Annotated in this window: 106 protein-coding genes (2 of these 106 running past the window's edge); 38 read left to right on the top strand and 68 right to left on the bottom strand. The window is 67.8% G+C overall.

The annotated features are described in order from the left end of the window. The 3 genes from AC1M14_RS01330 to AC1M14_RS01320 form a co-directional block, all read right to left on the bottom strand. Positions 1-605 carry the 5' portion of a fused MFS/spermidine synthase gene (locus AC1M14_RS01330; protein WP_479730814.1) on the bottom strand. Its footprint begins 157 nt before the window's first position, so the window shows 605 of its 762 coding nt (coding positions 1-605); it begins with the start codon at positions 603-605; its stop codon lies off the left edge, out of view. Positions 606-688: 83 nt separating this feature from the next. Continuing rightward, positions 689-1,108: a universal stress protein gene (locus AC1M14_RS01325; protein WP_102773140.1), complete on the bottom strand. Its 420-nt coding sequence runs from the start codon at positions 1,106-1,108 to the stop codon at positions 689-691. Further along, positions 1,105-2,115: a TerC family protein gene (locus tag AC1M14_RS01320; RefSeq protein WP_102773139.1), complete on the bottom strand. Its 1,011-nt coding sequence runs from the start codon at positions 2,113-2,115 to the stop codon at positions 1,105-1,107. The genes AC1M14_RS01325 and AC1M14_RS01320 overlap by 4 nt, the downstream gene beginning before the upstream one ends. Before the next feature lie 155 nt (positions 2,116-2,270). Here AC1M14_RS01320 and proP point away from each other — a divergent pair, with 155 nt between their 5' ends. Continuing rightward, positions 2,271-3,803 carry a glycine betaine/L-proline transporter ProP gene (gene proP, locus AC1M14_RS01315; protein WP_111826139.1) on the top strand — a complete coding sequence of 511 codons (1,533 nt, stop codon included), beginning with the start codon at positions 2,271-2,273 and terminating at the stop codon, positions 3,801-3,803. Between the two features lie 102 nt (positions 3,804-3,905). Then, on the top strand, positions 3,906-4,745 hold the full coding sequence (locus AC1M14_RS01310; RefSeq protein ID WP_111826140.1) for a hypothetical protein: 840 nt from the start codon (positions 3,906-3,908) through the stop codon (positions 4,743-4,745). An 80-nt stretch (positions 4,746-4,825) separates the two neighbouring features. On the opposite strand, the gene AC1M14_RS01305 is transcribed toward AC1M14_RS01310, so the two are convergent. The 3 genes from AC1M14_RS01305 to AC1M14_RS01295 all read right to left on the bottom strand — a co-directional run bounded on the left by AC1M14_RS01305 (position 4,826) and on the right by AC1M14_RS01295 (position 7,912). Further along, positions 4,826-5,416, bottom strand: a complete 591-nt coding sequence (locus AC1M14_RS01305; RefSeq protein WP_479730813.1) for a YceI family protein — start codon at positions 5,414-5,416, stop codon at positions 4,826-4,828. A gap of 143 nt (positions 5,417-5,559) precedes the next feature. Beyond that, positions 5,560-7,029, bottom strand: a complete 1,470-nt coding sequence (locus AC1M14_RS01300) for an MFS transporter (protein WP_479730812.1) — start codon at positions 7,027-7,029, stop codon at positions 5,560-5,562. A gap of 85 nt (positions 7,030-7,114) precedes the next feature. Next, the gene (locus tag AC1M14_RS01295) at positions 7,115-7,912 is read right to left on the bottom strand and encodes an AraC family transcriptional regulator (RefSeq protein ID WP_479730811.1); all 798 of its coding nucleotides are present in this window, start codon (positions 7,910-7,912) and stop codon (positions 7,115-7,117) included. Between the two features lie 168 nt (positions 7,913-8,080). Here AC1M14_RS01295 and AC1M14_RS01290 point away from each other — a divergent pair, with 168 nt between their 5' ends. From AC1M14_RS01290 to AC1M14_RS01270, 5 genes are all read left to right on the top strand, one after another. Beyond that, on the top strand, positions 8,081-9,601 hold the full coding sequence (locus AC1M14_RS01290; RefSeq protein ID WP_479730810.1) for an efflux transporter outer membrane subunit: 1,521 nt from the start codon (positions 8,081-8,083) through the stop codon (positions 9,599-9,601). Next, the gene (locus tag AC1M14_RS01285) at positions 9,598-11,127 is read left to right on the top strand and encodes an MFS transporter (RefSeq protein WP_479730809.1); all 1,530 of its coding nucleotides are present in this window, start codon (positions 9,598-9,600) and stop codon (positions 11,125-11,127) included. Before AC1M14_RS01290 ends, AC1M14_RS01285 begins: the two co-directional genes overlap by 4 nt. A 4-nt stretch (positions 11,128-11,131) precedes the next feature. Next, positions 11,132-12,220, top strand: a complete 1,089-nt coding sequence (locus tag AC1M14_RS01280; RefSeq protein ID WP_209165545.1) for an HlyD family secretion protein — start codon at positions 11,132-11,134, stop codon at positions 12,218-12,220. Between the two features lie 230 nt (positions 12,221-12,450). Then, on the top strand, positions 12,451-12,672 hold the full coding sequence (locus AC1M14_RS01275) for a hypothetical protein (protein ID WP_111826144.1): 222 nt from the start codon (positions 12,451-12,453) through the stop codon (positions 12,670-12,672). Between the two features lie 30 nt (positions 12,673-12,702). Continuing rightward, on the top strand, positions 12,703-12,921 hold the full coding sequence (locus AC1M14_RS01270; protein WP_111826145.1) for a hypothetical protein: 219 nt from the start codon (positions 12,703-12,705) through the stop codon (positions 12,919-12,921). 39 nt (positions 12,922-12,960) lie between these two features. Here the strand turns inward: AC1M14_RS01270 and AC1M14_RS01265 are convergent, their stop codons facing one another. The 5 genes from AC1M14_RS01265 to AC1M14_RS01245 are packed head-to-tail and all read right to left on the bottom strand — an operon-like array spanning position 12,961 to position 17,312. Beyond that, a complete protein-coding gene (locus AC1M14_RS01265) occupies positions 12,961-13,947 on the bottom strand; it encodes a fumarylacetoacetate hydrolase family protein (RefSeq protein ID WP_479731774.1) in 987 nt (328 codons plus the stop codon). Between the two features lie 17 nt (positions 13,948-13,964). After that, positions 13,965-14,498, bottom strand: a complete 534-nt coding sequence (locus AC1M14_RS01260; RefSeq protein ID WP_102773127.1) for a VOC family protein — start codon at positions 14,496-14,498, stop codon at positions 13,965-13,967. 18 nt (positions 14,499-14,516) lie between these two features. Then, a complete protein-coding gene (locus AC1M14_RS01255) occupies positions 14,517-15,491 on the bottom strand; it encodes a Bug family tripartite tricarboxylate transporter substrate binding protein (RefSeq protein WP_479730808.1) in 975 nt (324 codons plus the stop codon). A gap of 31 nt (positions 15,492-15,522) precedes the next feature. Next, a complete protein-coding gene (locus tag AC1M14_RS01250) occupies positions 15,523-15,723 on the bottom strand; it encodes a hypothetical protein (protein WP_479730807.1) in 201 nt (66 codons plus the stop codon). After that, complete coding sequence (locus AC1M14_RS01245; RefSeq protein ID WP_479730806.1) at positions 15,723-17,312, bottom strand: FAD-dependent monooxygenase; 1,590 nt, start codon at positions 17,310-17,312, stop codon at positions 15,723-15,725. The genes AC1M14_RS01250 and AC1M14_RS01245 overlap by 1 nt, the downstream gene beginning before the upstream one ends. A gap of 150 nt (positions 17,313-17,462) precedes the next feature. Here AC1M14_RS01245 and AC1M14_RS01240 point away from each other — a divergent pair, with 150 nt between their 5' ends. After that, positions 17,463-18,263 carry a helix-turn-helix transcriptional regulator gene (locus AC1M14_RS01240; RefSeq protein WP_479730805.1) on the top strand — a complete coding sequence of 267 codons (801 nt, stop codon included), beginning with the start codon at positions 17,463-17,465 and terminating at the stop codon, positions 18,261-18,263. 3 nt (positions 18,264-18,266) lie between these two features. Here the strand turns inward: AC1M14_RS01240 and AC1M14_RS01235 are convergent, their stop codons facing one another. Beyond that, positions 18,267-19,070, bottom strand: a complete 804-nt coding sequence (locus AC1M14_RS01235) for a nucleotidyltransferase domain-containing protein (protein ID WP_102773122.1) — start codon at positions 19,068-19,070, stop codon at positions 18,267-18,269. 170 nt (positions 19,071-19,240) lie between these two features. Here AC1M14_RS01235 and AC1M14_RS01230 point away from each other — a divergent pair, with 170 nt between their 5' ends. The 3 genes from AC1M14_RS01230 to AC1M14_RS01220 all read left to right on the top strand — a co-directional run bounded on the left by AC1M14_RS01230 (position 19,241) and on the right by AC1M14_RS01220 (position 20,965). After that, positions 19,241-19,465 (top strand): CrpP-related protein, encoded by a 225-nt coding sequence (locus AC1M14_RS01230; RefSeq protein ID WP_111826150.1) that lies wholly within the window; start codon positions 19,241-19,243, stop codon positions 19,463-19,465. 109 nt (positions 19,466-19,574) lie between these two features. Beyond that, the gene (locus AC1M14_RS01225) at positions 19,575-20,444 is read left to right on the top strand and encodes an alpha/beta fold hydrolase (RefSeq protein WP_479730804.1); all 870 of its coding nucleotides are present in this window, start codon (positions 19,575-19,577) and stop codon (positions 20,442-20,444) included. 26 nt (positions 20,445-20,470) lie between these two features. Continuing rightward, positions 20,471-20,965, top strand: coding sequence for a DUF305 domain-containing protein (locus tag AC1M14_RS01220; protein WP_111826152.1), 495 nt, complete (start codon positions 20,471-20,473; stop codon positions 20,963-20,965). A gap of 45 nt (positions 20,966-21,010) precedes the next feature. On the opposite strand, the gene AC1M14_RS01215 is transcribed toward AC1M14_RS01220, so the two are convergent. The 13 genes from AC1M14_RS01215 to AC1M14_RS01155 all read right to left on the bottom strand — a co-directional run bounded on the left by AC1M14_RS01215 (position 21,011) and on the right by AC1M14_RS01155 (position 42,084). Further along, positions 21,011-22,207 carry a pectate lyase family protein gene (locus AC1M14_RS01215; RefSeq protein WP_479731773.1) on the bottom strand — a complete coding sequence of 399 codons (1,197 nt, stop codon included), beginning with the start codon at positions 22,205-22,207 and terminating at the stop codon, positions 21,011-21,013. A 34-nt stretch (positions 22,208-22,241) separates the two neighbouring features. Then, complete coding sequence (locus tag AC1M14_RS01210; protein WP_479730803.1) at positions 22,242-24,146, bottom strand: CDC27 family protein; 1,905 nt, start codon at positions 24,144-24,146, stop codon at positions 22,242-22,244. Next, positions 24,139-25,167 (bottom strand): KpsE/RkpR family capsule polysaccharide export protein, encoded by a 1,029-nt coding sequence (locus AC1M14_RS01205; protein WP_168202219.1) that lies wholly within the window; start codon positions 25,165-25,167, stop codon positions 24,139-24,141. The genes AC1M14_RS01210 and AC1M14_RS01205 overlap by 8 nt, the downstream gene beginning before the upstream one ends. A 121-nt stretch (positions 25,168-25,288) precedes the next feature. Next, positions 25,289-26,008, bottom strand: a complete 720-nt coding sequence (locus tag AC1M14_RS01200) for an ATPase (RefSeq protein ID WP_479730802.1) — start codon at positions 26,006-26,008, stop codon at positions 25,289-25,291. 9 nt (positions 26,009-26,017) lie between these two features. Beyond that, entirely contained in the window at positions 26,018-27,355 is a 1,338-nt protein-coding gene (locus AC1M14_RS01195; RefSeq protein WP_102773113.1) for an ABC transporter permease, read from the bottom strand. A gap of 7 nt (positions 27,356-27,362) precedes the next feature. Beyond that, a complete protein-coding gene (locus AC1M14_RS01190; protein WP_102773112.1) occupies positions 27,363-28,523 on the bottom strand; it encodes a polysaccharide biosynthesis/export family protein in 1,161 nt (386 codons plus the stop codon). 42 nt (positions 28,524-28,565) lie between these two features. After that, entirely contained in the window at positions 28,566-30,623 is a 2,058-nt protein-coding gene (locus AC1M14_RS01185; RefSeq protein WP_111826155.1) for a glycosyltransferase, read from the bottom strand. Then, positions 30,620-33,100, bottom strand: a complete 2,481-nt coding sequence (locus AC1M14_RS01180) for a hypothetical protein (protein WP_479730801.1) — start codon at positions 33,098-33,100, stop codon at positions 30,620-30,622. The genes AC1M14_RS01185 and AC1M14_RS01180 overlap by 4 nt, the downstream gene beginning before the upstream one ends. Before the next feature lie 39 nt (positions 33,101-33,139). Beyond that, positions 33,140-34,399, bottom strand: a complete 1,260-nt coding sequence (locus tag AC1M14_RS01175) for a nucleotide sugar dehydrogenase (protein WP_111826157.1) — start codon at positions 34,397-34,399, stop codon at positions 33,140-33,142. A 556-nt stretch (positions 34,400-34,955) separates the two neighbouring features. Then, positions 34,956-37,421, bottom strand: coding sequence for a TonB-dependent siderophore receptor (locus AC1M14_RS01170; protein ID WP_479730800.1), 2,466 nt, complete (start codon positions 37,419-37,421; stop codon positions 34,956-34,958). A gap of 75 nt (positions 37,422-37,496) precedes the next feature. Further along, positions 37,497-38,459 carry a FecR domain-containing protein gene (locus AC1M14_RS01165; RefSeq protein WP_479730799.1) on the bottom strand — a complete coding sequence of 321 codons (963 nt, stop codon included), beginning with the start codon at positions 38,457-38,459 and terminating at the stop codon, positions 37,497-37,499. After that, positions 38,456-38,983: a sigma-70 family RNA polymerase sigma factor gene (locus tag AC1M14_RS01160; protein ID WP_102773105.1), complete on the bottom strand. Its 528-nt coding sequence runs from the start codon at positions 38,981-38,983 to the stop codon at positions 38,456-38,458. Before AC1M14_RS01160 ends, AC1M14_RS01165 begins: the two co-directional genes overlap by 4 nt. A 170-nt stretch (positions 38,984-39,153) precedes the next feature. Continuing rightward, entirely contained in the window at positions 39,154-42,084 is a 2,931-nt protein-coding gene (locus AC1M14_RS01155) for an autotransporter family protein (protein ID WP_479730798.1), read from the bottom strand. 414 nt (positions 42,085-42,498) lie between these two features. Between AC1M14_RS01155 and AC1M14_RS01150 the strand changes: the two genes are divergently transcribed. Then, the gene (locus AC1M14_RS01150; protein ID WP_479730797.1) at positions 42,499-42,966 is read left to right on the top strand and encodes a GNAT family N-acetyltransferase; all 468 of its coding nucleotides are present in this window, start codon (positions 42,499-42,501) and stop codon (positions 42,964-42,966) included. 127 nt (positions 42,967-43,093) lie between these two features. Here AC1M14_RS01150 and AC1M14_RS01145 read toward each other — a convergent pair whose 3' ends face one another. After that, positions 43,094-44,443 (bottom strand): alanine/glycine:cation symporter family protein, encoded by a 1,350-nt coding sequence (locus AC1M14_RS01145; RefSeq protein WP_479730796.1) that lies wholly within the window; start codon positions 44,441-44,443, stop codon positions 43,094-43,096. A 117-nt stretch (positions 44,444-44,560) separates the two neighbouring features. Between AC1M14_RS01145 and AC1M14_RS01140 the strand changes: the two genes are divergently transcribed. Then, entirely contained in the window at positions 44,561-45,121 is a 561-nt protein-coding gene (locus tag AC1M14_RS01140; RefSeq protein WP_102773101.1) for a LuxR family transcriptional regulator, read from the top strand. A gap of 16 nt (positions 45,122-45,137) precedes the next feature. Here AC1M14_RS01140 and AC1M14_RS01135 read toward each other — a convergent pair whose 3' ends face one another. The 7 genes from AC1M14_RS01135 to AC1M14_RS01105 all read right to left on the bottom strand — a co-directional run bounded on the left by AC1M14_RS01135 (position 45,138) and on the right by AC1M14_RS01105 (position 53,261). Next, positions 45,138-45,917, bottom strand: coding sequence for an SDR family NAD(P)-dependent oxidoreductase (locus tag AC1M14_RS01135; protein ID WP_111826163.1), 780 nt, complete (start codon positions 45,915-45,917; stop codon positions 45,138-45,140). Positions 45,918-45,944: 27 nt separating this feature from the next. Beyond that, positions 45,945-47,261, bottom strand: a complete 1,317-nt coding sequence (locus AC1M14_RS01130; protein WP_102773099.1) for a TRAP transporter large permease — start codon at positions 47,259-47,261, stop codon at positions 45,945-45,947. A gap of 9 nt (positions 47,262-47,270) precedes the next feature. Then, the gene (locus AC1M14_RS01125; protein WP_102773098.1) at positions 47,271-47,804 is read right to left on the bottom strand and encodes a TRAP transporter small permease; all 534 of its coding nucleotides are present in this window, start codon (positions 47,802-47,804) and stop codon (positions 47,271-47,273) included. A 72-nt stretch (positions 47,805-47,876) separates the two neighbouring features. Beyond that, positions 47,877-48,971, bottom strand: a complete 1,095-nt coding sequence (locus tag AC1M14_RS01120; RefSeq protein ID WP_102773097.1) for a C4-dicarboxylate TRAP transporter substrate-binding protein — start codon at positions 48,969-48,971, stop codon at positions 47,877-47,879. A 37-nt stretch (positions 48,972-49,008) separates the two neighbouring features. Then, entirely contained in the window at positions 49,009-50,559 is a 1,551-nt protein-coding gene (locus AC1M14_RS01115) for a class I adenylate-forming enzyme family protein (RefSeq protein ID WP_479730795.1), read from the bottom strand. Positions 50,560-50,576: 17 nt separating this feature from the next. Next, positions 50,577-51,755: an acetyl-CoA acetyltransferase gene (locus AC1M14_RS01110; protein WP_479730794.1), complete on the bottom strand. Its 1,179-nt coding sequence runs from the start codon at positions 51,753-51,755 to the stop codon at positions 50,577-50,579. Positions 51,756-51,851: 96 nt separating this feature from the next. Beyond that, complete coding sequence (locus AC1M14_RS01105; protein WP_479730793.1) at positions 51,852-53,261, bottom strand: aminotransferase-like domain-containing protein; 1,410 nt, start codon at positions 53,259-53,261, stop codon at positions 51,852-51,854. On the opposite strand from AC1M14_RS01105, the gene AC1M14_RS01100 reads away from it, so the two are divergent. Then, positions 53,260-53,565, top strand: coding sequence for a hypothetical protein (locus tag AC1M14_RS01100; RefSeq protein ID WP_479730792.1), 306 nt, complete (start codon positions 53,260-53,262; stop codon positions 53,563-53,565). The two genes, AC1M14_RS01105 and AC1M14_RS01100, sit on opposite strands and share 2 nt — an antisense overlap. Before the next feature lie 95 nt (positions 53,566-53,660). On the opposite strand, the gene AC1M14_RS01095 is transcribed toward AC1M14_RS01100, so the two are convergent. The 14 genes from AC1M14_RS01095 to glmS all read right to left on the bottom strand — a co-directional run bounded on the left by AC1M14_RS01095 (position 53,661) and on the right by glmS (position 66,338). Further along, complete coding sequence (locus AC1M14_RS01095) at positions 53,661-54,281, bottom strand: TetR/AcrR family transcriptional regulator (RefSeq protein ID WP_111826168.1); 621 nt, start codon at positions 54,279-54,281, stop codon at positions 53,661-53,663. A gap of 82 nt (positions 54,282-54,363) precedes the next feature. Next, positions 54,364-55,131, bottom strand: a complete 768-nt coding sequence (locus AC1M14_RS01090; RefSeq protein ID WP_479730791.1) for an SDR family oxidoreductase — start codon at positions 55,129-55,131, stop codon at positions 54,364-54,366. Positions 55,132-55,141: 10 nt separating this feature from the next. Then, on the bottom strand, positions 55,142-55,948 hold the full coding sequence (locus AC1M14_RS01085) for an aspartate dehydrogenase (protein ID WP_111826170.1): 807 nt from the start codon (positions 55,946-55,948) through the stop codon (positions 55,142-55,144). Continuing rightward, a complete protein-coding gene (locus AC1M14_RS01080; RefSeq protein ID WP_479730790.1) occupies positions 55,945-56,739 on the bottom strand; it encodes an alpha/beta fold hydrolase in 795 nt (264 codons plus the stop codon). The genes AC1M14_RS01085 and AC1M14_RS01080 overlap by 4 nt, the downstream gene beginning before the upstream one ends. A gap of 13 nt (positions 56,740-56,752) precedes the next feature. Next, positions 56,753-57,736 (bottom strand): TRAP transporter substrate-binding protein, encoded by a 984-nt coding sequence (locus AC1M14_RS01075; RefSeq protein ID WP_111826172.1) that lies wholly within the window; start codon positions 57,734-57,736, stop codon positions 56,753-56,755. 27 nt (positions 57,737-57,763) lie between these two features. Further along, on the bottom strand, positions 57,764-59,032 hold the full coding sequence (locus AC1M14_RS01070; RefSeq protein WP_111826173.1) for a TRAP transporter large permease: 1,269 nt from the start codon (positions 59,030-59,032) through the stop codon (positions 57,764-57,766). A 2-nt stretch (positions 59,033-59,034) separates the two neighbouring features. Next, positions 59,035-59,559 (bottom strand): TRAP transporter small permease, encoded by a 525-nt coding sequence (locus tag AC1M14_RS01065; RefSeq protein ID WP_479730789.1) that lies wholly within the window; start codon positions 59,557-59,559, stop codon positions 59,035-59,037. Further along, entirely contained in the window at positions 59,556-60,497 is a 942-nt protein-coding gene (locus AC1M14_RS01060; RefSeq protein WP_479730788.1) for a 3-hydroxyacyl-CoA dehydrogenase, read from the bottom strand. Before AC1M14_RS01060 ends, AC1M14_RS01065 begins: the two co-directional genes overlap by 4 nt. Before the next feature lie 10 nt (positions 60,498-60,507). Continuing rightward, positions 60,508-60,831, bottom strand: a complete 324-nt coding sequence (locus tag AC1M14_RS01055) for an NIPSNAP family protein (protein ID WP_479730787.1) — start codon at positions 60,829-60,831, stop codon at positions 60,508-60,510. A 30-nt stretch (positions 60,832-60,861) separates the two neighbouring features. Then, the gene (locus AC1M14_RS01050) at positions 60,862-61,362 is read right to left on the bottom strand and encodes a cupin domain-containing protein (protein ID WP_111826177.1); all 501 of its coding nucleotides are present in this window, start codon (positions 61,360-61,362) and stop codon (positions 60,862-60,864) included. Between the two features lie 193 nt (positions 61,363-61,555). Continuing rightward, positions 61,556-62,533, bottom strand: a complete 978-nt coding sequence (locus AC1M14_RS01045) for a Bug family tripartite tricarboxylate transporter substrate binding protein (RefSeq protein WP_479730786.1) — start codon at positions 62,531-62,533, stop codon at positions 61,556-61,558. Between the two features lie 67 nt (positions 62,534-62,600). Continuing rightward, a complete protein-coding gene (locus AC1M14_RS01040; protein ID WP_111826179.1) occupies positions 62,601-63,350 on the bottom strand; it encodes an SDR family NAD(P)-dependent oxidoreductase in 750 nt (249 codons plus the stop codon). A gap of 97 nt (positions 63,351-63,447) precedes the next feature. Beyond that, positions 63,448-64,113: a Crp/Fnr family transcriptional regulator gene (locus AC1M14_RS01035; RefSeq protein WP_479730785.1), complete on the bottom strand. Its 666-nt coding sequence runs from the start codon at positions 64,111-64,113 to the stop codon at positions 63,448-63,450. Positions 64,114-64,505: 392 nt separating this feature from the next. Next, complete coding sequence (glmS, locus tag AC1M14_RS01030) at positions 64,506-66,338, bottom strand: glutamine--fructose-6-phosphate transaminase (isomerizing) (protein ID WP_102773081.1); 1,833 nt, start codon at positions 66,336-66,338, stop codon at positions 64,506-64,508. A gap of 151 nt (positions 66,339-66,489) precedes the next feature. On the opposite strand from glmS, the gene AC1M14_RS01025 reads away from it, so the two are divergent. Beyond that, positions 66,490-66,978, top strand: coding sequence for an Lrp/AsnC family transcriptional regulator (locus AC1M14_RS01025; RefSeq protein ID WP_102773080.1), 489 nt, complete (start codon positions 66,490-66,492; stop codon positions 66,976-66,978). A gap of 9 nt (positions 66,979-66,987) precedes the next feature. Here AC1M14_RS01025 and AC1M14_RS01020 read toward each other — a convergent pair whose 3' ends face one another. The 6 genes from AC1M14_RS01020 to AC1M14_RS00995 form a co-directional block, all read right to left on the bottom strand. Continuing rightward, complete coding sequence (locus AC1M14_RS01020) at positions 66,988-68,046, bottom strand: glycosyltransferase family 4 protein (protein ID WP_102773079.1); 1,059 nt, start codon at positions 68,044-68,046, stop codon at positions 66,988-66,990. Beyond that, positions 68,043-69,365 carry a UDP-glucose dehydrogenase family protein gene (locus tag AC1M14_RS01015; protein ID WP_102773078.1) on the bottom strand — a complete coding sequence of 441 codons (1,323 nt, stop codon included), beginning with the start codon at positions 69,363-69,365 and terminating at the stop codon, positions 68,043-68,045. The genes AC1M14_RS01020 and AC1M14_RS01015 overlap by 4 nt, the downstream gene beginning before the upstream one ends. A gap of 91 nt (positions 69,366-69,456) precedes the next feature. After that, on the bottom strand, positions 69,457-70,836 hold the full coding sequence (locus AC1M14_RS01010) for an MFS transporter (protein ID WP_102773077.1): 1,380 nt from the start codon (positions 70,834-70,836) through the stop codon (positions 69,457-69,459). Continuing rightward, entirely contained in the window at positions 70,836-72,209 is a 1,374-nt protein-coding gene (gene glmU / locus AC1M14_RS01005) for a bifunctional UDP-N-acetylglucosamine diphosphorylase/glucosamine-1-phosphate N-acetyltransferase GlmU (RefSeq protein ID WP_479730784.1), read from the bottom strand. Before glmU ends, AC1M14_RS01010 begins: the two co-directional genes overlap by 1 nt. Before the next feature lie 67 nt (positions 72,210-72,276). Beyond that, positions 72,277-73,011, bottom strand: a complete 735-nt coding sequence (locus AC1M14_RS01000; RefSeq protein WP_102773075.1) for a PhaM family polyhydroxyalkanoate granule multifunctional regulatory protein — start codon at positions 73,009-73,011, stop codon at positions 72,277-72,279. A 42-nt stretch (positions 73,012-73,053) separates the two neighbouring features. Continuing rightward, entirely contained in the window at positions 73,054-73,713 is a 660-nt protein-coding gene (locus AC1M14_RS00995) for an outer membrane lipoprotein (RefSeq protein WP_102773074.1), read from the bottom strand. 132 nt (positions 73,714-73,845) lie between these two features. Here AC1M14_RS00995 and AC1M14_RS00990 point away from each other — a divergent pair, with 132 nt between their 5' ends. Next, positions 73,846-74,064 carry a DUF3717 domain-containing protein gene (locus tag AC1M14_RS00990; RefSeq protein ID WP_111826183.1) on the top strand — a complete coding sequence of 73 codons (219 nt, stop codon included), beginning with the start codon at positions 73,846-73,848 and terminating at the stop codon, positions 74,062-74,064. Here AC1M14_RS00990 and AC1M14_RS00985 read toward each other — a convergent pair whose 3' ends face one another. The 5 genes from AC1M14_RS00985 to AC1M14_RS00965 all read right to left on the bottom strand — a co-directional run bounded on the left by AC1M14_RS00985 (position 74,065) and on the right by AC1M14_RS00965 (position 78,240). Continuing rightward, entirely contained in the window at positions 74,065-74,670 is a 606-nt protein-coding gene (locus tag AC1M14_RS00985; protein ID WP_111826184.1) for an SCO family protein, read from the bottom strand. A 17-nt stretch (positions 74,671-74,687) separates the two neighbouring features. Then, positions 74,688-75,581, bottom strand: coding sequence for a heme o synthase (gene cyoE / locus AC1M14_RS00980; RefSeq protein WP_102773071.1), 894 nt, complete (start codon positions 75,579-75,581; stop codon positions 74,688-74,690). Positions 75,582-75,594: 13 nt separating this feature from the next. Beyond that, positions 75,595-76,635: a COX15/CtaA family protein gene (locus AC1M14_RS00975; protein ID WP_479730783.1), complete on the bottom strand. Its 1,041-nt coding sequence runs from the start codon at positions 76,633-76,635 to the stop codon at positions 75,595-75,597. Positions 76,636-76,797: 162 nt separating this feature from the next. Beyond that, a complete protein-coding gene (locus tag AC1M14_RS00970) occupies positions 76,798-77,373 on the bottom strand; it encodes an SCO family protein (RefSeq protein ID WP_102773516.1) in 576 nt (191 codons plus the stop codon). A 57-nt stretch (positions 77,374-77,430) separates the two neighbouring features. After that, positions 77,431-78,240: an SURF1 family protein gene (locus tag AC1M14_RS00965; RefSeq protein ID WP_479730782.1), complete on the bottom strand. Its 810-nt coding sequence runs from the start codon at positions 78,238-78,240 to the stop codon at positions 77,431-77,433. Between the two features lie 36 nt (positions 78,241-78,276). Here AC1M14_RS00965 and AC1M14_RS00960 point away from each other — a divergent pair, with 36 nt between their 5' ends. Next, entirely contained in the window at positions 78,277-78,477 is a 201-nt protein-coding gene (locus tag AC1M14_RS00960; protein ID WP_102773069.1) for a twin transmembrane helix small protein, read from the top strand. A gap of 177 nt (positions 78,478-78,654) precedes the next feature. Here the strand turns inward: AC1M14_RS00960 and AC1M14_RS00955 are convergent, their stop codons facing one another. The 5 genes from AC1M14_RS00955 to coxB all read right to left on the bottom strand — a co-directional run bounded on the left by AC1M14_RS00955 (position 78,655) and on the right by coxB (position 82,826). Beyond that, entirely contained in the window at positions 78,655-79,530 is an 876-nt protein-coding gene (locus tag AC1M14_RS00955; protein ID WP_102773068.1) for a cytochrome c oxidase subunit 3, read from the bottom strand. Between the two features lie 38 nt (positions 79,531-79,568). Further along, positions 79,569-79,793 carry a DUF2970 domain-containing protein gene (locus AC1M14_RS00950; protein WP_102773067.1) on the bottom strand — a complete coding sequence of 75 codons (225 nt, stop codon included), beginning with the start codon at positions 79,791-79,793 and terminating at the stop codon, positions 79,569-79,571. Between the two features lie 8 nt (positions 79,794-79,801). After that, positions 79,802-79,927, bottom strand: a complete 126-nt coding sequence (locus AC1M14_RS00945) for a cytochrome oxidase small assembly protein (RefSeq protein ID WP_209165517.1) — start codon at positions 79,925-79,927, stop codon at positions 79,802-79,804. Between the two features lie 29 nt (positions 79,928-79,956). Further along, complete coding sequence (gene ctaD, locus AC1M14_RS00940) at positions 79,957-81,564, bottom strand: cytochrome c oxidase subunit I (protein ID WP_102773066.1); 1,608 nt, start codon at positions 81,562-81,564, stop codon at positions 79,957-79,959. Positions 81,565-81,668: 104 nt separating this feature from the next. Beyond that, positions 81,669-82,826 (bottom strand): cytochrome c oxidase subunit II, encoded by a 1,158-nt coding sequence (gene coxB / locus AC1M14_RS00935; protein WP_102773065.1) that lies wholly within the window; start codon positions 82,824-82,826, stop codon positions 81,669-81,671. Positions 82,827-83,116: 290 nt separating this feature from the next. Between coxB and AC1M14_RS00930 the strand changes: the two genes are divergently transcribed. Then, positions 83,117-83,929, top strand: a complete 813-nt coding sequence (locus AC1M14_RS00930) for an NUDIX hydrolase (protein WP_102773064.1) — start codon at positions 83,117-83,119, stop codon at positions 83,927-83,929. Between the two features lie 6 nt (positions 83,930-83,935). On the opposite strand, the gene AC1M14_RS00925 is transcribed toward AC1M14_RS00930, so the two are convergent. Next, complete coding sequence (locus AC1M14_RS00925) at positions 83,936-86,587, bottom strand: cation:proton antiporter (protein WP_102773063.1); 2,652 nt, start codon at positions 86,585-86,587, stop codon at positions 83,936-83,938. 234 nt (positions 86,588-86,821) lie between these two features. Between AC1M14_RS00925 and AC1M14_RS00920 the strand changes: the two genes are divergently transcribed. Beyond that, on the top strand, positions 86,822-87,616 hold the full coding sequence (locus AC1M14_RS00920; protein ID WP_479731772.1) for a phosphodiesterase: 795 nt from the start codon (positions 86,822-86,824) through the stop codon (positions 87,614-87,616). Between the two features lie 272 nt (positions 87,617-87,888). Here the strand turns inward: AC1M14_RS00920 and rpoH are convergent, their stop codons facing one another. The 3 genes from rpoH to fghA form a co-directional block, all read right to left on the bottom strand. Further along, on the bottom strand, positions 87,889-88,773 hold the full coding sequence (rpoH, locus tag AC1M14_RS00915) for an RNA polymerase sigma factor RpoH (RefSeq protein WP_102773061.1): 885 nt from the start codon (positions 88,771-88,773) through the stop codon (positions 87,889-87,891). A gap of 212 nt (positions 88,774-88,985) precedes the next feature. After that, positions 88,986-89,675, bottom strand: coding sequence for a hypothetical protein (locus AC1M14_RS00910; protein ID WP_102773060.1), 690 nt, complete (start codon positions 89,673-89,675; stop codon positions 88,986-88,988). A gap of 63 nt (positions 89,676-89,738) precedes the next feature. Continuing rightward, on the bottom strand, positions 89,739-90,605 hold the full coding sequence (gene fghA, locus AC1M14_RS00905; RefSeq protein ID WP_479730781.1) for an S-formylglutathione hydrolase: 867 nt from the start codon (positions 90,603-90,605) through the stop codon (positions 89,739-89,741). 233 nt (positions 90,606-90,838) lie between these two features. Between fghA and AC1M14_RS00900 the strand changes: the two genes are divergently transcribed. From AC1M14_RS00900 to AC1M14_RS00885, 4 genes are all read left to right on the top strand, one after another. After that, a complete protein-coding gene (locus tag AC1M14_RS00900) occupies positions 90,839-91,582 on the top strand; it encodes a hypothetical protein (protein ID WP_111826189.1) in 744 nt (247 codons plus the stop codon). 383 nt (positions 91,583-91,965) lie between these two features. Beyond that, positions 91,966-96,705, top strand: a complete 4,740-nt coding sequence (locus tag AC1M14_RS00895; protein WP_479730780.1) for a glutamate synthase-related protein — start codon at positions 91,966-91,968, stop codon at positions 96,703-96,705. An 8-nt stretch (positions 96,706-96,713) separates the two neighbouring features. Beyond that, positions 96,714-98,180 (top strand): glutamate synthase subunit beta, encoded by a 1,467-nt coding sequence (locus AC1M14_RS00890; protein ID WP_102773053.1) that lies wholly within the window; start codon positions 96,714-96,716, stop codon positions 98,178-98,180. Between the two features lie 190 nt (positions 98,181-98,370). Beyond that, complete coding sequence (locus AC1M14_RS00885) at positions 98,371-99,009, top strand: OmpW/AlkL family protein (RefSeq protein ID WP_479730779.1); 639 nt, start codon at positions 98,371-98,373, stop codon at positions 99,007-99,009. On the opposite strand, the gene AC1M14_RS00880 is transcribed toward AC1M14_RS00885, so the two are convergent. Continuing rightward, complete coding sequence (locus AC1M14_RS00880) at positions 98,997-99,875, bottom strand: LysR family transcriptional regulator (protein WP_111826192.1); 879 nt, start codon at positions 99,873-99,875, stop codon at positions 98,997-98,999. The genes AC1M14_RS00885 and AC1M14_RS00880 overlap by 13 nt on opposite strands. A 65-nt stretch (positions 99,876-99,940) precedes the next feature. Between AC1M14_RS00880 and AC1M14_RS00875 the strand changes: the two genes are divergently transcribed. The 15 genes from AC1M14_RS00875 to hisC all read left to right on the top strand — a co-directional run. Then, positions 99,941-101,185 (top strand): YbfB/YjiJ family MFS transporter, encoded by a 1,245-nt coding sequence (locus AC1M14_RS00875; RefSeq protein WP_479730778.1) that lies wholly within the window; start codon positions 99,941-99,943, stop codon positions 101,183-101,185. Then, a complete protein-coding gene (locus AC1M14_RS00870) occupies positions 101,182-102,159 on the top strand; it encodes a Bug family tripartite tricarboxylate transporter substrate binding protein (RefSeq protein WP_479730777.1) in 978 nt (325 codons plus the stop codon). Before AC1M14_RS00875 ends, AC1M14_RS00870 begins: the two co-directional genes overlap by 4 nt. Before the next feature lie 18 nt (positions 102,160-102,177). Continuing rightward, the gene (locus tag AC1M14_RS00865) at positions 102,178-103,239 is read left to right on the top strand and encodes an NAD(P)H-dependent flavin oxidoreductase (RefSeq protein WP_479730776.1); all 1,062 of its coding nucleotides are present in this window, start codon (positions 102,178-102,180) and stop codon (positions 103,237-103,239) included. A 245-nt stretch (positions 103,240-103,484) separates the two neighbouring features. Beyond that, positions 103,485-104,321 (top strand): ABC transporter ATP-binding protein, encoded by an 837-nt coding sequence (locus AC1M14_RS00860; protein WP_102773040.1) that lies wholly within the window; start codon positions 103,485-103,487, stop codon positions 104,319-104,321. After that, positions 104,318-105,106: a lipid asymmetry maintenance ABC transporter permease subunit MlaE gene (gene mlaE, locus AC1M14_RS00855; RefSeq protein WP_479730775.1), complete on the top strand. Its 789-nt coding sequence runs from the start codon at positions 104,318-104,320 to the stop codon at positions 105,104-105,106. Before AC1M14_RS00860 ends, mlaE begins: the two co-directional genes overlap by 4 nt. A gap of 12 nt (positions 105,107-105,118) precedes the next feature. After that, positions 105,119-105,616: an outer membrane lipid asymmetry maintenance protein MlaD gene (mlaD, locus tag AC1M14_RS00850; RefSeq protein ID WP_479730774.1), complete on the top strand. Its 498-nt coding sequence runs from the start codon at positions 105,119-105,121 to the stop codon at positions 105,614-105,616. A 79-nt stretch (positions 105,617-105,695) separates the two neighbouring features. Further along, entirely contained in the window at positions 105,696-106,508 is an 813-nt protein-coding gene (locus tag AC1M14_RS00845; protein ID WP_102773036.1) for an MlaA family lipoprotein, read from the top strand. A gap of 40 nt (positions 106,509-106,548) precedes the next feature. Then, positions 106,549-107,175: an MlaC/ttg2D family ABC transporter substrate-binding protein gene (locus AC1M14_RS00840; protein WP_102773035.1), complete on the top strand. Its 627-nt coding sequence runs from the start codon at positions 106,549-106,551 to the stop codon at positions 107,173-107,175. Between the two features lie 168 nt (positions 107,176-107,343). Beyond that, positions 107,344-108,150: an ABC transporter ATP-binding protein gene (locus tag AC1M14_RS00835; protein ID WP_102773034.1), complete on the top strand. Its 807-nt coding sequence runs from the start codon at positions 107,344-107,346 to the stop codon at positions 108,148-108,150. Beyond that, on the top strand, positions 108,147-108,959 hold the full coding sequence (locus AC1M14_RS00830) for an ABC transporter permease (protein ID WP_102773032.1): 813 nt from the start codon (positions 108,147-108,149) through the stop codon (positions 108,957-108,959). The genes AC1M14_RS00835 and AC1M14_RS00830 overlap by 4 nt, the downstream gene beginning before the upstream one ends. A gap of 5 nt (positions 108,960-108,964) precedes the next feature. Next, the gene (locus AC1M14_RS00825) at positions 108,965-109,210 is read left to right on the top strand and encodes a BolA family protein (RefSeq protein WP_059376809.1); all 246 of its coding nucleotides are present in this window, start codon (positions 108,965-108,967) and stop codon (positions 109,208-109,210) included. Then, positions 109,210-110,478 (top strand): UDP-N-acetylglucosamine 1-carboxyvinyltransferase, encoded by a 1,269-nt coding sequence (murA, locus tag AC1M14_RS00820; RefSeq protein WP_102773031.1) that lies wholly within the window; start codon positions 109,210-109,212, stop codon positions 110,476-110,478. Before AC1M14_RS00825 ends, murA begins: the two co-directional genes overlap by 1 nt. Next, positions 110,475-111,149 (top strand): ATP phosphoribosyltransferase, encoded by a 675-nt coding sequence (gene hisG, locus AC1M14_RS00815; protein WP_102773029.1) that lies wholly within the window; start codon positions 110,475-110,477, stop codon positions 111,147-111,149. Before murA ends, hisG begins: the two co-directional genes overlap by 4 nt. A gap of 54 nt (positions 111,150-111,203) precedes the next feature. Next, on the top strand, positions 111,204-112,508 hold the full coding sequence (gene hisD, locus AC1M14_RS00810) for a histidinol dehydrogenase (protein WP_209165512.1): 1,305 nt from the start codon (positions 111,204-111,206) through the stop codon (positions 112,506-112,508). Continuing rightward, positions 112,505-113,068, top strand: partial view of a histidinol-phosphate transaminase gene (hisC, locus tag AC1M14_RS00805; protein ID WP_479730773.1) — the 5' portion only. It continues 537 nt past the right edge of the window; the window shows 564 of its 1,101 coding nt (coding positions 1-564); it begins with the start codon at positions 112,505-112,507; its stop codon lies off the right edge, out of view. The genes hisD and hisC overlap by 4 nt, the downstream gene beginning before the upstream one ends.

Genomic DNA, 113,068 nt, shown 5'->3' with positions numbered 1-113,068 from the left:
TCGTCCACCACTTCGAACATCGACGAGCCGAACGCCGCGCGCACGCGGTCCAGGTATTCGTGGTGGTCGGGGTGGTTGACGTGGAAATTGATCACCAGGATGCCGTCGTCGCGCAGCGCGCGGCGGCAGTCGGCGTAGAACTCCGCCGAGCACAGGGCGGCGGGGATGCCGCCCACGCCGAAGCCGTCCAGGAAGATCACGTCGGCGTGCTGCTCCAGGCCCGCCAGGTGCGCGGCGGCGTCGGCCTGGATCACGCGCAGGCGGGCGTCGTCGGGCGGCACCATGAAAGCGTCGCGCAAGGCGATGACGTCGGGGTCGATCTCGACCACCTCGATCTCGGTGCGGGCCAGGTAGCGGTGGCAGAACTTGGGCAGCGACCCGCCGCCCAGGCCGACCATCAGGATGCGGCCGGGCTGCGGGTTGAACAGCACGAAACCCATCATCATCCGGGTGTACTCGAGGTCGAGCGCATCGGGATTGAGCAGGGACATGCTGCTCTGGATTTCCTTGTCCGTGAAATGCAGGGTCCGCGTGCTGCCGGAATCCCGGAAAAAAGGCCTGGGGCCGCCCGCCGGCGGGCCGGCGGGAATGCTGGAGTCAGACATGGGACGCTGCGCAATGCCGAAAAAGGGATAGACGATACCACCCCGGCCAGGCTTGCCCGCGTCCCGCGGGCCGGCGTCGAGCGCTAGACCAGCAGCACCGGGCACGGCGCGTCGGCGATGATGCGCCCGCACACCGAGCGCAGCACGGCGTCCAGCAGCTGGCCGCGGTGATGCGAACCCATCACGATGGCCTCGGCGCGGGACTTGACCGCATACTCGATGATTTTCTCCGCCGCATGGCCGGTCAGCTCGTGGCATTCGAAGGCCACCTTGCCCGCGGTCAGGATCTCGACGACGGACCGCATCGCCTTGCCGCTTTCCTCGTGGTGCCAGGCGTCGATTTCGGCCTTGCCGACGAAGGCCTGCACGTCGCCCGTCACGTCGGGCGCGCAGTGCACCACGTGCACGGTGAAATCCCGGTTGAGCAGGGAACTTCCGACCAGGTAGCGCGCTGCGGCATCGCTGTAGCTCGACCCATCGGTGGCGAGAATGATGGTGTTCATGGCGGATCTCCGGTTCTGGACGCATCGGCCTTGGAACGCGCGGCGTTTGCCGCAGTCCGTCCGGGCAGTATCGCGCTGGCGCCCACGGATGCCAACAGGATAAGGCCAACTGCCCCGAGCGACCACTGTACCGGCACGTGGAACCACGGCGCGGCCAGCATCTTGCCGCCGATCACGATCAGCACGGCGGCCAGGCCGTGCTTGAGGTAGCGGAAACGTTCCCGCATGTCGGCCAGCAGGAAATACATTGCCCGCAGGCCCATGATGGCGAAAATATTGGACGTAAAAACCAGGAAGGGATCGGTGGTGACGGCGAAGATGGCGGGAATGCTGTCGACGGCGAAGACCGCGTCGCTGGCCTCTATCATCAGCAGCACCACGAACATCGGCGTGGCGTGGCGCAGGCCGCCTATCCGTACGAAAAACGATTCGCCGTGATAGTCCGGCGTGATGCGCATGGACGAGCGCAGCAGGCGCACCAGCGGATTGCGCGCGATGTCGGGCTGGCGATCGGCGTGCGCCAGCATCCTGGCGCCGGTCACCACCAGCAGCGCGCCGAACAGGTAGAACATCCAGGAAAACTGCGCCAGCAGCCAGACCCCGGCCAGGATCATGGACACGCGCATCACGATGGCGCCCAGCACCCCGTACAGCAGCACGCGGCGCTGCAATTCGAGCGGCACCGCGAAGTACCCGAATATCAGCGAAAAAACGAACATATTGTCCACGGACAGGGACAGTTCGATCAGGTAGCCGGTGTAGAACTCCAGCGCCTTGCGGTTCGCGGTGGCGCGGTCCAGCGTGGCGTCCAGGAAGCCCCACAGCAGCGCGCCGAAGAGCGTCGCCAGCGCCACCCAGGCCAGCACCCAGCATAGCGCTTCGCGCGCCGAGACGCGATGCGCGCGCCTGCCGCCCAGCACGTACAGGTCCAGCGCCAGCACGACCAGCACGAAGCCGACGAAGCCGGCCCACATCGCCGGGGTGGCAAAGGTTTCGACCTGGTTCATGGAGGCCTCCCGCTGCGAGGCGTATGCACGAATCCAGTCTAGAGCGGCGCCAGCGGCCGAACAATTCGGCCCAAGCGAAGCGATGGTCAGGTTTTTTCGAATCCGCGCGGGCCAGGGGTAGAATTTTCGTATTGCACCTTCGCGGGAGACTGACCATGGCAGAGAGTTCCCCAGCGTCACAGCAAGTCCGGCCCCTGGAGATCGGCGACATCACCGTCATCGACAACACCAAGCTCAAGAAGGCCGTCACCGCCGCCGCCCTCGGCAACGCCATGGAGTGGTTCGACTTCGGCGTCTACGGCTTCGTGGCCTTTGCGCTGGGCAAGGTGTTCTTTCCCGAGGCCTCGCCTGCGGTCCAGACCATCGCCGCGCTGGGAACCTTCTCCGTGCCTTTCCTGGTGCGGCCGCTGGGCGGCGTGTTCTTCGGCGTCATGGGCGACCGCTACGGCCGCCAGAAGGTGCTGTCGCTGACCATCATCATCATGGCCATCAGCACGTTCTGCATCGGCCTGATCCCCTCCTACGCGTCCATCGGCCTGTGGGCGCCCATCCTGCTGCTGCTGTGCAAGCTGGCCCAGGGCTTCTCGGTGGGCGGCGAGTACACCGGCGCGGCCGTCTTCGTGGCCGAGTACGCGCCGGACCGCCGCCGCGGCTTTCTGGGCAGCTGGCTCGATTTCGGCTCCATCGCCGGCTTCGTGCTGGGCGCCGGCCTGGTCGTGCTGCTGCAGGCCACGCTGGGCGAACGGACCTTCCTGGAATGGGGCTGGCGCGCGCCGTTCTTCGTAGCCGGCCCGCTGGGCCTGCTGGGCCTGTACCTGCGCCATGCGGCCGAGGAAACGCCGGCCTTCACCCAGCAGCTGGAGCAGATGGAGCAGGAGGACCGCGACGCTGTTCAGGAACGGCCCACCGTGTCGTTTCGCGAGATCTTCTCCAAGTACCGCAAGGCGCTGCTGGTCTGCATCGGCGTGGTGCTGGTGACGAACATCACCTACTACATGCTGCTGACCTACATGCCCACCTATCTGTCCAGCAGCCTGGGCTATTCCGAAGAGCATGGCGTGCTGATCATCGTGGTGGTCATGATAGGCATGCTGTTCGTGCAGCCGGTGGTCGGCTTCTTCAGCGACAAGATCGGCCGCAAGCCGTTCCTGCGCGCCGGCAGCATCGGCATACTGGTGATCGCGCTGCCGGCCTTCACGCTGGTGGGCAGCGACAACACCGGCCTGATTTTCCTGGGCCTGCTGTTCATCGCCGTGTTTCTCAACTGCATGACCGGGGTCATGGCCTCCACGCTGCCGGCGCTGTTTCCGACGCGCATCCGCTACAGCGCGCTGGCCAGCTCGTTCAACGTGGCCATCATCGCCGCCGGCCTCACGCCCACGGTGGCGGCCTGGCTGGTGGAGGAAAGCGGCAATCTGATGATGCCGGCCTATTACCTGATGGCCGCCTCGCTGATCGGCATCGTCACGTCCTTCTACCTGCCCGAGACCGCCAACCGACCGCTGCGCGGCGACACGCCCAATGCGGCCAGCCGGCACGAGGCCCACGCCCTGCTGCAGCAGGCCCACGAGCACATCGAGCAAAGCGTGCTGGACATCGAAGCCGAGATCGCCGAGCTGGAAGAGAAGCTCGACGCGCTGCGGCAGCGCCGCCAGCGCCTGGCCGACCGCCATCCCGACCTGGAGTGAAACGCGCGCCAGCCGCTTCCTCTACAATCGGCGCAGTCCGCGGCGGGCTTCCTGCCCAGGCCGAAGGACGTACCGCTCTCTAAAAACAAGGATATGGCAGTAATGGCAACACAACACACTCAGCCTGCGACAGGCGAGCTGATCAAGACTTTCCGCCACGGAAAATTCTTTGTTTATTTCCTGGTGGTGCTGGGCATCGTGTGCCTTGCATTGGCCGGCTTCGTCGTCTACCTGAGCACCATCGCTCCGCAGAAGAATCCCCCGCTTTTCTTCGGCACCGCCGGTTTCCTGGCCTTCTGCGGCGTGTGCGGACTGGCCGCCAGCGTGTGGCAGAAGAAGCTGCGCCAGCCGAGCTACGAGGTCTATGAAAACGGCGTCGCGCAGATCGTCGGCTCGCAGAGGCAGTACACCCCGTTTACCGACATCGAAGACCTGTACCTGTTCAGCTCCGGCCAGACCGTGATGAGCGGCATGGCCACCAACCTGGCCTATCGCCGCAACGCGGGCGAACCGTTCAAGTGGATCAGCCAGCACCTGTCGGGCTACATGGACTTCCAGCAGCTGTTCCGCGAACTCTACCTGCGCGAGCGCCAGCCCGTCGTGCTGGAAACGCTGGCCCGCGGCGGCGCCGTCACCTTCAACTACATCAGCACCGGACAGGTGTGGCGCAAGCGCGTGAGCGGCAAGTTCCTGAACATCACCACGCAGCCCATCGTCATGACGCGCGACGCGCTGGAAGTGCAGGGCCAGAAGGTGCCGCTGTCCAGCCTGCGCAACGTCGACCTCAACGCCTGGAGCGAGAAGGTCGTCATCAAGGACGCGGCCGGCAATACGGTGCTGTCGACCATCGGCCTGGGCATTCTCGGCCTGGACCTGTTCCTCAATACGCTGAGCCTGCTGCTCGAACAGCACCAGGACGCCGCGGCGCGACAGTCCGCCTGACGTAATGGCAAGGTAATAGCAAAGGGGCCGCGGGCCCCTTTTTTTTCGCTTGCGCGATAACCCCGGACCCGCGCCGGGCCTCAGCGCGCCGCGTCGGCGACGGCCTCGACGGTGATGCGCAGCTGGACCTCGTCGCTGACGGCCGGCGCGAACGCGTCCACGCCGAAATCGCTGCGCTTGAGGGTCGTGGTGGCGTCGAAGCCGATGGCCGGGCGCTCCAGCATCGGATGCACGCCCTGCTTGTTCCGGCGCGCCTGCAGCACCACGGGCTTCTCGACGCCCTTCACGCGCAGCACGCCCTTGATCTGCAGCCTGCCGTCGCCCTGGTCGGTCACCGAGGTGCTCTTGAACTGGATGTCGGGATACTTGGCGGCCTCGAAGAATTCGGCGCTCTGGAACATCTCGTCCAGCTTGGCCACGTGCGACGTGAACTGCGGCACCGGCACGCGCAGGTCGACCGAGGAATTCGCCGGCCGGGCCGCGTCGTAGCGGACCACGCCGGTGATGCCGCCGGCATGGGCGGTGGGCTTGGAAAAGCCCAGGTGGTCCCAGGTCACCACAACCTCGGTGTGGGTCGGGTCGATCCGGTAGTCGACCGGGGCGGCCTGGGCGGTCACGCTGCCCAGCGCCACGACGGCGGCGGCAAGACAGGCGGCGTAGGTTTTCTTCATGCGGTTCTCTCTGTGCTTGGCGGCCCGCGGCGGGCCCTCGGTTCGTCATGGGGCGGGCAGGAATCGGCCCCCTCGTGAAACATGCGACAAGCATAGGAAATGCATCAATAACGCGCTAGCCGTCAAAAAACGATCGCACTGTTCTATTCTCGATAACAAGACAACGGGGCCCGGCGGGACGATGCATGAGGCGCAGGCTCAGCTGCTGCCTGAAGGGGTCTGGCGGCAGCCGCCGCGCTGAACACCGCCAACAGCGGCGCCGCCGCCAGCACCGCGAACAGCCACCACGCCGCGCCCGAGGTTCCCGCGATTCCGCCGGGCGAGTTCAAGCCGCCCAGGTTGGCCAGCATGCCGGCCAGCGCCGAGCCCAGCGCGGTGGCGAAAAGCTGCACCGTGGTGATCGACGTGGCGGCGGCGTCCTGGTCGTCGGCGGGCGAGACCTGCAGTATCCGCGTCAGCAGGTGCGGCCATCCCAGGCCGATGCCGAAACCCACCAGCGCCAGGCCCAGGCCGATCCACCCCAGCACCCGCCAATCGCCCTGCGCGTGCAGCGGCAGGCTCAGCGCCAGCGCCACCATGCCCGCCAGCACCAATACCGGGCCGGCGACGATGGCGCGGCGGATGGCGCTGCCCTGCCAGCCCGAACTCCAGATTTCCGACACGGTCCAGCCCGCGGCCATCAGCGCGGCGAGGTAGCCGGACACCAGCGGCGTCTGCGCATGCAGGGTCTGCAGGAAGTACGGCACGAAGGTTTCGCTGGTCATGCCCACCACCAGCAGGCCGATGGTCAGGTACAAGGCCAGCAGCGGCGAGTCCAGGCGCAGCGCGCCCCTGGGCAGCAGCAGCGTCTTGCCGGTGAATTCCCTGCGCACCAGCAGCGCGACCAGCGCCGCCGCCAGCGCCAGGCCGGCGAAGTTCCAGCGCGCGTCCGGCGAGGCGCTGCCGACGCTGACAGCCAGCACCGCCGCAGTCAGCAACAGCAACTGCGCCAGCGGCAGCCTGCCGGCGCGGGCCGCGGCGTCGCGGTTGCGCGCCGGCATCACGCGCCAGACCAGCAGGAGGTACAGCACCGTGGCCGGCGCCAGCATGCCGAACGCCGCCCGCCAGGCGTCCATTTCCGCGAACACGCCGCCCACCGCGGGCCCCAACAGCGTGGCCACGCCCCACATGCCCGAGATCAGCGCCATCGCCCTGGGCCACAGCCGCGGCTCGAACACCGCGTAGATCATGGCGTAGCAGAGCGCGAACAGGAACCCGCCTCCCAGCCCTTGCAGCGTGCGGCCGAACAGCATCAAAGGCATGCTGGGCGCCAGCGCGCAGACCAGGCTGCCCGCGACGAAGCACAGCGCGGCGATCGCATAGGCGCCGCGCGAACCGGCCGCGGCCAGCAGCTTGGCCGTCAGCGCCGAGCCGAGGATCGAGGCCACCACGAACAGCGTCGTGTTCCACGCGTACAGGTCCAGGCCGCCGATTTCGCGCACCACCGACGGCAGCACGGTGGTGGCGATGTAGATGTTGATGGCATGCAGCGCGACGCCGCCCGACAGGGCGACGGAGCGCGCCAGATTCCTGCCGGAGAGCACATCCCCCCAGCTTCCCGCTTGCTCAGGCATGGCGCCCTCCCCAGGCAATGATTAATAAAACAAGAATTGTCTTGTTATATTAAAAAGGGGACGTTTGGATGTCAACGATCCGCGTTCACGCAGGCCCCATGCGCTCGGCCAGGAAGCGGCCCGGCGGCTTGCCCACCGCCTTCTTGAACATCGTCACGAAAGCGCTGGCGCTGTCATAGCCCAGCTCATAGGCCACGGCCTGCACCGACAGCCCCGAGGTCAGGCGCTGCAGTCCCGCGATCACATGCCATTGATGGCGCCAGCGCCCCACGCTCATGCCGGTCTGCTGGCGGAACAGCCGGCTCATGTTGCGTTCGCTCATGCCGATGCGCGCCGCCCATTGCGGCAGCGTGGCGGCGTCGGCGGGATCGGCCAATATGGCGTCGGCCAGCTTCACCAGCCGCGCATCCGAGGGCCGCGGCAAATGCAGCTGCTCCAGCGGCGCGGCCACCAGTTCGTCCAGCAGCACGGCCATGATGCGCCCTTCGGGGCCGTCCGGCAGGTACAGCCGCGGCAGCGCGCAGGCCCGGTCTATCAGGGCCTGCAGCAGCACCGACACCGCGAGGCTGCAGCACGTCTGCGGCAGGCCCGCGACGGCGTCGGGTTCGACGAACAACGCATAGCCGCGGACTTTTCCCGACGGCGTGGCGCGATGGATCATGCCGCCCGGAATCCATACCGCGCAGCCGGGCGGCACCATCCAGACCCCGCGCTCGGTCTCGCACGTGATGACGCCGGAAACGGTGTAGAGCAGCTGCGCCTTGCGATGACTGTGCGAGGGATACTCGCCGCCTTCGGTGACCAGCGAGATGCTGGCCGCGACCACGGGCCGGTCGATCCGGTGCGGCTCGGCGTAGGAGTGGGGAAGTTCTTGCGGTTGCATGGGGCGCGGACAGGTGGCGATAGCGGCCACGATACGGCAGCGGCCCGATGGCGTCATCACTATCAATGGCCAGTTTGTTTATCGATCCAGCCATGCCGACATGGCCGGATTGATAAATACATTGGCCATTTCGTGGAATGACGCCAGCCTAAAAGAGAATGAGAATACTTGCATTCTCCCAACCCCAAGGCGGCCCGCCTGCGCGATCGGCCGCCGCGCTACGTCCGCCCCATGATCCGTTTTTCCCGCACCCGGACGCCCGCCGTCTTCCTCGGCCTGGTACTGACAGGCTGCTCCGTCGGGCCGGCCTTCCAGCCCCCGCCCGATTCCGCCGCCGCCGCGACCCTGCAGCCGCGCGACGCCGGCTCGCTTGCCGCCGCCCTGCGGCGCGAACCGGTGCCGGCCGCCTGGTGGGACCTGCTCGACGATCCCATCCTGTCCAGCCTGCAGCGCCGCGCCGCGCAGGCCAACCTGGATCTGCAGGCCGCCGCGGCGCGCGTGGCCCAGAGCCGGGCCAAGCTCGGCATCGCGGGCGCGGCGCAATTGCCGCGGCTCGGCGTCGGCGGCTCGTATGCGCGGCAGGCCGACAGCGAGAACGGCAAGATGGTGGCGCTGGGCGCGCCGTCAGCGCCCTATGATTACTGGCAGGCCGGCTTCGACGCCTCGTGGGAAATCGACCTGTGGGGACATGCGCGCAAGCTGCGCGAACAGGCCGGCGCCGAGCGCGCCGCCGCCTGGTACGACCAGGAAGCCGTGCGCGTGGCCATGGCCGCCGAGATCGCGCGCAACTACCTGCAGCTGCGCGGCATCCAGGCGCAGATCGATATCGCGCGGCAGAACGAGAAGATCGCCGAGCACGCGCTGCGCCTGGCCGAAAGCCGCGCGCGCAACGGCGTGGCGACGCAGTTCGACACCGCCGCGGCCAGCGCCCAGCTGGCCACGGTGCGCGCGCTGCAGCCCGAGCTGGCCGAGCAGCGCGACGCGCACATGAACGCGCTGGCCTTGCTGCTGGGGCTGGCGCCGCGCGAGCTCGACGCCGAACTCGGACCGGCCCGCAAGCTGCCCGATCCGCCGCAGGCGGTGCCGGTGGGCCTGCCGTCGGAACTGGCGCGCCGCCGCCCCGACATCCAGCGCGCCCAGGCGCGCCTGCAGGCGGCCACGGCCGCGGTCGGCGTGGCCACGGCGGACTTCTATCCACGCCTGACGCTGGGCGGCGGCCTGGGCGTCGAATCCTTCCACGGCAGCGACCTGGGCAACTGGGCTTCGCGCCAGTTCACCGTCGGGCCGACGCTGTACCTGCCCATTTTCGAGGGCGGCAGGCTGCGCAGCACCCTGGCGCTCACCGAGGCGCGCCAGCAGGAAGCCGCCATCGACTTCCAGCGCACGGTGCTGCGCGCCTGGCACGAGGTCGACGACGCGCTCAACGCGTGGGCCGCGCAACAGCGCCGCCACGTCGAACTGCGGCACGCCTACGAACACAATCTGCGCGCCCTGCGCGCGTCCGAGGCCGCCTACAAACAGGGCGCGGCGGACTATCTGCCGGTGCTGGTCGGACAGCGCAACCTGCTCGACAGCCAGCTGGCGCTGACCCATAGCGCGACCCGCTCCACCTTGACGGTGGTGGCCCTGTACAAGGCGCTGGGCGGCGGCTGGGACGCGGCCGCGCAAGACGGCGGGGAGGTCCGGTGAGCGCGCACGCAGCGGCCGCCCCGGCCGTCCCCGAACGCCGCGCGCGCCCGCTGGTCGCGCTGACCGGCATCTTCCTGGCCGCGATGACGGCCGGCCTGAACAACCGCGTCGGCGCGCTGGCCCTGGCCGACATCCGCGGCGCGCTGGGCCAGGGGTTGGACGACGCCTCCTGGCTCCACACGGTCTATGCGGCGGGCGAGCTGGTCGCCATGCCGTTCGCCTCGTGGTTCGCCATCACGCTGTCGCTGCGCCGCTTCCACCTGGGCATGGTGGGCCTGTGCGCGCTGATCGCGCTGGTGCTGCCGTTCGTCCACAGCCTGCCGCTGCTGCTGGCGCTGCGCGGGCTGCAGGGCCTGGCCGGCGGCGCGCTGATCCCCGTGCTGATGATGGCCGCGCTGAAGTTCCTGCCCGCGCCGATCCGGCTGCACGGGCTTGCGCTTTACGCCATGACCGCCACCTTCGCGCCCAATGTCTCGACCTGGCTCACCGGCCTGTGGACCGACAGCCTGACGGACCTGCGCCTGGTCTACTGGCAGGCGATCCCGCTGCTGCTGCTGGCCGGCGCGCTGGTGGGCTGGGGCCTGCCGGACGCCCCGTCGCAGGCCGAGCGCTTCAAGCGCGCCAACTGGCCCGGCATGGCCATGGGCGTGATCGGGCTGATCCTGGTCACGGTGGCGCTGGACCAGGGCGTGCGGCTGGACTGGTTCGAGTCGCGCCTGATCACGGCGGCGCTGGCCGTGGGCCTGGTCTTCACCGCGGCCTATCTGGCGAGCGAATGGCGCCACCCCGAACCCTTCGTCAAGCTGCAGCTGCTGGGCCGGCGCAACCTGGGCCTGGGATTCACGGTGTTCGTGTGCCTGCTGATCGTGATGCTGTCCGGCTCGTCGGTGCCGTCCGCCTATCTCGGCCGCGTCTGGGGCTACCGGGCGCTGCAAAGCGCGCCCATCGGCCTGATCATCGGCCTGCCGCAATTGCTGCTCGGCCCCTGCGTGGCCGCGCTGCTGTACCGCAAGTGGGTCGACGCGCGCGTCGTGTTCGCGCTGGGACTGGCGCTGATCGCCGCGGCCTGCCTGCTCGGATCCCGCCTGACGGCGGACTGGGTCTGGCAGCAGTTCATCGTGGTGCAGACGCTGCAGGCGCTGGGCCAGCCCATGGCGGTGGTGTCCCTGCTGTTCCTGGCCACCAGCGTGGTGCAGCCGCCCGAAGGCCCCTACGTGTCGGGCACCATCAATGCGCTGCGGGTGTTCGGCACCCTGGCCGGCAGCGCGGCCATCGGCCAGCTCACGGTGGTGCGCGAGCGCTTCCACGCGGACATCCTGCTCGACAGCCCGGGCCTGCTGCATGGCGGCTGGACGCAGCTGATCGAGCCGGCCCGCATCGCCTCCGCATTGCACGAGCAGGCCTTCGTGCTGGCCACGTCCGACGCCTACCTGGCGCTGGGCCTGCTGGCCGTTCTGATGATTCCCCTGGTGCTGCGCCTGCAATACATCCCGGCGCCGCAACCCGCTACTACTTCTCATGGATGAACCTATGCCTCAGCTCAAGACCGGCAAGACCGCCGTCGGCGCCCTGCTCGCCGTCACCGTCGTCGCCGCGCTTTTCTACATCAACCGTCCGGAAAGCGCGTCGGACCTGCAATCGACCGACTACGCCTACGTGCGCGCCGACTTCACCCAGGTCGCGCCGCAGGTTTCGGGCCGCGTCGCCGAAGTGCTGGTCGAAGACAACCAGCGCGTGGAGCCGGGACAGCTGCTGGCGGTGATCGATGACCGCGACTTCGCCATCGCGCTGGAACATGCCCGCGCCAGGGTCTCCAGCGCGCAGGCCGTGATCGACAGCCTGGACGCCCAGATCGCCCGCCAGGAAAACGAGATCGAGCGGGCGCAGGCCACCGTCACGGCCGACAGCGCATCCCTGCGCCTGGCCCGGGCCGATCTGGCGCGCTACCGTAATCTGGCAGCGGACGGCGCCGGCACCGTGCAGGCGCTGCAGCGCGCGCAGGCCCAGGCCACCATCCACGGCGCCAATCTGGAAAAGGACCGGGCCGCCCATCAGGCCGCGCTGCGCCAGCTCGACATCCTGCGCGCCGAACTGCGCAAGGCGCGGGCCGCGCTGGCGCAGACGAAGGCCGAAGAGGCCGCCGCGGAACTGAATCTCTCGTATACGCGCATCACCGCCCCGATCGCGGGCACCGTGGGCCAGCGCGCGCTGCGCGTGGGGGCCTTCATCGCCACGGGCAAGCCCGTGGCCGCGATCGTGCCGCTGGACGCGGTCTACATCGAAGCCAATTACCGCGAAACCCAGCTCGCGCGCGTGCGCCCCGGCCAGCCGGTGAAGATCCGCGTGGACGCGTTGCCCGGCGTCACGCTGCGCGGCACCGTCGACAGCCTCGCGCCGGCCAGCAACGCCAGCTATGCCCCGCTGGGCCCGCAGAACGCCACCGGCAACTTCACCAAGATCGTGCAGCGCCTGACCGCCCGCATACGCCTGGACGCGGACCAGCCGCAGGCCGCGCGCCTGCGCGTGGGCATGTCGGTCGAACCCGAGATAGACGTGTCCGCCGAGCCGGCCGCCGGCCGCACAGTCGCCGCGCGCGGCGCTACCTCGTATTCCGACTGATTCGAAGCCCCTGCGGGCCGGATATCGGCGTATCTGTGGCGTGTTCCAAGTACTGGAACCGAAACTTTCACCAAATCATGTGAGGACAATTTTCAGCGTTTTCCCCGCAATCGCCGTAGGCCCCAAGGCCCGCCCATACACAATGTCGGATTTGAAGCGATTTTCTAATAGCGCCTGGTTATTTGCCTGACTAGGCTGGCCCTGAAGCTGCCAAAAAAAGGAAAGAAGAAATGCACAGGGCCAGTGAACAGGAACACGACAAACAGGCGCTCATCATCGGCTGGATTCTGGACGGTCCCAGGCCCGTCTTCACCGATGTGATCAGCGAAGTCCGCAGGTGGATGGACGATGGGCTCGAGGTCTATGAAGTGACCCGGGTCCACGGCAGCAGTGGCAAGCACCTCAGCCCTTTGGAGGCCCGCAGTCCGCGCCGCGCGCGGGCCGGCCTTTGACGGGCGGGGCGCCGTACAGGAGGAAAAACAATGAGAACCGGAGTCATCAGTCTCAACGGTTACCGTCTCGAGTACAAGCTGTGCGAAGTCTCGTTGCGGCCGGGCTGGAACGTGTGGGTGCGCACCTCGCCCCACAAGAGCTGGACGCAGATCGGCACGGGCGATCGCGTGTTCGCCAATGAACATGCCGCCATGAGCGGCGTGAAGCACACGGCCGAGGAACTCAACGCGCGGCGCCTGAAAATATAGCGGCGCGGGGCCTGCCCCGCGCCGCGTCTGCCGCCGGCCTCAGCGGCCGCGCACCTTCACCGCCTGGTCGATGGCGCCGAACAGCGATTGCCTGCCGTCCAGCGCCTCGATGCGGACCCGGTCTCCGTGCCGCAGGTAGGGGCGCAGGCCTTGCTCCGGCGCGCCTTCCAGGATCTGGCGCACGCGGGCCTCGGTGATGCAGGCGCTGCCGGCGGCCGGGTCCTCGTTGCTGATGGTGCCCAGGCCGATGATGCTGCCCGCGCCCAGCGCCCGCGTGCGGGCCAGGTGCGCGATGACCTGCGAGAAGTTGAAGATGGTCTCCACGTTCGAATGGGGCTTGCCGAAGGCCACGCCGTTGATCGAGATGTGGACGCGGAAGTTGGGCATGCTGTCTTTCCACAGCGTGCCCAGCGCCGCCGGCGTGAGCGCGATGGGCGCGAAGCTGGTGGCGGGCTTGCTTTGGTAGAAGCCGAAACCCTTGGACAGTTCGTCGGGAATCAGGCCGCGCAGGGACACGTCGTTGAGCAGCACCACCAGCGCGATGCATTGCTCGGCCTGCTCGACGCTGACGCCCATGGGCACGTCCTTGGTGATGACGGCGACCTCGGCTTCGAGGTCGATCTGGTGCGCCTCGTCGACGGCCTCGATGTCGTCCTGGGCGCCCAGCATGACGTCGGAGCCGCCCTGGTAGACCAGCGGCTCGGTTTCATAGCGCGGCGGAATGGGCTCCTTGCGCCATTGATAGATCAGGCGCGCGTGATTGCGGTAGACGGACGCGTCGGCCCACTGGTAGGCGCGCGGCAGCGGCGCCATGCAGGCGGCCGCCTCGAAGGCCGGCGCGCCGGCCCAGCCGGCCGCGTCCAGCGCCTCGCTTTGCGCGAGCAGCCGCGGCGCGAGCGCGTCGAAATCATCCAGCAGCGCTTGCAGCGTCGGAGCGGCCTGCGCGGCCGTCCAGCGCTGGCCGGCCGCGTCGACCAGCATCAGCTGGCCGTCGCGGGCGCCGTTCTTGCGCGTCGCCAGACGCAAAGGCAGGTTGGACAGCGTCATTGCATTCCTTTGCCGGCGGTCCGGCCGGATTGGGTGTCGGTCCATGCGCGCAGTGTCTGGTGGGCGGTCTTGGCGAAGCCGGCGACGACCTCGGCCGGCGCCACCTCCACCGTCAGCTCCAGGCGGAAGCCGTTGGGATCGAAGAAGTAGACGGATTCGATGTAGCCGTCGTGGTCGGTCACGCCCAGCACCTCGATGCCGTGCGCTTCCAGCCTGGCCTTCATCGCCACCAGGTCCTCCATGCTGTCGACGCGCAGCGCCATGTGGTTGACCCAGGACGGCGTGTTGGGCGAAGGCAGCGCGGCGGTGTCGTCGCCCAGGTCGAAGAAGGCGATGTGCGAGCCGTCGGCCATGCGGAAGAAGATGTGGACGTACGGGCAATAGTCGCCCGTGCTGGGCACGTGGTCCTTCTTGATGACGTGCACCAGCGGCAGGCCCAGGATGTCTTCGTAGAAGTGGCGGGTTTCCTCGGCGTTCTTGCAGCGCCAGGCGAAGTGGTGCAGACCGTGTACGGGACGGGGCGAGTTCATGTCGTACTCCTTTCTGGATCAGTCCAGAACGATGTTGGCCTGGCGGATGACCGCCCCCCATTTGAGGGACTCCGCGCGGGCCAGGGCCTTGAATTTTTCGGGCGTGCTGGGCAGCGGCTCGAAGCCGAAATCGCTGAAGCGCTGCAGCACGTTCGGATCGGCCAGCGCCGCGTTGAGCTGCCGGTTCAGCAGCGCGACGACCTCGGCCGGCATGCCGGCCGGACCCAGCACGCCTTGCAGGGCGAAGACCTCGACGTCGTTGACGCCCTGCTCCGCCAGCGTGGGCACGTCCGGCACGGCGGCCGAACGCTGCGCGGTGCCGATGGCCAGCGCGCGCACCCGTCCGGACTTGATGTAGGAAATGCCGGACGCGAGATCCAGGAACATGACGGGCACGTGGTTGCCCAGCAGGCTCTGTATGGCGGGCGCGGCGCCCGCGAAGGGCACGTGCGTCAGGTCCGTGCCGGTGCGGCTCTTGAACAACTCCATCGCCAGGTGATGCGGCGAGCCGTTGCTGACCGAGGCGAAATCGACCTTGCCCGGGTTGGCGCGCACGTAGGCCAGGAACTCGGTCAGGTTGCGCGCCGGGAAGTCGGGATGGACCACCAGCAGCAGCGGAAAGCGGCCGATGGCGCCGACGTACGTGAAGTCGTTCTCGGGGCTGAACGCAAGCTTCTTGAACAGGTGCTCGTTGAAGAACAGCAGCGCGTTGTCGGCCGACATGATGGTGTAGCCGTCCGGCTTGGACCGGGCCACCAGGTCGGCGCCGATATTGGTCGAGGCGCCCGGCCGGTTGTCGATCATGAGCTGCTGGCCCAGCTTGGGCCGCATGCTTTCGGCCAGCGCGCGCGCCAGGTTGTCGGTGCCGCCGCCGGCCGGATAAGGCACCACCCACTTGATGAGGCGGTCCGGATAGGCGCCCTGGGCGGCGGCGCAGGCCGGCCCCGCCAGGGCGCTGGCGGCGAGCAGCTTGAGTACGTGACGACGGTTCATGAATGGTTCTCCCCCGGTGTTTTTCTTGGACTCAGCCCGCCGACAGCGACGGCTGTCGCAGGTCTTTCAAGGCGGCGTCGATGGCGGCCTTGCAGGCCGCCTCGTCGCCCAGCCGCTCGAACAGCAGCAGGGCCAGCCTGGACAGGAACAGCGACTCGCGCTCCCGGCCGGCCTGGCCGATCGCGTTGCTGCAATAGGTATAGACGCGGTCCTGCGCTGCGGCGTCGAACATCACGACGGACTCCTCTGGATTTGGCATGCTTGGGCAATGGCGGCCTGCACCCTGGCGGCGTCGGCGCGCCGCCAGCGCGCACAGACATGGCCGTCGGGCCGGACGAGATAGGCGGTTCCTTCGGTTGCGCCATAGGCGCGCGCGGCGGGGCTGGAGACCGGCGCCGCCACCGCGCGACAGGGCACGGCGCCGGCGTCCCGCGCCAGCGTCATCGGCTCGGGCCCGAAGCACAGCAGCGTGAACGCGTCGCCGGCCAGCAGGTCCGTGACGAAAACGCCGTCTCGCACCGGCGCGTCATCCAGCGGCGCGCCGGGCGGCGGACCGGCCTCGAACGCATCGCTTGCGGCCGACAACGCCGAGGACTGGTAGTGGATGGCGTGCGTCTGGCGCGGGTTGATCAGCCGCGCGATGCCCGGATGCGCGCCCGCCAGCGACAGCGCGGCCTCGCGCATCAACTCGAAGCCGCGGTGCGGCGGCGACATGAATTCGGTGCTGCGCATGGCGCTGGCCGCGTTGACGTGAAACGCCTCGATGCGCTCCTGGCTATAGCTGTCCAGCAGCGCGTCGCCGGCCTGCCCGCGGATGCGCGCGGCCAGTTTCCAGGCCAGGTTGTCGGCGTCGTCGAAGCCGGAATTCAGGCCGCGCACGCCGAAGATCGGCATGGCGTGGGCCGAGTTGCCGGCGAACAGGATGCTGCCGTGGCGGTAGCTGTCCAGCGTCATGGCGCCGGCGCGGTAGATCGAAGTCCAGACCGGCGTCCACGGCAGGTGGCCTTCGCCGATCGCGTCCAGGTGGTTCTGCACGAACGCCCGGATCTGCGCGGGCTCCATCACCTGGGCCGCGTCCTGCCCGGCGGCCAGCTGGTAATCGACGCGCCAGATGTCGTCCGGCTGGCGGTGCATCAGTATCGTGGTGCCGCGCGCCCAGGGCGGATCGAACCAGGCCCGGCGCTCGGTGGGCGACTTGCTGGGCAGTTCGATGTCGACGATGGCGTAGCGCCCCTGGTATCCCACGCCTTTGAGTTCCAGGCCCAGGCTGTTGCGCACGAAGCTCTGGCCGCCGTCGCAGGCCACCAGCCAGTCCGCCCGGGCGTCGTAGTCGCCCAGGGGGTTGCTGACGGTCACGGCCACCCCGTCCGCCTCCTGCCGCACCGCGGTGATCCTGCTCTGCCAGCGGAAGTCGATGGTGCCCGGCCGCTTCCGGTTCACCGCGGCGATCTCGTCCAGCAGGTACTGTTCGATGTAGTACTGCTGCAGGTTGATCATGGGCGGGAACTTGTCCGCCTCGCCCGTGGGCATGTCGAAGCGGAAGACCTCCCGGTCGCCATAGAAGCTGCGCCCGCGGCTCCAGGCCAGGCCCTTCTCCATGAAGCGCGCGACCACGCCCAGCCGGTCCAGGATCTCCAGGCTGCGCCGGGAGATACAGGCGGCGCGGCTGCCCTCGCAGACGGAATCGTCGGCCTCGATCACCACGCTGCCCACACCCCGGCGGGCCAGCCCGAGGGCGACGGCCATGCCCACCGGGCCGCCGCCCGCGATCAGCACCGGGTGCCGACCGGGCTCGTCGCGCCCGGCCAGGCCGGCAGGCATCCGCGGCGCATAGCGTTGATACGTGAAAGGTCCGATATGTGTAAGCGGCACGATTGGCAAGCCCTGGTTTTTCGTACATTGATGTCGAACAATTATCTGGCTTGCCGCCGCTTAAAATGTCATACAAAAATACGACGTACTAGCCCGAGCATGAAAGTCACCCGCCTGTCCTCGAACGCCGCTTCGGCCAGTCCGCAGCTCGCCCTGCGCCTGATCGAAGCCATCGGCTCGCACGCATTCGCCACGCAGGTGCTGGAATCCCTGGAAGACTTCGTGCCGGCCAGCCACTGCACCATCTTCGGGCTCAAGAGCAACGGCCGCATGGAGGCGCTGTCCAGCGCCAGCGCCATCGGCCAGATCGCCACCATCACGGCGGTGGACTACATGCAGATGGGCTTCGACCAGCTCGACTCGAACACGCTGTGGCTGTCCAAGCGCAAGCCGGGCCGCGAACGCCAGTTCTGGATGGGGCACCAGTTCGCCAGCGACGTGACCCACGCGCGCTACCGCCAGCTTTGCTACGACGTGCCCGGCATCCGCGAGCGCCTGTCGCTGCTGTCGGTCTTTCCCGACGGCTACCGGATCTCGCTCAGCCTGTACCGCAACCATTCATATCCCGACTACAGCGTGGCCGACATGCACTGGCTGTCGCTGCAGGCGCCGATCCTGGCGGCCGCGGTGCTGCGGCACGTGACGCTGTTTCCGCAATCGCTCACGCCCCGCGCCTCGGAACAGGAACTCATTTCCACGCTGTCGTATCGCGAGCGCCAGATGGTCGCCCACATCCTGGACGGCCTGACGACCAAAGAGGCGGCCGCGCGCATCGGCATCGCGCAGACCACGGCGGCCACGTACCGCTACCGGGCTTTCCGGCACCTGGGCGTGGGCACGCTGGGCGAGCTGTTTGCGCTGATGCGCAGCCCGCCTGCGTGCCGCAAGCACTACCGATAGCGGCTATGGCGCCGCCGGCGGCGCGTGCCGGTTCACGTAATCGAGCAGTGCGTCCGGCATCGCCTGCACGGGATCGCGCGGCGGCGCGTCGCTTCGCAAGTCGACGTAAAGCGCGATCGCGGCCAGCAGCGCCGCGCGCACGGACTCGCGCTCATGCGCGGCGACGGTGACCGCCAGCCGCGCGCTGGCCGGCGGCGGCAGCCTCTCGATCTTCCTGACGCCGCGCTGCGGCCCGCCGGCCCGGCGGTGCAGCATGGGCCCCAGCACCTGGTCGCGCAGCAGGCCCAGGATGCCGATGGCTTCGAACAATTCGCCGCGCGCCAGCTTGGCGGCGCCGTAATGCAGCCAGATCCATGCCCTGCGCTCGAACCATTCGGGCGTGGCGGCCGGCCATGCGATCGCCGCGGCCTCCAGCCGCGCCTCGATCCACTGGCGGTCGCGCGCGAACAGCACGGCCGGCCGCTCCACCCGCCGCTGCAGCTCCGCCGCGGTCACGAACTTCAAGTCCACGTGCAGCAGTTCCGGGCCATACAGGCAGATCAGCAGCCTGGGCTCGCCCACGTGCTCGCCGGTAAACGCGGAAAGCAGCCCGCCGATGCGCTCGGCGAACGCCAGGCGCGAGGCCATGACGTCGTCATAGCTGGCGTCGTCGCAGACGATGACGAAGTCCAGGTCCGAATACGGGTCCAGGCCGCCGTGGATATACGAGCCTCCGATCAGCAGCGCGATCATGCGCGGGTCCGCCGCCACCGCCGCGCGGACTTTTTCCAGGAACCCGCCGTGCAGGGCGGGAAGCGTGTCTGCCATGTCGAATCCTCCGAACCGGCAGGCCAGATTACCGAATCCGCCGCCCCGCGGGCAAGCGTCCCCGATAGCGGCGGCGCTGCCCGGCATACCCGTGCGGCAATACTATTGCGGTTTATATCCGTCAATTTCATACTTCCAGCCCGGGCCTGTACTTCCACGGAGGTGCTGCGGTGTATGACGACATCCGAAAGCAAGGGGCGCGGGCCGCCCGCGAGGGGCTGACCCTATGGGACTGCCCCTACTTCCGGGCGGATGCGATGCCCGGACACACGGGCGAATCTCCCGAAAAATGGCGGGCCAAGGTCGAAGCCTGGGAGGCCGGATGGAAAGCCGAGGTCGGCATCCGCCGACCGCCGCCGGCGCGAAGCCGGCCGGCCAGGCGGCGCGGCGCCTAGTGTCCCGTCCCGTCGATACGTCCGCACGCGCGCCCTCGCCGGGGCGCACGCGGCTTTCGGCACGCCGCTTGCTGACTCACGCCGGCACCGCTGTTGAAGAGCCCGCGCCATGATCGAGCACGATGTCGAAGTCGGCGACCTGACGGTCCATTTCTACGATTCCGGAAAAATCGAGGGCGCCACCTTGCTGGCCCTGCACGGATGGCCCCAATCCGCGTGCTGCTGGTTCGAGCTCATGTCGCGCATGAGCGGCCTGCGGGTACTGGCGCCCGATCTGCCCGGTGTCGGCGCCTCTTCGGGACGTCCGCCGCGAGGCGACAAGCGCGCCCTGGCCGCCATACTGCTGCAAGCGCTCGACCGCCTACAGGTCGACCGGTTCTGCGTGGCCGGCCACGACGTGGGCGGGATGATCGCCTACGCGCTGATGCGCATGCAGCCCGCGCGGCTGAGCTGCGGCGCCATCATCGGCGTGTCGGTGCCGGGCGTAGCCCCCTGGACGCGCGTGGCCGCCGATCCGGCGCTATGGCATTTCGGCCTGCACCGGGTGCCACACCTGCCCGAAGTACTGGTGCGCGACCACGTCGCGGAGTATTTCGATTTCTTCTACACGGCGCTGCGCGGCCCGGCGGGCGGCGTGCCGGCGCGCAACCGACAGGCGTATTGCCGCGCCTATGCGCGCCCCGACGCCCTGAGCGCCGGCTTCGACTGGTATCGGGCGTTCGACGAAGACGCCGCCGCCAACGCCGCCGACGCCGGCCCCTGCACCGTGCCCCTGCTTTACGTGCGGGGCGGCGACGACGCCGCCGCGCTCGAAAGCCATGCCAGCGGATTGCGGCAGGCGGGCTTTGCCCGGGTCGAGACGGCGCGCATCGCGCGCGCCGGCCACTTCGTCCCGGACGAGGCGCCGGCCGAACTCGCCGCCCTGCTCACCGGTTTCATCGCCGAATTCGGCTGGAGCGAGCTGGCGTCGCACCCGTAGGCCGCCACCGACGGATACCCCCAGCCATGAAGCACAGCCCAACCGATTCCGCCCACGACAGCCACGCCGGCCGTCCGTACCTGAAGTTCTGGATCAACATGGCGCTCGGCCTGGCCGTCATGTACTTCGTGATGTTCTCGATGATCGACGGCAGCCGCGACTTCCGCAACAACCTGAACATGTTCTACATGGCCGTCACCATGTGGGCGCCCATGGGCATCTTCATGCTGGCGACCATGCCCGGCATGTTTCCGCGCAAGACGCTGAACCTCGTGCTGGGCTGCCTGTTCTTCGTGCTGACGGCCGTGTCGTTCGCCGCCACGCGGCGCCAGGCCGCGATCGACGACCGGCAGTTCATCGCCTCGATGGTCCCGCACCATTCCGGCGCCATCCTCATGTGCCGGCAGGCGTCGCTGACCGACGCCGAACTGATCGAGCTGTGCAGGAACATTGCCGCCGGGCAGCGGCGCGAGATCGAGCAGATGAACGCCATCGCGGCGCGCCTCGATGCGGGCCGTTGAACGCGGCGCCGGCATCGCTGGATACCGATAGAGTGAAATCCTGCTTCAGCGCCGCGCGTCGGCGCAATCCGCGCCGGTGCGCCTAGCGGGCAACGGCGTATCGCCGCCGGTATTGCCCGCGTAGCGCCGGATCTTCTCTGCCAGCTCCGGCGTGGCGCGCTCGTAGCCGTAGCAGTATGGCGGCGTCGGCGCGGCCTCGGGGCGGTAATCCTGCAGCACCGGCTTGGCGTCGCCCAGGTACAGATTGTCCTTCAGCCGCAGAAAGGCCTTGTGGTCCTGCGTGTAGCCGTGTTGCGCCTTGCGCCGCTCGTACGCGCCGCGGTCCGATTCGCCGTTCGGCAGCGCGCTGCGTTCGGAGGCGATGGGGATATAGCGGCAGTAGTTCACGTTGACGCCTTCCACCGTGGGGTAGAACTCGGGCTCCACGCACTTGCGCCGCGTATCGTTGCTGAAGATGTTGCCCTCGATCAGGGCCTTGGCCTCCAGGCTGAAGCTCATGCCATAGAAGTCCCAGTTCTCCAGCAGGTTGTTGTACAGGTGGAAGGTGCCGAACTGCCCGCGCGGATTGCGCTGCACGGTGTTGAAGAAGTAGTTGTGGTGCAGCGTGACCCGCGCGATCGAATCGCGGCCGTAGTTCTGGAACAGGTTCTTGGAGGTGATGTTGTTGAGCAGCATGACCTTGTTGGAATCATGGAACTTGGTCCACGAGATCGTGACGTCGGTCGAGCCGTTCTTCACGTTCAGCAGCCGGTCCGACATGCGCGACAGGTCGAGATGGTCGACCCATACGTCGCGGCTGCCGTTGGCCACGTTCACCGCCTGCGTCAGCCGCTTCAGGCGGCCGTCTATGGTCAGGTGCGTGAGGATGACGTTGCGGCTGCCGTACACGCCCAGCCCGTCGTCGATCAGCGCCACGCGCCTGCCGCGCCCGTCTATGGTGACGTCGGACGGCACGCGCAGCTGCGATTCCAGCACGATGCTCATGTCGGACGCAAAGCGTATCCACGCCGGTCCCTTCTTGGCCTGCGCGAGCGCCGCGCGCAGCGTGCCCGGCCCGGCGTCCCGGTCCGACGTGACCTCGATCCAGCGTCCGCCCTGGCCGCCCGTGGCGCGCGCGCCGTAGCCTTCGCGCTGCGCCAGCAGCCCGGAGACCAGCGGACAGTCCGCGTCCGGCGTCGCGCAGGAATCGGCGGCCTGGGCCGTGCCACCATACAGCAGCGCCAGGACCAGCAGGCCGCGCATTGCGCTCAAGATCGGCTTCAAGGCGTGTCGCTCCCTATCGTTGCGCCGATCGGTCCGCGGCCGCGACGTGGCGCCAGATCCCGCCACTCAGGCGCAGGTCTTCCGGCGGGCCGGCCAGGTGCTCCCTGAGCCGTTCGAAATAGGCCTGCTGCCAGCGCTGCGCGTAAGCCTCGGCGTCCTCGCCGGGCGCGGCCGAAGGCAGCATCTCCAGCGTATAGGCCACGCGCCCGTTCTCCCAGCGCGGCGCGTAGAACACCGAAGGCACGCCCAGGCGGTGCGCGAGGTGCGAGGCGAAACCGGAGTAGGTGACCTGCTGGCCCGCGAAAGCGGTACGCGGGGCGGCCGGATTGGCCGCGCCGTCTATCGCCAGGCACAGCACGTAGCCCGAGCCCAGCGCGCGCATGCAGGCCTTGGCGACCTGGGCCTCGGTCTGGTCGGCGGTGGAGATCAGGGCCGCGGAATAGCTGCTCTGCGCGATGCTGGGCGCGGTCGCCAGCCAGCGCGACGGAATGCCCAGCAGCTCCAGCGCCATGAGACCGGCGTACATCGGCCCCACGTGCGCGGTGGCCACCACCACGCCGCGGCCGGCCGCCAGCAGCGGCGCGAAAAAGCGCTCGCCGGTGTCGAGTTCGCCCAGCAGCTGCATGGCGTCCTCGACGTCGTCCTCGCGGCATTCGAGCCAGTCGAACAGCAGATGGTCCATCAGATGGCCCCAGCGCGCGCGGCGCTCCCATTGCGCGCGGTCCACGCTCTGGTCGCCGCGCAGCGACCAGGCCCAGTCGAGCCGGGCCTGCGGAATCGGCGCGGTGTCGAGCTTCGTCTCCAGCTGCGCCATGGCCTGCTCGAAGGTGGGCGGCAGCTGCAGGTTGCGGCGGGCGACGTAATGCTCGAACAGCGCCTCGGCCTCCTGCTTGCGGCCCGCCTGCGACAGCGCGCCGATGGCCGAGCGCTGCCAGATCTGCTTGTCGGGCGATTTCTCCACCAGATGCAGCATCTGGTCGGCGGCCTCGTCGTACTGCTGCGTGTAGCGCAGGGCGCGGGCGTACAGGGCGCGGGTCTGCTCCAGCTCGGGCGCCAGGTCCAGCGCCTGCTTGAGCGGCGCGACGGCCTCCTTGTAGCGCCCGGCGCGCAGCAGGGTCTCGCCGTACAGCGTCAGCAGCCTGACGTCGGCGGGCGCGGCCTGCAGGCCCGCCTCGAAATGCGCCGGCGCGTGCGTCTTGCGGTCGTCCTCGCCGCCGCGGCGCAGCAGCGCCAGCCCGAGCGAGGTGCGCAGCGGCGCGCTGTCGAGGCCCGCCTTCAGCGCCGCCTCGCCCAGCATGATGGCGGCTTCCACCCGTTCGTCGTCGAGCAGGGCGCGCAGGGCCACGGTGGCCACGCGCTCGTTCGGCAGCTGGTCGGGGTCCAGCGCCGCGGCGATGCGGGCGGCCTCGGCCGCGTCGCCGTTGCGCACGAAAGCCAGCAGCCACCAGTAGGTTTCGTCGGCGTCGCGCTGCGCCAGGCCCACGGTGGCGCGGGCCACCTCGGCGGCCTCGGCCTTGCGGCCGGCCTGCACGCGCAGCTGAATGCGGGCGGCATGCAGCGCCGCGGTGTCGGGTTCGATCGCGGCGGCCGCGTCGGCCTCGGCGATGGCGCGGTCCCATTGCTCGGTGCGCGCCAGCAGGCTGGCCAGCAGGCGGCGGTCGTCGGCGCGCGCCGGATAGGCGGCCGCCAGCCGCTCCAGCGCGGCGATGGCCGGTTCCAGCCGGCGCTCGCGCACCAGCGGCGCGACCAGCAGCCGGCGCACGTCGCGCCAGCCCTCGCCCGTCTGCGCCAGCGCCGGATCGAGCCGGGCCATTTCCTGCGCCGGATCGGGCGCGCCGAGGATTTCCTGGATGACGCCGCGCAGCCGCGCCGTGGCGTCGGCCTGCGCGCGGCGTTGTTCGATAAGCGCTTCAGCCATGACGCAATCCCCTCAGCAAAGCCATCGCGACACGGGCGATGAACATCAATACGAAGCCCAGCGCCAGCGCCTGCAGCAGCAGAATCCCCGTGCGCGGGCTGCTGGGCCGGTCCGTGGGCACCGGCTGGGCGATGATGGACAGATAGCGCTGCAGGCGCAGCGTGTCGGTCATCGCCTGCTGGTACGACTGCTGCGCCAGGGTCAGGTTCGAATCCGCGAAGGCCTGGGTGTTGCGCAGCGCCTCGTACGACTTGAGCTGCTGCGCCTCGGTATTGCCCTGGCCGCTCAGGCGCTGGCGCACCGATTTCAGCCGCTTCTTCAGCGACGCCACCTGGAGTTCGGCCGGCTTGAGCATGAAGTGGTCCTTGTTGCCCAGCGCGCGGATCTTGTCGAGATTGGTCTGCGCGCTGCTCAGCTCGGTTTCGAGCTGGCTGGACAGGTTAAGCAGCATCGACACGGTAGCGGTCGGATCGATATTGCCGTGCGAGGTGCGCCAGGCCGTCAGGGCTTCGCGCGCGGCCAGCGCCTCTTTCTCGGCCAGCCTGACCGACTCTTCGCTGACCTTCAGCTTGTCGGCCACGCCTTTCTCGTTCATGGAGCTGACGAACTCCTCGGCCAGGACGATGAGTTCCTTGGACAGGGTTTCGGCGTGCTGCGGCGAGAACGCGCTCACCCGCAGCACGTCGATCTGCTCCAGCGCGTTGAACGAGACGTGCACCGCGGCCCGGTATGCGCGGTACAGCTCGTCCTCGCTGGAGTCCTCGTCCAGGCGGTTCAGCGGGTCCAGGCCGGAATTGGCCAGGAACTGGCGCAGCCCCACCTTGCGGTCGAGCTGGCGCATGCAGTCGCGCGACTTGAGGAACTCGCTGACCGCCCAGCCGTCGACGAAACCGCCCAGCATGCCGCCCATATTGCCCGTGGTGATCAGGCTGGCGGCCCCGCCGCCGCCCTGCTGGCCGGAGGCGGACTGCACGAAGAAGCGCGACTCCGCCTCGTAGCGCGGCGTGGCGACGAACAGCACGTAGGCCAGCGCCAGCGCCACCGGCGCGACCACGATGGCCGCGTTGATCCAGCGGTGGCGGCGGCGCTCGCGCAGCGCGGACTCGCGCTCGCGGCGGCGGCGCGCGATCTCCGAGCCGCCTTCAGAAGCCGAACTGGCTTTCCTCGAAGTTTCCTGCGAGGAGCTCATCGCCTGCGCCGCCGGAGTCGCCTCTTGATCGCCTCGGCGGGTACTTCTGGAGGCATTGGTCGAGGTCGTCTTCGATGCGGAGGGCGCTTCGTTCATAAATCAAGCCTTTGTAGCAGTAGTCCGCCAGCTGGTTCTGGCGGTAACTGGAGAAAATGAGTGTCCGGCCGACCAGCCGCTCTTCGAACAGCGCCAGCCACAGCCGGGTGAAACGGCAGGGTTCGAAAGGAATGGACCCCTCGATCACGTAGACGTCGAACGCCGGCGCCAGCGCCAGCGCGAACGAAAACTCCTGCCGCGCGTAGAGCGGCCAGTGCTCCATGGGCCTGGCCAGGAACTTCGGGTCGCTGACCAGGTCGGCGACCAGTTCGTAGGTGGCGTCGGCGTCCAGTTCGTACATCTCGCACACGAAGTCGATCATGCTCAGGCCGCTGGCCTTGCCGCGGATGAAGCCCTGGCGGCCTATCGCCCACGAGACGTTGCCGTCGTGCTTGACGAAGCCCTGGCGCGGCGGCCGCAGATTGCACAGCAGGTCCACGAGCTGGCGGTGCATTTCCGGCGCCGGCGACATCAGGGCGTAGCGGCCCACCGGAATGTCGAGCGTGGCGCGCGACAGCAGCGGCTGCCGGCTTCCGTAGGCATAAGGCTCGTCGGTCACGCCATTGAGATGGATCATCGTCTTGCCTCACATCGGCTGGACATTGGGGCGGGCCAGCCGTTCGCCCGCCAGGGCGACCACGAACAGGAACACCAGCGCCGTCAGGAAGTAGCCCAGGCTCGCGTCCTGCGATTCGTAGGCGTCGAAATAGACCGAGCGCAGCAGCTGCATGCCGTGGGCAAACGGAGACCACAGCATCCACGGACGCAGCTGCTCGGGCAGCTGTTCCGACACGAAGAACACGGCCGCGAAGATCTGCAGGAAGCGCTCGATCACCGGCGCCAGCCGCAGATAGAACGGCCAGAAGGTCGCGATCGAGCCGAACAGCAGGCCCATGGCCGAGCCGCAGCATCCCATCAGCACCACGTACAGCACGAAGCCCGCCCAGCTCTGCGGCAGCGTGATCAGCTCCAGCGCATGGCCGGCGCTGATCAGCACCGCGAACACCACCAGGTACACCGATACATAGATCATCGCCTGCACCAGCGCGCACATCAGCGGCGTCACCCCCTGGAAATTCAGCAGCCCGCGGGCCGACACGTAGGCCGCGCTGCTTCTGAAGATGACCTGGCGGAACATGATCCAGGTGGTGGCTCCCAGCAGCGAGAAGGTCTGCACGTCCATGCCCATGATGAAGTGCGTGCCCATCAGGATGTACAGCGACGAAATCAGCGTCAGCAGCACCACGGGCCCGACCAGCGCCCACAGCAGCGCGATGCGGCTCTCGCCGTGCATGACGTGCAGCTGGTAGATGACCATCGCCAGCAGCGTGCGTCCCACCGGCCGGCCGCGCGCGGCCGTCGGCTGCGGCGCTTCGTGCAGCACTTGCAGGCGCTCGCGCAGCGTCGCGAGATCGCCGGCCTCGTCGGGCGACAGCTCGATCTCCATCGCGATGTCGTTGCGCGAGGCATGGCGGCGCGCCTCGCGCGCCTCGTCCTGCTTGCGCCGCTCCACGCGCCGCGCGTGCGCCGCGGCCAGGCGCGCGTCCTCGGCCACCAGCCTGGCCGGCATGTAGCCGGGCGCGAACACCTCCACGCCCTCGCGTATGTCCTGTTCCAGCAGGCGCACGATGATGCGCAGGCGGCGCCGCGAAAAGTCGGCCAGCGTCTCGTCGACCTTGCTGCGCCCGATCTCCGCGTCCAGCTCGGCCTGCACGGCCTCGTACACCGCGCGCCGGGCCGCCACCGAATCGTGCGGCTCGCCCTGCAGCCGCGCCAGCAGCGGCTTGAGCAGCACGTCCGGTTTGGCCTGGGCCTCGAACAACGCGGCCGGGTCCAGGCGCCAGACCGCGGCGCCGGACCCTACTGCGTAGTCGCTGCTTTTACGGCGCGAGCGCCATCCCTTGATCCTGTCCTCGTTGCTCATCGACACGCTATTGGGTGATGGCCGACGAGTTGGAGGAACCCGAATCGCTGTCGATCGCCCGCGTGGCGCTGAAGCCGGCGCTCATGGTGACGCGGAATGCCGACAGGACCTTCTGCACCTGCGTGAACGGCGCGTCCGAAATATAGATGGCCTGGCCTTCGTGCACGGTGAATTCGCGCGCCAGCGCCACCTGCTCGGGCCGGGTCATGTCGAACTGGTAGACCACCGGCAGCTTGTCCGGCTTGCCGTCCACGCCGGCCGTGGCGGGCGTGAACAGGAACACCGAGCGCGGGTCGGCCGTCTTGTCGTCCAGGCCGCGGGCGTCGGCCAGCGCGTCCAGCACGCTGTAGTTGCGCTTGCTGATGGCCACGCGGCCCTGGTTGCCGGCCGCGCCCAGCACGGTCAGGTATTCGCGCGAGTCGTAGGCGGTGATGACGTCGCCCGGACGCAGCAGGATGTCGTTGTTCTGGTTGCGGTAGATGTCCGACAGCCGCACCGAGGCCACCTGGTTGTCGCGGCGCAGGCTGATCACCAGCTGTTCCGGATTGGTCTGCACCGGCGCGCCCTGCGCCAGCGCGCTGCTCAGGCGCTGCGACGTCTGGGTGATGGGATACATGCCGGGCTTGGTCATGTTGCCCTGCAGGGTGACCATCTGGCCGCGCGCGTCGGCCGCGCGCGTCACGCTGACGTCGGCCCCCATGACCAGCTTGCTCAGGCGCGCCACGATGGCGTCGTGCAGCTGCGCGAGCGTCATGCCGGCGGCCTGGAACTTGCCCAGGATAGGGAACTGGACATAGCCCTGCCGATTGATTTCCTGGTTGCCCAGGTCGCTCACGCCGGACGGGTCGGCCGCGAACACGCCCAGCCCGCCGCGCTCCCACACTTTCACGTTGATGCCGTCGCCGGGAACCAGGCGGTCGAACCCGGCCTGCGTGAGATCGCGGTAGCTCACCGGAAAATCGGCCACGTCGGGCACCCTGCTGGCCTGCGCGAGCTCGCGCGAGACGGGCATCACCACGACGTCTTTGTCGTCGTGGGCGCCCGTCATCTCGCTCAGCATCGGCCCGGAACGCGGCAGCTGGCACCCCGCAAGCGTCGCGGTGGCAAGCAGCAGCATGGCCAGGGCCGCCTTTCTACGCGGACCCCAGGCCGGGACGTTCATTTGCATAACTACCTTTATCTCCAGGACATCGGTTGGATCGGTGCGGACTCAGGCCAGCATCCGCTGCATCGGGAAATCGATGCGCTCGTCGTTCTCGGACACCGGCATGACCGGCACGCACAGGCTCAGGAACTTGCGCAGCATGGCGTCGAGCGAAAACACTTTCTGCGCGCGATGGCGGCTCTGTTCCTTGATGGTTGCGTCGCTGCGCGCCAGGTCCACCATGGAGGCGACCTTGTCGCAGGCCTCGTGCATGTCCGGATGCTCGACGTCGCTGAGCAGATGGCCCGTGACGTTCTCCACGAAGCACTCGCCCGCGCCGCCGGCCGGCGTCGACACCACCGGCACGCCCAGCAGCTGGGCCTCGATCAGCACGTTCGGCAGGCCCTCGTAGCGCGAAAGCAGCACGCTGGTGTCCATCTGCGAATACCAGTAGCCCACGTGGTTGGACAGGCCCACCAGCAGCAGCCTGTCGGTCACGCGCAGCTCCTCGGCCAGCGACACGATGTTGTCGTGCAGGCGGCCGTCGCCGACGATGACGAAGCGCGCCTGCGGCCGCCGCTTCAGGTATTGCGCGGCCATCTTGATCCAGAGCTGCGGCCGCTTGTCCGGCTCCAGCCGGAACACCCCGCCGATGGTCTCGGTGGCGTCGGGCGTGCTTTGCTGGAAGGCGCGCCACTTTTCCTCGTCCGTCGCCGAAGCGTCGGTCGCCAGGTCCGGCACGCCGTTGTACAGCACGTGAAAGCGCACGATGGGTATGCCCAGCCATTCCGCATAGGCCTCGGCGGCCTTGCGGCTGTTGCTGACGAAGTACACGCCGGGCACCTGTGCCAGGGCCTGGTACAGCTCGGGATATTCTTCGCGGAATCGGTCCTTGCGGATGTTGGGCGGCAGCCCGCGGAACACCAGGTGGATGGTGGGCGCGCCGGCCAGCAGCGCCGCCAGCGCCCCGAACAGGCAGGTGCCGTCCTGCCACAGGCTGACCACGTCGAAAGGATTGGTGCGCAGCACCGGCGCAAGCCGCGTCACGCCGTAGTGCACCGGCGGCGGCAGCTGCTCCAGCAGGCGGCCCAGGCCGGCGTCCGGCACCTGCTGGTGCGACACCGAGACGGCGGGCAGCTTGTTGATCTCCGTGACCGGAATCTGCGCCTTGGTCAGCACCGGCAGGAAGAAGTCCAGGCCCTGCTTCTTGGGCGAGCCCGCGGGCTCGGTGTGCTGCTTGACCATCACTTCGACTTTCTCAGGCCGCATCACGACCGAGGACGGCCGGCGCTCGGGCGACTCGGCCATGCGGGTCAGCTCGTTGGCCAGCCGCGTCAACTGCCGCTCGGCGCCGCCCGGTCCCAGGCTGCCCGTGACCAGCGCAACCGACACCGGCTTGTCCGGCGACTGCTCGGGAATCTCCCGGCCACGGAAGTGCAGGATCGCATGCTTCATCGAAATGATGCGGACGTCCTTGCCGCTGAGCTCGCGGTCCGGCTCCAGGGCCTGGTAGAAGGCGTAGTCGCTGGCCAGTCCGCTGGCCAGTTCCTCGGCCTTGCTGCCGGGCGCGAGCTGGTCGGCCACGGGCGCGATGGCCTCGAACGCGTCGGCCACCAGGCCGCGCTTGCGCAGGCGCTTGGCGAACTCGATGCGCATGTTGCGATCCGGGTAGTGCGCGATCAGCCGGCGGAACAGCGCGTCGGACTGCTCATGGGCGCGGATGTCGCTGAGCAGCTTGGCGCGCGCGAACAGCCGGGCCGGGCTTTTCGAGGTCTCGGGCAGATGGCGGTCGACCAGCGCCAGCGCGTCGTCCAGGTGCCGTTCCTTCACCAGCCGGGTCGCACAATAGCGCACGATCTCCAGGTCGTCCGGGCATTCGTTCAGCAGCGTGGACCACTGCTCGGACATGCCCTCGTTCAGGCCGGCCGCCTCTTTCAGGCGCAAGAGCAGATAGCGCACCTTCGAGTCGGCCATGTGGCCGCGCGCCAGCGCGTGGGCGCGCACCAGGTTTTCCTGCGCCAGTTGAACCCGCCCCGACGCCGCGACTATTTCCTCGAGCTGCGCCTGGACGTGCTGGAGCTGGGAGGCCTGGTCCTCCTGTTCGGTCATCAATGGTGGGTTCATGCCGCCTTCCTGCGATTGGCCTTTTCGATCCACACCAGGCAACGCTGGATGTAGTGGTCGAACTGCGCCGGGTTGTCGGAACGTTCCTTGAGCAGGCGCCAGTACGGCAGGGCCTGTTCGAAGCGGTGCAGGCGCATGGCGCCGACGGCGGCCAGGCGCAGGCCGACGGGATCGTCCGGAACCAGTTGCAGGATGCGTTCGCCCAGCGCCAGGCGCTCATTGGTGCTGGACGAATCCAGCGCCCGCGCCTCGGCGTACAGCACGGCCAGCACGCGGCGCTTTTCGTGGTCGATTTCCGTCATCTCCGGCCACGAGCGGCCGACCCGGTCCAGCAGGGTCCAGGCGCCCTGGTGGTCGCCGGCAGACAACATTTCGCGGGCGCCGCGGATCGCGCGCGGCCCGAGGCGGCCGAGCTGGCGCTCCGCTTCTTCCTTCGCGCCCTGGTCGGCCGAGGCATGGGCCTGCACCGCCTTGTAGGCGTCGATGGCTTCGCCGAACCAGCCGCCGTTGAACGCCGCCCGCGCGAAGAACAGCTTGGCGCTGAACGGCGCGGATTCGGCGGCCGCGGCGCGCTGGAGATGGCGCATGGCGGTCTGCTTGTCGCCCAGCGCGTCGGCGGCGCGGCCGCGCATGGCGTCGAGCTCGGGGAAATCGGCCTGGGTGTCCAGGGCGATGTCCGTGAGGTCCATGACTTCCTTGTGGTTGCCCGCCAGCAGCGCGGCGCGCACGCCCAGCCGCATGGCGCGCTCGAACGCGCGCTGGGCGCGCACCCCGGTCAGCGCCTCGGGATTGAGCAGGCGATGCGCGCAGATGCGTTCGGCCGCGTCGCGCAGGCGTCCCTCTTCCAGCGCGCGGGCGCCTTCTTCCGCCCAGACCGGCGACTGCGACTGCAGCCAGGACTGGATCTCTTCATTCTCGCTGTCGTTCAAGCCGCAAGAGACCGCCAGCGTGGCCGCCGCCATGATGCTGCCGCGCCACGAGGCTTCCTTGACCAGCTCCAGCGCTTCCATCGGCTCCAGCGCGGGCGTCTCGGACGCCAGGGCGCGCAGGCCCGCGCGGTCGCCGGCCACCAGCCGGTCGCGCCACAGCACCGCGAAACCGCGGCCGTAGGACGGATTGGCTGCGCGCACCTCGTGCACCCAGCGGATCGCGGCCTCCATGTCGCCGCTGGCCTGCAGCAGCGACAGCACCGTGTCGGCCGCCTCCAGCGCCCAGGCGTCCTGCGGCGCGGAGATGCGGAACAGCCGCTTCCAGTTGCTCAGGGCCTCGTCCGCATAGCCCAGCTGGCCGGCGCAGACGGCGGCGGTGCGCACGATCTCGGGGGTTTCGATTTCATCGCCCAGCAGGCCGGCGGCCAGCGGATAGGCCACGTCGTGGCGGCCCAGCTTGAAATGATTGCGCATCAGGATCTGCTCGGCCTTGCTGCCGGAAGCGACCGAGCCGTCGGCGCTGCCCAGCAGCGCCAGCGAGCCTTCGTAATCGCCCAGCTCTTCCTGGATGCGGGCCGACAGCAGCACGTGGTCGGGCAGGCCGGGATGACGGCGCAGCACGTCGCGCAGGCGGCGCGAGGCTTCGCGCAGCTCGCCCGAATCCCACAGCTTCTCGATGCGCTCGGCGCTGTCCTCGGCGCTCAGCTTGGCCACGGCGGGCTGCGAGGTGGACGCGCCCATGCGGGAACGCATGTAGTTCTTGTACCACTCGGCGCCCAGGCGCTCGGCGAAGACCGAGGTGTAGTGCGTCAGGTCCAGCCCGCCCTGCTCCATCGCCTCGGCCTGGCCGATCTTGTTCATCAGCGGCGTCGGATCGTAGCAGGGCACGCCGATGCGTTCGGCGCCAGCGGTCATCGCGGCGATCAGCTGCTGGCGCTGTTCGATCGGCACGTTGTCCGGCGTCAGGGCGTTGACGTGGGTGACGAACACCACCTTGTCCTTGCCCAGCAGGTCGACCAGCTGCTGCATTTCCTGCTCGACCTCTTCGTCGGGCAGGTCGCGCTTGACGATGCGGGCCAGCAGGCTGGCGTCCTCGGCAGACAGGCTCTTGTAGACCGCGTCCTGCTCCAGCTGGGCGCGCCGCTCATCCAGCCGGTCGGGATGGGCCAGCGACCAGAACATGCGGGTGCGCGTGCGATCGGCGAAGAACTCGCTGAAGTAGCGCACCAGGTAGTTGGACTGGATGGGATAGCCGTCGATGGTCAGCAGCTTGCGCGAGGACAGCTCGACCATGTAGAGGTCGGCCGGCTTGTGCGTTCCGTAGCGGGCCTGCTCGCCGTTGGACGGGCGGAAGATCAGGCGCTGGACGTCGGTGGGGATGTCGCGTTCGCCGAACATGAAGCGCGCCTGCTGCAGCGCCTCGGTGCTGGTGTGCACGAAGCCGTAGTTGCGCCCCAGTTGCAGCTTGATCGGGTAACGCCCCACCGCATCGCGCAGCGGCGTGTGGATGCGGCAGGTGCCTATCGGAGCAATGGTAAATGCAGCCATTCAGGGTCTCTCCTGTAGTGATGGATGACGAGCCCGAACTTAAAGAGTCCAGTACAAGAGGTCGGAGGAAAGGCGCTTGCTGTCGAGCACCGAGCGCAGGTCGCAGACCATGCCGCCGCGCTTGACCAGGGTCGGCAGGTCTTCCCAGATGGTTTCCATGGTTTCGCGGTGCGGGACCGCCAGGATCAGCACGTCCATGTCGCGGAACTCCTCGCGCGGCACGAGCTTGATGCCGTACTCGTGCTCCATCTGCTCGACGTCGACCATCGGGTCGCACGCCGTCGGCGTGATGCCGTAGGCGCCCAGGGCGTTGTACAGATCCACCACCTTCGAATTGCGGATGTCGGGCACGTTTTCCTTGAACGTCATGCCCAGGATGCCGACGCGGGTGGAGGCGTCGAGGCGGCCGTTGCGCGCCAGGGTCTGGACCACGCGCGAAGCGACGTGGCTGGCCATGCCGTCGTTGATCCGGCGGCCCGACAGGATGACCTCGGGGTGGTAGCCCATCTCCTGCGCCTTGGAGGTCAGGTAGTACGGGTCCACGCCGATGCAGTGCCCGCCCACCAGGCCGGGGGTGAACTTCAGGAAGTTCCACTTGGTGCCGGCGGCGGCCAGGACTTCCGACGTGCGGATGCCGACCAGGTCGCAGATCTTGGACATCTCGTTCATCAGCGCGATGTTGATGTCGCGCTGCGTGTTCTCCAGCACCTTGGCGGCCTCGGCCACCTTGATGGAGGAAGCGCGGTGCACGCCGGCGTCGATGATCTGTTCGTAGACCCCGGCGATGACTTCCAGCGAGGCCTCGTCCTGGCCGGACACGATCTTGACGATCTTCTCCAGCGGATGTTCGCGGTCGCCCGGGTTGATGCGTTCGGGGCTGTAGCCCAGCTTGAAATCGACGCCGCAGCGCAGGCCCGAGGCGCGTTCCAGCTCGGGACCGCAGATTTCCTCGGTGGCGCCGGGATGGACGGTGGACTCGAAGACCACGATGCATCCGGGGCGCAGCACCGGGCCTATGGACTGGCAGGCGCGCACCAGCAGCGAAAAATCGGGGTTATTGCGTTCGTCGACGGGCGTCGGCACGGCGACCACGAAAAAATCGCAGCCTTCCAGTTCCGAGACCTGGTGGGTGAACTGCATGGGGGAAGCAAGCAATGCATCGCGTTCGATCTCGCCTGTCCAGTCATCACCCTCTTTCAGTCGCGCGATTCGCCGCTTGTCCACATCAAAACCGATGACATCAAAGCGCTTGGAAAATGCCACTGCTACCGGCAGGCCGACATATCCAAGGCCACACACTGCGATTCTCTTTACCACGGGGGACCTCACTGTTTTCGTCGTGTCGTGCGACACTAGAAATTGACATCCAAAGACGAGTAATCGACATGACATCGAAATACGTTCGTGTTTGGACGGGCGTATTGCTTGTAGATTGTTTACATCCAGATACCCGGCTGAGCTTGCCGAGCGACGAGCCCACGAATCGTAGATGGGCCGAACAGCAAATTTCTTTCTAAAAATTTATATTGCTGTGGAAATAAATCGGATCGGTCGCAATAAACCCCGGGAAATCCCTCAAACGATTACATCCATTACATAAATGGCAACATAATCGCGCCCGGATATTGTTAGTAAATATTGAAATTGGTTTTTGTTGATTTTGATTAATCTGGCTGAAACCATGCGCGCGCTGACCTGGAGTTATTTGCTGATTACCCAATGAAATGTCACCGCTTCAAATTCAAGTCACCACCACGGCAATATTTCAGAAATAAAGACGCGGCCGCGCAGGGCCGGCCGGAATGAAAAAGGCCCGCGCGCAGGCGGGCCTTCGGGCAAGCGGATCCGGCAGGACCTAGAAGCGGTATTTCAGGTTGAGCATGGCGTTGCGCGGCGCGCCGTAGTAGCCGGTGTTGAAGGTCGTGTCCAGGCTATCGAGATACTTCTTGTCGAACACGTTGTTCAGATTCAGCGTCGCGGTCAGCGATGGGCTGAACTCGTGGCTGGCCATCAGGTTGACCACGGCGTAGGCCGGCTGGCTCGCCGTGACCGTGCGGCCGAGCTGCCAGGGCGTGGCGGAGTAATGGATCCTGCTCTGCCAGTTCACGCCGGCGCCCACCACCGTGCGGTTCCAGTCGCCCGGCAGGCGGTACGTGGTCCAGACCTTGACCAGATGTTCGGGCATGACGGTCTTGATGCGCTTGCCGTCTGCATCCTCGCTGCGGTTGTAGGCATAGGACGCGGACACCTGCCAGCCGGGACTCAGTTCACCGGTCAGTTCCAGGTCCAGGCCGCGGGTCCTGGCGCCCGGCACGGCGCGGTAGGCCGCCACGTTGTCGGTGCCCGGCACGATCTGGCCGTCGTCGGCGATCGCCAGGTTGTCCTGGCGGATTTCATAGACGGCCGCCGACGCCTCCAGCCGGCCATTGGCGAATTCGCCCTTCCAGCCCAGTTCGATGTTCTCGCCCTGGCGCGGGTCCAGCATGCGGCCGTTGCGGTCGCGGTAGTACTGCGGCTTGTAGATCGACGCATAGCTGGCGTAGATCGTGGAGCTGTCGTCCAGGTCGTAGAGCACGCCGGCATAAGGCGTGACCCGGCCGTTTTCCTCGGCCAGCATGTCCTGGTCGAAGGGCCGGCTGGCGGGCGCGGCGAACAACTGCTGGTAGTGCCATTTGTAGTTGCTGACGCGGGCGCCGGCGATCAGCGAAAGCCTGTCGGTCGGACGCAGCCGCGTGGCCAGGTAGGCGCCGCTTTCCCGCGTATAGGTGTCGTTGTCGTAGTTCTTGACCAGGTCCGGATGCACCGACTGATTGCGCCAGCCGTAGAGATTGAACGGATTGGCCGCGGCCGCCCCGCTGACGTCGCGCATCACGTCCGACTTGGTGTCCGACTCGGTGAACGACACGCCGGCCACCAGTTGGTGTTCGCGCCCGAACAGCGTGTACGGCCCTTCGAGATGCAGGTCCAGGCCGGTCTGCACCTGCCGGCTGTTGCCGCCTTGAATCCAGAGCGGCACGCCGGCGCCGGTGACGGGGTTGGCGAAGCCGGCGGTCAGGGAAGCCATCGCGGTCTGGAAGTCGCGCTGGCTTTCCAGCCGGTTGAAGGAGAGCTTGCCGGTCCAGCCGCCGCCCAGTTCCTGGCGCAGCGACCCGAACACCGTCACGGCTTCGACGTCGAAGAAGTTGTTGCGCGCCGCCACGCTGCGCGACCGGCGCAGGTCCGCCTGTTCTCCCGTGCTGTAGAACAGCGGCGTGCCCAGCCCGCCCAGCGTGCCGGTGGGCTGCTTGCGCTGGTAGTCGATGCCTGCGGTCAGTTGCGTGGTGGCGGTCAGGTCGGCCTCGATCACACCGTAGAGCACGTCCTTTTTTTCGCGGTAGTAATCGATGAAGCTGCCGCCGCGCTGCTGCGCGGCGATGGCGCGACCGCGCACGCTGCCCGATGGGTTCAAGGGGCCGGCCACGTCGGCCTCCAGCCGGAACCGGTCCCAGGAGCCGGCCCCCGCCGAGACATGGCCCTGGAACTGCGTGGTCGGGCGCTTGCGCACGAAATTGAGCGTGCCCGCCGGCTCGCCCACGCCGCTCATCAGGCCGGCGGCGCCGCGCAGGACCTCGACGCGGTCGTAGACCACAGTGTCGGCCAAACTGGGCGCGACGTCCTGCGTGCCAACCTCGACCACCGTGGGCACGCCGTCGAGCTGGTACTGGTCGATGGCATAGCCGCGCGAATAGACGTTGAAGCGCTCGCTGCCCATGTTCTGCACCGAGATGCCGGGCGCCTGCTGCAGCACGTCGCTGACGCTGTTGAGGTTCTGGTCCTCGATGCGCTGGCGCGTCATGACGCTGACGGTCTGCGGCGTTTCGCGCAGCGACAGGTCGAGCTTGGTGGCGGTGGCGGTGGCCGGTATGGCGTAGCCGCCCAGCGCCTCGCTGCTTTCGCCCAGCGAGTAGCCGTCGACGGTGACCGCTTCGAGCTGCGCCGCGCCCGCCGGCTCGCGCACGATGGCGTAGCGGCCGGCGTCGCCTCGGCGCGCCATCAGGCCGGTGTCGCGCAACAGCGCGGCCAGCGCGGCGTCGGGCGGGTAGGAGCCATGCAGCCCGGGGCTGCGCAGGCCACGCATCAGGGCCGGGTCGTAGACCAGCACCAGGCCGGCCTGCGCCGCATAGCGGTTGAGCGCCGCGTCCAGCGGACCGGCCGGAACGTCCAGCGTCGCGGCGGCCTGCGCCAGGGCGGCGGCCGGCAGCGCGGCGGCCGCTGCGCCGCCCAGCGTCAGCGCGCAATGCAGAATGCCGCGGAACGCGTGTCGGCGAGGTAGGTGCTTCATGGTGTGGAACCCTTCAGGTGTGGAACTGAAGGACAGGACGGCCGGGCATCGAGAAGCGCGCAATGCCGTTACAAATCAGCGGAGCGTAATGCGCAGCACGCCGGGCAGCACCCGCTCGACGCGGATCGGCAGCAGCTCCTCCAGGGCCTGCAGCGCCTCGTCGCCCTGCAGCGGCATGACGCCCGACACGCGCAGGCCCTGCAACGCCTGGCGGTCGAACCAGAAATAGGCGCGGCGATGGCGCGCCAGCTGGTCCAGCACGTCGGGCAGCGGCGCATCGCGCACCGAGATGCGCCCATGCGCCCAGGCCTCGGCGCCGTCGGCGTCGATCGCGCGCAAAGGCCCCAGGCCCTGGCGCGTCATGCGCACCGCCTGGCCCGCCGGCACGGCGGCGCACGGTTCGGCCTGCGCCGGGCAGACCTTGACCTGTGATTCGGTCACCAGGACTTCGGTGGCGCCACGCAGTTGCCTGACCACATAGCGCGTGCCCAGGGCCGTGGCCTCGCCCTGTTCGGTGCGGACCACGAAAGGACGGCGCGCCGGGTCCGCGGCCACTTTCACCAGCACTTCGCCCTGGCGCAGCATGATGCGGCGCTCAGTACCGGTGTAGACCACGTCGACCGCGCTGTCGGTGTTCAGGACCAGCGTGCTGCCGTCGGCCAGCCAGAGTTCGCGCAGTTCGCCCACGTGGCTGCGGTGGTCGGCCAGCAGCCAGGCCGGCGGCGCGTAATGCAGCAACAAGGCGGTCAGGGGAGCCAGCAGCGCCAGCGCAAGCAGGGCCCGACGGCCCTTGGTGCGGGATTTCCGGCCAGCGGAAAGTATGGCGCGCGCGCGACCGCCGGGCAGCGCCTGCGCCTGCTGCGCGAAGATCGCCCATACGCGGTCCAGTTCCTGCCAGGCGGCCTCGTGGCGGGCGCTGCGCTCGCGCCATTGGCGGCAGGCTTCGCGGTCTTGCGCGCTGACCTCGCCCGAACTCATGAGGCCGTGCCAGTCGGCGGCCTCTTCGAGCAGTTTGCGCTGGACGCTGTCGTCGTTCACGGCCCCGGGTTCCAGCCCGCCTGCACGAATGCGTCGCGGCAGGCAAGCAAGGCCAGCGCGATATGCCGGCGCACCGTGGCCTCCGACACTTTCAGCGCCAGCGCGATGTCTTTGTGCAGCATGCCGTCGAACACGCTCATCAGGAAGGCCTGGCCAGCCTGCCCGGGCAGCCTGTCGATGGCCAGGCTCAGCGCGGTCAGGGCCTGCACCGCCGCGGCCACGCTTTCCGAGGAGGGCGCGCAGCCCGACGCGTGCAGGGCGGCGTAAGTGTCGAGGTACGCGCGCTCGATGTCCTGGCGGCGGCTTTCGTCGATGATCAGGCGCCTTGCGATGGTGGCCAGCAGGGCGCGCGGTTGCAGCACATCTTCGACGCCGCCCCGCTGCAGCAGGCGCAGGAAGGTGTCCTGGGCCAGGTCTTCCGCCGACGAACGGCAGCCCAGCTTGCGCCGGACCCAGCCGAAAAGCCACGCATGATGCTCGCTGTAGAACAGGTCGAAAGTGCTGCGACGCTTGAGCAAAGACATGGAACGGACTGTGCGATGGCTGCGTGAGTAGAGTGCTCCGAATTCTAAATGATATTGATTCTTTTTGTTAATAGAACGAAAAAGAGCCGCGACGGACCGGACGAAACCGGCCCGCCGCGGCTCGCGGCGCCCGCGCGGATCGGGCGCGCAGGCATTAGAAATGCACGGCCTTAGAAACGCACGGCCAGCCTGAAGATGCCGGACTGCTGGCGATTGCCGCCGCCGAACTGGGCGTCATAGGCGAAGCCGGCCGTGGTGTTGCGCGTGATCGCCACTTCGGCGCCCAGGCCCAGCACCGCGGCGTCGCGCGCGATCGGCACGCCCGTCACCGAGAACGTGCTGCCGCCGTCGAACGCCAGTTCCTGGCGCGGCTTCACGTCGCCCATGGCGTGGCGCCAGCCCAGGGTCGCGGTCAGGCGGCCCGGCGCGCGGTCGGAACCGAACTGCCATGCGCCGCGCAGGCCCAGCGTGGTGCTGGTCACGTCATCGGTGCTGCCCTTGCCGTGCAGCGCCGCGGTGCCGCCCGATTCCTCGAAGTCGCGCGTGCGGACCTGGTTCCAGGCCAGGCCGGCGAACGGCTCGACGGTGTAGGCGTCGCCCAGCGGCAGCTTGTAGCCGAGTTCGGTGAACAGCTGCGTCGAGGACGCGCTGTACGACGATTTGAGCTGCTGGTTCAGGCTGCCGGCCGCGACGTCGCGCTTGGTGTCGATGTCGTGCCAGGTGTAGGCCGCGCCCGCCATGAAGCGGATGTGGCCGGGGCCGGCCGCGAAGTTGCGGCCGCCGAACAGCGTCGCCGTATAGCTGTCGATGCTGGTGCGCGAGGCCACGTCGTCGATCGAGGCATGGCTGCCGGTGTAGCCGACCGCGCCGCCCAGGCGCCAGCCGCCGCCCACCTCGCCATCGCCGCCGACGAACAGGCCGCCGGCCGATTGGCTCAGGCTGGAGGCGTTGCCGTCGCCGCCGAAATGGCTCCAGTTGCCGAAGGCCTGCGCCCAGATCGGCGATGCGCCGCTTTGCGGCATGGCGTCGGACGACGGCGCGCCCAGCTGCGCCGTGGGCCGTCCCGCCAGCATCGGCGCGTCGAGGTTGCCGCGCAGATGCGCCAGCGGCAGCGAGCGCACGGTGTCGGCCTGGCTTTGCAGCACGCTGGCGGTGCTGGCGTAGGCTTCGCCCGACAGCTGCTTCAGGGCCGAGCGCGCCTGCTCCGGCGTCATGGTGAGCACGGCCGTCGCCACCTGGCTGGCGCCCGTGGTCTTGTCCGCGGCGATGCCGCTGCCGACCAGCTGCGATTCGCCGGCGGTCGGCGTGGACGATCCGCTGCCCGTCACGGGGGTCTTGTCGCCGCCGGTGGCGGGCTGGTCACCGCCCGTCGCGGGCTTGTCGCCGCCGGTCGCAGGCTGGTCGCCACCGGTCGCGGGCTTGTCGCCACCGGTCGCAGGCTTGTCGCCGCCGGTCGCGGGCTGGTCGCCGCCGGTCGCGGGTTTGTCGCCGCCCGTCGCCGGCGGTTCTTCCTTGTCCAGCGCGTCGCCCACGCTGCTTTCGTTGTCGGTGCCGCCGATGTCGCCGATCGGCACGTCATTGCGCGCCAGCGTCATGAACGCATTGTTGGCGTCGTAGCTGAGCGTGGGCGTCAGGAACGCATACGAGCTGGTGGCGCCGGTGAAGCGGCCCTGCACGCCGCCGTCGGCGGTCAGAATGTTGTAGGTGGTGCGCGGCGCGTAGTTGCCATTGGGTCCCACGTGCGCCACGGAGCCGTCCAGCCTGGCCACGCCGGTGACGTGGATGCGGTCGCTGGCGTTGCTGGCCGGATCGGCGTGCACGCGATAGATGGTGTTCTCGCCAAAGTCGAGGTTGCCGTTGATGGTCAGCGTGCCGATGGGCGAGCCGTCGTTGCCGGGCGACACGACCGCGGTCGGATACAGCGTGGTGCTGCCCAGCTGGCCGACGCCGGCCAGCACGACTTCGCGGCCGATATCGACCGGGCCGTTGAGCTTGCCGTCGATTTCCAGCGCGCCGTCGGCGATCAGGATGGGGCCGGTCAGGCCGCTGCTGTCGGCGGTCAGGATCACCGAGCCCGGGCCGGTCTTGACGAAGCCCTGCGTGCCTTGCAGCGGGTTGTCGATGATGTCGACGAACTGGCCCGAAGCATAGGTGCCGTCGCCCACGACGATGGCCGGCGGATTGCCGCCGCTGCCCACCAGGGTGATGGGCGCGCCCTGCAGGCGATAGCGGTCGGTGGCGAACTGGATGCCGGACACGCGCACCGGGCCTTCGACGTTCACCACGCCGGTCTGGCCGGCGAAGATGGCGTAGCCCGCATCGGGCAAGGCGCCGGTGGCGTTGGTCGGGCTGCTCCAGTTCGCGCTGCCCGCGTTCCAGGTGCCGCTGCCGCCGCCGGCGCGGGTGGCCGAGGCCAGGCCGTCGCCGTTCCACAGGTTGGTCGTGCTCGGGCCCAGGATCAGGTTGATCTGCTTGTCGCCGGTCAGCGTCTGGATGGTCGCGCCGGGCGTCGAGTCGCCGGTGACTGAACCCAGCGTCAGGCCGTTGCCGCTCAGGGAACCGGTGTACGACATGATCCGGTAGTAGCCGGCGTTCACGCCCAGCGTGTTGACCGAGACGTTCAGCGTCGTGTTGTTGAGCGCCACGTCGCCGCGCACGGTGATGTTGTCGCCGGTGCCGGGCTGCGTGATGGGCAGGCCCGCGTAGCCGGTCTCGAAGTCGAACACCGCGTTGTTCATCGACACATTGCCGTTGACGACCAGATTGCCGTTGGAGACCCCGGTCGGCGTGCCCACGGAATAACCGGGCGCCACGCGCGCATTGCTCACATTGAGATCGCCGTTGATCGAACCGAAGCCCGCGATGGTGCCGTTCGATGTCGCGTTGACGCCGCCGCCCAGCGTGACGCCCGCCCCGCCGCCATTGCCGCCGATCACCAGCGTGCCGCCGCTGACGTCGACCCCACCGGGAAAATTGACCGAACCGTCAAACACCCGCGTATCGCCCGACGTCACGGTCAGGTCCGCAGCGATGACGCTACCTCCGTAGGACGCGCTCAGCGCGAGCGTCGCCGTCAGCCATTTCTTCGTGCCCTGTATCAACGTAGATACTCCCTATCTCGATTAACTGCCGCATTAATTCCGCATTACCGAATTGCTGTAAAAGTGTTTTTACGTAACAATCCGGCCTGCCTGAAATTGAATGGGCTTCCGCGAAAAAAGGACGCAATGTATACCGCTTTTTTGGCAATAAAAAGAATTAGCGGTCAAACAAGGGCTAGATAATTGAAATAGTGCGATTGGATACCAACCGTATGATTTCATTGGCTAAATGGATGGCATCCGGTTTGTTCAGCGCGCATCTGCGGATACCATCTTTATTATCGAAGCGGCGATATTCGGATACCATCCAGACCCACGAATTCCAGGCCGGATCGCAGTTGTTCTGAAGCCATTCAGAAATAACTGGAAATAAAACCCGGCTGGCGTCCCTGCAACCCGATTTCGAGAATCTTCATGCGTTTTCGCTCCGCAACCGTTTCCGATCTGCCCGCGCTGGGCGCGCTTGCGCTGGCTTCCAAGGCTCACTGGGGTTATTCGGCCCGGCAACTGGAGCAATGGCGCGACGACCTGACGCCGCATGCGTCGTGGATCGGCGCGCGGCCGTTCGTGGTGGCCGAAAACGATGACGGCCTGATAGGTTTCTACACGCTGGAGCCTGGCGGCGACGGCATCTGCGCGCTGGACAATCTGTGGATCCGCCCCGGCCTGATCGGACAGGGCTTCGGCCGCCGCCTGTTCGCCCACGCGGCCGATCGGGCGCACGCGCTGGGCGCGACGGAAATGCACATCGACGCCGAGCCCCATGCCGAACCGTTCTACCTGTCGCGCGGCGCCCGCCGCCTGGGCGCGGTGGCCGCGCCCATCGACGGCGACCCGGCCCGCGTCAGGCCGCAGTTGACGCTGCGCCTCGAACCGGCTTGAAGGCGCCGCCGCCCTAAAATCGGGCAAGCATGGCCTGTGCGCTGCAAGCGCATCCTCTTGCCCGGGCATGTCGCTTGCCCGCCGGGATACCGGTACACGCGCCGGTAGCACGGCCGGCGCGGGCGGGCTATTCGCGGTTCGCGGCGAAATGCTCGCGCGTCAGCTTCACCACCAGCGGCGACAACAGCACCAGCGCGATCAGGTTGGGCACCGCCATCAGCCCGTTCAGCGTATCGGCCAGCAACCAGGCGAAATCGAGGTGGGCGATGGCGCCGAACGGCACGGCGATCACCCAGACGATCCGGAACGGCAGGATGGCGCGCACGCCCACCAGGAACTCCCAGCAGCGCTCGCTGAGATAGCTCCAGCCCAGGATGGTGGTGAAGGCGAAGATCGCCAGCGCCACCGCGATGACGTAGCGGCCGATGCCGGGCAGCGCCGCGTCGAACGCGGCGGCCGACAGCACCGCGCCGCTGGCGCCGCTGGTCCACAAGCCCGAGCACACGATGACCAGGCCGGTCATCGTGCAGATGACGATGGTGTCGATGAAGGTGCCGATCATCCCGATCATGCCCGAGCGCACCGGGCTCTTGCTGGTGCCCGCCGCCTGCACGATGCCGGCGGTGCCCAGCCCGGCTTCGTTCGAGAAAATGCCGCGCGCCACGCCGTAGCGCATGGCGGCCATCACCGCCGCCCCGGCAAAGCCGCCGGTGGCCGCGACGGGCGAGAACGCATGCGTGAAGATCAGCGCCAGCGCGGTCGGGATGGCCTCGGCCATGACGATCAGCGCGATCACCGACGCCACGATATAGGCCACGCACATGAACGGCACCAGCGCCTCGGCCACCGCGCCGATGCGGCGGATGCCGCCCAGCACCACCAGCCCGATCAGCGCCATGCAGACCAGGCCGGTCACCCAGTCGGGCACGCCGAACGAAGCGCCCAGCGCGTCGGCCATGCTGTTGACCTGCACCATGTTGCCGATGCCGAATCCGGCCAGGCCGCCGAATAGCGCGAACAAGGCGCCCAGCCAGGCCCACTTCGGGCCCAGGCCGTTGCGGATCGCGTACATCGGCCCGCCGGTGAATTCGCCGCGCGGGTCCTTCTCGCGGAAGTGCACGGCCAGCAGCACTTCGCTGTACTTGGTGGCCATGCCCACCAGGGCCGTCGCCCACATCCAGAACAGCGCGCCCGGACCGCCCAGGAAAATGGCGGTGGCCACGCCGGCGATATTGCCGGTGCCCACCGTGGCGGCCAGGCTGGTCATCAGCGCCTGGAACGGGCTGATCTCCCCGGTGGATTCGTCGCCCTTGGCGCGGCTGCGCCACGCCAGGCGAAAGCCCGCCGCGATCTTGGTCAGCGGCATGAAGCCCAGCCGCAGCATGAGGAACAGGCCCGTGCCCAGAATCAGCACCAGCATCAGCGGCCCCCACACCAGGCCGTTGACGCCGTTCACTATCGAATCGAGAGTCTCCATATGTGTCTCCTCTTGGAACAAGCCTAGATTGTGCACGAGCCCCGCGGCCTGGCCGTTGTCGGGCCGGCCGCGGCTGCGGTATATATGTCCTCGATAGAGCGATAAACGGAGACAGGCATGCGGGACCACAATCTGGCGTTGTTGGCATTCACGGAATCGCCTGCTCCGCAGGTCGTCTGTCGTTCCCGCAAGATATCCGAGTGCAATCACGCGTTCGCGCACCTGTTCGGCTACAAGCGCGAAGAGCTGGTGGGCGAATCGATCCTCAAGCTGTATCCGTCGCGGGCGGACTACCACGAGATCGGCCAGCGCTGCCTGAATCACCTGCAGAGCAATTGCTACTACGAAGACGAACGCTTCATGCAGCATCGCAACCGCGAAATTTTCTGGGCCCGCGCGCGCGGCATCACGCTGACCTCCGACGATCCTTTCGACCTGATGATCTGGAGCTTCGAGCGGATCGCCGACAATCCGGTCAAGACCGCCAACCTGACCCGCCGCGAGCGCGAGATTTCCGGCTACGTCGTCAACGGCCTGAGCTGCAAGGAGATCGCCGCGCGCCTGAAGATTTCGCACCGCACGGTCGAGGTGCACCGCGGCCGCATCATGCGCAAGCTGGAGGTCAAGAACACCGCCGAGCTGGTCTCGCGCATCATCATGGTCGACCGCAAGGCCTGAGGCTTGCGGCCGGCCGTCAGCGCGAGACGCTGCCGGTACGGCTCACGCCGGCCGCCAGGTAGCCGCCGTCGACGGCCAGGATGTGGCCGTTGATGTAGCCCGCGCCCGGCGAGGCCAGAAAGACGATGGCCTCGGCGATCTCCTGCGCGGTGCCCAGGCGGCCCACCGGCAGCATGGCCTCGAACGCGGCGCGGGTTTCCGGCGTATAGGCGTCGGCCGTCATGGCGGTGACCACCGGCCCGGGCGCGACCGCATTGGCGGTGATGCCGAGCGGGCCCAGCTCCATGGCCAGTTGCCGGGTCAGGCCGATGACCGCGGCCTTGGAGGTGCCGTAGGCGGCGCGGCCGATGCCGGCGCGCACGCCGCTGATCGAGGCGAGGTTGACGATGCGGCCGTAGCCGCGCGCGGCCATGCCGGCGGCTGCGCGTTGCGCGCAGCGGAAGGTGCCGGTGACGTTGACGGCGAGAATCCGCTCCCAGTCCGCGATGGGGTAGTCCAGCAGCGGCGCCACGCCCATGATCCCGGCGCTATTGACCAGGACGTCGATCGGGCCGAGCGCGGCCTCGGCTTCCCGGAAGGCCTGCGCCACCGAGGCGTCGTCGGTCACGTCGATGGCCAGCGCCACGGCCTGGCCGCCGGCCGCGACGATCTCCTGCGCACATGCCAGCGCGCCGTCGCGATGGAGGTCGGCCACCGCCACCTTGTCGCCGCGCGCGGCCAGCGCCTGGGCCGCGGCCCGGCCCAGGCCCGAGGCGCCGCCCGTGACCAGCGCGACATGGGTTCGTTCTTGCTGCATGGAAGCTCCCTTGCCGGATGCGCGGCGTCATTTGCCCAGCATCATTTCGGGCAATAGGGTGACAATGGCCGGGAAGGCGAACAGGATGGCGGTGGCGATGAATTCCATGATGACGAACCACCAGGCGCCCTGGAAGATCTTGGTCAGCGGCGTGCTGCGGTCTATGCCCGCGATGACGAAGACGTTCAAGCCCACCGGCGGCGTGATCAGGCCGATTTCGCACATCTTGACCGCCAGGATGCCGAACCAGATCGGGTCGAATCCCAGCGACACGACGGTGGGGAACATGATCGGCAAGGTGATCACCAGCATCGAGAATGCGTCCAGGAACATGCCCATCGGCACATAGGCCAGCAGCAGCAGGATCACGATCAGGGTGGGCGAGACGTCGGATGCGACGATCACTTCGGCGATCTGCTGCGGCACCTGCACCAGGCTCAGGAAGAAGCTGAAGATGCCCGCCCCCAGCATGGTGAAGAGGATCATCACGGTGGTGGTGATGGCGTTGCGGAAGCTCTCGTACAGCTTGCCGCGCAGCGAACCGCGCGCCTGCGCCGCGCACAGCAGCATGATCAGCGCGGCCAGCGCGCCCACGGCGGCCGCCTCGGTGGCCGTCACGATGCCCAGGTAGATGCCGCCCAGCACGATCACGAACAGCATCACCACCTGCCAGCCGTCCTTGAGCGAGGCCAGGCGTTCGCCCCAGCCATGGCGCGGCAGCGGGGCCGCGCCGACGCGGCCGCTGGCCGCGACGACCCAGATGCCCGCCACGAACACCAGCGTGGACAGCAGGCCCGGCAGCACGCCGGCCACCAGCATCTTGCCGGCCGAGACTTCGGTCAGCGCGGCGTAGAAGATCAGCAGCACGCTCGGCGGAATCAGCACGCCCAGCACGCCGCCGGCGGCCACGGCGCCGGCCGACAGCCGCGGGTCGTAGCCCGCGCGCTTCATCTCCGGAATGGCCACCGCCCCGACCGTGGCGGCGGTGGCCACGCTGGAGCCGGACGTGGCGGCGAAGCCGGCGCAGGTCAGCACCGACGACATCGCCAGGCCGCCCGGGAAATGGCCCACCCATTTGCGCGCCACGTTGAACAGGCGCGCGCCCACGCCCGCATGATGCGCAAACGCGCCCATCAGGATGAACAGCGGGATGACGGTCAGCAGGTACGAGGCCGACTGCGCGTACGAAAACGATTTCAGGCGGTTGAGGACGAAGCCGAAGTCCTCGACCATGACGATGCCGGCGACGCCGGCCAGGCCCAGCGCGGCGAACACCGGCGTGCCCAGCAGCATCAGGACGAAGATCAGGCCGGTGGCGATCAGCGTGGCGGTAGTGGTGTCCATGCCGGCTCCTCAGTGCATTGCGGCGGTCGCGGCGTCGGCCGCGCGCCTGGGCGCGCGGCTGCACAGCGCCCGGACGGCGCAGAAAAGCATCTGCAGCGCGCCGAACCACAGGCCGATGGCGACGGCCGCCTTGGCCCACCAGATCGGGACCTCGACATAGCCCCAGCGGAACTCGCGGATCGCCACCGATTCGATCGCCTCGCCGGTGGCCGGATAGGCCAGCACGGCCAGCATCGCGGCCGCCAGCAACCAGGCCAGACAGTCGAGCGCGCGCCCGGCCGCCTCCGGCAGCCATTTCCGGGCCATGGTCACGCGGATGTGCGCGTCATCGAGCTGCGTCCAGCCCAGGCCCATGAAGACGATCATCACCATGCTGAGCTCGGACATCTCGAACAGGCCCGGCAGCGGACTGCCGGCGATGGTGCGAAACGCTGCGTCGATGGTGGTGCCGAGCATCATGAACAGCAGGAAAGCCAGGGCGATCGCGCCCATGATATTGGAGAGGGCAAGCAGCAGCTTGCCGAGCGGGGTTTCTTCATTCATGTGGAGGCCGTTCGAAGAAGAAGGCGGCGCGGCGGCGCCCCGCAGGAGGCGCCTGGCCGCGGCCGCCATGGGTCATGCCTGGGCGGCCAGCTCGTCGAAGCGCTTGAGCGTGCCCTGCGGGTCGTACTTGGCGATGGCGGCGTCGATCAGCGATTGCATGCGCGCGCCGTCGATGCGCGCGGGCTTGGCGACGTTGTCGAGCCAGGCCTGGACTTCGGCGGGCTGCACCAGCGCCTTGGCCTTGCGCTTTTCCTCGTCGGACAGCGAGGAGAACTTCGCGCCTTCGGCCAGCGCCGTCTTGACGTACTGGCGCGCGGCCGCGTCGAAAATCTCGGTGTACTTGCCGCCGTAGATTTCACCCACGATGTCGTTGCACAGCGCCTTGACCGGCTCCGGGAAGGCTTCCCAGGTGCGCATGTTGATGATGGTGGCGGACGGCCCGTGCGGACCGTCGCCGATATCGGTGAAGTAAGGCGCGATCTCGTGCAGCTTGTAGCCGACCGCCGTGATGAAGTCGAACCCGTACACGCCGTCCAGCACGCCGCGTTCGAGCGCGGTGTAGACCTCGGGCGCGGCCATCGGCACGGCGGTGCCGCCCAGCCGCTGGATCACGTCATTGGCCACGCCGTAGCCGCGGATGCGCTTGCCGCGGATGTCCTCCACCGACTTGATCGGCTCGCGCGTGACCAGCGGCGCGTAGTACCAGTTGGTCCAGTACATGACCTTGGCGCGGTAGCGCTTTTCCCATTCATCGCGCAGCGGCTGGAACTGCTCGTAGACGTCGCGGCACACCAGGTGCAGCGCGTCGGCGCGGTTCATGCGGTAGTACCACTCCAGGCCCCGCGTGACCGGCAGCTGCGCCTGGTAGTAGCCCGGCGAGATCAGCGACATCTCGGAGGTGCCGTCGCGCACCGCCGACAGGTGCTCGCCCACTTTATTCAGCGACTGCGCCCAGTAGCGGCGCACCTTGACGGCGCCGTTGCTGCGCGTCTCCAGCTGCTTGAGGAACCAGTCGTCCAGGCGCGAAGGCCCGGCCGTCTCGGCGATGTAGCTGTCGAACTTGATGGATACGGGCTTGTCCGCCGCCAGCAGCCGGGACGGCCAGACCGCGGGGGCCGAGACGCCGGCCAGCAGGCCGGCGGTCTTGATGAAATCGCGTCTTCTCATTGTTGTCTCCTGGTGGTTGATTGGGCCGGCCTGTGCGTCAGGCCGTGCCGGGGCGCGCTGCCGTTTCGGCCTGCAGCGCTTCGCGCAACTCCGTCTTGGGAATCTTGCCGTAGCTGTTCTTGGGCAGCTCCGCGCGAAAGCAATAACGCTTGGGGGTCTTGAACGCGGCGATCTCGGCGCGGCACCAGCGGTCCAGCTCCTCTGCCGGCGCCTGCGCGTCCGGCCTGAACACCACGAAGGCGACCACTTCCTCGCCCCACTGGGCGCTGGGCGCCCCCACGACCGCCACTTCGAGCACGGCCGGATGGCGGGCCAGCACCTCCTCCACTTCGCGCGGATAGATGTTCGAGCCGCCCGAGATGATCACGTCCTTGCTGCGGTCGGTCAGCGTCAGGAAACCTTCCTGGTCCAGCCGGCCGATATCGCCGGTGCGCAGCCAGCCGTCGACCAGCGTAGCGCGCGTGGCCGCTTCGTTGTTCCAGTAGCCCGCCATGACGGCGTCGCCGCGCACGATCACTTCGCCTTCAACGCCGGCCGGCGCGTCCGCCATGGACGCATCGACCACGCGCACTTCCATGCAGCTCTGCGCCACGCCGACCGAGGCCAGGCGCGCCTGCCACCGCGGATGCGCGCGGTCGGCGATGATCTCGCGCGCCAGCGCGGTAATGGTCATGGGGCTTTCGCCCTGGCCGTAGATCTGGGCGAAGCGCGGCCCCAGCACCTGCAGGGCGTCGAGGATGTCGGCCTGGTACATGGGGCCGCCGCCGTAGATGACGGTGTGCAGGCCGCGTCCGTCGCGCCCGTCGCGGCGCGCCTGCTCGACCAGCCGCTTGACCATGGTGGGCGCCGCGAACAAGGACAGCGAACCGCAGGCCTCGGCCGTGTCGAGGATCTCGGCCGGATCGAAGCCGCGGCTGGCGGGCACGATATGGCGCGCGGCGCGGCGCACGTACACGAAGTGGTACAGCCCGGCGCCGTGCGACATGGGCGCGGCATACAGCATGCTGTCGCCGGCCGCCACCGTTTCGACGTCGGCGGCGTAGCACAGCGACATGGCCACCAGGTTGCGATGCGTCAGCATCACCCCCTTGGGACGGCCGGTGGTGCCGGACGTATAGAACAGCCACGCCAGCGCCTGGGGCGCCAGGGCGAGCGGCGCGCGCAGGCCGTCGGCCAGCCCGGCGCGGGCCGCCTCTTCATAGGCAGGGCCGTCGAGTTCCAAATGCAGGCACGCCGCGGGCACGCAATCGCCCGGCAGATCCTGCGCGGTGTCGGTCAGCACGACCCGGGCCTGCGAATCGTCCAGAATCCAGGCCACTTCCTTGGGATGCAGTTTCGGATTGACCGGCACCACCATGGCGCCGATCCACCAGCAGGCGTAGAACAGCTCCAGGTACTCGACCCGGTTCTTCATGAAGAGCGCGACGCGGTCGCCCTCGGTCACGCCGTGTCCGGCCAGCCAGCGCGCCAGGCCGCCGGCGCGCAGCGCGAAGGACCGGTAGTCGGCGTGCAGGCGGTCGCCCTGGAACAGGGCCGGATTGTCGGGATGCAGCAGGGCCGCGGCGTGCAGCCAGTTCGAAATATTCATGATGCGGGAGCGAAAACTCAGGCCCGGGCTGCCTGCAGGATCGAGGCATAGTTGGCCACCGCCGCGCCGCCCATGTTGAACACCAGGCCGAGTTCGGCGCCGGGACGCTGGATGCCGCCGGCGCGGCCGGTGAGCTGGCGGAACGCCAGCGCGTGCATGGACACGCCGGTCGCGCCGACCGGATGCCCCTTGGCCTTCAGGCCGCCGGACAGGTTCACCGGCAGGCTGCCGTCGCGCAGCACGGTGCCGTCGTCCAGGGCCCGCCGCCCCTGTCCCGCCGGGGCCAGTCCCATCGCCTCGTAGATCAGCAGCTCGGCGATCGTGAAGCAGTCGTGCACCTCGGCGAAATCCAGGTCGCCCGCGCCGATTCCGGCGTCGGCATAGGCCTGCGAAATCGCGCGGCGCGGACCTTCGAAGGCCAGCAGGTCGCGGCCGCGCAGCGGCAGGAAATCGTTGACCTGGCAGGCCGCGCGAATACGCACTTCGCGGGCGAACGCCGCCGCATGTTCGGCGGCGGTCAGGACGACCGCCGCCGCGCCGTCGGTGACTAGCGAGCAGTCCGTCAGGCGCAAGGGCGGCGCGATGAGGGGGTTCTTGTCGGACACGGTATTGCAGAAGTCCGCGTCCATGGGCCGGTGCATCTGCGCCAGCGGGTTGTCCATGGCGTTGCCGTGGTTCTTGGCGGCGATCCGGGCCATGGCGGGCAGCGGATCTTCGTAGCGCTCGGCGTACTGGCCGGCCGCCAGGGCGAACAGCTGCGGAAAGCTCAGCCCGGCCTCGGCGGCATCGTTCTTGTAGCCCGCGCCGGCCAGCGCTTGCGTAACCTCGGCCGTGGTGCGCGAGGTCATTTTCTCGGCGCCCACCACCAGCACGGTGCGCGCAGCGCCCGCCTGGATGGCGCGCATGCCGGCATGCAGCGCCGCCGAGCCGGAGGCGCAGGCGTTCTCGCAACGGGTGGCCGGCTTGAAGCGCAGCGCCGGCGCGGCCTGCAGGATCAGCGAGGCGGCGAAGGCGTCAGGCACCAGGCCGGCGTTGAAATTGCCCAGGAACACTGCGTCGATGCTGGCCGGGTCCACGCCGGCATCCTCGATCGCCTCCGTGGCGGCCATGACGATAAGCTGTTCGAGGTTCAGGGCGTCCAGGCGGCCGAAGGGCGTATGGCCGCTGCCCACGATGGATACCGGTATGCCGGGCATCGTCGTCTCCGTTGATTTTTCTGGTTTTTTCAGTATCGGACGACGTACCCCGTATATCCATACGTGCAGCTACGTACAAAAATACGTACAGAAAGATCACACGACGTTGGACACCCGCCTGGCAAGATCGCCCTTGAGCAGCTCCGCCAACCGGGTCAGGCCCTGCGTCAGGCGATTCCGGTCGATGGCTCCGCCCAACGACACACGAAGCGCTGCGGGGCTGTGGGCCTCCGTGGAAAACGACTCCGAGTCGGTGACGCTCACCCCTTGTTGCAGCGCCGTTTGCGTAAGCCGGTAGAGGTCGATATGACGCGGCAACTGGAGCCAGAGATGCAGCCCGTTCGGGTCGGCCTGGATATTTCCTGGCAGGATCGATGCGGCAATGGCCTGCCGATGCCGCAGCTCGTTCTTGACCTGTGCAAGCCATTGAGCGGCAGCCCCCGACGCTATCCAGGCCGAAGCCATTTCAGTCATCCAGGGAGCGGGCATCAGGGCCAGCGAACGCAGGGCATCGAGAACCGGACTCAACGGCTCAGCGGCAGGCACGACCAGGTAAGCCGTTCGCAGCCCTGGCGCCATGCATTTGGATAGCGTCGAGACGTAGTAGACCGGCGCCGCGGACGTGTTGGCGGCCAATGAGAACATCGTGCTCGGCGCACGGTCGCTCAACAGCCAGTAGGGATCGTCCTCGATCACCGGCAACGCGTATTCCTCGGCAACACGCAACAGCGCCGTCCGCCGCTCGTGGGAGAGCGTCAGCGCGGTCGGGTTCTGGATCGTCGGATTCAGGTACAGCATCGCGGGACGATGCTGCTCGCACACGCGCTGGAGGTCGGCGGGGTCCATGCCGAGTTCATCCGACTTCACCCCGACGGCCTGGCGCTGAAGTACGCGTACCGCGGCCAGGAAACCCGGATAAGTCAGCTCATCGCATGCAATGGCGTCTCCGGACTGGCTCCTGGCCAGCAGCAGCGCCGCGATGGCGGTCTGGGCGCCCGGGCAGACCACGATCCGCTCGATCTCCGTGTCGCCTATCATCGGCCGCAGCCATTTCGCCGCTGCTGCCCGATGCCGGCTGGCCCCCGCCCCCACGTGATAGCTCATCAGGTCCATCGAGCTTGCCGCCGCCTGCGTCGCGCCGCCGCCTTGCGCAAGCATGTGCAGAAACTCCGCGCTGCCGAGCAACGGCGGGATATTCATGCCCAGGTCGATCGTCCCCGCCGTTTCGGCGCCCGAATAGGCCACATAGGTCCCGCCCGACCCCTGGGCTTCCAGCAAGCCTTGCTGGCGGACCTCCGTGTACGCACGGGTGACGGTCGTGAGATCGACGCCCAATGCCTGGGCCAGCTCGCGCTGCGGGGGCAGGCGGTCACCCGCCCGAAGCACGCCGTCCTCCACCGCCGTGACGATTTGCGCGGCGATCTGCTGGTACCGGGGGCCCGAGCCCGCGGTCAGGGGCCGCACCCAAGACGTGTTTGCTTTCTTCAGGCGACGTGGGAGAGACATGCCTTATCTTGATGTATGGGGTTTTTGCACCCTGCACAGGCAGGAAAAAGCATACAAACCGAGAAATTCAACAGTTTGTATGGATTTTGACGCTAAAATTCAGCTGGTTTGTAGGGAGTATAGCGTTCACTCCGCGCGTCCGACCTGCGTTCGTTTCGAGGAAATGATGAATTTTTGGATCCCTGTAGTCTTCGGTACGTTCAAGCTCCTCGTGTTGGGCACCGGCATGTATCTCGCCATCAAGTCCCATTACGACGGAGAAAAAGAGGAGAAGAAGAAAAAGCAGGAGATGAAGGCGCCGTAGGGCCGGTCCTTTGTCGCTAAGCTGCGAGTTTGTCGGCAGCCTGTTCCGGCGCCCATGCTCAACCAGTGACAGCGGCGCCGCTGTCTGTCCGGTGCCTACAGCGCGCCGTAGGCGTCGTGGACCAGGCGGTCGATAGCTTCGTACATCAGGCGCAGGCGATCGAAACGCCCGGCGTCCCGGGTGATGGGGTCGGCGCTATTGGCCATTTCGATGATGGGCAGCGCCACCAGTTCCACCGGTGTGTCGGGCTTGAGTTCGCCGGCTTCCACGGCCTGCCTCACGCCCGCCACCACACTGCGCTGCAGGTCGTGCGAATAGCGCGCCAGCGCTTCGCGCGCGGCCGGGGTGATCAGGGCGCTTTCCAGACGCATACGCGCGATCAGGCTCCACGGATTGCTGGTGTTGCCCTGCGGGTTGCGCTTCAGGTAGCGCATTTCGTTGAATTGCATGCTGAGCCGGATTTTCTCGGACAGCGAGGAGGCCGACAGCCAGATCTGGTCGAAATGACCGATCGTGCGCTGACAGTATTCGATGGTGACGTCCTCCACCAGCTCGTGCTTGTGCCGGTAGTGGTAGTGAACGTTGCCCCGGGTGCAATCGAGCGCCTGCGCGATCTGCTGAAAACGGAAGCCGGAGCTTCCATGCTCGATCAGCATATCGGTGGCGACTTCCTTGATGCGCTCCTTCATCGGCACCTGAGTCTGGGTTTCTTTCACCGTATGAATTCCTCCTGCATGCGGGCGCTCCGCCAGGCGCGGACCTGCCGCATTTTAGGGCATCCGATCCGTGTCGCCGGCGCTAGGCGGCGGTCAGGCCGCCGTCCAGCACCAGGGTGCTGCCGGTGGCGAAAGACGCGTCGTCGCTGGCCAGGAAGACGATCGCCCGGGCGACCTCTTCCGGGGTGCCGAGCCGGTTCAGGGGCTGGCGCGCCGCCAGCGTGGCGCGCAAGGCCTCGGGATCGGGGCTGCGCGCGTAGATGTCGCGGAAGTACGGCGACTCGATGGTGCCGGGCGCCACGCAGTTGATGCGTATGCCCTCGGCGGCGTGATCCAGGGCCATCGCGCGGGTCAGCGCGGCCACGGCGCCCTTGGAGGCGCAATAGGCGGCGCGCTCGCGCAGGCCCACAAGCGCGCCCGCGGAGGCGGTGTTCACGATGGCGCCGCCGCCCTGCCGCCGCATGATGGGAATGGCGTACTTGCAGCCATGGAAGACGCCATCGACGTTGACGCGCATGAGCTTCGCCCACTCGTGCTCGTCGGTGTCGACGACGTTGGCGGCGATGCCATAGCCGGCATTGTTGACCAGCACGTCCAGGCGTCCGTGGCGCTGCGCGACCGCCTCTATCATGTGGCGCATGGCGGCGGCGTCGCCCACGTCCACTTCGCGCGCTTCGGCGGCGCCTCCCCGCGTGCAGATGTCGCGGGCCACGGCTTCGGCGGCCGGCGCAAAGCGGTCGGCCAGGATCACGGTGGCGCCTTCGCGCGCCATCAGGCGCGCAGTGGCCTCGCCGATGCCGGAACCCGCGCCCGTCACGATCGCGATCTTGTCCTTCAAGCGTTGAGACATGGATGCTCCGTCAGCCTATGGTGAAAGACGCCAGGTGGCGCCGTATGGTGGACAGGACGCTCTGCGCTACCAGCCAGGAGGTCTTGGGATTGGTTGGCGCCGGCGCGTTGACCAGTTGGATCTGCATGTCGCCTAACGGGCTCGTGACCCGCACGGTGTGCTGGTTGCCGCAAGCCAGGGGATCGACGACGACCTCCACGCGTGTGCGTTCCATGCCAACGCCGGCCAGCGCCAGGGTGGCGGCCACGTTCAGGTTCTTCGGAAAGCGCAGCGCGGCTTCCCGCGCTGGGCCGTTGAACAGTACGCGGCTGGCGTCCAGCGTTTCCGGGTCGATGCCCAGGGCCAGTAATTCGGCTCGCCACGCGGCCACCGGCTTGCGGGATTCGTAGACCACCTGGGCATCGGCCCGGCCCGCCAGCGCCTGCAGGTAGTCCAGGCCCGCCACGGCGCCGGACGGCACGCGGATGCGGGCACGGCCGCGCTCCGCGGCAGCGATCAGGCGCGCCAGCAGCCCGTCGTCGGCCAGTGCGCCGACGGAACAGATCACCATGTCCAGGCCGGCCTCCAGGCAGGCCTCGCCGTACTGCTGGACCGCGGGCTGGCCGGCCATCTCGACGACCAGGTCGGGTCGCCAGGACAGCAGGTCGTCCAGCGTGGCAAGCGGCGCGATCCTTCCGGCCCATGGATCCGGGCCGGAGGCGGCCGGCGTGTGGGTAAGCGCGGCGAGGGTGAAGGCCGAACCGAGATCTGCGAACAGGCCGGCGGCCACGTCCGAGGCGATGGCGCCGAGGCCGATGAATGCGATGCGGTGCGTCATAGGGAATACTGTCCAAGCCAATCCGTGAGCACTGCGGTGTAGTCTGCGGTGCGCACGACGGGGAAAAAGTGGCCGCCGCCGTCGAAGCCGTGCAGCGTCGCGCGGGGCAGCGCCGCGGCCAGCGCCTGCTGCAGCGCGAACGGGACGATCTGGTCGTCGCGCGCGCCCAGCACCAGCGCGGGCGCGGCGAGGCGCGACAGGTCGGCCCGGCGGTCGTAGGCCAGCAGTGCGGCAATGCGTTCGCGCACGACGGCGACGCGCGCCGCTGGCCAGTCTCCCGCCGACGGCTGGATGGCCGCGGGGTGTTCCATCAGCCATCGAGCCGGGTAGGAAAGAAAGGCGCCGGTCTGTTCGTACAAGGCCGGGGAAGCATCCAGCAGGGTCAGGCGCATGGCGAACAGCGCCTGCATATAGGCGTCGGTCCCGCCCCAGGTTCCGCCCAGCACCAGGCCTGCCACGCGGTCGGGCGCCTGCAAGGCCATTTCCTGCGCGATACAGCCCCCGGTGGAGTGGCCTACCAGGTGTGCGCGGAAAATGCCGCGCGCGTCCAGCACAGCCCAGGCGTCACGGGCAAGCTGCGCGATGTCGACGCAAGCCTCGCCGCGGGTCGAAGCCGCAACGCCACGCTGATCGAACACCACGCAACGGCGCCGCGGCAGGGTGGCCACGACGGGCGCCCAGAACCCGCCGGTGCCGCCCAGTCCGCTGACCAAAAGCACTGGCTCGCCTTCGCCCGTCTCGCTCGCCGCCAGCCTGGCCCCGTCCGGCAGGGGCACGATGAAGTCGGTCATGGCCGGGGCCGCCTTACTTCGCCGCCCGGGCGGCCTCGATTTCGGCCAGGAACTGCTCGCCCCCAGGCGCCGCCTTCGCGATCTCCGGCCAGGAGCCGCGCGCGGCAGCGCGGAACGGCGCCAGGTCCGGATACTGCACGTTCACCCCGCGCTGCTTCAGCACATCGAAGGCTTCGGCCAGCTTCTTGTCCTGGAACTGCACGGCCACCTTCATGGATTCACGTCCCGCTTCCACCACCGCCGCGCGCACGTCCTCGGGCAGGCGGTCAAACTTGGATTTGGAAATGATGAACAGGCTGGGCAGTTGGTGCACGGCGGTTGCCGAGTAGTACTTGATCACTTCGGCAAAGCCGTCGGCCACGGTCTGATCGGGGCTCAGTTCGGCGGCGTCCACCACGCCGTTCTGCAGACTCAGGAACAGTTCGGCGTAGGCGGTCGGCGTGGGCTGCGAGCCCAACGCCTTGTAAGCCTCGACGAAGCCGGGAGACTGGATCACGCGCACTTTCAGACCCTTCATTGCGTTCAGGTCCGGGATCGGCTTCATGGAGGCCAGGCTGCGCGCATACACCGCGCCCCAGCCCAGGCCCACCATGTTGTACTTGGGTAGCACGCCCAGCAGGCGGTCACCTACCGGTCCCTGGATGATGCGGTTGGCCTCCTGGTAGTCATTGAACAGGTACGGCAGCGACAGCACACGGTATTCCTTGACCGTGTTCTCCAGCGAGGCCTGCGCGACGATCATCGCATCCACCACCCCGGTACGCGTGCCCTGGACGAGCTTGAGCTCGCCGCCCAGGCCGCCCGAGGGATAGAGGGTGACATTGACCTTGTCGCCGACTTTCTGCTTCATGAGCTCGGCGAAGTGGAGGCCGGCGGCCTGGTACGAACTGGTGTCGCCCAGGGCATGCCCGATGTTGATCTGGATGGGCTGGGCGGCGGCGCCCAGGGAAACACCGGCCAGGGCCAGCGCGGCGAGCAGGGATTTGACGATAGTCATTGAGCACTTCCTCTGGAACTTACGGGTTTAAAAAAAGCGGGCGTAGAGCGTCGGCCCATAGGTGATGATCATCAGGTCCAGCAACAGCACGGCCAGGAACACCGAGAGCGGCCGCATCAGGCGCTCCATCGATACCTTGGCGATGCCGCAAACCAGGAACAGATTCACGCCGACCGGCGGCGTCACCATGCCCACCGCGAGGTTGACGATGACGATCAGGCCGAAATGCACGGGGTCGATTCCCAGACTGACGGCGACCGGCGCCAGGACCGGCGCGAGGATCAGGATCGCGGCGAAGGTCTCCATGAAGAGGCCAACCACCAACAGGGCCACGTTCACCAGCAGCAGGAACACCAGCGGGCTGTCCGACACGCTCAGTAGCGCCTGCGCCACCTGTTGCGGGGCCTGGTAGAGCGACAGCACATAGGCGAACACCGAGGCGAAACCCACGATCAGCAGGACGATGCCCGACGTGACCGCCGATGACCAGAAGATGGCGGGCAGGTCCTTCCACTTGATCTCGCGGTAGATGAAGACGCTGACGATGAAGGTGTAGGCGACGGCCACGACTGCGGCCTCGGTCGCGGTGAAGAAACCGCCGTAGATGCCGCCGAGGATGATGACGGGCATCAAGAGCGAGAGGCTGGCATGGCGCAGCGCGCGCCAGACATTGCCGGCCCATTCGCCGAAGCCGAGCTTTTGCGAGGCGCCGTAGTCGTGCAGGCGCGACATCACCATGATGGTGGCGATGAGCGACAGGCCGATCAGCAGGCCCGCCGGAACGCCGGCCACGAACATGTCCGCCACCGAAACGCCAGTGAGCATGGCGTAGATGATCATCGGCACCGACGGCGGCAGGATCACGCCCAGCTCGCCGCTGGAGGCGATCACCGACGCCGCGAACGGACGCGGATAGCCCCTGCGCTCCATCTCCGGGATCATCACTGAACCGATGGCGGCGGTGGTGGCCGACGAGGAGCCGCAAATGGTCGAGAAGAACATCGTGGTCAGCACCGCGGAGCCTCCCAGCCCGCCCTTGACCCAGCCGATCAACGCCAGCCCCAGGTCCATCAGGCGGCTGGCGATGCCACCCGTCTGCATCAGGCGGCCAGCCAGCACGAAGAAGGGCACCGCCATCAGCGCGAACGAGTCCATCGCTTCGAACATGGTCTGGGGAACCGCCAGCAGCGGGACGTCGCGCGCGAGCAGCGCCGGCAGCGGGGCGATGCCCAGACTCAGCGCCACCGGAATACTGGCGGCGAACAACAGCAACAGCAATACGACGGCAGATAGCATGATTACTCCGCAGCATGGGCCTGACCGGCGTGGCGGATATCGCCACGCTGCAGCAGGCATTCGCCGATCAGCGTCAGGGTGTTGAGGAACATGAGGCCGAATCCGAACGGCATCGCCAGGTAAACCCAGACCTTGGACAGCGACAGCACCGGGCTCGTCTCTATCTCGCCGAACTCCACGAACTGCAGGCCCAGCGCGATCATGAGGACGAAGAACGCCAGGCAGCCTAGCAGCGCGGCATAGCGCAGCAGGCGGCCCAGCGCCGCCGGCAGCCGCGTGACTACGAGTTCGAGCGCGATCAGCTGCGCATGGCGGCAAGCCACACCCGCGCCGAGGAAGATGATCCAGATCATCAGGTAGCGAGCCACCTCTTCGGTCCATGGCGCTGCCACATTCCATCCCAGCCCGGTCAACAGGAAGCGCACGGCCACCTGCCATAACGTGCATAGCGTCATGCCCAGCATCATGGCCGCGAGCAGCCAGCACACCAGGCGGTTGAGTCCGTCCACGGCGCCTATCAATTTCATGGTTTTTCCCCTATGTAATCTCTTAGCGCCACGCGCACGCCGGCGATCGCCCGGTCGCGCCATTGCCGCTTGGCAGCCAGCCCGTCGAGCGGCAGCGCCTGCCGCAGGGCCTGGTCCAGCGCCGTGATCAGCGCTTCGTCCACGGGCGCCGGCAGGCCCTGCCCGGCGGCCATGTCGTTGAAGATGTGGCCGTAGCGCCGCAGATAATCGGCAATGCCGCCAGGGGCGTTCAGGTCCACACCTTCCAGCGGGCCCAGCGTCGCCCAGCGCAGGCCGAGTCCCTGGCTGATCAGCGCATCGGCGTCGGCCGGCGCGATCACGCCGCCCGCGATCATGCGGAACATCTCCATCAGCAGGGCGCCCTGCAGGCGATTCAGCACGAAGCCCGGAATCTCTTTATTGATGCGCACCGGGTGCTGCCCCAGTTCCCGCATGAAAGCGTCGGCCCGGGCCAGGACGTCCGGATCGGTCCAGGGAGCGGGGCACATTTCGACCACGGGCGACAGGTGCGGTGGTGTCATGGGGTGCGCGACCAGGCAGCGTCTTCGCCCGGCCAGGTCGGCGGTGAACTGGCTGGCGCCGTAGGTCGAGGTGGAGCTGGCCAGCACGGCATGCGGCGGCGCCAGCGCGTCCAGGTCGGCGAACAGGCGGCGCTTGAGCTCCAGGTCTTCGGATACGGCTTCCTGCAGGTAGTCGGCCTGGGGAACCGCGGCGGCCAGATCGTCCGTGGCGCCGATGCGCGCGGCGGCGATGGCCGGTGTATCGCCGCCGCACAGCAGGCCCGCGCTGTCTTCCAGCATCCTGACCAGGCGCGCGGACAGGTCCACCAGGCTGGCGGTGTCTCGCTCCACGACGGTCACGCGCCAGCCGGCGCGCGCGAACACGACGGCCCAGGAGGCGCCGATGATGCCTCCCCCCACAACGACTGCATGCTTCATGGTTTGCTGCTCAGCGGATCGGAGAAAACGAGACCGGCTTCAGGATCCGGGTTTGCTGGATGTCGATCAGGTCGGTGACCCGGTCCAGGTACGACTGCCATTCCGGATCGGCCAGCATGCACGTGCGCGCGGCATCTCGCTCGTCCAGGCTGTCGTAGGCCCACCAGGCCACCACGTGGTTCAGCTCGCCGACTTCCGTCATGAAATAGCCCAGGAATTTGCCCAGGTATTTTTTTTGCAGCCCGAGGCCGTATTGCTCATAGGTGGACACGAACAGGCCGGCCTTGCCGGGCTTGATGCGGTAATCGCGTTCTTCGATAAACACTGGGGACATCCGTCGAGGGAAAAGAGGGAGGCGGCAGTCTCAGGACTTGGCGGTCCAGCCGAAAACCGTATTGGCTTCGATGCGTTCGATATCGTCCGGCCTCGGGAAAGGCGCGGGAGCGGATTCGCCCGGTGTGCGCGGCCGGCCGATCTGGCGGAAGAAATCGTCCAGCCCCCCGGGCATCAGCATCCAGAAAAAAGTCAGCGGCTGTTGGCCATCGTTGTGAAAGCGGTGCTTGCGTTGCTTGCCCAGAAACAGGCATGTTCCGGGCGCCATCGGGTATTCCTTACCGTCCACGAACGCGAGGCCTTGACCTTCCGTGACGTAGATCACCTCTTCGCGGTCGTCGTGGAAGTGCTCGCGCACGTGGCAGCCAGGCGCCACCGTCTGCGTGCCAGCGCTGAAGTCGATCGAGGCGCCGGTATTGGCGCGATTGAGCAAGGTGCGCACGAAACCGTTGGCCGGTACGGGCTGCCAATAGCTATCTCCCTCGTCCGGGCCGATCACCACGGCCACGCCGGGCTGATGTTCAGAAACCATCTCGCACTCCGCAAATTACTGACATGATAGTCAGTATATGGGAGCGGCGAGAACGGCATATAGTAGGGAATTCCCCCAATAAAACTGACATGAAAGTCAGTTATGGCGACGGTTCCGTGCCCTATGAAGCGGCTCTAGAATTCCTTTTCGCAGGAAAACGAGTGTGCGTCCGGTTGGCAGGCCGTCGCGAAGCTCAATCCAGCCTGACGTTGGCCGCCTCGATCACGGACGCCCAGCGCTGCATGTCCTGCGCCAGGAAGTCCTTGAACGATCCGCCATCTGAGACCTCCGGCACGAAGCCGGTGGCGCCGATCTTCTCAACCACGCCGGGATCCTTAAAAGCGTTGATCGTGACCGCCGAAATCTTGGCCAGCACCGCCGGCGGTGTGCCGGCCGGTGCGAACAGCGCCGTCCAGGCATCGGCCTCGACATCGGGCACACCTTCCTGCGCCAGCGTGGGCAGACGATCGAGCTGCGGCGCGCGGTCCTTCGAGGCCACGGCCAGTGCCACAATCGAGCCATCATTGATAAAGGGCAGGACGCTGGGCAAAGTGGCGAACGACACATCCACGAACCCGCCCAGCAAGCCCTGGGCGACTTCCCCTGAGCCCTTGTACGGGATATGGGCCATCTTCACGTCCGCGCTGCGCATGAACATCTCTGCAACCAGGTGCGAGGCCGAGCCATTGCCGCTGGAGCCCACGTTCAGGTTCGCGCCGGGCTTGTTGGCCAGCTCGATCAGGCCGCGCACGCTGTCCACGCCCAGGTTTTTGCGCACCACCAGCACGTGCTGCATGCGCGCCAACCCGGCGATGGGCGTGAAATCGCCCAGCGCGTCGTACGGCAGGTTGGAATAGAGCGCAGAGTTCGCGCCGTGCGTCTGGTTCGTGCCCAGCAGCAGGGTGTACCCGTCAGGCTGCGCGCGGGCTACTTCCTGGGTGCCGATGATTCCCGAGCCGCCCGGCTTGTTAATGATGACCGCCGGCTGACCCAGGTTATCGCTGTAGGTTTGCGACACGGTACGCGCCACCGACTCCAATGCGCTGCCCGCCGGATACGGAACCACGACGCGGATCGGCCGCGTTGGATAGACGTCCTGCGCCAGCGCCTGCGGCGTCACCACGACCAGTGCGAGCGTCGCAGCAGAGAGGGTACGGAACAGCGATTTCATGGTGGATCTCCTCCAGTATTTGCCCGTCCTCCTGGACCGGCTTCGTTATCGGCGTGGGCGCCAGTATTCAAACAGCCAGAAATCCTCCATCGACCGCCAGCACGGCGCCGGTGACATAGGCCGACATTGGCGAAGCGAGGAACGTCACTGGACCCACCAGGTCCTGCGGGTTGCCGAACCGGCGCATCGGAATACGCGCCATCAGGGCGCGGCATCGCTCGGGATCGTCTCTGCTGGACTGCGTCATGGCCGTTTCGATCACGCCGGGCGCCACCGCATTGACACGAATGCCGCGCGGCGCCAGCTCAAGCGCCAGCACCTTGGTCAGCATCTGAGCAGCCGCTTTGGACGTTGAATAGGCAATGGACTGCGCCGAGGCACGGCTTGCCGCGATCGAGGTGATGTTGATCACTGCGCCACGCGTGGCCGCCAGGCTCTCCAGGCAGGCAAACGTCATGCTGCGGATGCCGTCTACATTCACATCCATGGCCTGGCGCCAAAGCGCATCGCGCTCGCCGCTATCGAACGCATGCCTCGGACGCACCCCAGCATTGTTCACCAGCACGGAAATCGCCCCCATTTCCTTTTCGATCTGTCGTGCGATCGCGACGCAGCGCGCTGCGTCGCGCACATCCAGTTCATAGGCTATGGCGCGAGCACCTTCGGCACGCAATGCTGCGGCCGTGCGCTGCGCGCCGGCCCGATTGATGTCGCACACGGCGATCATCGCGCCCTGCGCGGCCAGGCCCTGCGCAATCGCTCGACCGTTGCCCTGCGCGGCGCCCGTCACCAAAGCAAGTACATTGTTCAGCAGCATGCCGCCAGCTTTCCTCGTGAAAGCCATCACTCTAGAAGCGAAGCGGACGACAGCCTGTATCGCAGGCTACAAAATCGCCGGGATTTTCACCGCGCCGTCAGAAGAGCTCCAGCCGCTCGCGCAGGCGCTCGACGTCGCGAATTTCCACACCTTTGCCACGTGTGGAAATCAGCCCATCGGCGGCTATGGCTTTCAGCGTACGGGTCACCGTCACCCTGCTCAGGCCGGTCATACTGGCCAACTGCTCGTGCGTTAAGCGCAGCGATCGGGTCTCTTCCGAGCCTGCTGCAATGCGACCGAGCAGGCCTTCCAGCCGCTCACGTGGACTGGCCGATGTAGCCCGCAGCAATTTGCCGATGAGAATACGATGCTTGATGCCCAGCAATTGGATCAACGAGACGGCCAGAGCGGGTTCGGTGGCCAGCACTGGCAATAGCTCGGAGACCCGATACTCAGATACAACGGCGGGCGTCACCGCCCTGGCTGTGACATAGCGCGGCTCACCGACGAAGGCTGAGGCTTCGCCGAAAATCGCGTCCGGCCCGAAGATTTCCAATAGCAGGACTCCGCCATTGGTGCCGTGCACGATCGTATGCAAGAAACCTGACCGCACCAGGAAGAAACTATCATGTACATCGCCTTGCCTGTACAGCGTCTGACCTTCGGCGATCGCGCGCACCCGCCCCAACTCGGTATGCAGCAGCCAGGTTGCGCCGAATTTGCGCGATGTATCCCAGGATGAATAATTGACATCGATAACCACGGCCGCTCCTACGTGCAAGCGCGCCTGACGACGCGCGATCGCAGATTACCTGAAAAGGTGCGCCTATTATCCCAATGCCCTTTTCCAAGCGATGCATCACACCGAGGATGGTATGGAGTCGGTTGCAGCTTCCATTGCAGAAGCTAGCGGGTTGCGTTGTACACGGACGCCGCATGTCTGTTGGGGGGAGGCATCCTCAGCGGTCCCCCTCCTGTAGAGAAAGAGCCTGTTCATCTCACGATGAATTTGCTATCGGCCGAGACAAGCCCTTCTTTCATTCATACACATCCAGTCCTGGACCCAGCCCAAGTCATTTGATGGCATACCGCGTGATGAGCGTGGGGCAACAAAAGAAGGGCCGCCAAGCGGCCCTTCTGCACCCCTTCCCCGCCTCACTCCACCGTCACACTCTTAGCCAAATTACGCGGCTTATCCACATCAGTCCCCCGGGCGCAAGCCGTGTGATACGACAGCAGCTGCAGCGGCACCGTGTGCAGGATGGGCGAGAGCTTGCCGTAGTGTTCGGGCATGCGGATCACGTGCATGCCTTCGGCGCTCTGGATCTTGCTGTCGGCGTCGGCGAAGACGTACAGTTCGCCGCCGCGGGCGCGCACTTCCTGCATGTTGGACTTCAGCTTTTCCAGCAGTTCGTCCTTGGGCGCGATGGTGACCACGGGCATGTGCTCGGTCACCAGGGCCAGCGGGCCGTGCTTGAGTTCGCCGGCCGGATAGGCTTCGGCGTGGATGTAGCTGATTTCCTTGAGCTTGAGCGCGCCTTCCAGGGCGATGGGATAGTGCATGCCGCGGCCCAGGAACAGGGCGTTTTCCTTGGAGGCGAAGCGGTCGGCCCAGGCCATGATCTGGGGTTCGAGCGCCAGCACCGAGCCGATGGCCACCGGCAGGTGGCGCAGGGCCTTCAGGTGTTCGGCCTCCTGCTCGTCGCTCAGGCGCCCGCGCACCTGGGCCAGCGCCAGCGTCAGCAGGAACAGCGCGGTGAGCTGGGTGGTGAAGGCCTTGGTCGAGGCCACGCCGATTTCGACGCCGGCGCGGGTGATGTACGACAGCTTGCACTCGCGCACCATGGCGCTGGTGGACACGTTGCAGATGGTCAGCGTGTTTTCCATGCCGAGCGAGCGGGCGTGCTTGAGCGCGGCCAGCGTGTCGGCGGTTTCGCCGGACTGCGAGATGGTGACGACCAGCGAGCGCGGGTTGGGCACGCTGTCGCGATAGCGGTATTCGCTGGCGATTTCCACGGCCACCGGGATCTTGGCGATCGATTCGATCCAGTACTTGGCGGTCAGGCCGGCGTAGTAGCTGGTGCCGCAGGCCAGGATCAGCAGGGAGTCGATGTCCTTGAAGATCTTGTAGGCGTCGTCGCCGAAGAGTTCGGGCGTAATCGCCTCGATGTCCTGCAGCGTGTCGCCGACGGCGCGCGGCTGCTCGAAGATTTCCTTCTGCATGTAGTGGCGGTAGGGGCCGAGCTCGGCCGCGCCGGTGTGCACGTGCACGGTGTGGACTTCGCGCTGCACGTTCTTGCCGGCGGCGTCGACGATCCAGACGCGCGCCAGCTGCAGGTCGACGACGTCGCCGTCTTCCAGGTAGATGATCTGGTCGGTCGTGCCGGCCAGGGCCAGCGCGTCGGAGGCCAGGAAGTTTTCGTTCTGGCCCACGCCCACCACCAGCGGCGAGCCCTGGCGCGCGCCGACCACGCGGTGCGGTTCGTCGCGGCAGAACACGGCGATGGCGTAGGCGCCATGCAGGCGGCGCACGGCGTTCTGCACGGCTTCGAACAGGTCGCCGGCGTACAGGTGGTTGACCAGGTGGGCGATGACCTCGGTGTCGGTCTGGCTCTCGAACACGTAGCCCACGGCCTGCAGCTCGGCGCGCAGTTCGTCGTGGTTTTCGATGATGCCGTTGTGGACCAGCGCGATGCGCGGCTCGTCGTTACCCAGGTGCGAGAAATGCGGGTGGGCGTTGTGGGTGGCGGGCACGCCGTGGGTGGCCCAGCGGGTGTGGGCGATGCCGGTATAGCCCTGCAGCTTGTCCTGCTCGACCTGGGCGGCCAGCTCGGAGACGCGCTGGGTGCTGCGCGTGCGGCGCAGGTGGCCGTCGGCGTAGACGGCGACGCCGCAGGAGTCATAGCCGCGGTACTCCAGGCGCTTCAGGCCTTCGACCAGGATCGGGGTGATGTCGCGCTGGGCGACGGCGCCAACAATGCCGCACATAGGAGGAGCTCCGGAAAGTTCAGGTACGGACGCATTGTGCTCGCGACGGCAAGAAATTTGATTTCTTTATCTGGCCATATATGTAAGTTAATTCCCTTACATATTTGTGATTAAATTATCTTTCGTATAGACGACGATTTTGAAATTATTCATGCAAAACCCGCCGATTACGCTGCCTGAGCTGGACGATCTGGACCGGCGCATTCTTGAACAGTTACAAGAAGACTGCTCGCTGACCAACCAGGACCTGGCGCTGCGCGTGCATGCCTCGCCGCCGACCTGTCTGCGGCGGGTGCGCCGGCTGGTGGACGAAGGCGTGATCGACCGGCAGGTGGCGATCCTGGCGCCCGAGAAGCTGGGCAGCACGCTGACGGCCATCGTGGAAATCACGCTGGACGTGCAGGCGGCCGAGCGCCTGGACGAGTTCGAACAAAGCCTGCAGGCCGAGCGCGCGGTGCTGCAGTGCTACCGGGTGTCGCCGGGGCCGGATTTCGTGGTGATCGCGCAGGTCCGGGACATGCCGGCCTATCACGCGCTGGCGCACCGGGCGTTCACCGCCCAGGCCAATGTGCGCAACGTGCGCACGTTCTTCTCGGTGCATCGCGCCAAGTTCGAGACGCGCATCGACCTGCGCGCCTGAACGCGGGCTTCAGCGGCGCGCCAGCAGGCGCTCGAACTGCGCCAGGTAGCGGTTGCCCATTTCCTGCACGTCGTGCTCGCTGCGCACGTATTCGTAGGCGCGCTCGGTGACTTCCTGGCGGAAGGCCGCGTCGTCCAGGCAACGCGCCATGCCCTGGGCCATGGCCTTGAAATCGCCCACGGCGACCAGCACGCCGCGGCCGTCGGCCAGGCTTTCCTTCAGGCCGCCGGCGTCGGTGGACACCACCGGCACCCGCTGCAGGAAGGCGTCGAGCACGCTGCTGCCCAGGGCTTCTTCCTCGGAGCTCATGACGAACACGTCGAGGATGCTGTAGAAGTCTTCCACGCCCTTGCGAAAACCCGCGAAGCGGTAGACGTCCTCGATGCCCAGCCTGCGCGCCTCGTCTTTGGCCTGCTGTTCGCGGTCGCCGCCGGCGCCGAAGTGCAGGAACACGAAATCGCGGCGCGTCCTGGCCAATTCGCCCACGGCGCGCACCAGCGTCACCGGGTCCTTGTCGCGGATCAGCGCGGCCGAGGTGGCCATGACCTTCTTGCCGTCCAGATCGAATTCGCGCACCAGGCCGGCGACGTTTTCGGCGTCGATCCGGTGCGGCTCGACGGCGCTGCGGATGATGACGGGTTCGATACCCAGGCGGCGCGGCTCGCCCGCGGCCATTTCGCTGATCGCCACGAACAGATCGGCGTGGCGCCATTTGAAGCCGGTCTTCCATTCGTCGCCGGGCTTGACCGCGAACGAGGTGCGGCGCGAGAACGCCACCGGGCGGCGGTGCAGCCATTTGGTCAGCACCGCCCAGGTGATGGTGTTGGCCGTCTGGGCGTGGACGATGTCGTAGCGCCCGGCCCCGGCCAGAAAGGCCAGCTGCCCCGGCACATTGCGGCAGGTGTGGGCGATGAAGCCTTCCTGGCGGGCGCGCTCGGCCAGCGGCGCGCCCTCGCGGCACATGACTTCGACTTCGTGGCCGGCCTTGCGGAACGCGCGCATGCAGTACAGGGTCTGCCGTTCGCCTCCGCGCCAGCCTTTCTCGAAGTTCAGCTGCAGGATTTTCATGCGCGCCCGATGCCGGAGTACTGGAAGCCCATCGCGCGCACGTCGGCCGGCGTGTACAGGTTGCGGCCGTCGATGATGAGCGGCGTCTTGAGCAGGGATTTCACGCGATCGAAGTCGGGCGCGCGGAACACTTTCCATTCGGTGGCGATGAGCAGTGCGTCGGCGCCGTCCAGCGCGTCGTACATGTCGGTGGCGAAGGTGACGCCGGGCTGGCCGGCCAGCACGCGGGCGGCCTCGTGCATGGCCACCGGGTCGTAGGCGCGCACTTCGGCGCCGCGCCGCGTGAGTTCGGCGATCGCGGTCAGGCTGGGCGCTTCGCGCATGTCGTCGGTATTGGGCTTGAACGACAGGCCCCACAGCGCGATCCTGCGCCCGCGCAGGTCTTCGCCCAGGTGGCTCACCAGCTTCTCGGAGAGGCGGAATTTCTGCGCGTGGTTGGCGGCCTCGGCCGCCTCGATGACGCGCATCGGCAGTGCGTTCTCGGCGGCGGTGTTGACCAGCGCCTGCACGTCCTTGGGAAAGCACGAGCCGCCGTAGCCGGCGCCCGGATACAGGAAGTGGTAGCCGATGCGCGGGTCGGCGCCGATGCCGCGGCGCACCTGCTCGATGTCGGCGCCCAGCGCCTCGGCCAGGTTGGCCATTTCATTCATGAACGAAATGCGGGTGGCCAGCATGGCGTTGGCGGCGTACTTGGTCAGTTCGGCCGAGCGCACGTCCATCACCATCAGGCGGTCGTGGGTGCGCTGGAACGGCTCGTAGATGCGGCGCATCACGCCGATCGTGTATTCGTCGTCGGCGCCGACCACGACGCGGTCGGGGCTCATGAAGTCGTTGATGGCCGCGCCTTCCTTGAGGAATTCCGGGTTGGACGCGACGCTGAACGGAATGTCCACGCCGCGCGCGGCCAGTTCCTGCGCGACCACTTCGCGCACCTTGTCGGCCGTGCCCACCGGCACGGTGGACTTGTCCACGATCAGCTTGCGCGCCGTCATGTGGCGCGCGATGTTGCGGGCGGCGGCCAGCACGTACTTCAGGTCGGCCGAGCCGTCCTCGCCCGGCGGAGTGCCCACGGCGATGAACTGCACGTCGCCGAAGGCCACGCTTTGCGCCACGTCGTCGGTGAAATGCAGCCGGCCGGCCTGCACGTTGCGGCGCACCAGGTCTTCCAGGCCGGGCTCGTAGATGGGGATGCCGCCGCGGCGCAGCAGGGCGATCTTGTCGGCGTCGAGGTCCAGGCACATGACGTCGTTGCCCATATCGGCCAGGCACGCCCCCGACACCAAACCCACGTAACCGGTACCCACGACCGTGATCTTCATGCCTGCACACCTTAAAAATGGACGAGTCCCGCGCCCGGCATCGGCAGCCGGGCGCAGGCCGCCATTATAGAAGCGGCGCGGGGCCGACGCCCTACAGCTTGGCGAAGCGCACCGTATTGACCACCACCGCCAGGCCGGCGCAGATCATGCCCAGCACCAGGGCCAGGGCCGGACCGTGGGCCAGGCTGATGCTGAACGCGATCGCCACCAGCGCGGTGCCGAAGCTCTGGCCGAACACCCGGGTGGTGGCCTGCAGGCCGCCGGCCGCGCCGCTGCGCGAGCGGGGCGCCGACGACAGCAGGGCGCGGTTGTTGGGCGTCTGGAAGAACCCGAAGCCGACGCCGGCCACGAACATCCCGAGGATGACCGGCCAGTTCGAGACGCTGGCCGGCAGCACGGCCAGCCACAGCATGCCGATGACCATGGTGGCCGCGCCCACGCCGCTGAGCGTGGCGGCCGAGTAGCGGTCGGACAGCCGTCCCGCCACGGGAGCGATGATGGCGGTGCCCACCGGCCAGGCGCCCATCAGCATGCCGACCTCCAGGTAGGGCCGGCCCAGCACCTGCTGGAAATAGAACGGCAGCGACACATACGACGCCATCTGCGCCGCGAAGGTACAGGCCGAGGCCGCCACGGCGAAGGCCAGCGGGCGGATGCGCAGCAGGTCCACCGGCACCAGCGGCGCGGGCTGGCGGCTGGCGCGGCGCACCAGCAGCAGGCCGACCACCGTGGCGATGGCCACCAGGCCGATGCCGCGCAGCAGATCCTCGCCCATCATGTCCACGCCGGAAATGAAGACGCCCAGGGTCAGCATGCACAGCAAGGCGCTGATCCAGTCCAGCTTGACGTCGTTGCGCGGCACTTCCGGCAGGTGGCGCAGCCCCAGCATGGCCAGCACGCAGATGGGCAGGTTGACCGCGAAGATCCACGGCCAGGGCGCCACCGAGAGAATGGCCGAGCCGATGGTCGGCCCCAGCACCGACATGATGGCCACCGTGGTGGCGTTGATGCTGATGCCGCGGCCCAGCAGCTTGAGCGGATAGATGTTGCGCACCAGCCCGCCGAACATGCACATCAGCGTGGCCGCGCCTATGCCCTGGAACACCCGCGCCGCCGTCAGCTGCCACAGCGTGCCGGCCAGGGCGCAGCCCAGCGAGGCCAGCGTGAACAGCGCCAGGCCGAAGGAGAACATGCGGCGGAAACCGATGCGCTCGGCCAGCGCCGACAGCGGCAGCAGCATGGTCACCACGGCCAGGTTGTAGGCGTTGACGATCCAGACCGCCTGGGCCGGCGAGGCATTGAGATCGACTGCGATGGTGGGCAGCGCGACGTTGGCGATGGTGGTGTCCAGCACCGACAGGCTGATGCCCGTCATCACCGTTGCCGCGGCCCAATAGCGCCGCGGCGTCGGCAGGCCGTCGGGCGGGGCGGGCTTGGCGCCGCCGCCCGGCGCCCGGTCTTGCTGTTCCATCACGATTTCTTGACCGGGCGCTGCCAACCGTCGATGGTGAGCTGCTTGGGACGCGAGACGGTCAGCTTGTCGGCCGGCGCGTCGCGCGTCAGCGTGGTGCCCGCGCCCAGCGTGGCGCCGCGGCCGACACGCACCGGCGCCACCAGCTGGGTGTCCGAGCCGATGAAGGCGTCGTCCTCGATGACGGTGCGGTGCTTGTTCACGCCGTCGTAGTTGCAGGTGATGGTGCCCGCCCCCACGTTCACGCGCGCGCCGATGTCGGCGTCGCCGATGTAGGCCAGGTGATTGGCCTTGCTGTCCTCGCCCAGCACGCTTTTCTTGATCTCGACGAAGTTGCCCACGTGGCTGCGGTCGCCGAGCTCGGCGCCGGGGCGCAGGCGCGCATACGGGCCGACGCGCGCGTCGCTGCCCACCAGGGCCTGCTGCAGGTGGCTGAAGGCCTCGATCTGGGTGCCCGCGCCGACGCTGACGTCGCGCAGCACGCAGTGCGGGCCCACGCGCACGCCGTCGGCCAGCGTCACGCTGCCTTCGAACACGCAGCCCACGTCGATGAACACGTCGCGCCCGCAGGTGAGCGTGCCGCGCACGTCGAAGCGCGCCGGATCGGCCAGCGTGACGCCGGCTTCGAGCTGGCGGCGGGCCTGCTCAGCCTGCCAGCGGCGCTCCAGTTCGGCCTGCTGGACGCGGCTGTTCACGCCCAGCGTCTCCCAGGCCGCGCCCGGCTGCGCCGCGCCCACCGGCACGCCGTCGGCCACGGCCAGGCCGACCGTGTCGGTCAGGTAGTACTCGCCCTGGGCGTTGTTGTTGTCGATGCGGGACAGCCAGTCCTTGAGCCTGGCGGTGGGCGCGCTGAGGATGCCGGTGTTGACTTCCTTGATGGCAAGCTCGCCTTCGGAGGCGTCCTTGTGCTCGACGATGCGGCACACGTTGCCGGCGGCGTCGCGCACGATGCGGCCGTAGCCGGTGGAGTCCGCCAGCACTTCGGTCAGCACGGCGGCGCCGGTGCCGCGGGCCTGCAGCAGGCGGCGCAGCGTGTCGGGCTGCACCAGCGGCACGTCGCCGTACAGCACCAGCGTCACGTCGTCCTGGCCGCCGCCTTCCAGCAGCAGCGGCACGGCCTGCTGCACCGCGTGGCCGGTGCCCTGCTGCGGCTGCTGCAGCGCGAAGTGCAGGTCGGGCTGGCCTTCGAAAGCCTGCTTGACGCGATCCGCGCCGTGGCCGACCACGACGATGATGCGCGCCGGCTCGAGCGCGCGCGCGCTGTCCAGCACGTGGGCCAGCATGGGCTTGCCCGCCAGCGTGTGCAGCACTTTGGGAAGATCGGACTGCATGCGTTTGCCCAGTCCGGCGGCGAGAATCACTACGTTAAGCATAAGTTCCACGGTGTTGAGACGGCCCGGCGGCCTGGCGGCCGGCCGGGGCATCGATTGAAAGAGAGGGCTAGCTCGCGCCAGGCCCGGTTTTCTTGGCGGCCTTGGCGCCGCGGGCCGCGGGCTTGCGCGCCGCCGGCTTGGCGGCGCCCGCCTCGGGCGCGGGTTCCTGCGGTTTGGCCGGCGCGGGCGCGGCGGCGGGCGCGGCCGGCATGGAAGCGGCGGTGGCGGCCGCGATCTGGTTGAACTGCTGCTGCAGCAGGTCCCACCAGGCCTTGGAGGCCGACTGGGCCGCCGCGCCCATCTGCTCGCTCATGCCCGGCGCGCTGGCGGGCGCCTCGTCGGCCGCCGCCTGCGCCTGCCCGTCCTTGGCGCCGGCGCTCTCCGGCGCCTTGGCCGCTGCCGGCTTGGGCGCGGGCTTCAGCCCCAGCACCACTTCCAGCGGCGAGGCCGCGCCGCTGGCGCGCACGGCCGCCATGTCCATGTTGGCCGCGCTGTCGACGAAGGCGCGCAGCGTGCTGATGGTGGAGCGCTGCACTTCCATGCCCTGGATCGTGCTGGAGAGCATGCTCAGGTTCATGCGCAGCCAGTTTTCCACCGAGCGCAGTTCGGCGATGCGGCGGTCCAGGTCTTCGAGGTTCATCGGGGGAGCCATGGGCAGGCTGCTGGCCAGGCCGCCGGGCCCGGTCAGCCCGGCCCAGGCCTGGCGCATCATTTCCATGCTGGCCAGCAGCGGGTTGCCCGACAAGTCGGAATGCTGGCCCATGCCGGGCAGGACGAACGGGTTGGATTGTTGGTCGCTCATTCCTGGTCTCCCCAAAGACGGATGATTAGGCTCGCGCCGGGCTCATCCCGGCAGCAGCTGATTGTTTTCCACGCGCACGTGGTCGCCCGAAGCGAACGCGAACGGCTGGGCGCTGCGGAACTGGCGCTTGCTGCCGTCGTTCATGCGCACGGTGAGCTCATAGTGCGTCACCGTTTGTTGCTGTCTGATATTACGCTCAACTTCACGGCCTGCCAAAGCGCCGCCGACCGCGCCCAGCACGGTCAGCGCGGTCTTGCCGTTGCCGCCGCCGAACTGGTTGCCGACCACCCCGCCGGCCACGCCGCCGGCGATGGTGCCGACCAGATGGTTGCTATCGTCCTTGGCCGGCACCTGCACCTGGCGGATGGTTTCGACCACGCCGCAGTTGGCGCAGGCCTGCTTGGCGGGCGCGGGAGCGGGCGCCGGGGCGGGGGCAGGACGGGCCTTGGGCGCAGGCGCGGGCTGGGACGGCGTCTGGGCCGCGGCCTGCGCCGATTCGGCCGGCAGCGGGGCCAGGTTGGCGCCTTCCGGGCCGGCCTCGGCCACCGGTTCGTCGGCATGCGGATTGGCCGAAGGCGTGGGCAGCCAGCCCATCACGGCGGCCACGCCGACCGAGCACATGACGATGACGGCGATTGCGGCGGCCGCCACCAGCGGATGCAGGCCGCGGCGCGGAGAGTCGATTCGGGTAGGGGTACTCATGACGATGCTCCATCGTTACTAACCGGCAGTGGTATAGCACCCGCCCGCGGTTTCGGCATGTTGCGATGGTGACGCTTCTTTGCAGCCCGGCGCGCCGGTGGACAGCGCAGGCCAATCGTGGACAATAGGTCCATGGACTCCGTCATCACCCTGCCCCAACTCGAACAGGCGATCAATTACTGGCGCAACGTATCGCCCTCGGTCGGCGACGAATGCCGGCTCTGCCCCGAGGCGGCCGCGCTGGCGGCGCCCTACGCGCTGATGATCATGGCCCACCGCCGCGAGATCGCCACCGCCGAACTCGGCGAGGCGGCGCGCGCCGCGCTGGACGGCTGGGCGGCGACGCTTTAGTTACTGCTTCAGCAGCGCCTGGATGTCGTGGGCCAGCGCGTCCACGCCGATATTGTTGTTGGCCAGCACCCGCGATTCGCCCTTGCCGTCGAACAGGTAGAAGGCGGCGGTGTGGTCCATGGTGTAGCCGCCGTCCTTGGTGGGCGCCTTGGCGTAATAGGCCTTGAACGACGCCGCGGCCTTCTTGACCTGGTCCGGCGTGCCGGTCAGGCCCAGGAAGCGCGGATCGAAGGCGGTCACGTATTGCTTCAGGACCTCGGGCGTGTCGCGCTCGGGATCGACCGAAATCAGCAGCACCTGGACGCGGTCGGCGTCAGGCCCCAGCTTTTTCATGACTTCGCCCAGTTCGGCCAGCGACGTGGGGCACACGTCCGGGCACTGGGTGAAGCCGAAAAACACCACCACGACCTTGCCGGCGAAGTCGGACAACTGGCGCGTCTTGCCGTTGAAATCGGACAGCTCCATGCCACGGCCCAGCTGGGTGCCGCTGATGTCGCTGCCCTTGAAAGTGGGCGCGCTCTCGCCGCAGGCGGCCAGGGCGGCGGCGAAGGCGGCGGCTGCGCCCAGTCGCAGGGCCAGCCTGCGGCTGGCGGAAAACACGGACATCGACAACCTCCAGGACATCAGCGCAGCAGGCCGACCCAGTGGTCCGCCAGCAGGGCGCCGAACAACAGCGCCAGGTAAAGAATCGAAAAACGGAACATGCTGCGCGCCAGCTCGTCGCTGTAGGCGCGGTACAGCCGCCATGCATACGACACGAACATGCCGCCCAGCGCCAGCGCGCTGGCCAGGTAGAGTTCGCCGCTCATGCGGATGGCGTAGGGCAGCAGCGTGGTGGCCATCAGGGCCACGCTGTAGAGCAGGATGTGCAGGCGCGTGAACTGGTTGCCGTGCGTCACCGGCAGCATGGGCAGGCCGGCCTTGGCGTAATCGTGGTTGCGGTACAGCGCCAGCGCCCAGAAATGCGGCGGCGTCCAGATGAAGATGATGAGGACCAGGACCCAGGCCTCGGCCGGCACGGAATCGGCCACCGCGGCCCAGCCCAGGGCCGGCGGCATGGCGCCGGACAGCCCGCCGATGACGATGTTCTGCGGCGTGCGCGGCTTGAGGATGACCGTGTAGATGACGGCGTAGCCGACGAAGGTGGCGAAGGTCAGCCACATGGTCAGCGGGTTGACCAGGTGGTACAGCACGAACATGCCGGCCCCGCCCAGCAGGCCCGACAGGCTCAGCACCTGGAACGCCGAGATCGTGCCGCGCGCGGTGGCGCGGCGCGCCGTGCGCAGCATGCGCGCGTCGACTTCCTGTTCGATCAGGCAGTTGATGGCGAAGGCGGCGGCGGCCAGCAGCCAGATGCCGATGGTGCCGAACAGCACCCGGCGCATGTCGGGAATGCCGGGCGCGGCCAGGAACATGCCGATCACGGCGCAAAACACCGCCAGCTGCGTCACGCGCGGCTTGGTGAGGACGAAATACTGGCGGAGCAATCCGGATTGGGGAGCGGCAATACTGGTCATGATGAGCCCTATTTTAAACGCGCACCAAATCGGGGCCGTAATTCCCCGCCGGCGCACGTCCTGCCGTGGACAAACGCACCATCAATACGACCGCGGCCAGCGTCAGGCCGGCGGCGCCGCCGTTGTGCAGCACCGCGATCAGCAGCGGCCACTGGAAGAAGATCGTGGTCAGGCCGGTCAGCAGCTGCGCCGCCAGCAGCGCCAGCATCAGCGTGGCGGGGCCGCGCAGGCCGGGCTCGGCGCGCAGCCGCCAGGCCAGCGTGCCGAGGTACAGGAACACCACGAAGGCGAAATTGCGGTGGACCCAGTGGATCGCGGTGAGCGCCGGCTGCGAAATCATCTCGCCCGAGGGCAGCTCGCCCAGCGCGCGGATCACCGAATAGCCGCCGCGGAAGTCCATTTCGGGCACCCACTGGCCGTGGCACATGGGAAAGTCCATGCAGGCCAGCGCGGCGTAGTTGGTGCTGACCCAGCCGCCCAGCGTCACCTGCACCAGCAGCAGGGCGAAGCCCCCGGCCACCCACGGCCTCCAGCGCGCGGCGGCCGCCGACAGGGCCAGGTGCGGACGCTCGCGCGCCGACAGCCAGGTCATCAGCGCCAGCACCGACAGGCCGAACACCAGATGCGCGGTGACGACGGCGGGCATGAGCTTGTGGGTCACGGTCCAGGCGCCGAACGCGCCCTGCACGCAGACGGCCACCAGCGTGGTCACGGCCAGGGCCGGCGAACGGCCCAGTTCGCGGCGGTAGCGCCAGGCCATGTAGACGATGCCGATGATGAGCATGCCCAGGATGGAACCGACATAGCGGTGGATCATCTCGATCCAGGCCTTGGACAGCGTGACGGGACCGAAAGGCATGGCCTGCGACGCTTCATGGATATCGCCCATGGCGCCCAGCGGCGTCACGCTGCCGTAGCAGCCCGGCCAGTCGGGACAGCCCAGTCCCGAATCGGTCAGGCGCACGAAAGCGCCGAACATGATGAGGTCCAGCGTCAGGAACCAGGTGAAAAAAACCAGCTTGCGATAACGCGTCCGAAGGCGTTCGATATCCATAAAAAACAATAAAAAACGGCAAAAAAACAAATTACGCCCCACGCACACAGGCGCAACGCATCAAACCAACGCCCCACAAGCCAGGCCGCACGGATCCGGCTCCGCCGGTCCGTAGCGGCGCCCCCCTGGGGGGGAAGCGCCAAAGGCGCTTCGGGGGGGGACCTACCCTACTCTTGAGTTATAGACCAGTTTGCTGATGTCCTTGCGGACCTTCACCCCGTCGGCCTCGGCCGGGAACTGCATCATCAGGTTGCCCAGCGGATCGATCACCCAGATCGGGTCCTGCAGGCCGGGCTGGCCGGCGGCGCGCTCGCGCGCCAGCAGGAAGCGCGCCAGCTGGTCGGGGTCGGCGCGCACCATCACCGTGCCCTTGTAGGCCTCCAGCACTTTTTCCGGCACCGGCGCGTCGTCGGTGATGAACCAGATGCGCGCCAGGCGCTCCACGTTCTTGCCCTGGCTGGCGTGGCTGTTGCGCGTGATGAAGAGCTTGCGCGCGCAGCTGTCGGGGCAGGCGCCGCCGTCGGCGGCCACCAGCAGCCATTTGCCTTTCAGGCTCTGCAGGTCGAAGGGCCGGCCGTCCAGCGTGGTCAGGCGCAGTTCGCCGGCCGCGGGCATGGGCCGCTGCGGCTCGATGAGCGCGCCGTAGTTGCTGGATTCGGCGGGCCACCACTGCGGGTTCATGTACACCACGACGGCGCCGACGATGGGCGCCAAAGAGCACAGGAACACCAGCAGCATGGGCAGCAGCGAACGCTTGCCTGCGGGCCGGTTGGAAGAAATGTCGCGAGCCACTTTTTATCCTGTGTTGCGGGTTGCGGATGAGCGCCTCATGCGGCGGATGGCGCCCCCCAGCACCACCAGCCACGCGATGGCGGCGATCGAGGCGAAAGCGAACCACTGTACGGCATAAGAGGTGTTCTGCTGGAAATCCACCGAGGGCTGCGGCCAGTCGCGCACCAGGCCGTCGCCGGCGCCGTCGTCCGACTGCATCAGCACCGTGGGCAGCAAGGCCAGGCCGGTCGCCTTTGCGTATTCCTCCAGCGGCAGGTTCTGCACCTGCGGCGCCGCGCCGCCCGCCGCCGGCAGCGCGGCCGGCAGGGCCGACTCGTCGGACCCGCCCAGCGACCAGATCTCGAACAGCCGCGGCACGCGCGGCGAAAGTTCGCCCGCCACGGTCTGCGGCCCGGCGGGCGCGGCGGGCAGGTCGGGCTGCGCCGGCCCCTGTCCGGGCGCGGCCATGACGCGCGGCAGCCAGCCGCGCAACACCAGCACGGCGCGGCCTTCGGGTCCGTCGAGCCGCAGCGGCGTGGCCAGCCAGTAGCCGGGCTTGCCGTCCTGGCTGCGGTTGTCCAGCAGTACACTGAATTGCGGCAGCCACACGCCCGTGGCCCGCGCGGCGCGCCATGCCGTCATGGCGGCGGGGTCGGTGGCCGGCGTCAAGGGCAGCGGCGCTTGCTTGCGGCCGGCCTCGATAGCCGCCAGAATGGCGCGTCGCTCGTCGCCGCGGCGCAGCTGCCATTGCCCGAGCGACGCCAGAACCACCACGGCGGCGCCGAGCAGCAGCAGGGCAGCTACCGTGTTGCGGGTTGAATGCGGTCGGGCCATCTTTCTTCAATAACTCTGATTTGTCCGGAGACCACCATGCGCGTTTTCGTCGTCCTGGCCTTTATCGGTATTCTGGCCAGTCTGGCATCCGCCCTGGTCTACCTGATGCGGGACAAAGGCACCACCAACCGCACGGTGAACGCGCTGACGGTACGCATCGGGCTGTCCGTGGCCCTTTTCCTGTTCGTGCTGTTCGCCCACCACATGGGCTGGATCGAGAGCACAGGCCTTAGATAGGCCTGGCCTGGCGAGGTTCCCCGCCGCCGGGCGGCCGTCGACATGACGGCATGACGACACGACGGCGTAGGATGGGCGCAGCGCGAGAATTCTTAAGCAAGAACTCACCCCCCCCAACGCGCGCAACCCATCAGCCGGCGCCAGCCGCCATCTCCCGCGGCCAGCGCACTCCCCACCTCAGAACCAATACACAAACAAGTACAGGCCCAGCCACACCACGTCCACGAAGTGCCAGTACCACGCCGCCCCTTCGAACCCGAAGTGGTGGTCGGCGGTGAAGTGGCCGCGGATCAGGCGCACCAGGATCACGGTCAGCATGGTCGCGCCCAGCAGCACATGGAAGCCGTGGAAGCCGGTAAGCATGTAGAACAGCGAGCCGTAGGCGCCGGAGTTGAACTTGAGGTTCAGCTCGGTGTAGGCATGGTGGTATTCATAGGCCTGGCAGGCGACGAAGACGAAGCCCAGCACGACCGTGGCCAGCAGCCAGAAAATGGCCTTGCCGCGGTGGTTTTCGCGCAGCGCGTGGTGGGCGATGGTCAGCGTGACGCCGGAGCTCAGCAGCAGCGCGGTGTTGATCGTGGGCAGCCAGAAGGGGCCGACGGTCTGGAACTGCTCGACCACGCCGGCCGGGCCGAAGTTCGGCCACACGGCCTGGAAGTCGGGCCACAGCATCAGCCGGTGGTCCATGTCGCCCAGCCACGGCGTGGTGACGGTGCGGGTGTACCAGAGGGCGCCGAAGAACGCCGCGAAGAACATGACTTCGGAGAAGATGAACCAGCTCATGCCCCAGCGGTACGAACCGTCGATGCGCTTGCTGTTCAGGCCGGACTCGGATTCCTGGATGGCGTCGCCGAACCAGAAGTACAGCACCGAGATCAGGCCCACGAAGCCCACCAGCAGGGTCCATTTGGCCCAGCCCACGCCGTTGAACCAGGCCGTGGCGCTCAGGGCCATCACGAGCAGCGTCACGGCCGTGCGCACGGGGTGACCCGAGTCGGCGGGCACAAAGTAGTACGGTGCCTCTTTACCTTGAACCGAGTGGCTTGCACTCATGGCTTTCTCCCTGGTACAGATTTATAGAATCAAGTGAGTCAAGTCAGGCTGGAAACGGCCCAACGCACAATTAATACCAGCACAGTAACGAAGATGGCCGCTGCCAGCAGCCCGCCCAGGATCACGTGGACCGGGTTGAGCTTGGCGATGTCCTCCCGGTGGCCCGCCCCCTTGCGGACCCCGAAGAATCCCCATGCCACCGCCTTCATGGTTTGCAGGAAGCTCAGCTTGCGCTGGGCGGTCTCGCGCAGGTCGTCGCTCATGGCCGGGCCTATTTGAGCGCGATGCCGGACATCAGGGCCGAGCCGCGCAGCACGGTCCAGGCGAACACGGCGATGACGAAAGCCAGCAGGACCAATCCTGCGATCTTGTTGCGGCGGCGCTGCTCGGGTGTCATGGCTGTGCTACCTGGAACGTGAAAGCGGTTTACTTCACTTCGGGCGGAGTCTCGAAGGTGTGGAAGGGCGCGGGCGAGGGCACCGTCCATTCCAGGCCTTCGGCGCCGTCCCACGGCTTGGCGGCGGCGACTTCGCCCTTGCCGCGGTAGCAGCGCAGGATCGCCCACAGGAAGATCAGCTGCGACAGGCCGAACCAGAACGCGCCGATGGTGGCCATCTGGTGGAAGGTCGTGAACTGCCCTGCGTAGTCGGCGTAGCGGCGCGGCATGCCGGCCAGGCCCAGGAAGTGCATCGGGAAGAAGGTCACGTTGAACGAGATCAGCGTGGACCAGAAGTGCAGCTTGCCCAGCTTTTCGCTGTACATGCGGCCGGTCCATTTGGGCACCCAGTAGTAGGCGCCGGCGAACAGCGCGAACAGCGAGCCGGCCACCAGCACGTAGTGGAAGTGGGCCACCACGTAGTAGGTGTCGTGCACCTGGATGTCGATCGGGGCCACCGACAGGATCAGGCCGGTGAAGCCGCCCATGGTGAACACGAAGATGAAGCCGATCGAGAACAGCATCGGGGTCTCGAACGTCATGGAGCCGCGCCACATGGTGGCCACCCAGTTGAACACCTTCACCCCGGTCGGGATGGAGATGAGCATGGTGGCGTACATGAAGTAGAGCTGGCCGGTCACCGGCATGCCGGTGGTGAACATGTGGTGCGCCCACACGATGAAGGACAGCACGGCGATGGAGGCGGTGGCGTACACCATGGAGGCGTAGCCGAACAGCTTCTTGCGGGCGAAGGCGGGAACGATGGCCGACACGATGCCGAACGCCGGCAGGATCATGATGTAGACCTCGGGGTGCCCGAAGAACCAGAACACGTGCTGGTACAGCACCGGGTCGCCGCCGGCGGCGGCGTTGAAGAAGCCCGTGCCGAAATGGCGGTCGGTCAGCACCATGGTGATGGCGGCGGCCAGCACCGGCATCACGGCCAGCAGCAGGAAGGCGGTGATCAGCCAGGTCCAGCAGAACAGCGGCATCTTCATCAGCGTCAGGCCGGGCGCGCGCATGTTCAGGATGGTGACGATGATGTTGATCGCGCCCATGATGGACGAGGCGCCCATGATGTGCAGCGCGAAGATCGCCAGGTCCATGCCGGGGCCCATCTGCAGCGACAGCGGCGCGTACAGGGTCCAGCCGGCCGCCGTGGCGCCGCCGGGCACGAAGAACGAGGCCGTCAGCATGATGGCGGCCATGGGCAGCAGCCAGAAGCTGAAGTTGTTCATGCGCGCGAAGGCCATGTCGGAAGCGCCGATCTGCATCGGGATCATCCAGTTCGCGAAGCCCACGAAGGCCGGCATGATGGCGCCGAACACCATCACCAGGCCGTGCATGGTGGTGAACTGGTTGAAAAGCTCGGGGCGGAAGAACTGCAGGCCCGGCTCGAACAGCTCGGTGCGCAGCAGCAAGGCCAGCGTGCCGCCTTCCAGCAGCATGACGAACGAGAAGATGAGGTACATCGTCCCGATGTCTTTGTGGTTGGTGGCGAAAAGCCAGCGGCGCCAGCCGGTGGGGATGGCGTGGTGGTGGTCATCGTGACCGTGGCCGTGGCCCGGCGACACGTGGTCTACAGTGACGCTGCTCATGATGGACTCCTTCCTGCTGAGTGCCGGGCCCGATCCACGGGGCCGGCAGGGTATCTCTAACTAAACGGAACCGGTTCTGCGTAGGCGTGGCTGGGCGCGCGCGATCAGCGCGCAGCCGTCACGTCCTTCGGCTGAACCGTCGGGTCCTGCCCCTTGCCTGCATTGCTCCAGGCATGGCGCGTATAGCTGATGACCGCCGCGATCTCGACATCGTTGAGCTGGCCGCCGAACGGCGCCATCGCGGTGCCGGGCTTGCCCTTCAGCACGGTGTTGATCTGTTCGGCCTTCGGCCCCAGAACAACCTTGTCTCCGTCGAGCGGGGGGAAGCTGCCCGGGATGCCCTTGCCGTTGGCCTGGTGACAGGCCACGCAATTCGCCGCGAAAACCTTCTCGCCGCGGGCAACCAGTTCGGCTTCCGTCCACTCCTTGTTGGGATCGTCGGCGTTCGCCGCCATCTTCTTCTTTTGGTCTTCGACCCACTTATCGTAGTCGGCTTGCGCCATAACTTCCACGACGATGGGCATGAAAGCGTGATCCTTGCCGCAGAGTTCCGCGCACTGGCCGCGGTAAATGCCGGGTTTGTCGGCATTGAACCAGGCATCGCGCAGGAAGCCGGGGATGGCGTCCTGCTTGACGCCGAAGTCCGGAATCATCCAGGAGTGGATGACGTCGGCGGCGGTCAGGACGATGCGGACCTTTTTATTCACCGGCACCACCAGGTGATTGTCCACTTCCATCAGGTAGAACTCGCCCTTGGGCTCGCGGTTCTCGATCTGCGCGCGCGGGGTCGACAGGGTGGACAGGAACTTGACGCCGGCGGCCGGGCCGTCGAGGTACTCGTAGCCCCACTTCCATTGATAGCCGGTGACCTTGACGGTGAGATCGGCGCTGGAGGTGTCCTTCATGGCGACCACGGTCTTGGTGGCCGGCAGCGCCATGGCGATGACGATGATGAACGGGATGACCGTCCAGGCGACTTCGACGCCGAGGTGTTCGTGGAAGGTGGCGGCCTTGTGGCCGCGCGACTTGCGGTGCGCCCAGATGGAATAGAACATCACCCCGAACACACCGATGAAGATCACGATACAGATCGTGAGCAGCATCCAGTGCAGCCACATGATGTCGCGCGAAATCGACGTCACGCCCTCATGCAGGTTCAGCTGGTTGACCTTCGGGCCGCCGGGCATGTCTTGCACCTGAGCACTCGCCACGCTGGCCATCAGCATCGCACAAGTCCCCAGTATCCCTCTCCACTTCTTCATGCTTACCTCGAAACACGGCGCGTAGGTCCGTTCTCTAGTGGCGGAAGTCACCGGAAACGGGCAACACGCAATTATTAGATGGCAGGGGCGAGGCAGGGAGATAGAGCGGCCCCTGTCGTTCCCACTCGAAATCACAAAGAAACTGCCGGATTATAGCGGACGCGCAAACAGATGTAAGTTAGCGCCCTTGAATTCGTAGGCGCCGCCCCCATTTGGCCTCGCCCTCTTGACCTGGGGCTGAAAACAGGCTGGCATAAAATCGTCGGTAACATCAACACCACGATTCCCCGATGCCACAACAGTTGCCCGATCTGTACGCCGCCCTTTGCGCACGCGCCCAGGAGCCCGCTCCCGACGGCGCGCGCGCTTTATATATAGCGGGGCGCCGCTGCGGCTGGGCCACGCACGCGGCGTGCGACGCGCTGCGCGGCGCGGCCGATATCGACGCCGACGGCGAGACCCTGCGCATCGGCGCGGGCCTGGAGCCGGGCGCGCAACTGGATGGCGTGCTCGAACGGGCCGCGCAACTGTTGCGCCAAGCCAACTGCCTGCGCGGCTGGCGCGACGAATTGCTGGACGTCATGGACGGCGACACTGCCCTGGGCGTGATCGAACGCGCCGCGGTGCGCCCCCTGGGCCTGCTCACCAAGGCCGTGCACCTGAACGCGTGGACGCCCGACGGCCGCCTGTGGGTCGCGCGCCGCTCGCTCAGCAAGTCCACCGATCCCGGCATGTGGGATACGTTGGTGGGCGGCCTGGCCGGCAGCCGCGAGGACCTGGAACTGGCGCTGGTGCGCGAATGCGGCGAGGAAGCCGGGCTGGACGAGCCCGACCTGGCGCGTCGCACGCCGCTGCGCACCATCTTGCGCATCCATCGGCGCCTGCCCGAGGGCTATCAGGTCGAGGACGTGCTGACCAGCACCTGCGTGCTGGAAGCCGACGCCCGGCCCGCCAACCGCGACGGCGAAGTCATGGAGATCGCCACGCTGGACGTGGCCACGGTGCTGCGCCGCATCGCCGAGGGCGAATTCACGCTGGAAGCGGCGCTGGTGATCGTCGAAGACATCATGCAGCGCCGCGCGGCCGGCGAAATCCCGGCCTGAGGCCCGTCAGCCCGGACGCGCCGCGTCCAGCATGCCCGCGGGCGGCGGATCGGCTTGCGGCGCCTCGCCGGCAGGCGGGGTTGCGCCCGCGGCCTCGGCGGCTTCCGCGGCCTGGGCCGGGCTGGGCGCGGAGGCCGGCGCGGGCGCCGGTGCGGCCGCGGCATTGGCCTGCGAGAACTGCTTCCACACCTCGATGGCGCGCAGGCGCTGCTTGGCCACCAGCTGGATGCGCTCGCGCAGGTTCTCGTCGCGCGCCAGCAGCGCGTGGAAATCCCGCGACGACAGCATGAGCAGCTTGCTGTAGCCCAGCGAGGTCACGTCGGGCTCGATCTGCTGCTCGCCCAGCAGCCCCAGTTCGCCGAAGAATTCGCCGCTGCCCAGTTCGATCAGGGTGTTGTCCGGCAGATGCACGGCCACGGCCCCGGAGGCCACGAAGCACATTTCGCCGCCGTGCCGGCCCTTGGTGAGCACGCGCTGGTCCGGCAGCGACAGCCGCGGCTTGAGCAGCTTGCTGATGGCGCGCAGCGAATCGGCCGACAGGCCCTCGAACAGCGGCACGCGCTTGATCAGCTCGGCCGCGCTCATTTCGATGTCCAGCGGCGGATGGCGGTCGATATGGGCCCAGCGGCTCTTCAACTGCGCCATCAGGTCGGCGTACACCTCGCCGCTGATCAGGAACTGCTCCAGCATGTCGCGGTAGCGGATGCGCTCCATTTCGCGCGCCACGCGGCCCAGATAGCTTTCCTGCAGCCACTGCGCGTAGGACGGATATTGCAGATTCAGCGCCTGTATGGCGTTTTCGATCAGGTCCAGGCGGCGCTGGTGCAGGGACACGATGCGCGCGGTGGCCTCTTCGCCCAGCAGCGGCGTGATCTGTTCGCGCGCGAACGCGATCAGGCGCTGCGCGACCGACCGCTTGCTCATCAGATTGGCGAAACGCTGGGCCAGTTCGCGCGCCAGCCAGCTCTGGAAGCCGAACACGTAGTGCAGCCGCAGCGCCAGCCGGAAACCGGGCGAATAGCGCACGTCGTCGACGATCCCGCGCTCGAAGCCCGCGACGCCGCCCTGCCGGATCGCGTCCTCCAGCCGCTCGGCCCGCGCCAGCAGCGCCTCGGCCATGCGCCAGTCCACGATCTGCGCCTTCAGGATGTCGAAGAACATTTCCTCTTCGCGCTGCGCCACGATGGCCAGGCCCACCGCCACGCGCTGCTCGTCGCTCATCTGGCCGACCTGGCCGTCGTGCACGCTGGTCAGGCTGGCGTCGAACACCGCGCGGATGCGGTCGCGCACCTCGGCGCCGATGTGCTCGCTGCGCGCGACCTCTTCCGTCTTGCCCTGCAGGTCTTCCAGCGCCACGGCCAGGGCCTGGTTGCGGATGGTGCGCTCCACCGGCGAAAGCTGGTTCAGGCCCAGCGCGCGGATCAGCGGACGCAGGCTGATGCCGTTGACGAACAGCGTGAGCAGCACGAAGCTGGTGGTGGCGACCGCGATGAACTGGCGCGCCTCTTCGGGCACGCCGGTCTGTTCGGTGACGGCCAGCGCCAGCGCCAGCGAGACGGCGCCGCGCAGGCCGCCCCACAGCATCACCACCTTGTACGGCCTGCTGACCTTGGTGCCCAGCCGGGTCAGGCCCAGCAACGGCAGCAGGCCGAACACCACGATGGCGCGCGCCGCCAGCGTGGTCACGAACAGCACCACCACCAGCAGCAGTTCCTGCCAGTCGGCCGCCGCCATCAGCTTCGGGATCAGCATGGCCGCGAACAGGAAGATCAGCGAATTGGCCCAGAACCCGAACTGTCCCCAGGCGCTGGACAGGTATTCGAACGTGGTGGGCGACATGCGGGTGCGGCCGGTGGAGCCGACCACCAGGCCGGCGATCACCGTGGCGACCACGCCCGAGACGTTCAGGTAGTGCTCGGAAATGAAGAAGGACAGATAGGCCAGCGTCAGCGTCAGCGTGATTTCGGCGGTGGGAAAGCCGCGCAGCCACGCGAACAGGAAGCAGGCCAGCCGCCCCATCGCGTAGCCGGCCAGGCCGCCGCCCAGGAAGTGCACGATGAAGTCGTTGAAAATGCCGCTCACGGTCAGTTCGCCGTGGCCGCCCAGCACCGCCAGCAGCACCGAGTACAAGGCGATGGAGGCCGCGTCGTTGAACAGGCTTTCGCCCTCGACCAGCGTGGTCAGGCGCTTGGGCGCGCCCACTTCGCGGAAAATGCCCACCACCGCCACCGGGTCAGTCGTGGCCACGATGGCGCCCAGCAGCAGGCAGACCACCAGGCCATAGGACGACACGGCGTCCAGCGCCACCCCGACGGCCACGGTGCACACCACCACGGCCACGATGGCCATCATCAGGATGGGGCCGATGTCGTCCATCAGGCGCCGCACGTTCATCGACAGCGCGGTCTCGAACAGCAGCACCGGCAGGAACACCATCAGGAAGGTTTCCGACGAGATCTCGAAGCGTTCCAGCGAATCCAGAAAATCGCCGATCCAGCGCGGCGCCCAGCCGTGCAGGTGCACGATGATGCCCAGCAGACAGCCGACGATGGCCAGCAGCACCGAGTACGGCAGCTTGAGGCGGCCGGCCAAAGGCGGCATGAAGCAGACCAGCGTGAGCAAACCGGCCAGGCCGAATACGAGAAAACCGACATCCATGGATAGCGCCGCGTCTGAGGCTAGGGAGAAATTTCACAAGAATAGCGGCTTTTTCCCCCAAGTCCGGGCGGCGAACTGTAGAGAATCGTAGAGAATGCACGTTTGGTTACCCCAATACGCAAGCGCGATACGCGTGGCGACGCGTTTTTTGGGTAATGTGGAATCGCTTCAACTTTTCAGGAGCGGCACTTGGCCCGCATCCATGCCCTGACCCGGCGCGACGACGCGCCCGCCATGCTGGTCCAGCTCACCGACAGCCACCTGTTCGGCGAGCCCGGCACCGTGATGCTGGGCGTCGACACCGACGCCAGCCTGCGCGCCGTGCTGCGCCAGATCGAGGCCGACGGCCGCCATCCCGACCTGCTGCTGGCCACCGGCGACCTGTCCCAGGACGGCGCGGCGGCGGCCTACCGCCGCTTTGCCTCCATCCTTTCCGAGGCGCCGGCGCTGGACCGCGCCACCATCCGCTGCCTGCCGGGCAACCATGACCTGCCTGCCGTGATGCGCGAGGAGCTGGCGCAGTGGTCCGAGCCGGTCACCGACGTGGGCGCCTGGCGCGTCGTGACGCTGGACACCACGGTGCCCGGCTCCGACGCGGGCCACCTGCCCGCCAGCCAGCTGGATCTGCTGGAGGCCGCCCTGGCCGAAGCGCCCGGGCGCCACACGCTGGTCGCGATGCACCACAACCCCATGCAGATCGACAGCCACTGGCACGACACGATGATGATCGACAACCCGCAGGCGCTGTTCAAGCTGCTGGCCCGCTGGCCGCAGGCCCGCGTGCTGCTGTGGGGACACGTGCACCACGACTTCGACCGCCGCCGCCACAACCTGCGCATGCTGGCCACGCCGTCCACGTGCTTCCAGTTCAGCATCCGCGACGGGCAGCACGTGGTGGACAACATGGCGCCGGGGTATCGCTGGATCAAGCTGTACCAGGACGGATCGCTGGCGACCGGCGTGCGGCGGGTGCAGGACGCGTTGTGGCGCCCGGCGCTGGCGGCGTCGGACAAGGTGCAGGCGGCCTAGGCATAAAAAACGGGGCACCAATTTGCTTTGGTGCCCCGCAAACATCCGTCTCATAGGGGAGGGGAAAGAGGAGAAGCCGAGACGGACGACTAGACAGCCAACCGGAGTTCGCGGTCTACATGAAGTTAGTCGGCGCGGCCCGCATTAAGTTTCTGGCGCGGCGCAAAAATTCCGGGTGAATTTGTATCAATTCATGTAACGGCCGCCAGGCGCGCCGCAAAAGACAAAGGCCGCTCGAAAGCGGCCTTTTGCATGGGCGGGCGGCAGGCGTGTCAGGCCTGGAGATTGCCGCGCATTTTCTTGAGAGCGGCGGCCTCGATCTGGCGGATGCGTTCGGCCGAGACGCCGAATTCCTGGGCCAGTTCGTGCAGCGTGGCGCCGCCGTCGTCCTGCAGCCAGCGCGCCTCGACGATGCGGCGCGAACGCGGGTCCAGCGCTTCCAGCGCGTCGCTCAGCCCGCTGCCCTGCAGCCGGTCGCGCGCGGCGCGCTCCAGCACCCGCGTGGGTTCCTGGCGGCCGTCGTCGGACAGATAGGCGATGGGCGCGTAGCTCTCATCGTCGTCGTCCTGGTTTTCCAGCGACATGTCGCGCCCGGACAGGCGCACTTCCATTTCGCTCACGTCTTCGCGGCGCACGTTCAGCTCGCGCGCGATGTGGTCGACCTGCTCGGGGTCCAGCGTCTGGCCGTCGGGCCGCATGCTGCGCAGGTTGAAGAACAGCTTGCGCTGGGCCTTGGTGGTGGCCACCTTGACCAGGCGCCAGTTGCGGATGATGTATTCGTGGATTTCCGCCTTGATCCAGTGCACGGCGAACGACACCAGGCGCACGCCGCGCTCGGGGTCGAAACGCTTGACGGCCTTCATCAGGCCGACGTTGCCTTCCTGGATCAGGTCGGCGTGGGGCAGGCCGTAGCCCAGGTACTGGCGGGCCACGGACACCACCAGGCGCAGGTGCGACAGGATCAACTCGCGCGCCGCGCCCAGGTCTTCCTGGTCGCGCAGGCGGCGTCCCAGCTCGGTTTCTCGTTCAGCCGACAGCACCGGCAGGCGATTCACCGCGGAAATGTATGCGTCGATCGTGCCGAGCGCGCCCGGATTGCCGATGGCCAACGCCAGGGCGTTGCCGGAAGTGGCCAACGAGGTACTGGGTTGTTTCATAACGGGAGTCTCCGGAAGGCTTAAGGATGACGACATGAATTCGATGTTAGCACTCTAGTAAAGGGAGTGCTAATTCGACTATTGCGGCGCATCAAAGTTCCACCACACATGATTCGCCCCCAATTTTTTTCGGCCCGAGAAGTTCGAGCCAGCGCAAGAATGGCCGCGCCGCAGCCGGGCCGCCCCAAGGCGGCGCAGCGTGGGTGTTCACACTACCAGCCCAGGCGCTTGAGGCCGTCGACCGTAGCCTGGCCGTCGGGGCGGATGAACAGCGCCCCGCGCGGGTCCAGGAAGACCTGGTAGCGGGCGCCGTCGAACAGGGGCATGTAGGCGCCGCTGCCGAATTGGACATCGACGAAGGGGAACCAGTTCGGGAAGTTTTTCTTCAGCGAACCGAGGTCGGGCGCGGGCCAGTCGTCCAGCGGATGCACCGAACGGGTGGCCGAGGCCTCGCGGGCCGCGTCGCTGTAGCGGCCGGACAGCCGCTCCAGGCGGTACAGCGGCGGCACGCCCGCCATCAGCGCCGGCACCTTCCAGCGCACCACCCGCGCGTCGATCTGCCACTGGTCGCCGTACAGCACGTACTGGCGGCTGCCGATGGCCGGCGCGCTGGCGTCCACCTGGAACTGGCCCTCGGCCAGCTGGCGGATCTCGACGCGGGCCACCGGCTCGTCGGTGGTCAGGCGGAAGAACTGCACCAGCGACAGGGCCAGCAGGCCGGACACGCAGCCCAGCAGCACCAGCATCAGCCCGAACAGGCGGCGCACCGGCCGGAGCTGGAACATTTTGCGGCCGCGCTCGTCGCGCGGGCCGCCCTTGCCCAGCAGCATGACGATGCCCGGCAGCAGGACGACGATGGCGCCCAGCAGTATCCAGACGAAAGGAGCGATTCCGTTGATCAAATCAGCCGTTCCCGATTAGGTAAGAACCGCCGCGGGCGGTGGCCGGCCAGTATAGAAGCGGCCTCAGGCCGCGGGTTTTCCAAGCCGCTCGACGTGAAACCGGATGTGATCCTCGATAAACGTCGAGATGAAGTAATAGCCGTGGTCGTAGCCCTCGTGGCGACGCAGGGTCAACGGCTGGCCGGCGGTGGCGCAGGCCTGCTCGAATACCTCGGGATACAACTGTTCCGCCAGAAACTGGTCCGATTCTCCCTGGTCGATCAGGATGCCCCCGGGAAACGGCTGGCGGGCCTGGCGCATCAGCGCCGACGCGTCGTAGGCGGCCCAGCCCTGGACGTCGGCGCCCAGGTAGGCGCCGAAGGCCTTCTTGCCCCACGGACACTGGCTGGGCGCGGCGATGGGCGCGAAGGCCGACACCGAGTGGAACTTGGCGGGGTTGCGCAGCGCCAGCACCAGCGCGCCGTGGCCGCCCATGGAATGGCCGAAGATCCCGGTGCGCGACGCGTCGCCCGGCAGCGCGCCGCCGGTGACGATGGCATGCAGTTCTTCGGTCACGTAGCTGTACATGCGGTAGTGCGTGCGCCAGGCCGGCGTGGTGGCGTCCACGTAAAAGCCCGCGCCGGTGCCCAGGTCCCAGTTTTCGTCCTCGCCCGGCACGTTGGCCCCGCGCGGGCTGGTGTCCGGGGCCACCAGCATGACGCCCAGCTCCGCAGCCAGGCGCTGGGCGCCGGCCTTGATCATGAAAGTCTCTTCGGTGCAGGTCAGCCCGGCCAGATAGAACAGGACGGGTACCGGGCCTTGCTCGGCCTGGGGCGGCAGATAGACCGAGAACCGCATGGGCAGGCCGATCTGCGCGGATTCGTGGCGGTAATAGCGCTGCCAGCCGCCGAAACAGCGGTGCTGCGAGATGAGTTCGAGGGCCACGGCCATAGGTCTGCTCCAGTCGTAGGGGATGAAAAAACGCCCGCGGGTTAGGGTATATCCACGGTACGACGTTCCGTCGCCGAATGTTAACCTGCACGTATTCGGGTACGGACGACGAAAAAAATGACGGATCCTTGCCCATATCGCGATCACGGGACTTGACCGCCGCCTACCGTGGCACTATTTATATACCGTGAGAGAAGACAACCCGTTCTTCCGGATACGCAAGTCCTGACACTATGGCCCGTCTGCCCCGTCTGTACGCCCCTGGGCTGCCCCAATTGGTGCAGGCCAATTTCATCCAGCCGCTGGCGGCGCCGTCTCAACCCGCGCCGGCCGACATCCTGAACCAGCTGGCCACGTGGCTGGGCGAATCCGCCCAGCGCCATCGGGTCTCGGTTCATGGCTGGCTGCTCGCCAACGACCGCATCCTGCTGCTGGCCACGCCGGCCGACGAAGAAGGCCTGCCGCGGCTGATGCAGACGCTGGGCCGCAACCTGGCGGCGCGGCTGCGCGGCGGGCGCGTATTCGCCGGCCGCTACCGCTCGGCCCTGCTGGAGCCGGGCGCCTGGGTGCTGCCGGCCCTGGTCTGGCTGGAAACCTATCCCGTGCGCAGCGGCGCCTCGCAGGACCCGGACTCCTGGCCCTGGTCCTCGGCCTCCAGCCACACCGGCAACACCACGGCCGCCCCCGCCCAATGGCAGTCGGACCACGCCGATTACTGGGCCTGCGGCAATACGCCTTTCGACCGCCAGGCCAATTACCGCAAGCGCCTGCAGGACGGCCTGTCGCGCGAGGAAAGCCAGCGCATCGACCAGGCGGTTTCCGGCCAGTGGGCGCTGGGCGGCCCCGCCTTCATCGCCAGCCTGGCCCACACCGCCAGCCGGCGCGTGGCCCCGGGCCAGCGCGGACGCCCGCGCAAGAAGCCGGCCGCAGCCGCGCCGGCCGACGCCGAACCTTCCTCTTCCACGTCCAATTCCTGATCCGCCCCGTCCCGGGCGGATTCCTTTCCCCGTTTTCCTGCATGCATGCATGACGCGCCCTGGGCGCGTCGCGGCGCTCGCCATTGCGATTGCGCAACACCGGATTGCGGATACGAGCGGCCTCGACATCCAAAATTATCGGGGACGTATAACCAAAAAAACGGCCGAATCCCGGTCAAGCATCGCTTCTCCGTCTGCACCCCTGTCTGGAAACCCGCGCCAGACAACGATCTAGATACGTCACCAAATAATCATCCCATGAGCGACCATAAATATAATTAGGGACATACCCTGTTTATTCCTATTGCACCCTGCTCCTGTCAGGGGTATTGTCCGTCTCCTGCACTGCAACATCACGACGCAGGCCTACTGCGGAGCGCGCCATGCCCCAAAACACCCAGATCGAATCCTGTCTCCCGCCCAAGGCGACCCCCATCGATGCGAGCCGCATCGGTCTGCCTCCCGCCCAGGGCCTGTACCACCCCAAGAACGAACATGACGCCTGCGGCGTCGGTTTCGTCGCCCACATCAAGGGCAAGAAAAGCCACGCCATCATCCAGCAGGGCCTGAAGATCCTGGAGAACCTGGACCATCGCGGCGCGGTGGGCGCGGACAAGCTGATGGGCGACGGCGCCGGCATCCTGATCCAGATCCCCGACGCGCTGTACCGCGACGAGCTGAGCCAGCAGGGCATCGTCCTGCCGCCGCCCGGCGAATACGGCGTGGCCATGGTGTTCCTGCCCAAGGAAACCGCCTCGCGCCTGGCCTGCGAGCAAGAGCTGGAGCGTTCGGTGCGCGCCGAGGGCCAGGTCGTGCTGGGCTGGCGCAATGTGCCGGTGGACGTGGACATGCCCATGTCGCCCGCCGTGCGCGCCTGCGAGCCGGTGATCCGCCAGCTGTTCATCGGCCGCGGCGCCGACGTGATGGTGCCGGACGCGCTGGAACGCAAGCTGTACGTGATCCGCAAGACCGCCAGCCACGCCATCCAGAACATGCATCTGGCGCATGGCAAGGAATACTTCGTGCCCTCGGCCTCGGTGCGCACCGTGGTCTACAAGGGCCTGCTGCTGGCCGACCAAGTCGGCCGCTACTACCGCGACCTGGCCGACACCCGCACCGTCTCGGCCCTGGCCCTGGTGCACCAGCGCTTCTCCACCAACACCTTCCCGGCCTGGCCGCTGGCCCACCCGTACCGCATGATCGCCCACAACGGCGAAATCAACACGGTCAAGGGCAACTTCAACTGGCTGCGCGCGCGCGAAGGCATGATGCAGTCGGCCGTGCTGGGCGACGACCTGAAGAAGCTGTACCCCATCGTCTACGAAGGCCAGTCCGACACCGCGACCTTCGACAACTGCCTGGAACTGCTGGTGAACTCGGGCTACTCGCTGGCCCACGCCATGATGATGATGATCCCGGAAGCCTGGGAGCAGCACACGCAGATGGACGAAAGCCGCCGCGCTTTCTACGAGTACCACGCCGCCATGATGGAGCCGTGGGACGGCCCGGCCGCGGTCGCGTTCACCGACGGCCGCCAGATCGGCGCCACGCTGGACCGCAACGGCCTGCGCCCGGCGCGCTACCTGGTCACCGACGACGACATGGTGATCCTGGCCTCCGAGGCCGGCACGCTGTCCATCCCCGAGAACCGCATCGTCAAGAAGTGGCGCCTGCAGCCGGGCAAGATGTTCCTGATCGACCTGGAGCAGGGCCGCATCATCGACGACGCCGAGATCAAGCTGCAGCTGTCCAACAGCCGCCCCTACCGCCAGTGGATCGAGCGCCTGCAGATCAAGCTGGAATCGCTGCCGGCGCCGCGCCAGGCCGCCACGGCCACGCAATCGCCGGTCTCGCTGCTGGACCGCCAGCAGGCTTTCGGCTGGACCCAGGAAGACTACAAGTTCATCCTCGAGCCCATGGCCGCCAGCGGCGAGGAAGTGATCGGCTCGATGGGCAACGACGCCCCGCTGGCCGTGCTGTCGGACCGCGCCAAGCCGTTCTACAACTATTTCCGCCAGCTGTTCGCGCAGGTCACCAACCCGCCGATCGACCCGATCCGCGAGCAGCTGGTGATGTCGCTGGTATCGTTCATCGGCCCCAAGCCCAACCTGCTGGACATCAACAACGTCAACCCGCCGCTGCGCCTGGAAGTGTCGCAGCCGGTGCTGGACTTCGCCGCCATGGCGCAGATCCGCGACATCGAGCAGGTGACGGGCAAGAAGTTCCGCAGCTTCGAGCTGGACATCACCTATCCGGCCGCCTGGGGTCCCGAGGGCATCGAAGCCCGCGTGGCCGCGCTGTGCGCGCGCGCCGTGGACGCGGTGCGCAGCGGCTACAACATCCTGATCGTGTCCGACCGCCTGGTCGACAGCGAACGCGTGGCCATCCCCGCGCTGCTGGCCACCTCGGCGGTGCACCAGCACCTGATCCGCGCCGGCCTGCGCACCAACACCGGCCTGGTCGTGGAGACCGGCTCGGCGCGCGAGGTGCACCATTTCGCGCTGCTGGGCGGCTATGGCGCCGAAGCCATCCACCCCTACCTGGCGCTGGAATCGCTGGGCAAGATGAATGACCCCGAAAAGGCGGTCAAGAACTACATCAAGGCGATCGGCAAGGGCCTGAACAAGGTCATGTCCAAGATGGGCATTTCCACCTATATGTCCTACACCGGCGCGCAGATCTTCGAAGCCGTGGGCCTGCAAAGCGCCCTGGTGAACAAGTACTTCACCGGCACCGCCTCCAATATCGAAGGCATCGGCATCTTCCAGGTCGCCGAGGAAGCGCTGCGCCAGCACCGCGCCGCCTTCGGCACCGATCCGGTCCTGGCCAACGACCTGGACGCGGGCGGCGAATACGCCTATCGCGTGCGCGGCGAAGAGCACATGTGGACGCCGGACTCCATCGCCAAGCTGCAGCACGCCTCGCGCGCCAACAACTACCGCACGTACAAGGAGTACGCGCAGATCATCAACGACCAGAGCCGCCGCCACATGACGCTGCGCGGCCTGTTCGAGTTCCGCTTCGATCCGTCGCGCGCCATCCCGCTGGACGACGTCGAGCCGGCCAAGGAGATCGTCAAGCGCTTCGCCACCGGCGCCATGTCGCTGGGCTCGATCTCGACCGAGGCGCACTCGGTGCTGGCCGTGGCCATGAACCGCATCGGCGGCAAGTCCAACACCGGCGAAGGCGGCGAGGACGAACTGCGCTACCGCGCCGAGATGCGCGAAGGCAAGAGCCTCATCAAGGACGGCGACACGCTGGCCTCGGTGCTGGGCTCCGAGCGCATCGAAGCCGACGTCGCGCTGAAGAAGGGCGACTCGCTGCGCTCGAAGATCAAGCAGGTGGCCTCGGGCCGTTTCGGCGTGACCGCCGAATACCTGTCCTCGGCCGACCAGATCCAGATCAAGATGGCCCAGGGCGCCAAGCCCGGCGAGGGCGGCCAGCTGCCCGGCCACAAGGTGTCGGAATACATCGCCAAGCTGCGCTATTCGGTGCCGGGCGTGGGCCTGATCTCGCCCCCGCCGCACCACGACATCTATTCCATCGAAGACCTGGCCCAGCTGATCCACGACCTGAAGAACGTCAATTCCAAGGCCTCGATCTCGGTCAAGCTGGTGTCCGAAGTGGGCGTGGGCACAGTGGCCGCGGGCGTGGCCAAGGCCAAGGCCGACCACGTCGTGATCGCCGGCCATGACGGCGGCACGGGCGCCTCGCCGGTGTCGTCCATCAAGCACGTCGGCACGCCCTGGGAGCTGGGCCTGGCCGAGACGCAGCAGACGCTGGTGCTCAACCGCCTGCGCAGCCGCATCCGCGTGCAGGCCGACGGCCAGATGAAGACCGGCCGCGACGTGGTCATCGGCGCGCTGCTGGGCGCCGACGAATTCGGCTTCGCCACCGCGCCGCTGGTCGTCGAAGGCTGCATCATGATGCGCAAGTGCCACCTGAACACCTGCCCGGTGGGCGTGGCCACGCAGGACCCGGTGCTGCGCAAGAAATTCCAGGGCAAGCCGGAGCACGTCGTCAACTTCTTCTTCTTCATCGCCGAGGAAGTGCGCGAAATCATGGCCCAGCTGGGCATCCGCAAGTTCGACGACCTGATCGGCCGCGCCGACCTGCTCGACATGCGTTCGGGCGTGGAGCACTGGAAGGCCCAGGGCCTGGACTTCACCCGCGTGTTCCACCAGACCCTGTCCGACGCCGAAGTGCGCCAGACCGAAGAGCAGGACCACGGCCTGGCCGGCGCGCTGGACCACCAGCTGATCGAGCGCAGCAAGCCGGCGCTGGAGCGCGGCGAGAAGGTCTCGTTCATCGTGCCGGTGCGCAACCGCAACCGCACCATCGGCGCCATGCTGTCGGGCGCGGTGGCCGCGCGCTACGGCCACGAGGGCCTGCCGGACGACACCATCCACATCCAGTGCAATGGCACCGCCGGCCAGAGCTTCGGCGCCTTCCTGGCCCATGGCATCACCATGGACCTGGTGGGCGAAGGCAACGACTACGTCGGCAAGGGCCTGTCGGGCGGCCGCATCATCGTGCGCTCGCCCAACGATTTCCGCGGCTTCGGCCCGGATCACATCATCGCCGGCAACACCGTGCTGTACGGCGCGCTGGCGGGCGAGGCGTTCTTCAACGGCGTGGCCGGCGAACGCTTCGCGGTGCGCAACTCGGGCGCGGCCACCGTCGTGGAAGGCACCGGCGACCACGGCTGCGAATACATGACCGGCGGCACCGTCGTGGTGCTGGGCGCCACCGGCCGCAACTTCGCGGCCGGCATGTCCGGCGGCGTGGCCTATGTGTGGGACCCGGAGCGCACGCTCAAGCACCGCGCCAACCTGTCCATGGTCGAACTGGAACCCGTGGTCCCGCACGCCGAACAGGCCGCGCAGGACAACATGGACACCTGGCACAGCGCCCAGCGCGGCGGCGAACGCGAGACGGACGAAACCATCCTGCGCCGCCTGGTGGAAGACCACTTCCGCTACACCGGCAGCTTCCGCGCCCGCGAAATCCTGGGCGACTGGGAAGCCTCGCGCGGCAAATTCGTAAAGGTCATGCCGACGGACTACCGCCGCGCATTGGGTGAAATGTGGCGTGCAGCCAACCCGCAACAACTGGCTGCGTGAGGGAAATCATGGGAAAGATCACCGGATTCATGGAATACCAGCGCCTGCAGGAGGCCTCCGAGGCCCCGCAGAAGCGCCTGAAGAACTGGCGCGAGTTCGTGCTGCACCTGACCGACGAGCAGGCCAAGCAGCAGGCGGCGCGCTGCATGGACTGCGGCATTCCGTTCTGCAACAACGGCTGCCCGGTCAACAACATCATCCCGGACTGGAACGACCTGGTGTACCGCCAGGACTGGAAGCGCGCGCTGGACGTGCTGCACTCCACCAACAACTTCCCGGAGTTCACCGGCCGCATCTGCCCGGCGCCGTGCGAAGCCGCCTGTACCTTGAACATCAACAGCGAGGCCGTGGGCATCAAGTCCATCGAGCACGCCATCATCGACAAGGGCTGGGCCGAAGGCTGGGTCACGCCGCAGGTGCCGGCGCGCAAGACTGGCAAAAAGGTCGCGGTGGTGGGCTCCGGCCCGGCGGGCATGGCGTGCTCGCAGCAGCTGGCGCGCGCCGGCCATTCCGTGACCCTGTTCGAAAAGAGCGACCGCATCGGCGGGCTGCTGCGCTACGGCATCCCCGACTTCAAGCTGGAAAAGCACCAGATCGACCGCCGCATCTCGCAGATGGAGGCCGAAGGCGTGGAGTTCGCGCCCTCGACCTATATCGGCAACCCCAGCGACCCGGTGGCCGACGGCCTCACGGTGCGCACGCCTGAATCGCTGCTGGCCGAGTTCGACGCCGTGGTGATGAGCGGCGGCTCGGAAACCCCGCGCGACCTGCCGGTGCCGGGCCGCGAGCTGTCCGGCGTGTACTTCGCCATGGACTTCCTGCGCCAGCAGAACAAGGCCGTGGCCGGCGACCGCCTGGCCAACCAGACGCTGGCCAAGGGCAAGCACGTGGTGGTGATCGGCGGCGGCGACACGGGTTCGGACTGCGTCGGCACCAGCAACCGCCACGGCGCGGCCTCGGTCACGCAATTCGAGCTGATGCCCCAGCCGCCCGAGTCGGAAAACAAGGCCATGACCTGGCCCTACTGGCCGCTCAAGCTGCGCACCTCGTCCTCGCACGAGGAAGGCTGCGAGCGCGACTGGTCGGTGACCACCAAGCTGCTCAAGGGCAGCAACGGCCGCGTCGAGAAACTGGTCGGCGCGCGCGTCGAATGGTTCAAGGACGAAGCCACCGGCCAGATGAAGATGCGCGAAGTCGAAGGCTCGGAGTTCGAGATCAAGGCCGACCTGGTGCTGCTGGCCATGGGCTTCGTGTCGCCGGTGCAGACCGTGCTCGACGCCTTCGGCGTGGACCGCGACGCGCGCGGCAACGTGCGCGCCAACACCGACGACTACCGCACCAACGTGGAAAAGGTCTTCGCCGCCGGCGACATGCGCCGCGGCCAGTCGCTGGTGGTCTGGGCCATCCGCGAAGGCCGCCAGTGCGCGCGCGCCGTGGACGCCTACCTGATGGGGTCGAGCGAGCTGCCGCGCTGAGCCTGGGCGCAGCATGCGACGCCGCCGGCGCGAAAGCGCGCGGCGGCGTTTTTCATGGGTCGTGCTACGACTTGTTGCAACATAACCACTTTTTCCTTGCGGTCTTTTCACGGTTTGACACGCGTCAACCGGGGTCCGGAGCAGGTTTGAGAACCTATCTGCTCAACCCCAGAAAAGATCGGAGAGGAAAATGTTTTCGCTGCACAGCCACGTCCGCGCCACCGCCATCGCCGGCCTGATCGCCGCCGCCTCGCTCGCCGCCCCCGCGCATGCGCACGAGGCCGGGGACGTGCTGGTCAAGGTTGGCGCCACCAGCGTCATGCCGGCCTCCAACAACGGCAGCGTGCTCGACGGCAGCGTCAAGCTCGACGTCAACAACAACGTCCGCCCCAGCTTCACGCTCACCTACATGGCCACGCGCAACATCGGCATCGAACTGCTCGGCGCCTGGCCCTTCCAGCACGACATCCGCGGCAGCGGCCTGGGCAAGATCGGCACCACCAAGCACCTGCCGCCCACGCTGAGCCTGCAATGGCACATCCTGCCCGACAGCATGATCCAGCCCTACATCGGCGTCGGCATCAACTACACCACCTTCTTCGACACCCAGACCACGGGCGCGCTGAGCGGCTCGGACCTGAAGCTGAAGGATTCGTGGGGCGTGGCCGCGCAGCTCGGCGCGGACATCAAGATCAATGACCGCTGGTTCATGAACGCGGACATCCGCTATATCGACATCTCGTCCAAGGTGAAGCTGGACGGCCAGCACATCGGCACCGCCCGCATCAACCCGTGGGTCGCCACGGTGGGCGTGGGCTACCGCTTCTGAGCGGCCTGTTGCAAGGCCTGGCGCAACGCCTGCAGCGCCGGCGTGTCGTCGTCGGCGCGCCAGACCAGCTGGGTCAGGGCGCGCGCATGGGAGCCGGGCAGGGCGCCGATGCGCACCGAATGCGCCGGCCCCAGCACCTCCAGCACCGAACGCGGCACGATGGCCACGCCCGATCCGGCCGCCACGCAGGCCACGATGGCGTGATACGACGCGAACTCCATCACGTTGGCCGGCGTCACGCCTTCCTGGTTCAGCCATGACTCCAGGATGCGGCGGTACGAACACCCCGCCGCGAACGCGATGACGCTGCGCCCGCTCAATTCCTGCGCCCGCCCGACCGGCCCCCAGGCCGCGGGCGAGATCAGCGCCAGCTCTTCGCGAAACGCGTCCATCGCCGCCAGCCCCTGCGCCGGAAACGGCCGGGCCACGAAAGCGGCTTCGATGGCGTAGCCGCGCACCTGCTCGGCCAGCGCCGCCGAAGTGCCCGTCACCAGCTCGATGCGCACCTGCGGCCAGGCCGCGTGATAGGCCGCCAGAATGGGCGGCAGGCGCGCTGCCGCGGTGCTTTCCATGGTGCCGATGCGCAGCACGCCGCGCGGCGCGCCCTCGCGCACCGCGGCCTGGGCCTCGTCCGACAGGCGCAGCAGGCGGTCGGCGTAGGACAGCAGCACGCGGCCCTGGTCCGACAGCACCAGGCGGCGGTTCTGGCGCCGAAAGAGCGGCGTCTGCAGCTCGGCTTCGAGTTGCTTGAGGCGGGTCGACACATTGGACTGCACGCGGTTCAGGTGCGCGGCGGCGCGCGCCACGCCGCCCTGGTCGGCCACCGCCTTGAATATCTGCAGCGCGTCGAGGTCCAAGTTTCTCATTTCAAGAACTCGTGTTCTGAATAATTCACTATTAAAGATATTAGTACAGCCTTAGAGTAGGGGGCATGTCAACGCCTGCTTCGCCCCTCCCGCCGCCCCGCGGCGCCGCCGCGCTGGCCTGGCCCGCGGCGCTGGCCCTGGCCGCCGCCATGGGCATCGGCCGGTTCGCCTTCACGCCGGTCTGGCCCGCCATGGCGCAGGAAGCCGGGCTGTCGCTGGCGCAGGGCAGCTGGCTGGCCTCGGCCAATTACGCCGGCTACCTGCTGGGCGCCCTGGCCGCCGTCGCCTGGCCGCCGCGGCGCCTGCGCGGCATGCTGGCCGCCAGCCTGCTGGCCGTGGCGGCGCTGACCCTGGCCATGCCCCTGTGGCCCGGAATGGCGGCCTGGTGCGCGCTGCGGCTGGCCGCGGGCTACGCCAGCGCCAGCGCCTTCATCTGCGTGGCGGCCTGGCGGCCCGTGCCGGCCGGCGACCCGCGCGAGGCGGGCGCTTCGGCCGTGGCCTATGCCGGCGTGGGCGCGGGCATCGCGCTCACCGGCCTGGCCTGCCTGGCCCTGACCGCGCTCGGCGCGGACGCGGACATGCTGTGGATCGCCCTGGGCGCCCTGGCGCTGGCGCTGTCGGCGGCGGCCTGGTCCGGCATGCGCCGCCGCGCCGCGCCCGTGGCGCCCACGCCCGCCGCCGCGGACGCCGCGCTGCCTGCCGGCATACCGGGGCTGGCCCTGCATTACGGCGTGTTCGGCGTGGGCTACATCATCCCCGCCACCTTCCTGCCCGTGATGGCCAAGCAGGCCATTGCGGACCCGGCCGTCTTCGGCTGGGCCTGGCCGCTGTTCGGGCTGGCCGCGGCGGCCTCCTGCCTGCTGGTCCCGCGGATGGGGCGTGGGCGCGACCACAGGCAGGTCTGGCGCGCCGCGCAGGCGCTGATGGCCCTGGGCATGCTGGCCGCGGCGCTGTGGCAGCACATCGCCGCCGTGATCCTGGCCGCGCTGCTGGTGGGCGGCACCTTCATGGTCATCACGCAGGCCGGCATGCTGGCCGCGCGGCGTGGCGCCGGCGCGGCCGCCCCGCGCGCGGCGGCCCTCATGACCGCCGCCTTCGCCGCCGGCCAGATACTGGGTCCGCTGCTGGCCGCGGCGGCCGCGCACTGGGGCGCGGGCCTGCCGCAAGTGCTGGGCGGCAGCGCGGCGCTGCTGGGCCTGTCGGCCTGGCGCCTGGGAAAAATCACGACAGACGACGGAAGTGCTGGGCATAATGCGGTCGGCCCGCAGGGCTGTTCCACAAGAAAGCATAAAGAGGAGTTCCCAGCATGAAACCGTTGCGTCCCCTTATCGCCGCCATCGCCGCCGTCGCCGCCCTGGGCAGCGCCGCCCAGGCCCAGCCGGCCGACTGGCCGAGCAAACCCATCACCATGATCGTGCCCTACGCGCCGGGCGGCTTCGCCGACACCCGCGTGCGCCTGCTGGCGCGCAAGCTCGGCGACTCGCTGGGCCAGCCCGTCGTGGTCGAGAACAAGGCGGGCGCGGGCGGCGTGGTCGGCACCAACCTGATCGCGCGCGCCGCCGCGGACGGCTACACCATCGGCACCGGCAACCTGGCGCCCATGGCCGTCAACCCGACCCTGATGAAGGACATGCCCTACGATCCGCAAAAGGACCTGGCGCCCATCGTCCTGATCGAAAACAGCCCGCTGGTGCTGAGCGTGAACAACGACCTGCCGGTCAAGACGCTGGCCGACCTGATCGCGCTGGCCAAGAAAGAGCCCGGCAAGCTGACCTTCGGCTCGTCCGGCGTGGGCGGCGCCCACCACCTGTCCGGCGAGATGTTCCGCGAGCAGGCCGGCATCGACATCATCCACGTGCCCTACAAGGGCGGCAGCCTGGCCGCCACCGACCTCATGGGCGGGCATATCTCGATGATGTTCGAAATGGGCTATTCGGCGCTGCCGGCCATCCAGGGCAAGAAGATCCACCCGATCGCCGTGACCTCGGCCAAGCGCCTGGCCGTGCTGCCCGACGTGCCCACCATGGCCGAATCGGGCCTGCCCGGCTTCGAGTCGTACAACTGGCAGGGCATCGTCGCCCCGGCCGGCACCCCGGCGCCCATCATCGCCAGGCTCAACGCCGAGTTCAACCGCATCCTGAAGGACGCCGAGGTGCAGAAGGCCATCGCCGACACCGGCAGCCAGGCCGGCGGCGGCACGCCCGAGGAATTCGGCGCCTTCATCAAGAGCGAAACCGAGAAGTGGGCGAAAGTCATCAAGGCCGGAAACATCCAGCTTCAATAACCTTCCAGGAGTCCCCCCATGGCATCCCGACTGATTGATCTGCTCAAGCTGCTCCACCCCATCGTCCAGGCCCCCATGGCCGGCGGCGCCACCACGGTGGAGCTGGTGTCCGCGGCATCGGCGGCGGGAGCCCTGGGTTCGCTCGGAGCGGCCTACATGACGCCGGCCCAGATCGAGGCCGCGGCGCAGGCGATCCGCGCCCGCACGCCGCGGCCGTTCGCCATCAACCTGTTCGCCTCGGTGCCCGAGCAGCCCATGCGCGGCGACGCCGCCCGCATGCTGGCGCTGATGGCGCGCTACCACCAGCAGCTGGGCCTGGACGCGCCGGCCGCGCCCGATCCCCAGCCCGATCCGCTGGCCGAACAGATCCAGGCGGTGCTGCGGGCCCGCCCGGCGGTCTTCAGCTTCACCTTCGGCCGCATGCCGGCGGCGGCGCTGGCGCGCTGCCGCGAGCTCGGCATCCTGACCGTCGGCACCGCGACCACGGTGGCCGAAGCGGTGGCGCTGGAGCAGGACGGCGTGGACGCCGTGGTGGCCCAGGGCGCCGAGGCCGGCGGCCATCGCGGCACCTTCCTGGGCGGCTTCGAGGAATCGCTGATCGGCACCATGGCGCTGGTGCCGCAGGTGGCCGACGCCGTCTCGGTGCCGGTGATCGCCTCCGGCGGCATCATGGACGGACGCGGCATCGCCGCCGCGCTGGCGCTGGGCGCCGACCTAGCGCAAATGGGGACGGCCTTCCTGACCACCGAGGAATCCGGCATCGGCGAGGCCTACAAGGCGGCCCTGCCGGTGTCGCGCTCGGAACAGTCGCGCGTGACCCGGGCGTTTTCCGGGCGGCCGGCGCGCGGCATCGAGAACGCCTTCATGCGCGACGCCGAGGCCATCGCCGCCGACATCCTGCCGTATCCGCTGCAGAACGCGCTGACCCGGCCCATGCGCACGGCCGGCGGCAAGGCGGGCAACCTCGACGTGCTGTCCCTGTGGGCCGGCCAGGGCGCGCCGCTGGCCCGCCGCGAAAGCACGGCGGACCTGATCGCCCGCCTGTCCCGGGAGACGGCGGCCGCCCAGGCGCGGCGCTAGGCAGGGATTGTTCCCCGAGTCGAAAACACTGTTCCACGAACAGCCTGTCGCGTTGTGATTGCTATGCGTCGGGCTACAATGGCGCCTCGCCGTCGGGAGCCAGGGCCTCGCTTTGTCTCCCGGTATCTGAGTAACAGGGCGCTTCCCGACGCCGCCTGTCTTGTCCGCGCCGGCCCCATGCTTCGCCAGACGTGTCGAACAGACAGCAGGGCAAGCTCCGCCGCCGAAATACGCTTTCGTTGCCCATGCCCGCTCAAACCAGCAGCACCCCGGAATTCGCCCTGCGCCTGGAAGGCGTGGCGCTCGGCTATGGCGACTTCACCGTGCTGCGCGACATTTCCATGGACGTGCGCGCCGGCCAGGTGGTCGCCATCATGGGCGGCTCGGGCTCGGGCAAGACCACGCTGCTGCGCGCGGCCACCGGCCAGCTCACCGCGCAGCGCGGCCGCGTGCTGGCCTTCGGCCAGGACATGGCCGGCGTCAGCCGCGCCGAACTGCAGTCGCTGCGCACCCGCATGGGCGTGCTGTTCCAGCAGGGCGCGCTTTTCACCGACCTGAACGTCTTCGAGAACGTCGCCTTCCCGCTGCGCGAACACACCCGGCTGGCCGAGGCGGAAGTCACCGAACGCGTGCTGGACAAGCTCGACGCGGTGGGCCTGCGCGCCGCCGCGCACCTCAAGGTTTCCGAAATCTCCGGCGGCATGGCGCGGCGCGTGGCGCTGGCGCGCGCCGTGGTGTTGGAACCCGAACTGATTCTGTACGACGAACCGTTCGCCGGCCTGGACCCGATCTCGATGGGCATCACCGCCCGCCTGATCCGCAACCTGGCCGACCGGCTCGGCTGCGCTTCCGTGCTGATCACGCACGACGTGCAGGAATCCTTCGCCATCGCCGACCAGGTCTACCTGGTGGGCCAGGGCCGGCTGGCCGCCGCCGGCACCCCGCAGACGCTGGCGGCCTCGCAGGACCCCTACGTGCAGCAATTCCTCAAGGGAGAGCCCGACGGCCCGGTCGCTTTCCAGTACCCCGAAACGCCGGCTTTCCAGAAGTGGCTTTCGCAACAACAGAGGCGCAAGGCATGAGCGGATCGCGCAATCCCATCGGCGCGCTGGGCGGCTGGGTGCACGCCCAGGTGACCGGCATCGGCTACTTCACCCGCTTCGTCAATGGCTTGCTGGCGCGCAGCGGCATCGCCCTGTCGCGCCCCCGCCTGGTGTCGCAGCAGGTTCATTTCATCGGCAATTATTCGCTGCTCATCATCGCCGTGTCCGGCATGTTCGTGGGCTTCGTGCTGGGGCTGCAGGGCTATTACACGCTGAACCGGTACGGTTCCGAAGAAGCGCTCGGCCTGCTGGTGGCGCTGTCGCTGGTGCGCGAACTGGGCCCGGTCGTCACCGCGCTGCTGTTCGCCGGCCGCGCCGGCACCTCGCTGACCGCGGAAATCGGCCTCATGAAGGCCGGCGAGCAGCTCGCGGCCATGGAAGTCATGGCGGTGGACCCGATACGCCGGGTGCTGGTGCCGCGCCTGTGGGGCGGCGTCATCGCCATGCCCATCCTGGCCGCGGTGTTCTCCATGGTGGGCATCCTGGGCGGCTGGGTGGTGGGCGTGGTCCTGATCGGCGTGGACGCCGGCGCCTTCTGGTCGCAGATGCAAAACGGCGTGGACGTCCTGAAGGACGTGGCCAACGGCGTCATCAAGAGCCTGGTGTTCGGCGTCGCGGTCACGCTGGTCGCGCTTTACGAAGGCTGGCAGGCCAAGCCGACTCCCGAGGGCGTCGCCCGCGCCACCACGCGCACCGTGGTGGTGGGCTCGCTGGCGGTACTGGGACTGGACTTCCTGCTCACCGCCTTGATGTTTGGAAATTGAAACGGATCGATCATGTCACGCGAAAAAACCGACTTCTGGGTAGGGCTGTTCGTATTGCTGGGCGCGGTCGCGCTGGCTTTCCTGGCGTTGCGCGCCGGCAACTTGAGCACCTTTTCCTTCACCCCGACCTATACGGTCACGGCCAACTTCGATAACGTAGGCGGCCTCAAGGTCCGCGCGCCCGTCAAGAGCGCGGGCGTGGTGGTGGGCCGCGTCGACGGCATTTCGTTCGACGACAAGACCTTCCAGGCGGTCGTATCGGTCAAGCTGGAAACGGCCTACCAGTTCCCCAAGGACTCGTCGGCCTCCATCCTGACCTCCGGCCTGCTGGGCGAGCAGTACCTGGGCCTGACGGCGGGCAGCGACGAGGAGAACTTCGCCGACGGCGGCAAGATCCGCTACACCCAGAGCGCCGTCGTGCTCGAACAGCTGATCAGCCAGTTCCTGTACGGATCGGCCGAGAAGCAGGGCACGAGTTCGCCGGAATCGGCCGCGCCCGCGCCAAATTGAAGACAATGAGAAAGACGCGGTAACAAGCCGCGCCCTAGCACGCAATATCATAAGAAATACCGAAACGGATGCCCTGATCATGAATAAGAAAGCGATTTCCCGGATTGCCACCGTCGCGGCGGCTGGCGCGCTGCTGGCGGGCTGCGCCGCGCCGCAGAACCCGGACCCCCGCGATCCCTGGGAAGGCATGAACCGCGGCATCTACAAGTTCAACGACACGGTCGACCGCGCGGTCTTCAAGCCGGTGGCGCAGGCCTACACCTACGTCACGCCGGAACCGGTGCGCAGCTGTGTGCACAACATCTTCAGCAACGTCGGCGACCTCTGGTCCGGCGCCAACAGTTTCCTGCAGGGCCGCGGCCACGACTTCGTCAACACGCTGGGCCGCTTCCTGTTCAACACCACCATGGGCGTGGGCGGCTGCTTCGACGTGGCCTCGGCCAACGGCGCGCGCCGCATCCCGAACGACTTCGGCACCACGCTGGGCGTCTGGGGCTTCGGCCAGGGCCCGTACCTGGTGCTGCCGTTCTTCGGCTCATCCACCGTGCGCGACGGCGCCGGCCTGATCGGCGACTACGCCGGCACCACCTACGGCTACATGGGCGTGGACGCCATCGACAACGTGCGCCTGCGCAACTCGCTGTGGGGCCTGCGCATCGTCGACACGCGCGCCAGCCTGCTGGACGCCACCGACACGGTCGACCGCGTGGCGCTCGACCCGTACAGCTTCGTGCGCGACGCCTACCTGCAGCGCCGCGCCGCCATGGTGCTGGGCCACAAGGTGGACGACGAGTCCTCGCTGCCCAACTACGAAGACGACGAGGGCGAGGACGCCGCGGCGGCGCCTGCCGCCCCCGCCGCGGCCCCCGCGCCGCAACCCGCGGCCCAGTAAGGCCGCGCAACCGCGCCATCAGTACCTGTAAGGAGTCCCGATGCGAATTTCTTTTGTTTCCCTGCTGCAGCGCCTGGCCTTCGCGAGCCTGCTGGGCCTGGCCGCCGCCGGCGCGCAGGCCAAGCCCGACCCCAACGGCCCGCCCGAGCAGTTCGTGCTGGCCGCCGCCAACGAAACCCTGGACGTGCTCAAGGCCGACGGGGCGGTCAAGGCCGGCAACACGGCCCGCATCAACGAGGTCGTCAACCAGCACATCCTGCCCTACGTCGACTTCCAGAAGACCACCCGCCTGGCCGCCGGCCGCTACTGGCGCCAGGCCACCGCGCAGCAGAAGACCGCCCTGGCCGAAGCCTTCCGCGGCACGCTGGTGCGCACCTACAGCGGCGCGCTGACCCGCGTCACGCCCAGCACCACCGTGCGCACGCTGCCGTTTCGCGGCGACCCCAAGGCCGACGATGTGGTCGTGCGCACGCTCATCAGCCAGGCCAACGGCCAGCCGACCGGCGTCGACTACCGCCTGGAAAAGACCGCCCAGGGCTGGAAGATCTACGACATGAACGTCGAAGGCATCTGGCTGATCGAAAACTACCGCAACCAGTTCGCCCAGCAGATCAACCAGAACGGCATCGACGGCCTGATCCAGGCGCTGAACCAGCGCAACCAGTGATCCCGATGCAGGCTGGTCCGGCCCGGCGCGCCCTCAGGCCCGCCGGGCCGATTATTTCAGGGACAGATAAACCATCCGTCCCCACGCGCGCCGGGGCCATCCCCATATGCCGGGGCAGGGCGCTTATATAATGATCAATTCGCTCTTTTCGGGCCACTCCCTCCCGTCATGTCAGCCGTCTGTCTAGAAAACGTCTCCAAGATCTACTCGCCGCGCGCCAGCGGCTGGCGCAAGCTCCTCGGGCATGCGTCCGGATCGGGCTTCCAGGCCCTGGACAACGTCAGCCTCAACATCGAGCACGGCGAGTTCTTCGGCCTGCTCGGCCCCAACGGCGCCGGCAAGACCACCCTGATCTCCATCCTGGCCGGGCTGGCGCACGCCACCGCCGGGCGCGCCACGGTCTGTGGATACGACGTCGTGGCCGACTACAAGTCGGCACGGCGAGCCCTGGGCGTCGTGCCGCAGGAACTGGTCTACGACCCCTTCTTCACGGTGCGCGAGACCCTGCGCATCCAGTCCGGCTATTTCGGCCTGCGCAAGAACGACGACTGGATCGATGAAATCCTCTTCAACCTGGGGCTGGCGGACAAGGCCGATTCCAACATGCGGGCGCTGTCCGGCGGCATGAAGCGCCGCGTGCTGGTGGCGCAGGCGCTGGTGCACCGCCCCCCCGTGATCGTGCTCGACGAGCCGACCGCGGGCGTGGACGTGGACCTGCGCCGCACGCTGTGGGAATTCATCTCGCGCCTGAACCGCGCCGGCCACACCATCATGCTGACCACCCACTACCTCGAAGAGGCCGAGGCCCTGTGCGGGCGCATCGCCATGCTCAAGGGCGGACGCATCGTGGCGCTGGACACCACCCAGGCCCTGCTGGCCCGCGTGGGCGGCGTGGACCTGGAAGACGCGTTCGTGCGCATCATGCACCAGGACGACCCCGCCGCCGCCCCGCAACCCGAAGAGATCCCGTCATGACCCAGCCCATCGCAAGCGCCGGCCAGCCGCTGGTGCAGCCCCGCCTGGACGCGGGCTCCGGCTTTCCCACCCTGCTGCGCAAGGAACTGCTGCGCTTCTGGAAGGTGAGCTTCCAGACTATCGCCGCGCCCGTCATCACGGCGCTGCTGTACCTGCTGGTGTTCGCCCACGTACTGGAAGGCCGCGTGATGGTGTACGGCAGCGTGCCCTACACCGCATTCCTGATCCCCGGGCTCATGATGATGAGCATGCTGCAGAACGCGTTCGCCAACCCCTCGTCCTCGCTCATCCAGAGCCGCATCACGGGCAACCTGGTGTTCATGCTGCTGCCGCCGCTGTCGCACCGCGACATCTTCGCGGCCTACGTGCTGGCGGCGATCGTGCGCGGCCTGGCCGTGGGCCTGTGCGTGTGGGTGGTGGCGCTGTTCTTCGTGTCGCTGGTGCCGGCCAACCCGCTGTGGCTGATCGTGTTCGCCGTGCTGGCCTGCGGCATCATGGGCGTGCTGGGCCTGATCGCCGGCCTGTGGTCCGAGAAATTCGACCAGCTCGCGGCCTTCCAGAATTTCCTGATCATGCCGGCCACCTTCCTGTCCGGCGTATTCTATTCAATCCATACGCTCCCGGCCTTCTGGCAGGGCGTGTCCCACTGGAACCCCATCTTCTACACCATCGACGGTTTCCGCTACGGATTCTTCTCGGTGTCGGACGTCTCCCCCTGGCGCAGCCTGGCGGTGGTGACGGGGGTGTTCCTCGCGCTTACGCTTTACGCGCTGCGGCTCCTGGCCAGCGGCTACAAACTCAGGAACTGACGTCCATGCTTCCCACTCCCGCGCAAGTCCGCCAATACATCGCGGACGGCCTGCCCTGCGAACATCTCGACGTGCAGGGCGACGGCTCGCATTTCGACGCCGTCATCGTCAGCGCCGCCTTCGAAGGCAAGCGCCTGATCCAGCGCCACCAGCTGGTCTACGCCGCGCTGGGCGACCGCATGAAGGCCGAGATCCACGCGTTGTCGATGCGCACCCTGACGCCCGCCGAATACCAGCAAGCGGGCAAATAATGGACAAGCTACGCATCACCGGCGGCGCGCGCCTGCACGGCGAAGTCGCCGTCTCCGGCGCCAAGAATTCGGCCTTGCCCATCCTGTGCGCCGGCCTGCTGACGGCCGACGCGGTGACGCTGCGCAACGTGCCGCACCTGAACGACACCGGCACCATGCTGCGCCTGCTGGGCCGCATGGGCATGCGCGCCGAGCGCGGCGCCGACGCGACCGTGACGCTGCAGGCCAACCAGGTCGACAATCTCGAAGCGCCCTACGAACTGGTCAAGACCATGCGCGCCTCGATCCTGGTGCTGGGCCCGCTGCTGGCGCGCTTCGGCGAGGCCCGCGTCAGCCTGCCCGGCGGCTGCACCATCGGCCAGCGTCCTGTGGACCAGCACATCAAGGGCCTGGCCGCGCTGGGCGCCGAAATCAGCATCGAACACGGTTTCGTGGTGGCGCGCGCCAAGCGCCTGAAGGGCGCCACCGTGCGCACCGACATGGTCACCGTCACCGGCACCGAAAACCTGCTGATGGCCGCCGTGCTGGCCGAAGGCCGGACCGTGCTGGATAACGCCGCCTGCGAACCCGAAGTGGTCGACCTGGCCGAGCTGCTCATCAAGATGGGCGCGCGCATCCAGGGCCACGGCACCAGCCGCATCGTGATCGACGGCGTGGACCGGCTGCACGGCGCCGAACACCGCGTCATCTCCGACCGCATCGAGGCCGGCACCTTCCTGTGCGCGGTGGGCGCGGCCGGCGGCGACATCGTGCTGCGCAACACCGACCCCGGCATCCTCGGCGCCACGCTGGACAAGCTGGCCGAGGCCGGTCTGGCCATCGAGACCGGCCCCGACTGGATCCGCTGCGCCATGTCCTCGCGCCCGCGCGCCGTGGGCTTTCGCACGCAGGAATACCCCGGCTTCGCCACCGACATGCAGGCCCAGGTCATGGCCCTGAACGCCGTGGCCGAAGGCACCTCGGTCATCGTCGAAACCATCTTCGAGAACCGCTACATGCACGTGCAGGAACTGCGCCGCATGGGCGCCGACATCAGCATCGACGGCCACACCGCCATCGTGCGCGGCGTGCCGCGCCTGTCGGGCGCGACCGTCATGGCCACCGACCTGCGCGCCTCGGCCAGCCTGGTCATCGCCGGCCTGGCGGCCGAAGGCGAAACCCTGGTCGACCGCATCTACCACCTGGATCGCGGCTACGACCAGATGGAAGTGAAACTGCGCGCCCTGGGCGCGAACATCCAACGCGTTACCGGCAAGGAAACGGCATGAAAGAGGCCACGCCCGCCCCCCTGACCCTGGCCCTGTCCAAAGGGCGCATCTTCGAAGAGACCATGCCGCTGCTGGCCGAGGCCGGCATCGACGTGCCCGAGAATCCGGAAAGCTCGCGCAAGCTCATCCTCCCGACCAGCGATCCCGGCCTGCGCCTGATCATCGTGCGGGCCTCGGACGTGCCCACCTACGTGCAATACGGCGCGGCCGACCTGGGCATCGCGGGCAAGGACGTGCTCATCGAGCACGCCAAGGAACAGCCCGGCGGCCTGTACCAGCCGATCGACCTGAACATCGCCAAGTGCCGCCTGGCCGTGGCCGTGCGCAAGGGCTTCGACTACGAAGGCGCGGTGCACCAGGGCGCGCGCCTGCGCGTGGCCACCAAGTACGTGCATTCAGCCCGTGAACACTTTGCGTCCAAGGGCGTGTACGTCGACATCATCAAGCTGTATGGTTCGATGGAGCTGGCGCCGCTGGTCGGCCTGGCCGACTGCATCGTCGACCTGGTGTCCACCGGCGGCACGCTGCGCGCCAACGACCTGGTCGCCGTGGAAGACATTATGCCGATCTCCTCGCGCCTGATCGTGAACCAGGCGGCGCTCAAGACCCGCGGCGCGCGCCTGCAACCGCTGCTGGACGCCTTCGAAAGAGCCTCCGCCCGCAACGCCTGATTTCCGCCCGCCGCGACGCCGCGGCGGCCGCCACCCCGCCTGCCCCATGACGCCATGGCCCTGATCAATCGTCTCGATTCCCGCGATCCCGGATTCCAATCCGCCCTGTCCAAGCTGCTGGCCTTCGAGGCCACCGAGGACGAATCCATCGACCGCGCCGCCGCCGGCATCCTGGCCGACGTGCGCGCCCGCGGCGACGCCGCGCTGGTGGAATACACGCAGCGCTTCGACCGCATGCCCGGCGCGTCCGCCGCCACGCTGGAGATTCCCAAAGCCGACTGGCAGGCCGCGCTGGCCGCGCTGCCGGCCGCCCAGCGCGACGCGCTGCAGGCCGCCGCGGCCCGCGTGCGCAGCTACCACGAGCGCCAGCGCGCCGAGACCTGGACCTACACCGAAGCCGACGGCACCATGCTGGGCCAGCAGGTCACTCCGCTGGACCGCGTGGGCCTGTACGTGCCCGGCGGCAAGGCCGCCTATCCCTCGTCCGTGCTGATGAACGCCATCCCGGCCAAGGTCGCCGGCGTGCAGGAACTGGTCATGGTCACGCCCACGCCCGACGGCGCGCGCAACCCCATCGTGCTGGCCGCCGCCGCCATCGCCGGCGTGGACCGCGTGTTCGCCATCGGCGGCGCGCAGGCCGTGGGCGCGCTGGCCTACGGCACCGCCACCGTGCCGGCCGTAGACAAGATCGTCGGCCCCGGCAACGCCTATGTCGCCGCCGCCAAGCGCCGCGTGTTCGGCGTGGTCGGCATCGACATGATCGCCGGCCCCAGCGAAATCCTGGTCATCTGCGACGGCAAGACGCCGGCCGACTGGATCGCCATGGACCTGTTCTCGCAGGCCGAGCACGACGAACTCGCGCAGTCCATCCTGCTGTGCCCGGACGCCGCCTTCATCGACGAGGTCGAGGCCGCCATCGCGCGCCTGCTGCCCACCATGCCGCGCGCCGACATCCTGCGCGTCAGCCTGGCCAACCGCGGCGCGCTGATCCAGGTCCGCAGCCTCGAAGAGGCCTGCCGCATCGCCAACGACATCGCCCCCGAGCACCTCGAAATCTCCACCGAGCAGCCCGAGCAATGGACCGCGCAGATCCGCCACGCCGGCGCGATCTTCATGGGCCGCTTCAGCTCCGAGGCGCTGGGCGACTACTGCGCCGGCCCCAACCACGTGCTGCCGACCTCGCGCACCGCCCGCTTCTCGTCGCCGCTGGGCGTGTACGACTTCCAGAAGCGCTCCAGCCTGATCCAGGTCTCGCACCAGGGCGCCCAGACGCTGGGCCGCATCGCCGCCGAACTGGCGCTGGGCGAGGGCCTGCAGGCGCACGCCGCCAGCGCCCAGTACCGGATCGACCAGCCATGAGCCCGGCGGCAGGCGTCGCCGGCCGCATCGCCGGCACGGTCCGCGCGGACATCCGCGAACTGGCCGCCTACCCCGTGGCCCACGCCGAAGGCTGCATCAAGCTCGACGCCATGGAGTGCCCGTACGAGCTGCCGCCGCAAGTCCGCGACGACATCGCCCGCGCCGTGCGCGACACGCCGCTGAACCGCTATCCGGCGGCGGACCTGTCGGCCCTGCGGCAGGCCGTGAAAACGGCTTTCGGCGTGCCCGAGGCCGCCGGCCTGCTGTTCGGCAACGGCTCGGACGAGCTCATCCACCTCATCGTGCAGGCCTGCTGCAATCCCGGCGAGGCCGTGCTGTCGCCGTGGCCCTCGTTCGTGTATTTCGACATGGCCGCGCGCTTCGACCACGCCCGTTTCGTCGGCGTGCCGCTGACCGCCGACCTGGAGCTGGACCTGCCCGCCATGCTGGCCGCCATCGAAGCGCACCAGCCCAAGGTGGTGTTTTTGGCCGTGCCCAACAATCCCACCGGCGGCCTGTGGCCCGACGACGCGATCGCCGCCATCGTCGCCGCCGCCCCC

This window comes from Achromobacter sp. SX5 (genome assembly GCF_056711425.1).
Note: the sequence above shows the minus strand (reverse complement) of the source record. Positions and strands in the feature narration are given on the sequence as shown.

Coding starts and splice junctions, on each gene's coding strand:
- AC1M14_RS01325 (WP_102773140.1), bottom strand. CDS start 1,108: ATGAACACCATCATTCTCGCCACCGATGGGTCGAGCTACAGCGATGCC.
- AC1M14_RS01320 (WP_102773139.1), bottom strand. CDS start 2,115: ATGAACCAGGTCGAAACCTTTGCCACCCCGGCGATGTGGGCCGGCTTC.
- proP (WP_111826139.1), top strand. CDS start 2,271: ATGGCAGAGAGTTCCCCAGCGTCACAGCAAGTCCGGCCCCTGGAGATC.
- AC1M14_RS01310 (WP_111826140.1), top strand. CDS start 3,906: ATGGCAACACAACACACTCAGCCTGCGACAGGCGAGCTGATCAAGACT.
- AC1M14_RS01305 (WP_479730813.1), bottom strand. CDS start 5,416: ATGAAGAAAACCTACGCCGCCTGTCTTGCCGCCGCCGTCGTGGCGCTG.
- AC1M14_RS01300 (WP_479730812.1), bottom strand. CDS start 7,029: ATGCCTGAGCAAGCGGGAAGCTGGGGGGATGTGCTCTCCGGCAGGAAT.
- AC1M14_RS01295 (WP_479730811.1), bottom strand. CDS start 7,912: ATGCAACCGCAAGAACTTCCCCACTCCTACGCCGAGCCGCACCGGATC.
- AC1M14_RS01280 (WP_209165545.1), top strand. CDS start 11,132: ATGCCTCAGCTCAAGACCGGCAAGACCGCCGTCGGCGCCCTGCTCGCC.
- AC1M14_RS01275 (WP_111826144.1), top strand. CDS start 12,451: ATGCACAGGGCCAGTGAACAGGAACACGACAAACAGGCGCTCATCATC.
- AC1M14_RS01270 (WP_111826145.1), top strand. CDS start 12,703: ATGAGAACCGGAGTCATCAGTCTCAACGGTTACCGTCTCGAGTACAAG.
- AC1M14_RS01260 (WP_102773127.1), bottom strand. CDS start 14,498: ATGAACTCGCCCCGTCCCGTACACGGTCTGCACCACTTCGCCTGGCGC.
- AC1M14_RS01255 (WP_479730808.1), bottom strand. CDS start 15,491: ATGAACCGTCGTCACGTACTCAAGCTGCTCGCCGCCAGCGCCCTGGCG.
- AC1M14_RS01250 (WP_479730807.1), bottom strand. CDS start 15,723: ATGTTCGACGCCGCAGCGCAGGACCGCGTCTATACCTATTGCAGCAAC.
- AC1M14_RS01245 (WP_479730806.1), bottom strand. CDS start 17,312: ATGCCTGCCGGCCTGGCCGGGCGCGACGAGCCCGGTCGGCACCCGGTG.
- AC1M14_RS01240 (WP_479730805.1), top strand. CDS start 17,463: ATGAAAGTCACCCGCCTGTCCTCGAACGCCGCTTCGGCCAGTCCGCAG.
- AC1M14_RS01235 (WP_102773122.1), bottom strand. CDS start 19,070: ATGGCAGACACGCTTCCCGCCCTGCACGGCGGGTTCCTGGAAAAAGTC.
- AC1M14_RS01225 (WP_479730804.1), top strand. CDS start 19,575: ATGATCGAGCACGATGTCGAAGTCGGCGACCTGACGGTCCATTTCTAC.
- AC1M14_RS01220 (WP_111826152.1), top strand. CDS start 20,471: ATGAAGCACAGCCCAACCGATTCCGCCCACGACAGCCACGCCGGCCGT.
- AC1M14_RS01215 (WP_479731773.1), bottom strand. CDS start 22,207: ATGCGCGGCCTGCTGGTCCTGGCGCTGCTGTATGGTGGCACGGCCCAG.
- AC1M14_RS01210 (WP_479730803.1), bottom strand. CDS start 24,146: ATGGCTGAAGCGCTTATCGAACAACGCCGCGCGCAGGCCGACGCCACG.
- AC1M14_RS01200 (WP_479730802.1), bottom strand. CDS start 26,008: ATGATCCATCTCAATGGCGTGACCGACGAGCCTTATGCCTACGGAAGC.
- AC1M14_RS01195 (WP_102773113.1), bottom strand. CDS start 27,355: ATGAGCAACGAGGACAGGATCAAGGGATGGCGCTCGCGCCGTAAAAGC.
- AC1M14_RS01190 (WP_102773112.1), bottom strand. CDS start 28,523: ATGCAAATGAACGTCCCGGCCTGGGGTCCGCGTAGAAAGGCGGCCCTG.
- AC1M14_RS01185 (WP_111826155.1), bottom strand. CDS start 30,623: ATGAACCCACCATTGATGACCGAACAGGAGGACCAGGCCTCCCAGCTC.
- AC1M14_RS01180 (WP_479730801.1), bottom strand. CDS start 33,100: ATGGCTGCATTTACCATTGCTCCGATAGGCACCTGCCGCATCCACACG.
- AC1M14_RS01170 (WP_479730800.1), bottom strand. CDS start 37,421: ATGAAGCACCTACCTCGCCGACACGCGTTCCGCGGCATTCTGCATTGC.
- AC1M14_RS01160 (WP_102773105.1), bottom strand. CDS start 38,983: ATGTCTTTGCTCAAGCGTCGCAGCACTTTCGACCTGTTCTACAGCGAG.
- AC1M14_RS01150 (WP_479730797.1), top strand. CDS start 42,499: ATGCGTTTTCGCTCCGCAACCGTTTCCGATCTGCCCGCGCTGGGCGCG.
- AC1M14_RS01145 (WP_479730796.1), bottom strand. CDS start 44,443: ATGGAGACTCTCGATTCGATAGTGAACGGCGTCAACGGCCTGGTGTGG.
- AC1M14_RS01140 (WP_102773101.1), top strand. CDS start 44,561: ATGCGGGACCACAATCTGGCGTTGTTGGCATTCACGGAATCGCCTGCT.
- AC1M14_RS01135 (WP_111826163.1), bottom strand. CDS start 45,917: ATGCAGCAAGAACGAACCCATGTCGCGCTGGTCACGGGCGGCGCCTCG.
- AC1M14_RS01130 (WP_102773099.1), bottom strand. CDS start 47,261: ATGGACACCACTACCGCCACGCTGATCGCCACCGGCCTGATCTTCGTC.
- AC1M14_RS01125 (WP_102773098.1), bottom strand. CDS start 47,804: ATGAATGAAGAAACCCCGCTCGGCAAGCTGCTGCTTGCCCTCTCCAAT.
- AC1M14_RS01120 (WP_102773097.1), bottom strand. CDS start 48,971: ATGAGAAGACGCGATTTCATCAAGACCGCCGGCCTGCTGGCCGGCGTC.
- AC1M14_RS01115 (WP_479730795.1), bottom strand. CDS start 50,559: ATGAATATTTCGAACTGGCTGCACGCCGCGGCCCTGCTGCATCCCGAC.
- AC1M14_RS01110 (WP_479730794.1), bottom strand. CDS start 51,755: ATGCCCGGCATACCGGTATCCATCGTGGGCAGCGGCCATACGCCCTTC.
- AC1M14_RS01100 (WP_479730792.1), top strand. CDS start 53,260: ATGCCTTATCTTGATGTATGGGGTTTTTGCACCCTGCACAGGCAGGAA.
- AC1M14_RS01105 (WP_479730793.1), bottom strand. CDS start 53,261: ATGTCTCTCCCACGTCGCCTGAAGAAAGCAAACACGTCTTGGGTGCGG.
- AC1M14_RS01090 (WP_479730791.1), bottom strand. CDS start 55,131: ATGTCTCAACGCTTGAAGGACAAGATCGCGATCGTGACGGGCGCGGGT.
- AC1M14_RS01085 (WP_111826170.1), bottom strand. CDS start 55,948: ATGACGCACCGCATCGCATTCATCGGCCTCGGCGCCATCGCCTCGGAC.
- AC1M14_RS01080 (WP_479730790.1), bottom strand. CDS start 56,739: ATGACCGACTTCATCGTGCCCCTGCCGGACGGGGCCAGGCTGGCGGCG.
- AC1M14_RS01075 (WP_111826172.1), bottom strand. CDS start 57,736: ATGACTATCGTCAAATCCCTGCTCGCCGCGCTGGCCCTGGCCGGTGTT.
- AC1M14_RS01070 (WP_111826173.1), bottom strand. CDS start 59,032: ATGCTATCTGCCGTCGTATTGCTGTTGCTGTTGTTCGCCGCCAGTATT.
- AC1M14_RS01065 (WP_479730789.1), bottom strand. CDS start 59,559: ATGAAATTGATAGGCGCCGTGGACGGACTCAACCGCCTGGTGTGCTGG.
- AC1M14_RS01060 (WP_479730788.1), bottom strand. CDS start 60,497: ATGAAGCATGCAGTCGTTGTGGGGGGAGGCATCATCGGCGCCTCCTGG.
- AC1M14_RS01055 (WP_479730787.1), bottom strand. CDS start 60,831: ATGTCCCCAGTGTTTATCGAAGAACGCGATTACCGCATCAAGCCCGGC.
- AC1M14_RS01050 (WP_111826177.1), bottom strand. CDS start 61,362: ATGGTTTCTGAACATCAGCCCGGCGTGGCCGTGGTGATCGGCCCGGAC.
- AC1M14_RS01045 (WP_479730786.1), bottom strand. CDS start 62,533: ATGAAATCGCTGTTCCGTACCCTCTCTGCTGCGACGCTCGCACTGGTC.
- AC1M14_RS01040 (WP_111826179.1), bottom strand. CDS start 63,350: ATGCTGCTGAACAATGTACTTGCTTTGGTGACGGGCGCCGCGCAGGGC.
- glmS (WP_102773081.1), bottom strand. CDS start 66,338: ATGTGCGGCATTGTTGGCGCCGTCGCCCAGCGCGACATCACCCCGATC.
- AC1M14_RS01025 (WP_102773080.1), top strand. CDS start 66,490: ATGCAAAACCCGCCGATTACGCTGCCTGAGCTGGACGATCTGGACCGG.
- AC1M14_RS01020 (WP_102773079.1), bottom strand. CDS start 68,046: ATGAAAATCCTGCAGCTGAACTTCGAGAAAGGCTGGCGCGGAGGCGAA.
- AC1M14_RS01015 (WP_102773078.1), bottom strand. CDS start 69,365: ATGAAGATCACGGTCGTGGGTACCGGTTACGTGGGTTTGGTGTCGGGG.
- AC1M14_RS01010 (WP_102773077.1), bottom strand. CDS start 70,836: ATGGAACAGCAAGACCGGGCGCCGGGCGGCGGCGCCAAGCCCGCCCCG.
- glmU (WP_479730784.1), bottom strand. CDS start 72,209: ATGCTTAACGTAGTGATTCTCGCCGCCGGACTGGGCAAACGCATGCAG.
- AC1M14_RS01000 (WP_102773075.1), bottom strand. CDS start 73,011: ATGAGCGACCAACAATCCAACCCGTTCGTCCTGCCCGGCATGGGCCAG.
- AC1M14_RS00995 (WP_102773074.1), bottom strand. CDS start 73,713: ATGAGTACCCCTACCCGAATCGACTCTCCGCGCCGCGGCCTGCATCCG.
- AC1M14_RS00990 (WP_111826183.1), top strand. CDS start 73,846: ATGGACTCCGTCATCACCCTGCCCCAACTCGAACAGGCGATCAATTAC.
- AC1M14_RS00985 (WP_111826184.1), bottom strand. CDS start 74,670: ATGTCCGTGTTTTCCGCCAGCCGCAGGCTGGCCCTGCGACTGGGCGCA.
- cyoE (WP_102773071.1), bottom strand. CDS start 75,581: ATGACCAGTATTGCCGCTCCCCAATCCGGATTGCTCCGCCAGTATTTC.
- AC1M14_RS00975 (WP_479730783.1), bottom strand. CDS start 76,635: ATGGATATCGAACGCCTTCGGACGCGTTATCGCAAGCTGGTTTTTTTC.
- AC1M14_RS00970 (WP_102773516.1), bottom strand. CDS start 77,373: ATGCTGCTGGTGTTCCTGTGCTCTTTGGCGCCCATCGTCGGCGCCGTC.
- AC1M14_RS00965 (WP_479730782.1), bottom strand. CDS start 78,240: ATGGCCCGACCGCATTCAACCCGCAACACGGTAGCTGCCCTGCTGCTG.
- AC1M14_RS00960 (WP_102773069.1), top strand. CDS start 78,277: ATGCGCGTTTTCGTCGTCCTGGCCTTTATCGGTATTCTGGCCAGTCTG.
- AC1M14_RS00955 (WP_102773068.1), bottom strand. CDS start 79,530: ATGAGTGCAAGCCACTCGGTTCAAGGTAAAGAGGCACCGTACTACTTT.
- AC1M14_RS00950 (WP_102773067.1), bottom strand. CDS start 79,793: ATGAGCGACGACCTGCGCGAGACCGCCCAGCGCAAGCTGAGCTTCCTG.
- AC1M14_RS00945 (WP_209165517.1), bottom strand. CDS start 79,927: ATGACACCCGAGCAGCGCCGCCGCAACAAGATCGCAGGATTGGTCCTG.
- ctaD (WP_102773066.1), bottom strand. CDS start 81,564: ATGAGCAGCGTCACTGTAGACCACGTGTCGCCGGGCCACGGCCACGGT.
- coxB (WP_102773065.1), bottom strand. CDS start 82,826: ATGAAGAAGTGGAGAGGGATACTGGGGACTTGTGCGATGCTGATGGCC.
- AC1M14_RS00930 (WP_102773064.1), top strand. CDS start 83,117: ATGCCACAACAGTTGCCCGATCTGTACGCCGCCCTTTGCGCACGCGCC.
- AC1M14_RS00925 (WP_102773063.1), bottom strand. CDS start 86,587: ATGGATGTCGGTTTTCTCGTATTCGGCCTGGCCGGTTTGCTCACGCTG.
- AC1M14_RS00920 (WP_479731772.1), top strand. CDS start 86,822: ATGCTGGTCCAGCTCACCGACAGCCACCTGTTCGGCGAGCCCGGCACC.
- rpoH (WP_102773061.1), bottom strand. CDS start 88,773: ATGAAACAACCCAGTACCTCGTTGGCCACTTCCGGCAACGCCCTGGCG.
- fghA (WP_479730781.1), bottom strand. CDS start 90,605: ATGGCCGTGGCCCTCGAACTCATCTCGCAGCACCGCTGTTTCGGCGGC.
- AC1M14_RS00900 (WP_111826189.1), top strand. CDS start 90,839: ATGGCCCGTCTGCCCCGTCTGTACGCCCCTGGGCTGCCCCAATTGGTG.
- AC1M14_RS00895 (WP_479730780.1), top strand. CDS start 91,966: ATGCCCCAAAACACCCAGATCGAATCCTGTCTCCCGCCCAAGGCGACC.
- AC1M14_RS00890 (WP_102773053.1), top strand. CDS start 96,714: ATGGGAAAGATCACCGGATTCATGGAATACCAGCGCCTGCAGGAGGCC.
- AC1M14_RS00885 (WP_479730779.1), top strand. CDS start 98,371: ATGTTTTCGCTGCACAGCCACGTCCGCGCCACCGCCATCGCCGGCCTG.
- AC1M14_RS00880 (WP_111826192.1), bottom strand. CDS start 99,875: ATGAGAAACTTGGACCTCGACGCGCTGCAGATATTCAAGGCGGTGGCC.
- AC1M14_RS00875 (WP_479730778.1), top strand. CDS start 99,941: ATGTCAACGCCTGCTTCGCCCCTCCCGCCGCCCCGCGGCGCCGCCGCG.
- AC1M14_RS00870 (WP_479730777.1), top strand. CDS start 101,182: ATGAAACCGTTGCGTCCCCTTATCGCCGCCATCGCCGCCGTCGCCGCC.
- AC1M14_RS00865 (WP_479730776.1), top strand. CDS start 102,178: ATGGCATCCCGACTGATTGATCTGCTCAAGCTGCTCCACCCCATCGTC.
- AC1M14_RS00860 (WP_102773040.1), top strand. CDS start 103,485: ATGCCCGCTCAAACCAGCAGCACCCCGGAATTCGCCCTGCGCCTGGAA.
- mlaE (WP_479730775.1), top strand. CDS start 104,318: ATGAGCGGATCGCGCAATCCCATCGGCGCGCTGGGCGGCTGGGTGCAC.
- mlaD (WP_479730774.1), top strand. CDS start 105,119: ATGTCACGCGAAAAAACCGACTTCTGGGTAGGGCTGTTCGTATTGCTG.
- AC1M14_RS00845 (WP_102773036.1), top strand. CDS start 105,696: ATGAATAAGAAAGCGATTTCCCGGATTGCCACCGTCGCGGCGGCTGGC.
- AC1M14_RS00840 (WP_102773035.1), top strand. CDS start 106,549: ATGCGAATTTCTTTTGTTTCCCTGCTGCAGCGCCTGGCCTTCGCGAGC.
- AC1M14_RS00835 (WP_102773034.1), top strand. CDS start 107,344: ATGTCAGCCGTCTGTCTAGAAAACGTCTCCAAGATCTACTCGCCGCGC.
- AC1M14_RS00830 (WP_102773032.1), top strand. CDS start 108,147: ATGACCCAGCCCATCGCAAGCGCCGGCCAGCCGCTGGTGCAGCCCCGC.
- AC1M14_RS00825 (WP_059376809.1), top strand. CDS start 108,965: ATGCTTCCCACTCCCGCGCAAGTCCGCCAATACATCGCGGACGGCCTG.
- murA (WP_102773031.1), top strand. CDS start 109,210: ATGGACAAGCTACGCATCACCGGCGGCGCGCGCCTGCACGGCGAAGTC.
- hisG (WP_102773029.1), top strand. CDS start 110,475: ATGAAAGAGGCCACGCCCGCCCCCCTGACCCTGGCCCTGTCCAAAGGG.
- hisD (WP_209165512.1), top strand. CDS start 111,204: ATGGCCCTGATCAATCGTCTCGATTCCCGCGATCCCGGATTCCAATCC.